This is a genomic window from Glutamicibacter nicotianae, assembly GCF_016907615.1.
Classification (GTDB): Bacteria; Actinomycetota; Actinomycetes; order Actinomycetales; family Micrococcaceae; genus Glutamicibacter; species Glutamicibacter nicotianae.
In genome coordinates, this window is the sequence record NZ_JAFBCH010000001.1 from 733531 (window position 1) to 847142 (window position 113612).

General features: G+C 59.0%; 115 protein-coding genes, 11 tRNA genes, 7 rRNA genes, 1 pseudogene and 2 riboswitches (1 of these 136 running past the window's edge). Of the genes and pseudogenes, 101 read left to right on the forward strand and 33 right to left on the reverse strand.

Annotated features, from left to right (window positions below):
- The 15 genes from JOE62_RS16725 to JOE62_RS03710 all read left to right on the forward strand — a co-directional run.
- Positions 1-241: the 3' portion of a helix-turn-helix domain-containing protein gene (locus JOE62_RS16725; RefSeq protein WP_204720425.1), read on the forward strand. The gene continues 77 nt to the left of window position 1, outside the view; only the last 241 of its 318 coding nucleotides appear in the window; the start codon falls outside the window, past its left edge; its stop codon occupies positions 239-241.
- Positions 238-519: a hypothetical protein gene (locus JOE62_RS03650; protein WP_204720426.1), complete on the forward strand. Its 282-nt coding sequence runs from the start codon at positions 238-240 to the stop codon at positions 517-519. Before JOE62_RS16725 ends, JOE62_RS03650 begins: the two co-directional genes overlap by 4 nt.
- A complete protein-coding gene (locus JOE62_RS03655; RefSeq protein WP_121866142.1) occupies positions 516-758 on the forward strand; it encodes a helix-turn-helix transcriptional regulator in 243 nt (80 codons plus the stop codon). Before JOE62_RS03650 ends, JOE62_RS03655 begins: the two co-directional genes overlap by 4 nt.
- A gap of 50 nt (positions 759-808) precedes the next feature.
- Positions 809-940, forward strand: coding sequence for a hypothetical protein (locus tag JOE62_RS16465; protein ID WP_275587944.1), 132 nt, complete (start codon positions 809-811; stop codon positions 938-940).
- Positions 937-1641: a hypothetical protein gene (locus JOE62_RS03660; protein WP_204720428.1), complete on the forward strand. Its 705-nt coding sequence runs from the start codon at positions 937-939 to the stop codon at positions 1639-1641. Before JOE62_RS16465 ends, JOE62_RS03660 begins: the two co-directional genes overlap by 4 nt.
- 8 nt (positions 1642-1649) lie before the next feature.
- Positions 1650-2135 (forward strand): hypothetical protein, encoded by a 486-nt coding sequence (locus JOE62_RS03665; RefSeq protein WP_204720430.1) that lies wholly within the window; start codon positions 1650-1652, stop codon positions 2133-2135.
- Positions 2132-2461: a hypothetical protein gene (locus JOE62_RS03670; RefSeq protein WP_204720432.1), complete on the forward strand. Its 330-nt coding sequence runs from the start codon at positions 2132-2134 to the stop codon at positions 2459-2461. Before JOE62_RS03665 ends, JOE62_RS03670 begins: the two co-directional genes overlap by 4 nt.
- A complete protein-coding gene (locus JOE62_RS03675; protein ID WP_204720434.1) occupies positions 2458-2820 on the forward strand; it encodes a hypothetical protein in 363 nt (120 codons plus the stop codon). Before JOE62_RS03670 ends, JOE62_RS03675 begins: the two co-directional genes overlap by 4 nt.
- Positions 2817-3158, forward strand: a complete 342-nt coding sequence (locus JOE62_RS03680; RefSeq protein WP_204720436.1) for a hypothetical protein — start codon at positions 2817-2819, stop codon at positions 3156-3158. Before JOE62_RS03675 ends, JOE62_RS03680 begins: the two co-directional genes overlap by 4 nt.
- A 2-nt stretch (positions 3159-3160) precedes the next feature.
- Positions 3161-3682, forward strand: a complete 522-nt coding sequence (locus tag JOE62_RS03685) for a single-stranded DNA-binding protein (protein ID WP_204720438.1) — start codon at positions 3161-3163, stop codon at positions 3680-3682.
- Positions 3651-3932 (forward strand): hypothetical protein, encoded by a 282-nt coding sequence (locus JOE62_RS03690; RefSeq protein ID WP_204720440.1) that lies wholly within the window; start codon positions 3651-3653, stop codon positions 3930-3932. Before JOE62_RS03685 ends, JOE62_RS03690 begins: the two co-directional genes overlap by 32 nt.
- Before the next feature lie 80 nt (positions 3933-4012).
- Positions 4013-4234: a glutaredoxin-like protein NrdH gene (nrdH, locus tag JOE62_RS03695; RefSeq protein WP_204720442.1), complete on the forward strand. Its 222-nt coding sequence runs from the start codon at positions 4013-4015 to the stop codon at positions 4232-4234.
- Positions 4231-4596, forward strand: coding sequence for a hypothetical protein (locus tag JOE62_RS03700; RefSeq protein ID WP_204720444.1), 366 nt, complete (start codon positions 4231-4233; stop codon positions 4594-4596). Before nrdH ends, JOE62_RS03700 begins: the two co-directional genes overlap by 4 nt.
- Before the next feature lie 154 nt (positions 4597-4750).
- Positions 4751-5401: a DUF6349 family protein gene (locus JOE62_RS03705; protein WP_204720446.1), complete on the forward strand. Its 651-nt coding sequence runs from the start codon at positions 4751-4753 to the stop codon at positions 5399-5401.
- Between the two features lie 231 nt (positions 5402-5632).
- On the forward strand, positions 5633-5905 hold the full coding sequence (locus JOE62_RS03710; protein WP_204720448.1) for a hypothetical protein: 273 nt from the start codon (positions 5633-5635) through the stop codon (positions 5903-5905).
- Between the two features lie 134 nt (positions 5906-6039).
- On the opposite strand, the gene istB is transcribed toward JOE62_RS03710, so the two are convergent.
- Entirely contained in the window at positions 6040-6804 is a 765-nt protein-coding gene (gene istB, locus JOE62_RS03715) for an IS21-like element helper ATPase IstB (RefSeq protein WP_204719763.1), read from the reverse strand.
- Positions 6801-8042, reverse strand: coding sequence for an IS21 family transposase (gene istA, locus JOE62_RS03720; RefSeq protein WP_204719761.1), 1242 nt, complete (start codon positions 8040-8042; stop codon positions 6801-6803). The genes istB and istA overlap by 4 nt, the downstream gene beginning before the upstream one ends.
- A 205-nt stretch (positions 8043-8247) precedes the next feature.
- On the opposite strand from istA, the gene JOE62_RS03725 reads away from it, so the two are divergent.
- The 5 genes from JOE62_RS03725 to JOE62_RS03745 all read left to right on the forward strand — a co-directional run bounded on the left by JOE62_RS03725 (position 8248) and on the right by JOE62_RS03745 (position 10854).
- A complete protein-coding gene (locus JOE62_RS03725) occupies positions 8248-8649 on the forward strand; it encodes a hypothetical protein (protein WP_204720450.1) in 402 nt (133 codons plus the stop codon).
- A gap of 127 nt (positions 8650-8776) precedes the next feature.
- Entirely contained in the window at positions 8777-9091 is a 315-nt protein-coding gene (locus JOE62_RS03730; protein WP_239543174.1) for a hypothetical protein, read from the forward strand.
- Between the two features lie 120 nt (positions 9092-9211).
- On the forward strand, positions 9212-9466 hold the full coding sequence (locus tag JOE62_RS03735) for a hypothetical protein (RefSeq protein ID WP_204720454.1): 255 nt from the start codon (positions 9212-9214) through the stop codon (positions 9464-9466).
- Entirely contained in the window at positions 9463-10014 is a 552-nt protein-coding gene (locus JOE62_RS03740; RefSeq protein ID WP_204720456.1) for a hypothetical protein, read from the forward strand. Before JOE62_RS03735 ends, JOE62_RS03740 begins: the two co-directional genes overlap by 4 nt.
- 288 nt (positions 10015-10302) lie before the next feature.
- On the forward strand, positions 10303-10854 hold the full coding sequence (locus JOE62_RS03745; protein WP_204720458.1) for a hypothetical protein: 552 nt from the start codon (positions 10303-10305) through the stop codon (positions 10852-10854).
- A 54-nt stretch (positions 10855-10908) separates the two neighbouring features.
- Here the strand turns inward: JOE62_RS03745 and JOE62_RS03750 are convergent, their stop codons facing one another.
- Positions 10909-11169 (reverse strand): GlsB/YeaQ/YmgE family stress response membrane protein, encoded by a 261-nt coding sequence (locus JOE62_RS03750; protein WP_061952045.1) that lies wholly within the window; start codon positions 11167-11169, stop codon positions 10909-10911.
- A gap of 116 nt (positions 11170-11285) precedes the next feature.
- Here JOE62_RS03750 and JOE62_RS03755 point away from each other — a divergent pair, with 116 nt between their 5' ends.
- Complete coding sequence (locus JOE62_RS03755; RefSeq protein WP_204720460.1) at positions 11286-11654, forward strand: hypothetical protein; 369 nt, start codon at positions 11286-11288, stop codon at positions 11652-11654.
- Between the two features lie 384 nt (positions 11655-12038).
- Here the strand turns inward: JOE62_RS03755 and JOE62_RS03760 are convergent, their stop codons facing one another.
- On the reverse strand, positions 12039-12518 hold the full coding sequence (locus JOE62_RS03760) for a DUF4145 domain-containing protein (protein WP_204720462.1): 480 nt from the start codon (positions 12516-12518) through the stop codon (positions 12039-12041).
- Between the two features lie 252 nt (positions 12519-12770).
- Between JOE62_RS03760 and JOE62_RS03765 the strand changes: the two genes are divergently transcribed.
- The 23 genes from JOE62_RS03765 (at position 12771) to JOE62_RS03875 (ending at position 28723) form a co-directional block, all read left to right on the forward strand.
- Positions 12771-13325: a DUF7341 domain-containing protein gene (locus tag JOE62_RS03765; RefSeq protein WP_204720464.1), complete on the forward strand. Its 555-nt coding sequence runs from the start codon at positions 12771-12773 to the stop codon at positions 13323-13325.
- A gap of 203 nt (positions 13326-13528) precedes the next feature.
- A tRNA-OTHER gene (locus JOE62_RS03770) sits at positions 13529-13586 on the forward strand.
- Positions 13587-13675: 89 nt separating this feature from the next.
- Positions 13676-13748, forward strand: a tRNA-OTHER gene (locus tag JOE62_RS03775).
- A 463-nt stretch (positions 13749-14211) separates the two neighbouring features.
- Positions 14212-14892, forward strand: coding sequence for a DUF6338 family protein (locus tag JOE62_RS03780; protein WP_204720466.1), 681 nt, complete (start codon positions 14212-14214; stop codon positions 14890-14892).
- Between the two features lie 229 nt (positions 14893-15121).
- Complete coding sequence (locus JOE62_RS03785; RefSeq protein ID WP_204720468.1) at positions 15122-15493, forward strand: hypothetical protein; 372 nt, start codon at positions 15122-15124, stop codon at positions 15491-15493.
- Between the two features lie 7 nt (positions 15494-15500).
- A complete protein-coding gene (locus JOE62_RS03790; RefSeq protein WP_338085738.1) occupies positions 15501-16700 on the forward strand; it encodes a PBSX family phage terminase large subunit in 1200 nt (399 codons plus the stop codon).
- Positions 16701-16708: 8 nt separating this feature from the next.
- Positions 16709-16939 (forward strand): hypothetical protein, encoded by a 231-nt coding sequence (locus JOE62_RS03795; protein WP_204720472.1) that lies wholly within the window; start codon positions 16709-16711, stop codon positions 16937-16939.
- Positions 16940-16953: 14 nt separating this feature from the next.
- Entirely contained in the window at positions 16954-18516 is a 1563-nt protein-coding gene (locus tag JOE62_RS03800; protein WP_204720473.1) for a hypothetical protein, read from the forward strand.
- On the forward strand, positions 18503-19579 hold the full coding sequence (locus JOE62_RS03805) for a phage minor capsid protein (RefSeq protein WP_204720475.1): 1077 nt from the start codon (positions 18503-18505) through the stop codon (positions 19577-19579). Before JOE62_RS03800 ends, JOE62_RS03805 begins: the two co-directional genes overlap by 14 nt.
- 335 nt (positions 19580-19914) lie before the next feature.
- Positions 19915-20559 (forward strand): hypothetical protein, encoded by a 645-nt coding sequence (locus JOE62_RS03810; RefSeq protein WP_204720477.1) that lies wholly within the window; start codon positions 19915-19917, stop codon positions 20557-20559.
- Between the two features lie 14 nt (positions 20560-20573).
- A complete protein-coding gene (locus JOE62_RS03815) occupies positions 20574-21530 on the forward strand; it encodes a major capsid protein (RefSeq protein WP_204720479.1) in 957 nt (318 codons plus the stop codon).
- Between the two features lie 69 nt (positions 21531-21599).
- Positions 21600-22016: a hypothetical protein gene (locus JOE62_RS03820; protein ID WP_204720481.1), complete on the forward strand. Its 417-nt coding sequence runs from the start codon at positions 21600-21602 to the stop codon at positions 22014-22016.
- Complete coding sequence (locus JOE62_RS03825) at positions 22016-22441, forward strand: hypothetical protein (RefSeq protein ID WP_204720483.1); 426 nt, start codon at positions 22016-22018, stop codon at positions 22439-22441. The genes JOE62_RS03820 and JOE62_RS03825 overlap by 1 nt, the downstream gene beginning before the upstream one ends.
- Before the next feature lie 15 nt (positions 22442-22456).
- Positions 22457-22882 (forward strand): hypothetical protein, encoded by a 426-nt coding sequence (locus tag JOE62_RS03830; RefSeq protein WP_204720485.1) that lies wholly within the window; start codon positions 22457-22459, stop codon positions 22880-22882.
- Complete coding sequence (locus JOE62_RS03835) at positions 22879-23205, forward strand: hypothetical protein (protein WP_204720487.1); 327 nt, start codon at positions 22879-22881, stop codon at positions 23203-23205. The genes JOE62_RS03830 and JOE62_RS03835 overlap by 4 nt, the downstream gene beginning before the upstream one ends.
- A gap of 11 nt (positions 23206-23216) precedes the next feature.
- Positions 23217-23558, forward strand: a complete 342-nt coding sequence (locus tag JOE62_RS03840) for a minor capsid protein (RefSeq protein ID WP_239543176.1) — start codon at positions 23217-23219, stop codon at positions 23556-23558.
- Complete coding sequence (locus tag JOE62_RS03845) at positions 23559-23993, forward strand: minor capsid protein (RefSeq protein WP_204720489.1); 435 nt, start codon at positions 23559-23561, stop codon at positions 23991-23993.
- Positions 23994-24008: 15 nt separating this feature from the next.
- Positions 24009-24476 carry a phage tail tube protein gene (locus JOE62_RS03850; protein WP_204720491.1) on the forward strand — a complete coding sequence of 156 codons (468 nt, stop codon included), beginning with the start codon at positions 24009-24011 and terminating at the stop codon, positions 24474-24476.
- Between the two features lie 84 nt (positions 24477-24560).
- On the forward strand, positions 24561-25067 hold the full coding sequence (locus JOE62_RS03855) for a DUF7426 family protein (RefSeq protein ID WP_204720493.1): 507 nt from the start codon (positions 24561-24563) through the stop codon (positions 25065-25067).
- 29 nt (positions 25068-25096) lie between these two features.
- Entirely contained in the window at positions 25097-25273 is a 177-nt protein-coding gene (locus JOE62_RS03860) for a hypothetical protein (RefSeq protein ID WP_204720495.1), read from the forward strand.
- Positions 25274-25577: 304 nt separating this feature from the next.
- Positions 25578-27608, forward strand: a complete 2031-nt coding sequence (locus JOE62_RS03865) for a phage tail tape measure protein (protein ID WP_204720497.1) — start codon at positions 25578-25580, stop codon at positions 27606-27608.
- A complete protein-coding gene (locus JOE62_RS03870; protein WP_204720499.1) occupies positions 27608-28438 on the forward strand; it encodes a phage tail family protein in 831 nt (276 codons plus the stop codon). Before JOE62_RS03865 ends, JOE62_RS03870 begins: the two co-directional genes overlap by 1 nt.
- Before the next feature lie 12 nt (positions 28439-28450).
- Positions 28451-28723, forward strand: a complete 273-nt coding sequence (locus JOE62_RS03875) for a hypothetical protein (protein WP_204720501.1) — start codon at positions 28451-28453, stop codon at positions 28721-28723.
- Between the two features lie 43 nt (positions 28724-28766).
- Here JOE62_RS03875 and JOE62_RS03880 read toward each other — a convergent pair whose 3' ends face one another.
- Positions 28767-28988 (reverse strand): hypothetical protein, encoded by a 222-nt coding sequence (locus tag JOE62_RS03880; protein WP_204720503.1) that lies wholly within the window; start codon positions 28986-28988, stop codon positions 28767-28769.
- A 104-nt stretch (positions 28989-29092) separates the two neighbouring features.
- Between JOE62_RS03880 and JOE62_RS03885 the strand changes: the two genes are divergently transcribed.
- The gene (locus tag JOE62_RS03885; protein WP_204720505.1) at positions 29093-33283 is read left to right on the forward strand and encodes a fibronectin type III domain-containing protein; all 4191 of its coding nucleotides are present in this window, start codon (positions 29093-29095) and stop codon (positions 33281-33283) included.
- A 30-nt stretch (positions 33284-33313) separates the two neighbouring features.
- Positions 33314-33475 carry a hypothetical protein gene (locus JOE62_RS03890; protein ID WP_204720507.1) on the forward strand — a complete coding sequence of 54 codons (162 nt, stop codon included), beginning with the start codon at positions 33314-33316 and terminating at the stop codon, positions 33473-33475.
- Between the two features lie 5 nt (positions 33476-33480).
- Here the strand turns inward: JOE62_RS03890 and JOE62_RS03895 are convergent, their stop codons facing one another.
- Positions 33481-33651, reverse strand: coding sequence for a hypothetical protein (locus JOE62_RS03895; protein ID WP_204720510.1), 171 nt, complete (start codon positions 33649-33651; stop codon positions 33481-33483).
- 259 nt (positions 33652-33910) lie between these two features.
- Between JOE62_RS03895 and JOE62_RS03900 the strand changes: the two genes are divergently transcribed.
- Positions 33911-34312 (forward strand): hypothetical protein, encoded by a 402-nt coding sequence (locus JOE62_RS03900; protein ID WP_204720511.1) that lies wholly within the window; start codon positions 33911-33913, stop codon positions 34310-34312.
- An 18-nt stretch (positions 34313-34330) separates the two neighbouring features.
- On the opposite strand, the gene JOE62_RS03905 is transcribed toward JOE62_RS03900, so the two are convergent.
- Entirely contained in the window at positions 34331-34696 is a 366-nt protein-coding gene (locus JOE62_RS03905; RefSeq protein WP_204720513.1) for a hypothetical protein, read from the reverse strand.
- 156 nt (positions 34697-34852) lie between these two features.
- On the opposite strand from JOE62_RS03905, the gene JOE62_RS16470 reads away from it, so the two are divergent.
- The 7 genes from JOE62_RS16470 (at position 34853) to JOE62_RS03935 (ending at position 38193) form a co-directional block, all read left to right on the forward strand.
- Complete coding sequence (locus tag JOE62_RS16470) at positions 34853-34987, forward strand: hypothetical protein (protein WP_275587946.1); 135 nt, start codon at positions 34853-34855, stop codon at positions 34985-34987.
- 2 nt (positions 34988-34989) lie between these two features.
- Complete coding sequence (locus JOE62_RS03910; protein ID WP_204720515.1) at positions 34990-35928, forward strand: VldE C-terminal domain-containing protein; 939 nt, start codon at positions 34990-34992, stop codon at positions 35926-35928.
- A 12-nt stretch (positions 35929-35940) separates the two neighbouring features.
- Positions 35941-36186: a hypothetical protein gene (locus JOE62_RS03915; RefSeq protein ID WP_204720517.1), complete on the forward strand. Its 246-nt coding sequence runs from the start codon at positions 35941-35943 to the stop codon at positions 36184-36186.
- Between the two features lie 165 nt (positions 36187-36351).
- Positions 36352-36828: a hypothetical protein gene (locus JOE62_RS03920; RefSeq protein ID WP_204720519.1), complete on the forward strand. Its 477-nt coding sequence runs from the start codon at positions 36352-36354 to the stop codon at positions 36826-36828.
- A gap of 41 nt (positions 36829-36869) precedes the next feature.
- Positions 36870-37271: a type II toxin-antitoxin system RelB family anti-toxin gene (locus JOE62_RS03925; RefSeq protein WP_204720521.1), complete on the forward strand. Its 402-nt coding sequence runs from the start codon at positions 36870-36872 to the stop codon at positions 37269-37271.
- The gene (locus tag JOE62_RS03930) at positions 37264-37716 is read left to right on the forward strand and encodes a hypothetical protein (protein WP_204720523.1); all 453 of its coding nucleotides are present in this window, start codon (positions 37264-37266) and stop codon (positions 37714-37716) included. Before JOE62_RS03925 ends, JOE62_RS03930 begins: the two co-directional genes overlap by 8 nt.
- Positions 37717-37848: 132 nt before the next feature.
- Positions 37849-38193 carry a hypothetical protein gene (locus tag JOE62_RS03935; protein ID WP_204720525.1) on the forward strand — a complete coding sequence of 115 codons (345 nt, stop codon included), beginning with the start codon at positions 37849-37851 and terminating at the stop codon, positions 38191-38193.
- 25 nt (positions 38194-38218) lie between these two features.
- Here the strand turns inward: JOE62_RS03935 and JOE62_RS03940 are convergent, their stop codons facing one another.
- From JOE62_RS03940 to JOE62_RS03955, 4 genes are all read right to left on the reverse strand, one after another.
- Complete coding sequence (locus JOE62_RS03940) at positions 38219-38503, reverse strand: hypothetical protein (protein WP_121866189.1); 285 nt, start codon at positions 38501-38503, stop codon at positions 38219-38221.
- Between the two features lie 128 nt (positions 38504-38631).
- Positions 38632-39738, reverse strand: a complete 1107-nt coding sequence (locus JOE62_RS03945) for a tyrosine-type recombinase/integrase (protein ID WP_204720527.1) — start codon at positions 39736-39738, stop codon at positions 38632-38634.
- Positions 39739-39824: 86 nt separating this feature from the next.
- Positions 39825-39916, reverse strand: a tRNA-Ser gene (locus tag JOE62_RS03950).
- Between the two features lie 63 nt (positions 39917-39979).
- Positions 39980-42067 (reverse strand): prolyl oligopeptidase family serine peptidase, encoded by a 2088-nt coding sequence (locus JOE62_RS03955; protein ID WP_204720529.1) that lies wholly within the window; start codon positions 42065-42067, stop codon positions 39980-39982.
- A 56-nt stretch (positions 42068-42123) separates the two neighbouring features.
- Here JOE62_RS03955 and JOE62_RS03960 point away from each other — a divergent pair, with 56 nt between their 5' ends.
- Entirely contained in the window at positions 42124-44139 is a 2016-nt protein-coding gene (locus JOE62_RS03960; RefSeq protein WP_204720531.1) for an FAD/NAD(P)-binding protein, read from the forward strand.
- Positions 44140-44187: 48 nt separating this feature from the next.
- Here the strand turns inward: JOE62_RS03960 and JOE62_RS03965 are convergent.
- Positions 44188-44275: transfer RNA gene (locus JOE62_RS03965), tRNA-Ser, on the reverse strand.
- A 62-nt stretch (positions 44276-44337) separates the two neighbouring features.
- Here JOE62_RS03965 and JOE62_RS03970 point away from each other — a divergent pair.
- From JOE62_RS03970 to JOE62_RS03990, 5 genes are all read left to right on the forward strand, one after another.
- The gene (locus tag JOE62_RS03970) at positions 44338-45315 is read left to right on the forward strand and encodes an NAD(P)H-quinone oxidoreductase (protein WP_413456364.1); all 978 of its coding nucleotides are present in this window, start codon (positions 44338-44340) and stop codon (positions 45313-45315) included.
- A gap of 128 nt (positions 45316-45443) precedes the next feature.
- The gene (locus tag JOE62_RS03975; protein WP_420842169.1) at positions 45444-47660 is read left to right on the forward strand and encodes a carbon starvation CstA family protein; all 2217 of its coding nucleotides are present in this window, start codon (positions 45444-45446) and stop codon (positions 47658-47660) included.
- 2 nt (positions 47661-47662) lie between these two features.
- Positions 47663-47854 carry a CstA-like transporter-associated (seleno)protein gene (locus JOE62_RS03980; protein WP_204720532.1) on the forward strand — a complete coding sequence of 64 codons (192 nt, stop codon included), beginning with the start codon at positions 47663-47665 and terminating at the stop codon, positions 47852-47854.
- A 153-nt stretch (positions 47855-48007) separates the two neighbouring features.
- A complete protein-coding gene (locus tag JOE62_RS03985; protein ID WP_204720535.1) occupies positions 48008-48457 on the forward strand; it encodes a hypothetical protein in 450 nt (149 codons plus the stop codon).
- Positions 48458-48525: 68 nt separating this feature from the next.
- Positions 48526-49368 (forward strand): aldo/keto reductase, encoded by an 843-nt coding sequence (locus JOE62_RS03990; protein WP_204720536.1) that lies wholly within the window; start codon positions 48526-48528, stop codon positions 49366-49368.
- Between the two features lie 202 nt (positions 49369-49570).
- On the opposite strand, the gene JOE62_RS03995 is transcribed toward JOE62_RS03990, so the two are convergent.
- The 4 genes from JOE62_RS03995 to tmk all read right to left on the reverse strand — a co-directional run bounded on the left by JOE62_RS03995 (position 49571) and on the right by tmk (position 53091).
- Positions 49571-49645: transfer RNA gene (locus JOE62_RS03995), tRNA-Thr, on the reverse strand.
- Positions 49646-49727: 82 nt separating this feature from the next.
- Positions 49728-51263: an alpha/beta hydrolase gene (locus JOE62_RS04000; RefSeq protein WP_338085739.1), complete on the reverse strand. Its 1536-nt coding sequence runs from the start codon at positions 51261-51263 to the stop codon at positions 49728-49730.
- Between the two features lie 23 nt (positions 51264-51286).
- A complete protein-coding gene (locus JOE62_RS04005; RefSeq protein WP_204720538.1) occupies positions 51287-52441 on the reverse strand; it encodes a DNA polymerase III subunit delta' in 1155 nt (384 codons plus the stop codon).
- A complete protein-coding gene (gene tmk / locus JOE62_RS04010) occupies positions 52438-53091 on the reverse strand; it encodes a dTMP kinase (RefSeq protein ID WP_204720540.1) in 654 nt (217 codons plus the stop codon). The genes JOE62_RS04005 and tmk overlap by 4 nt, the downstream gene beginning before the upstream one ends.
- A 147-nt stretch (positions 53092-53238) precedes the next feature.
- Here tmk and JOE62_RS04015 point away from each other — a divergent pair, with 147 nt between their 5' ends.
- The 4 genes from JOE62_RS04015 (at position 53239) to JOE62_RS04030 (ending at position 56160) form a co-directional block, all read left to right on the forward strand.
- The gene (locus JOE62_RS04015) at positions 53239-54396 is read left to right on the forward strand and encodes a trans-sulfuration enzyme family protein (RefSeq protein ID WP_204720542.1); all 1158 of its coding nucleotides are present in this window, start codon (positions 53239-53241) and stop codon (positions 54394-54396) included.
- A 69-nt stretch (positions 54397-54465) separates the two neighbouring features.
- Positions 54466-54783, forward strand: coding sequence for a DUF2516 family protein (locus JOE62_RS04020; protein WP_128471623.1), 318 nt, complete (start codon positions 54466-54468; stop codon positions 54781-54783).
- Positions 54784-54913: 130 nt separating this feature from the next.
- Entirely contained in the window at positions 54914-55660 is a 747-nt protein-coding gene (locus JOE62_RS04025; protein ID WP_128471622.1) for a phosphoglyceromutase, read from the forward strand.
- A 197-nt stretch (positions 55661-55857) separates the two neighbouring features.
- Positions 55858-56160, forward strand: a complete 303-nt coding sequence (locus JOE62_RS04030) for a DUF4193 domain-containing protein (protein WP_022877094.1) — start codon at positions 55858-55860, stop codon at positions 56158-56160.
- A gap of 292 nt (positions 56161-56452) precedes the next feature.
- Here JOE62_RS04030 and phoU read toward each other — a convergent pair whose 3' ends face one another.
- Positions 56453-57106 (reverse strand): phosphate signaling complex protein PhoU, encoded by a 654-nt coding sequence (gene phoU, locus JOE62_RS04035; protein WP_038993819.1) that lies wholly within the window; start codon positions 57104-57106, stop codon positions 56453-56455.
- Positions 57107-57333: 227 nt separating this feature from the next.
- On the opposite strand from phoU, the gene JOE62_RS04040 reads away from it, so the two are divergent.
- Together JOE62_RS04040 and JOE62_RS04045 are read left to right on the forward strand one after the other, a co-directional pair.
- On the forward strand, positions 57334-58548 hold the full coding sequence (locus tag JOE62_RS04040; protein ID WP_338085740.1) for a sensor histidine kinase: 1215 nt from the start codon (positions 57334-57336) through the stop codon (positions 58546-58548).
- On the forward strand, positions 58545-59225 hold the full coding sequence (locus JOE62_RS04045) for a response regulator (protein ID WP_204720544.1): 681 nt from the start codon (positions 58545-58547) through the stop codon (positions 59223-59225). Before JOE62_RS04040 ends, JOE62_RS04045 begins: the two co-directional genes overlap by 4 nt.
- Positions 59226-59305: 80 nt before the next feature.
- On the opposite strand, the gene JOE62_RS04050 is transcribed toward JOE62_RS04045, so the two are convergent.
- Complete coding sequence (locus JOE62_RS04050; protein ID WP_204720546.1) at positions 59306-59845, reverse strand: hypothetical protein; 540 nt, start codon at positions 59843-59845, stop codon at positions 59306-59308.
- A gap of 354 nt (positions 59846-60199) precedes the next feature.
- Between JOE62_RS04050 and JOE62_RS04055 the strand changes: the two genes are divergently transcribed.
- The 18 genes and pseudogenes from JOE62_RS04055 to rrf (JOE62_RS04135) all read left to right on the forward strand — a co-directional run bounded on the left by JOE62_RS04055 (position 60200) and on the right by rrf (JOE62_RS04135) (position 83380).
- Entirely contained in the window at positions 60200-60685 is a 486-nt protein-coding gene (locus JOE62_RS04055; protein ID WP_038993823.1) for a CarD family transcriptional regulator, read from the forward strand.
- Positions 60686-60762: 77 nt separating this feature from the next.
- On the forward strand, positions 60763-62031 hold the full coding sequence (gene ispD / locus JOE62_RS04060; protein WP_204720548.1) for a 2-C-methyl-D-erythritol 4-phosphate cytidylyltransferase: 1269 nt from the start codon (positions 60763-60765) through the stop codon (positions 62029-62031).
- Between the two features lie 87 nt (positions 62032-62118).
- On the forward strand, positions 62119-63570 hold the full coding sequence (gene cysS / locus JOE62_RS04065) for a cysteine--tRNA ligase (RefSeq protein ID WP_204720550.1): 1452 nt from the start codon (positions 62119-62121) through the stop codon (positions 63568-63570).
- 51 nt (positions 63571-63621) lie between these two features.
- Positions 63622-64569 carry a 23S rRNA (guanosine(2251)-2'-O)-methyltransferase RlmB gene (rlmB, locus tag JOE62_RS04070; protein WP_128471618.1) on the forward strand — a complete coding sequence of 316 codons (948 nt, stop codon included), beginning with the start codon at positions 63622-63624 and terminating at the stop codon, positions 64567-64569.
- Positions 64570-65132: 563 nt separating this feature from the next.
- A 16S ribosomal RNA gene (locus JOE62_RS04075) occupies positions 65133-66658 on the forward strand.
- Positions 66659-67254: 596 nt separating this feature from the next.
- Positions 67255-70389: ribosomal RNA gene (locus JOE62_RS04080) — 23S ribosomal RNA — on the forward strand.
- Between the two features lie 163 nt (positions 70390-70552).
- Positions 70553-70669: ribosomal RNA gene (gene rrf, locus JOE62_RS04085) — 5S ribosomal RNA — on the forward strand.
- Together the 16S, 23S and 5S rRNA genes form the textbook arrangement of a ribosomal RNA operon.
- A 1069-nt stretch (positions 70670-71738) precedes the next feature.
- Positions 71739-72955: pseudogene (locus JOE62_RS04090) on the forward strand (amino acid permease); the annotation flags it as partial.
- 214 nt (positions 72956-73169) lie between these two features.
- Complete coding sequence (locus tag JOE62_RS04095) at positions 73170-74546, forward strand: FAD-binding oxidoreductase (protein WP_204720552.1); 1377 nt, start codon at positions 73170-73172, stop codon at positions 74544-74546.
- Positions 74547-74654: 108 nt separating this feature from the next.
- Positions 74655-74728: transfer RNA gene (locus JOE62_RS04100), tRNA-Pro, on the forward strand.
- A 288-nt stretch (positions 74729-75016) separates the two neighbouring features.
- Positions 75017-75088, forward strand: a tRNA-Gln gene (locus tag JOE62_RS04105).
- A gap of 47 nt (positions 75089-75135) precedes the next feature.
- A tRNA-Glu gene (locus tag JOE62_RS04110) sits at positions 75136-75211 on the forward strand.
- A 1321-nt stretch (positions 75212-76532) separates the two neighbouring features.
- Positions 76533-78058: ribosomal RNA gene (locus tag JOE62_RS04115) — 16S ribosomal RNA — on the forward strand.
- A 596-nt stretch (positions 78059-78654) separates the two neighbouring features.
- Positions 78655-81789: ribosomal RNA gene (locus tag JOE62_RS04120) — 23S ribosomal RNA — on the forward strand.
- Positions 81790-81953: 164 nt separating this feature from the next.
- Positions 81954-82070: ribosomal RNA gene (rrf, locus tag JOE62_RS04125) — 5S ribosomal RNA — on the forward strand.
- Positions 82071-82647: 577 nt separating this feature from the next.
- On the forward strand, positions 82648-82785 hold the full coding sequence (locus tag JOE62_RS16585) for a hypothetical protein (RefSeq protein WP_338085741.1): 138 nt from the start codon (positions 82648-82650) through the stop codon (positions 82783-82785).
- A gap of 83 nt (positions 82786-82868) precedes the next feature.
- Positions 82869-83192 (forward strand): Rossmann-fold NAD(P)-binding domain-containing protein, encoded by a 324-nt coding sequence (locus tag JOE62_RS16590; RefSeq protein ID WP_338085742.1) that lies wholly within the window; start codon positions 82869-82871, stop codon positions 83190-83192.
- A gap of 71 nt (positions 83193-83263) precedes the next feature.
- Positions 83264-83380: ribosomal RNA gene (rrf, locus tag JOE62_RS04135) — 5S ribosomal RNA — on the forward strand.
- A 122-nt stretch (positions 83381-83502) separates the two neighbouring features.
- Here rrf (JOE62_RS04135) and JOE62_RS04140 read toward each other — a convergent pair.
- The 3 genes from JOE62_RS04140 to JOE62_RS04150 all read right to left on the reverse strand — a co-directional run bounded on the left by JOE62_RS04140 (position 83503) and on the right by JOE62_RS04150 (position 86920).
- Positions 83503-84570: an ABC transporter ATP-binding protein gene (locus JOE62_RS04140; protein ID WP_204720554.1), complete on the reverse strand. Its 1068-nt coding sequence runs from the start codon at positions 84568-84570 to the stop codon at positions 83503-83505.
- Positions 84571-84635: 65 nt separating this feature from the next.
- Positions 84636-85415: a trehalose-phosphatase gene (gene otsB / locus JOE62_RS04145; RefSeq protein WP_204720555.1), complete on the reverse strand. Its 780-nt coding sequence runs from the start codon at positions 85413-85415 to the stop codon at positions 84636-84638.
- Between the two features lie 41 nt (positions 85416-85456).
- On the reverse strand, positions 85457-86920 hold the full coding sequence (locus JOE62_RS04150; protein ID WP_204720557.1) for a trehalose-6-phosphate synthase: 1464 nt from the start codon (positions 86918-86920) through the stop codon (positions 85457-85459).
- Positions 86921-87320: 400 nt separating this feature from the next.
- On the opposite strand from JOE62_RS04150, the gene JOE62_RS04155 reads away from it, so the two are divergent.
- From JOE62_RS04155 to JOE62_RS04175, 5 genes are all read left to right on the forward strand, one after another.
- Positions 87321-88187, forward strand: coding sequence for a DsbA family protein (locus tag JOE62_RS04155; RefSeq protein WP_204720559.1), 867 nt, complete (start codon positions 87321-87323; stop codon positions 88185-88187).
- Positions 88188-88369: 182 nt separating this feature from the next.
- A tRNA-Thr gene (locus JOE62_RS04160) sits at positions 88370-88443 on the forward strand.
- A 164-nt stretch (positions 88444-88607) separates the two neighbouring features.
- On the forward strand, positions 88608-89558 hold the full coding sequence (locus JOE62_RS04165; protein WP_204720561.1) for a DUF808 domain-containing protein: 951 nt from the start codon (positions 88608-88610) through the stop codon (positions 89556-89558).
- 122 nt (positions 89559-89680) lie between these two features.
- Positions 89681-91315, forward strand: coding sequence for an HsdM family class I SAM-dependent methyltransferase (locus JOE62_RS04170; protein WP_239543181.1), 1635 nt, complete (start codon positions 89681-89683; stop codon positions 91313-91315).
- Positions 91316-91317: 2 nt separating this feature from the next.
- Positions 91318-92244 carry a hypothetical protein gene (locus JOE62_RS04175; RefSeq protein ID WP_338085743.1) on the forward strand — a complete coding sequence of 309 codons (927 nt, stop codon included), beginning with the start codon at positions 91318-91320 and terminating at the stop codon, positions 92242-92244.
- A 27-nt stretch (positions 92245-92271) separates the two neighbouring features.
- Here the strand turns inward: JOE62_RS04175 and JOE62_RS04180 are convergent, their stop codons facing one another.
- Positions 92272-92889 carry a GNAT family N-acetyltransferase gene (locus JOE62_RS04180; protein ID WP_204720563.1) on the reverse strand — a complete coding sequence of 206 codons (618 nt, stop codon included), beginning with the start codon at positions 92887-92889 and terminating at the stop codon, positions 92272-92274.
- A gap of 410 nt (positions 92890-93299) precedes the next feature.
- Between JOE62_RS04180 and JOE62_RS04185 the strand changes: the two genes are divergently transcribed.
- Positions 93300-93376, forward strand: a tRNA-Val gene (locus JOE62_RS04185).
- 56 nt (positions 93377-93432) lie between these two features.
- Here the strand turns inward: JOE62_RS04185 and JOE62_RS04190 are convergent.
- Entirely contained in the window at positions 93433-94479 is a 1047-nt protein-coding gene (locus tag JOE62_RS04190; RefSeq protein ID WP_204720565.1) for an Atu2307/SP_0267 family LLM class monooxygenase, read from the reverse strand.
- Between the two features lie 200 nt (positions 94480-94679).
- Between JOE62_RS04190 and JOE62_RS04195 the strand changes: the two genes are divergently transcribed.
- Entirely contained in the window at positions 94680-96350 is a 1671-nt protein-coding gene (locus JOE62_RS04195) for a threonine/serine exporter family protein (protein ID WP_204720567.1), read from the forward strand.
- Here the strand turns inward: JOE62_RS04195 and JOE62_RS04200 are convergent.
- Entirely contained in the window at positions 96347-97120 is a 774-nt protein-coding gene (locus tag JOE62_RS04200; RefSeq protein ID WP_204720569.1) for a uracil-DNA glycosylase, read from the reverse strand. The genes JOE62_RS04195 and JOE62_RS04200 overlap by 4 nt on opposite strands.
- Positions 97121-97275: 155 nt before the next feature.
- Here JOE62_RS04200 and JOE62_RS04205 point away from each other — a divergent pair, with 155 nt between their 5' ends.
- The 3 genes from JOE62_RS04205 to groL all read left to right on the forward strand — a co-directional run bounded on the left by JOE62_RS04205 (position 97276) and on the right by groL (position 100148).
- Positions 97276-97566: a DUF3263 domain-containing protein gene (locus JOE62_RS04205; protein ID WP_038990048.1), complete on the forward strand. Its 291-nt coding sequence runs from the start codon at positions 97276-97278 to the stop codon at positions 97564-97566.
- 42 nt (positions 97567-97608) lie between these two features.
- A complete protein-coding gene (locus JOE62_RS04210; protein WP_204720571.1) occupies positions 97609-98214 on the forward strand; it encodes a LytR C-terminal domain-containing protein in 606 nt (201 codons plus the stop codon).
- Positions 98215-98510: 296 nt separating this feature from the next.
- Positions 98511-100148, forward strand: coding sequence for a chaperonin GroEL (groL, locus tag JOE62_RS04215; RefSeq protein ID WP_204720573.1), 1638 nt, complete (start codon positions 98511-98513; stop codon positions 100146-100148).
- 102 nt (positions 100149-100250) lie between these two features.
- Here groL and JOE62_RS04220 read toward each other — a convergent pair whose 3' ends face one another.
- From JOE62_RS04220 to JOE62_RS04240, 5 genes are all read right to left on the reverse strand, one after another.
- A complete protein-coding gene (locus tag JOE62_RS04220) occupies positions 100251-101141 on the reverse strand; it encodes a DUF4031 domain-containing protein (RefSeq protein WP_204720575.1) in 891 nt (296 codons plus the stop codon).
- A gap of 43 nt (positions 101142-101184) precedes the next feature.
- The gene (locus JOE62_RS04225; RefSeq protein WP_038990044.1) at positions 101185-101475 is read right to left on the reverse strand and encodes a WXG100 family type VII secretion target; all 291 of its coding nucleotides are present in this window, start codon (positions 101473-101475) and stop codon (positions 101185-101187) included.
- A 111-nt stretch (positions 101476-101586) separates the two neighbouring features.
- Positions 101587-103125 carry a sensor histidine kinase gene (locus JOE62_RS04230; RefSeq protein WP_204720577.1) on the reverse strand — a complete coding sequence of 513 codons (1539 nt, stop codon included), beginning with the start codon at positions 103123-103125 and terminating at the stop codon, positions 101587-101589.
- Positions 103126-103177: 52 nt separating this feature from the next.
- A complete protein-coding gene (locus JOE62_RS04235) occupies positions 103178-103885 on the reverse strand; it encodes a response regulator transcription factor (RefSeq protein WP_038990042.1) in 708 nt (235 codons plus the stop codon).
- A 58-nt stretch (positions 103886-103943) separates the two neighbouring features.
- Entirely contained in the window at positions 103944-104162 is a 219-nt protein-coding gene (locus JOE62_RS04240; RefSeq protein ID WP_204720579.1) for a hypothetical protein, read from the reverse strand.
- 255 nt (positions 104163-104417) lie between these two features.
- On the opposite strand from JOE62_RS04240, the gene JOE62_RS04245 reads away from it, so the two are divergent.
- Entirely contained in the window at positions 104418-104801 is a 384-nt protein-coding gene (locus tag JOE62_RS04245) for a cold-shock protein (RefSeq protein ID WP_204720581.1), read from the forward strand.
- Between the two features lie 3 nt (positions 104802-104804).
- Positions 104805-105422, forward strand: a complete 618-nt coding sequence (locus tag JOE62_RS04250; RefSeq protein ID WP_204720583.1) for a DUF3027 domain-containing protein — start codon at positions 104805-104807, stop codon at positions 105420-105422.
- Between the two features lie 72 nt (positions 105423-105494).
- On the opposite strand, the gene serC is transcribed toward JOE62_RS04250, so the two are convergent.
- Positions 105495-106616: a phosphoserine transaminase gene (gene serC / locus JOE62_RS04255; RefSeq protein ID WP_204720585.1), complete on the reverse strand. Its 1122-nt coding sequence runs from the start codon at positions 106614-106616 to the stop codon at positions 105495-105497.
- Between the two features lie 260 nt (positions 106617-106876).
- On the opposite strand from serC, the gene JOE62_RS04260 reads away from it, so the two are divergent.
- From JOE62_RS04260 to JOE62_RS04275, 4 genes are all read left to right on the forward strand, one after another.
- Positions 106877-107575 carry an iron-dependent transcriptional repressor DtxR gene (locus tag JOE62_RS04260; RefSeq protein WP_204720587.1) on the forward strand — a complete coding sequence of 233 codons (699 nt, stop codon included), beginning with the start codon at positions 106877-106879 and terminating at the stop codon, positions 107573-107575.
- A gap of 103 nt (positions 107576-107678) precedes the next feature.
- Positions 107679-107829, forward strand: a riboswitch (cyclic di-AMP (ydaO/yuaA leader).
- Between the two features lie 4 nt (positions 107830-107833).
- Entirely contained in the window at positions 107834-108880 is a 1047-nt protein-coding gene (locus tag JOE62_RS04265; RefSeq protein WP_204720589.1) for a M23 family metallopeptidase, read from the forward strand.
- Positions 108881-109003: 123 nt separating this feature from the next.
- Positions 109004-109174: riboswitch (cyclic di-AMP (ydaO/yuaA leader) on the forward strand.
- Between the two features lie 3 nt (positions 109175-109177).
- The gene (locus tag JOE62_RS04270; protein ID WP_204720591.1) at positions 109178-110029 is read left to right on the forward strand and encodes a C40 family peptidase; all 852 of its coding nucleotides are present in this window, start codon (positions 109178-109180) and stop codon (positions 110027-110029) included.
- A 393-nt stretch (positions 110030-110422) separates the two neighbouring features.
- Complete coding sequence (locus tag JOE62_RS04275; RefSeq protein WP_420842170.1) at positions 110423-110755, forward strand: HNH endonuclease; 333 nt, start codon at positions 110423-110425, stop codon at positions 110753-110755.
- Between the two features lie 45 nt (positions 110756-110800).
- Here JOE62_RS04275 and JOE62_RS04280 read toward each other — a convergent pair whose 3' ends face one another.
- Entirely contained in the window at positions 110801-111211 is a 411-nt protein-coding gene (locus JOE62_RS04280) for an NUDIX domain-containing protein (protein ID WP_204720592.1), read from the reverse strand.
- Between the two features lie 187 nt (positions 111212-111398).
- Here JOE62_RS04280 and JOE62_RS04285 point away from each other — a divergent pair, with 187 nt between their 5' ends.
- A complete protein-coding gene (locus JOE62_RS04285; protein WP_204720594.1) occupies positions 111399-112628 on the forward strand; it encodes an ROK family transcriptional regulator in 1230 nt (409 codons plus the stop codon).
- A 119-nt stretch (positions 112629-112747) separates the two neighbouring features.
- Here JOE62_RS04285 and JOE62_RS04290 read toward each other — a convergent pair.
- Together JOE62_RS04290 and JOE62_RS04295 are read right to left on the reverse strand one after the other, a co-directional pair.
- Positions 112748-112824: transfer RNA gene (locus JOE62_RS04290), tRNA-Arg, on the reverse strand.
- A gap of 67 nt (positions 112825-112891) precedes the next feature.
- On the reverse strand, positions 112892-113554 hold the full coding sequence (locus JOE62_RS04295) for a hypothetical protein (RefSeq protein ID WP_204720596.1): 663 nt from the start codon (positions 113552-113554) through the stop codon (positions 112892-112894).
- Positions 113555-113612 lie beyond the last annotated feature (58 nt).

Here is a 113612-nt window from a genome sequence, read left to right on the forward strand (position 1 = left end):
GCGAACCCTCCGCGTATGCCACGGCATCACGGGAGACGAAATGGCAGCAGCTTTGAAGATCAGCGCACCACTGTATTACCACTACGAGGCCGGTCGCCGGCCTATCCCGTGGGAGCGGTTGCAGCGTGCGGCTTGGGCGATTGATTGCCGGAGCCAGATCGACATCCGTCCGGAGTCCATTGCCTTGCCGAGTGAATGCGGCGGGGCAGTCCTAACAGTTGTGGAAGGAGTAGCAGCATGAGCCAGCCAATTGCACTTGAGGATCTGACCTGGCGTGAAGATGCCCTGGATCGGGTTGAAGCGTTCGCCCGGACGGGTGAGCCGTTCACCGCGGATGAAGTTCGGGACGGGTTCCGGGAACCTCACCACCCGAACCAGTGGGGCGGCATCTATACGACCTTGGCGAATCGCGGGGTCATCCATCAGATCGGCTTCCGGAAGTCGCATATGAAGTCCCGCAAGGGCAGCGTCACGGGGATCTGGCAAGGCGTGAATCACGCAGTGTTGAGGGCCGCATGAGCGAAGAAGAAGAGGAATATCTGACGGTCGCAGAACTAGCCGAGAAGCTGAAGTGCTCGATTAGCACGGTGCAGAACAACGTGCGGAAGAAGAAGTGGCCGCATAAGAAGTTTGGTCCGCGGATAATCCGGTTCACTCCGGAGCATGTGGAGCAGATCGGGGATATGGCAGAGGTGCCGGTTCTTGAGGGAAAAGAAAAGCCGCGATCCATCAAAGAGATGGTTTCGCAGCTGAACTAGGAAGCTTTGCTACTTGGCGGTTCCAAAGCATTCGTTATTTAGGAGTTTACATGAAGAAGTTCATGAAGCAATTTGAGGGGCTTCGGTTGACGGAGCGTGGCGACACCACGTTCGTTCTGATGATCGGTGTCGCGTTCTTCGGAACTCTGCTGGCTGCTGACTTCGTTGGCGGTGTGGCATGAGCGAGGACCTGAAGCAGGAGCGCATTGAAGCGTTGAAGCGTCTGCGTGAGCCGTTCGAGCCTGGGGCTATTGGCAAGCTGCCAAAGCCATACCGCAAGGATTCGCAGAAGGGTAACTGCCAGGAGTGCGGTGGCTACCACGGGTTGCCGGCGATGCACCTGGATTTCGTTGGCCACGCTGCTCTGACTGATCGCCTGTTGCAGGTGGATCCGGAATGGCACTGGGAACCCTTGTCATTTGATCAGGTCGGCCTTCCGCAGTTCGACGGGTATGGCGGGTTGTGGATTCGCCTGACCGTGTGTGGGGTGACTCGGCTCGGCTACGGGGATGCACAGGGCAAGAGCGGGGCCAACGCTATCAAGGAAGCCATCGGTGACGCTTTGCGCAATGCTGGCATGCGCTTCGGTGCGGCGTTGGATCTCTGGCACAAGGGCGACTTGTGGGAAGCGAAGGAAGCGCGTGGTGAATTCGCGTCGCCGGATACCCCTCCGGCAAATCACCCAAACCCGGGTGGCTCTGCCGAGCCGGTGCCTGCACCGGGTGAGTCGAAGCAGGAGATTTTCGACAAGCAGCTGGCACAAGCACGAGGCAACCGGGGCCAGCTGGAAGCCCTTGGCAAGTGGGCGCGGAACAGCGGCGCGCCGGAGTCAATCATCAATCAGATCAAGGCCGCCATCGGCGAGCTGGATCAAGCAGCTTAGGAGCAGTCGTGGATAACATTCAGAAGTTTTTCGTGATGGACGCGCTGGGAAAGAAGGTTGCCGACGCGAAGAAGCCTTTGAAGGCTGAGGCTGAGAAGGAGCTGAAGGCCGGTGACCGTAAAACTGTCAGCTTTGATCTGGGTGGTGAGGAGGTCGTGCTGGGTGCGATCACTCGTACTAAGCCCCGGGCGGCTTGGAAGGTCACGAACGAGGCGGAGCTGACTGCCTGGATTGCGGAGAACCACCCGGACATGGTGGAGCAGGTGCCGGTGCCGAAGGACTGGTACGTGCAGTCGTTGCTGGCGCAGGCGGCGAAGATGGACGCGCCGGTGACTGAGGCTGGGGAGCTGGTGCCCGGGATCGAGGTTGTCACGGGTACGTCGTATGCGTCGGCGAAGCCGGAGAAGGACATGGACGAGAAGCTGGCCCGGCTGGTGGCTGGTGGGGTTATCCAGACTTCGGAGCTGTTGGCAATTGAGGGTGAAGCAGCATGATCCGGGCAGTAGACATGGGAAGCGTGTTCGCGTTGGCCAGGTATGCGGCGGAGAAGGCTAAGCCGCTGGTGGAACAGGTTCCGGGTGGGTCACTGGAAGTGCATGCTCACATCGAGGACAAGTGGTTCAGTATTCCGTGGTCGGTGTCGATTTACATTCACCGGACGTTGAATGCCGGGACTCAAGGAAAGGCCTTGGCCCCGATGGTTATCCAGGAATCTCATTTGGTCACTACCGCGGACGTTGACTCGAAGATTCAAGCACTTCGCGAAATCGTAGAACATCAGTCGTGGCCGCTGGATGACTCCGAACAGGCCGCGGCATGAGCCTGGATACTCTCAACCCCGTGAACGTGGAATCGCGGATCCGGGACATTAGCGCCCGGATCGCGAACTCCGCGAGCGTCTGCAACACCCGCTACGAAACGTTCCTCGACGCTGATCGCAACTACGATCAGGCTTTCGCCCGGGCATACATTGGGCATAACGGTCCCGCGCACGAGAAGAAGTACGCCGCAGAGCTGGCCACGGAGACGGAGCGTGCCGCCCGAGATGTTGCCGATGCTTCCTACCGGTACGCGGACCGGTTGGCGAAGGCTTTGGAGTCTGAGCTTCGGGCGTATCAGTCGATCGGTGCGAGCGTCCGGGCGATGTATGGGGTCGCTGGGCGGGGTGAAGGCTCATGAACCGGCGGCAGTTCGCGAAGTACCTGGCGCGGGATCAGCATTGCCCGTGCGGGTGCTTGGGCCGGGAGGACACGTACATTCCGCAGCACAGGATGAACCGGGGCATCGGCGGTTCGAAAGCGTTGGATCGGCCAGCGAACATCATCGTGTTGTGTTCCGAGGTGAACGGGCTGATTGAGTCCAACGCTGATCTTGCCCAGAAGGCTCGGGCGTATGGGTGGAAGTTGCAGCGGTGGCAGATCCCGGAAGAGACACCGATTTATGACAGGGCCACTGGTGAGTGGTCGATTCTCGACAACGACTTCGGTCGGATTATTCAGGAACGAAAGGCGGCCTAGCAATGGCAGGCGAGACAGTTATTACCGTGATTGGCAACCTCACGGCGGATCCGGAGTTGCGTTTTACGCCTTCGGGTAGCGCGGTTGCGAACTTCACGATCGCGAGTACCCCGCGCACGTTTGACCGGCAGTCGAACGAGTGGAAGGACGGCGAAGCGTTGTTCCTTCGGGCGAGCGTGTGGAAGGAGGCCGCGGAGAACGTTGCCGAGACTCTGACGAAGGGCATGCGCGTTATCGCCCAGGGGCGACTGCGGTCCCGTTCCTATGACACGAAGGAAGGCGAACGCCGCACCGTCATGGAGTTGGAAGTGGAGGAGATTGGCCCATCGTTGAAGTTCGCTTCAGCGAAGGTTACTCGCACCCAGCGCTCGGGTGGTGGTGGTTTCAATAACGCACCTCACCAGTCTGCACCGCAGGGCGGCGGGTACAACCAGCAGGACGTGTGGGGGCAGCAGCCTCCACAGCAGAACGCACCACAGGGAGGTGGATGGAATGGGCCAGGCAACGACGAAACCCCGTTCTAAGTCGGTGATCGTTCCCGGGTTCGGGGACAAGAAGTCTTACCACCTGCACGACATGGCATACGGGAGCATCTTAGGGATCCGGGACGCGATCGTATCGCGTAGCCAAGGGTGCTCGCAGACCACCGTCGTACTGGACCCGGCGAAGGTCGAGGGGCTGACGGATCTGCAGAAGCTGGTGTTGGCTGACGGTCAGCCTTCACCGTTCGGCGGTGTGGTTACCGGTAACACGGTGACAATTTACCGCGACTAACTGAACAACGTACGAGAGGCAGCCCTACTGCTTGGGGGCGTAGGGCTGCCTTTTGTGCACTCAAAAACAGGAGAAAAACCATGGTGAAGGTTTACACGAAACCGTCGTGTGTGCAGTGCAACGCGACGTCTAAGGCACTGAACGAGCGGGGGATTCCGTTCGAGAAGATCGACATTTCGCAGGACTTGGAGGCGTTGCAGTTCGTTCAGGGGTTGGGGCACCTGCAGGCGCCGGTCGTTGTTACTGATGATGATCACTGGTCGGGGTTCCGTCCGGACAAGATCGAGGGGCTGGCGGCGTGAGTGTTTTTCAGGCTGTGTGGCCAGTCTTGGATACGAGTATCCCGTATGAGGATTTGAAGGCTGAGGCGATCGAGGATTTGCCGAAGGTGGCACGTCGGCACAACGTGATCACGGTTGGTGAGCCGCAGGCGTACATCCGGCTTGGGAAGGATGTTCCTGGTGTTGGTGACGCGACGTTGGTGGTGATTGTGGAGTCGCCGGTTGCGCAGGTTCCGCCGGCCAGGCTCATAGACCCGAAGTATGCGCAGCCTTGCGACCGGTGCGGTGTGGAGAAAGCTGTCACCCACGGTGTTGGCGAGTATTTCTGCAAGGACTGCAAGCGGTTCGTGAAGGCCGATGGCTGGTTGGAGAACGCATCATGAGCTCCTGCAAGAAGTCATGCTGCTGGACACCGTTCCAAGTGTGCGCCACCAAGAAAGAATGCGGTTGCCATACGAGTGAACGGCCGATTTATGAACGACTGACAGCCTTTGAACTTGAGAGGGCTACCGCAGTCTTGAAGTTCAGGGGAAAACGATGACTCTAATCGACGGGCAGATGGACATCTTCGAGTTGCTGAACGATCAGCGACGTGTGGACGTCACGCACTTGGTGAATCCAGCCGGCGACGCCGGGACGTTTTTCAATCCTGGAACACCTGAAGCTTTAGAAGAAGCGCTAGAGGCTTTCCGCGAGAACCACAGAAAGCGTGGCTTCAGATGGAAAACTTACGTCGGATGGCACACCTATCACGAATCATCCGGCAGCGGGTCGGCGCACCACTCGGCCATGTATCACTCTGGGCTCCACTGCCACCACTATGTAGAGGACTGGTGCTCATGCGTGAAGTGGTACATCACACGCATGTACTGCGACGGGTGCAAATGGTGGTCAGCAATCCATGTGAGAACGAATGACGCGGTGCACGAGTTCTTAGACCACTGCTGGCCAGGATGGAGAGATCTACCCGTGATGGAAGGCAAGCAAGTTGGGTACGAAACCAAATTCGACTTCCCGGATGACTACCCGAAAGAGTTCATGGTCACCGGCGCGCCGATGCTTGATTGCCGAGGCAATAGCCGATCGGCAACGCGTGACATTCCAGGCGCAAACAAGTTCGGTGGTTACCGAGTGGCAATCACTCAGGACTGCGAAAAACACAATGACAAGAGTGTAGTCGTGCGATGACGAGGTTGCCGCGGTGCGCATGCGGGAAGGTATGGACACCAACAAAACAGCAAGCCGAGGCCATGCACAGGTTCGTGGCGGATTACAAAGGCGAAAGCATGAACGTCAACTACTACCAATGCCGGCACGGTGCCTGGCATTGGACAAGACAACGATTATGGAGGGATCACAGTGGCCTGGTTCAACGCCGATGACCGGATGCACTCGCACCCGAAGGTGCGAGCTGCAGGTTTGGAATCGATCGGTTTATGGCTCGTTTCCGGCACGTATTGCACCGATTATTTGACCGATGGGGCAGTGCCGGAATGGTTCGTTTTGTCGTGGCCGAAGGGTAAGGCGTTGGCCGGGAAATTGGTTACCGCTGGGCTGTGGGAGCCAACGGCCGATGGGTGGCAGTTCCTTTCGTGGACTGAGTACCAGCGGACTAAAGAGCAGGTCATCGAGGAAAAACGGAAGGCGGCGGAGCGGATGCGGAAAGCCCGTGAGAAGAACACCGACAAGTGAACGTGCGCCGTTTGTTCGGGCGAACGAACACCGAACAATCTTTGTTTGTTCGGGGCGTGTTCAACCTGTCAACGCTAGCTGAAAATTGACCCCCTGGCGCCAATCGAAAATTGACCCTCCCGGTCCAGTATCTTCTATACCTGCTCAGCGTTTCTCAGCAGATCCTGACGGTTCTTCACCCGGTACGAATCACCGGACAAGGACAACACTTCGGCATGATGAACCAGACGATCAATCATCGCTGAGGCTACAACATCATCGCCAAACACCTCGCCCCATCGGCCAAAAGGCATATTCGACGTGACCAGAACCGAGCCCTGCTCATACCGGTGCGCAATCAGTTGAAACAATAAATTGGCGGCTTCAGCATCAAACGGCAGATACCCGACCTCGTCGATGATCAACAACTTGTAGCGTTTCAGGCGCCGCAACTCATCGTTCAATTTCCCGCTGTGGTGCGCTGCAGCCAGACGCTGGACCCAGCCAGCAGCCGTATCAAAGAGTGTCGGATACCCTTGCTGGCAGGCCTTGACGCCCAGTGCGATGCCCAAGTGGGTTTTGCCCACGCCCGGTGGTCCGAGCAAAATCACGTTCTCAGCCTTCGGAATGAATGTCGTCGTCGCCAGATGCGCCAGGACATCACGCCTCAGCGACGGCTGGAAATCACAGTTGAAATCCTCCACGGTCTTCATTGAGGGGAAATGCGCACCGGCGATACGCAACATGGTGCCGCTGGCCTCCCGATCCGCAACCTGACGCTGGAGCACCGCGGCCAGATACTCCTCATGGGACCATCCTTCATCACGTGCCTGATCGGCCAGCTGTTTCCACGTCCGGCGGATCGTTGGCATTTTGATGGCTCTGGCCAAATGCTCAATTGTTGCTTCCAAAGAACTCATGAAGGATCTCCTAGAAAGTCATGGCCGTCCAGGCCGAAGATTTTGTCGTAGTCAGACAGCTGGCGTGAGGCGACGCCTGTGTCGTGGACGTGGCTGGCGGTGGTACGGCGGATCTTGTTGAACGCCGAGCGCAGCGTTGCAGCAACCTGCACATGCTGCGGGTCGGTAATGACTTGGTGCTTGGCCCAGCACCGTGGATGATCGGCCACCACCTGCTGGTCGCAGACCCCGATCACCCGATCCGTGGTGAGCGTGAAGTCGACAAGCCGGCCGATCATCGAAGGATGCACCGAGTAGTCGTTGCGATCCAGCCGGACATAGTAATCCCTGCTCAGCCGCATCCGTTGGCTGAAACCCGTGGCCGGTGGCATCGGCGGCAGTGCCGTCATCGCCTGCAGATCCTGCGGCAACCGGTCGATGGGCCGGCCCTGGATCGAACGGACCGTGCGCGCATTGGCTTTTGGCAGCCACGCAGCGAGTTGCTGGTTGAAATCCTGCGGGGAGGTGAACTTCCTTCCCGGCAGGAACGAGGTTTCGAAGAACTGGTTATTGCGTTCTGTTTGGCCTTTGAACTCAGGATCCCTCGGTGGAGCCAGAATGATCCTAGTTGCCAGGGTCCCGGCAAACGCTGCCGCGATTTCGGTGACTTTTCCTTTGCCGCCGATGGCAGACTCGCGGTCCCAGATCAAGGCTTTGGGAACTGCTCCCGCATCGTTGATCAAGCTCCACATCCCCGCAGTCAGGTCAGGGCCCTGCCGGCTGGGAAGCATCAGGGCGCCGAGCACTCTGGAATAGGACAGCGTCATCACCAGCACCGGAAGGATCATTGACTGGCCGAACCCGACGGGAATTCGAGGCTCGGGGAACCAGAGATCCATTTGCGCGGCTTGCCCTGGTTCGTGGACCAGCCGGTCCGCAGGGTCCACGCTCGTGTATTCCGGCCGTATCAGTGCGACGCGGTTCTTCAGCGTGGAGATGGAATTCGTCCATCCGATCCGTTCGGCGATGACCGTTGCAGGCATGCGCGGATACTCACGCAGCAGCTTTCGAATTTCTGGTTCGAAAGCGTCGGCGATGGAACCACGCTTCGCCCGTTGGTATTTTGGCGGCTCGGTGGCTGCCAATGCTGAGCGTACGGTGTTGCGTGCGATGCCAAGTCGCCGCGAGATCTCCTTGATTGGCACGCCTTCTGCTTTATGCAGCCGACGGATCTCTGCCCACTGTTCCACATTAATCACTCCCTCAGAATGACTGTTGAATGGACCGGGTGGGGTCAATTTTCAAAAGTCGTTCAAGGGTCAGTATTCAGTTAGCGTTGACACAACCGCCCAAGACCAAGACCAAGTACTTATACTCACCTCAGTCTCATGGGCTTAGTCCTTAAAATCCGTGGTTAGAAATCATCGCGTCGTTACGTCCGTAACGCGTGAGGGAGGAGACGCAATGATGAATGAAATCAATCCAAAAAATCAGATCACCGAGCTGCAGTCTCGACAGCTGGCCGCGTTCATTCATTCGATCCGGCCTGATTGGGAGGTTGCGGGGGTGCATAGGGCTTTGGGGTTTGCGCGGGGTCGTGGGTCGGTGGATGCTTTGGCGGTGGCTGCGGTTCGGGCGGCGATGGTTCCGGGGAATCGTACGCCGGCGGTGATTGGTCAGTCTGGTCCTCATTGGGTTGGGGCTTTTGTTGAGCGGCAGGGGCCGGCGCGGGAGGTGCATTGTGTGGAGCATGATGTTCCGGAGTCGCGGTGTAAGAAGTTTCATCGGCGGGTGGGTCCGCCTGATTGGTGGGAGGACTTCAGGAAGGGCAAGGCGGTGCCGCCTTTAGTGCAGGATGATGCATGATGGGTGGCAGGTCACCTGGGAGTGTTTTAGGCGCTTAGAAACGATTCTGAGCGGTTCAACGATTTAGGAGTTTTTGATGGGACGTAGTTTGCGATCGGCGAAGAATGCTGGCACGAGGATGGAACGAATGACCGCTGACTATCTCGCAGCGGCGTTGGATGATGACGGGATTGACCGGCAGATCAAGACCGGGGCACTCGACCTCGGGGATGTGCGTGGCGTGAAGATTTGGGGGCAGAGGGTGGCTGTGGAGGTGAAGAATACGGCGAAGATCAATCTTTCGGGGTGGGTTGCTGAGGCTGAGGTTGAGCGCGGGAATTTGGATGCGTTGGCTGGTGTGGTGGTGCATAAGCGTCATGGGCGTGCGGCGCCGGAGGATCAGTGGGTGACGATGACGTTGAAGGATTTTGCGGCGTTGTTGGCTGGTGCTCGTCCGGAGTAGTTTTTTGTGCCTGAAAACTTCTTGCACTGTTTCGCATTTGATTAGTGCGGAACAGTGCAGGAGTTGATATGGTGGTAGTGCTAACAAGATCGCCGGGGTTGCCTGGCAGGAGAGGAAATTATGAGCAAGAGTCTTTTGGTCGGTGTGGCTGTTTTGGCTGGTTGTGCGCCGGCTGGCCGTGTAGCGGACACCGTGCCAGTCACCGACGAGGTGAAAGCTGACCTGTTCGGCACCAGCCCCGAGTTCGAACAAGACCTTCGCGAATGCCTGGAAGCGCACCCGATCCCAGTGGATCACGCACCAGACCACCCAGCATCGGTACCACTCGCTGCGTGTGTGGCCGGGGTCTACAAGGCTCACGGCGGTGCGAAATGAGCGCCGATCTGACCCACCTACGCGCAACCCTGACCGAGCACGGCAGTCTGGACAAGTCCACCATCCTCGCGTTGATCGACCGGGCAGAAAAGGCTGAGCGTCAGTCGGCTCATGCCACTTCCGCCCTGAAAGCTCTCGCAGAACGCAACATAGGACTGACCGAGCAAAAGAGGGTCTTGAATGTTCGTTTTGATGCCATGCGAGCCGGACGTGACTCTGAGCGATCACGAGCCGACAAGAACGCAAACAAGCTCGAACAGGCTGAACAGAAGGTTGCGTCTTTGAAGTCCAAGATGGACGGCGAGAACCTGCGCTGGGTGGCATGGGAAATGGTTGAAAACTCTGGCCAGCTCGATCTGCCTGTAGTCACCTGGATAAACAGAATCTCGGATGACGAAGTTTCCATCGAAGCAGCGAAATACTTCTTCTTTGGCGGTATCTCACCGTGCATTCATCTGAACAGTGATGAACCTTTTGACATTGATGACGAGGACCGCCCCGAATGCGAGCATTGCAACCGCCGCGCCCTGGACGGTGATCAGGCATGACCGTCGTTGGACTTTCCGCGCAGGCCATCGCCTACGGAGGAAAAGACCACCCGTGGGACCCATCAGACCTGCAGCGCTGCTTGAACTACATCGACTCATGGAACATCGACACCCCCACGCTACGCAAACGCATGGCAGGAAGGTCCGTAGCTTGGGATCGACTGCTCCCAGAGTGGGACAAACTCGCATCACTGTTCCGGCAGGAAATCGAAAATCAAGGCACTTGGTGGAGCGCACCGCGCACCTATCAAGAAATGAAACGCATCCTTGCCGACGGCATAGCCTGCGATGCCTGCGATTCAACAGGGCGCGGAACCGAATGCGCCAAGTGCAAGGGCACTGGCCGGCGATCAGGTGGCCGATGCAGGGCTGAACGTTGCTACGGGGGAGCTGACTTCTGTGGCAGCTGCCGAGGACGTGGATACACCGACCGTATGGCACGAACCAACCAAGGAGAAAACAATGCCTAACCAGCCCCCGCTAAACCCGGACGCGCTCGAAGCTGTGGCTCATGAACGTTATGAGGCGAGGCGATCATTTGAAGGCCTTCCACCTTGGGAGGACTTGTTGGAAAGGAATCGAAAAGCGGAGATTAGGGGGCTAGGAAATATCGTGTCCGCTTATCTCGCCGCCGCCCAGCCAGAAGTGAACAGCGTGGAAGAACTCGACGCGCTGCCAGCAGGAACGCTAGTCAGGGCAGGCGGCCGCGAGTTCTATAAGACCTCATACATCGACCTTCCTTGGATTCTTCCCTATGGCGTAGATCGGTTTGCGAGCGGATATCTCGCCAAACATTCCAAGTTGACCGTGACGCACCGCCCGGGGATGAACGATGCCTAGGCATGGCGAACGGGGCCTCACCTCGAAAGGTAAGACCCCGTCCTGCCGCGCAAATTACGCCCTCTTGCGAGTGACCAGTCCCCAGATAATGAGGACGATCAGCGAGCCGCCGATGGCCAGCAACCAAGTTGAAAGCGACCAGAATTCGTTCACTCCGACACCGAAGATCGCGGATCCAAGCCAACCACCAACAATGGCACCAACAACACCCAGCAGTAGGGTAGCGAGCCAGCCGCCACCCTGCTCACCTGGCTTGATCGCCTTAGCGATCGCACCAGCAATAAGGCCTAAAACAATCCAACCAATGAAACCCATGACTTCCTCCTGTAGGGATCGAGTACTTCGTTCAGCATCTGGATTGAGATGCACTCGGAAAACAATACAGGTCGATGCACAGGTTTTACTAATCAGAAACATAGGAGGCGATCGTAATGGGCGCTAATGAGAAGCACGCTGCCACCTACCACGGCGGAGAATACACGCCGGATGCTGATGGCCTTCGCGACCTGTGGGTGGACTCAAAACTAGACCACCTGCCAAGAGCTGCGGGGATTCCCCTGGTTCCAACCGTGCAAGCCGAATTCAACCGCTGGCTTGAAACCGTCCGCTCCGAAGCGAAAGCAGAAGCGCTCGAAGAAGCCATCAACGCGCTCATGGCTGGACCAGAAGCCAACCTAAACCCAGACGGAACCATGCGCCCACCTCACCTGCACCGTTCGCCAATACTCAAGCGAAACCCACGACTACGAGTAGCGAATTGGCTACTCCGACAAGCCAACCAGTACAAGGAGGAACAGTGAGCAGTGGTAAATCTCGGAGTTTCGAACGTGACCCGTTACCAATCTTCCAAGCATCCTGTGCATGCGGATGGAAAGGCAACGAATGGTCGTTCAAAGCACCAGTACGCGAAGAACAGGCAGCACACCGTTGCGACAACGAGGAAACCTTGTCCTGTGAAAAACAAGGATGAAACCTGATGACTACCCCAATAGAGGCTCAACGCCTGTCGGGAGTTGACCGAGGGAAACATGTACGGTTCACCGCCGCCGGCCCACTACACCTGGTCTACGAAGGCGAAATGGTACAGGTGAAACACCTGGGCGACGGTGGAACAACCATCGTCATCCGGACAAAAGATGGCCGGCTCGAATGGGACCACGTGGATCCAGCGTCAAATTCAGAGATTACGGGGAAGGCTTTGAAGCCTTGCGCTGGCTGATCAATTCTTGCATTTTGGTGAGCTTCGCAGTTGACTCGTATACCTCGTCAAGTATGGAATCCATGAATCCCAATATGTGGTCGGCATCATCGGATGTTAGCTCTTGGTCGAAATCTCCATGAGCCATATCGTTCCCGATTGCCCTAAGAACGTGAGCAGTTTCTTTGACAAATCGGCGGACAAGTCCTTGGTCGAAAAGGTTGTCAATTTTATGGAACAGATCTCGACCACTGGCACCTTGCTCCTTACATACAGCCTCGATCACGGCTCGGCAAAGTATCGCAGTGGCCCTGTAGGCGGCAATGCTGTGAACCTTATGAGCTTCAGTAGCTGCTTCTGCAATATGCGAAGGAGAGTTTGGAAATGCCTTTTCTGAAGATGGCTGCGGGTAATACCTGTCTGGCTTACCCACGTTGTTCCAAAAACCGATCCAGGATTCCGCCATGTGCGCGTTGTACGGAGGGGCAGATTCGATTTGATACGCAATCGTTAGGCGCTTGCACATATCGCACCGTAAAGCCTGTTGGCAGAGAACGCCATCTCGTCCCATGATTTTGACGGTGATCGTCTCTCCGACTCCGCGAGGTGTGAAATGAGTTTGCTCATTGCAATTTCCGCAGAGAAAAGCTGCCATCCTAAATCCCCAATCTTGTTAGCTATCAGAATCTTCGCATGAAACATTCGGAAAGGTGAATCAATGCGTGACCTTATCCACCAACTAACCCGCACCCACTACCTCGATGGGAAAATGCAGGAATCGCTACTCGCCCAAATCGAAGGTGCAGCACAACCATGCCGTGCCGGCGGCGCATCAGGCCCAACCAGCGAGCTCAAGGTACCTGTGGATGTTGGATCCATGAGCATCCTGCAGGACATTGACTGGCATGCACGCGACTATCACTACAGCTTGTTCGGATCTGATACTGGAACACTGCCGGCGATCATCCAAGCATTCGAAACCGTGGAGCGTGAGGACTGGCAGAAGTTCTTGGAGAAGAAACTGGGGGAGTGGGCGAACAGTATTCGTTCGTACCTGAACCCGACAAAGCCACCAAGGAAAATCAACCAGCCTTGCCCCGCCTGCGGAACCTACCTGTACGGGGCAGAGCACGAGGTCGCCCTGGTCCTGTACTGCTGGGGCGAGGACGAGAAGATGCTTCCACCGGGTGAATGGCGTGCGCAGTGCCGGGTGTGCCCTGCAGTGTGGGAGGGTGAGCAGCTGGGCTGGTTGTCTAAAGCGTTATCCGCATAAAACATGCATCATCTCGCCTCAAAATAGTGCAGAACAATGCAATTTTCAGGTATAGTTAGTGGTGGTTAGGCATTCGTGTCTCCAAAATCAGCCAAGGTCTTGTTAGCACATCTCCCTTGGCGAGAAGCCCCGCGTTGCAGTAACTCACTCCGCGGGGCTTCGCCATAACTGAATAGCCCCCAAGGAACACGAGACCTGGGGGAGCGACTGTAGCTCAGCGGTAGAGCCATAGGTGCGCCGGTTCAATCCCGGCCAGTCGCACGATACTGGTTTGCTCATGGCCAGTAGAATCCCGTCACCCCCATGGAAGGGTCGGCATGGTTCCCCGCCGAATTGAAGCGGACCACCACGGCAGTAGAAGAGTCAAGGTGACAGGGCTGGCTGTAAACCGGTCCACGGTAGGTTCGATTCCTACTGCTGCCACGCTCCGGGAGTAGTGCAAATAACTGTGCCGCCGACGAGATAGGACCTCGCCGACGGCTATCGAGAGTTATTTCTTCTCTCGAACAGTAGTGGATGGGTGCTTCTTCGCGTACTTCTCGGTCACAAAGCGACCGGTCTTTGCGCTCCGGTGCACCGCACCCGAGCTCTTGGAGCTCTTCGCCACTGATCATCACCTCCTTCCGCAAGTAGGTGATGATTCTGATTCTAGTGCCGTGGCAAGACGAAAGGCTGTAGATTAAACGTGGCCAATTTTAGTCTTCGTCCTCGTTGTCAAATAGATCCTGAAAATCTCTAGGATCTATTGCATTTCGTGGCTGATACCCTTTGCCCTCAAGTATCTCTTGGATCGTTTTCTTATCAGGAAATTTGGGATCACCCGGCGACATGGGCTTAACTCCTTAACTATTCATCGTTCTGCGTGTTTTTAGATCATAATCAATGAATGCCGACAACATTCACTGCAGTAGTCATTTTTGCCGTTCTACTACTTCCTGGACTGACGTATGTATACGAAGTAGAGCGGCGCAAGGTGACACCAAAACTATCCAGCTTTCGAGAAACTTCACTCGTGCTTATGGTCAGTATGATCAATTTCGTCGTAGCTTCAGTTCTCGTCTTGATTTTCGCAGCGATGTTCCCGGGTATCGGAGAAGCCGTTGATCTGGTTCTGCGCTCCCGGGAGAGCATCCTGCTCAGCAACCCACGAGCGGCTCTTGCTTGGTTAGTTGGTTACCTTATCGTGGCCACTTTAGTGACTGGAATGTCTGCCTACTTCAACTGGTGGGGAAAGATTCGCACCTATATCACCGGACGGGAAGCGATTTTCCAAGTGGCAGGATGGGCGTTTGCCCAGAACTACAAAACTGACATGACTGAGTATGATGCGAATGTTCTGATTCGCGCAACCGTCTATCTGAAATCAGGATCCAGCATACGAGGCCAAGTTCTTGGCCATACGTCTAGCACAGAAGATGATCAGCAAGCATCCATCACATTAGGGCGACCACTTCACATCTCAGACTCAGGTGGTGCGCGTAAGCAGATTGCCGATTTAGATAAAGTCGTGATTCACTCGAACGAAATTTCCTATGTTGGTTTCGAAATAAAGAAACCTAAGATGTGATGCAAGATTCAACAACAGTTATCTTTGGTCGGAGGTCGTGAATGTGGCGGCACCGCGTAAGTACACAGACAAGCAACGCGAAGAAGCCCTCCGCCTCTACGAGCTAGAGGGGCCAACAGCAGTAGCCCATAAGCTTGGAATCCCCAAAGGGACCGTAGCTCAATGGGCGAAGCAAACAGGTACGCAAACGGTTCGCAATGAACGCACCGCGCACGCGACTGAGGCTGTCATGGTTGATAACAAGCTTCGCCGCCAGAACATTGCGGCTCGTTTGTATGACCAGGCGGAGACTACGTTGAACATTCTGGAAGCCGGTTCATTCCAAACGTTGAAGCGTGGCGAGGGCGGCGCGGAGCATTCGGCCACATTGGATTTCATTCCTTCTGCTGAACGCCGGACGCTGGTGCAGACGGTCCAGATCGCTTTGAAAACTACTCATGAGATTGATGCTCGCGATAACGACAACGGTATGACTGCTGGTAAGTCGATGTTGGAGAAGTTGGCTGAGCAGTTGGGGGCGATGCCTGTTGTCGATCCTGACGTTGGAGAGTCCGGCGGAGGCGGTGAGCCGGAGGCAGCTGCACTTCCTGCAGACGAGTAGTCATCGCGTGAATATTCTTGAGGGTGCGATTCGTTCGGGGAAAACCATTATTGCGTTGTTGCGGTGGTTCTTGTTCCTGGCGAAAGCTCCTCGCGGTGGGGAGCTGCTCATGATCGGACGCACCCGCGATAGCGTGTGGCGGAACATGGTGGCACCGATGCAGAACCCGGACTTGTTTGGCCAGCTGGCTGATCAGGTTGTGGGGAACTATGGTGCACCGACCGTGAAGATCCTGGGCCGCACGGTTCATATCATGGGTGCTTCGGATGCGAAGGCTGAGAAGGTGCTCCGTGGTATGACCGTGGCCGGCGTGATCGTTGACGAGGTAACCACGTTGCCGGAGGAGTTCTTCACCCAGCTGCTCGGACGCATGAGCGTGAAGGGTGCCCAGCTGTTCGGAACCACTAACCCGGATTCGCCGGCCCACTGGTTGAAGCGCAAGTTCCTCGACCGGATCAGCACCGGGTTGAAAGGTTGGGGGCGTTGGTCGTTCACCATCGATGACAACCCATCGTTGGAGCCTGAGTATGTGGAGTCGATCAAGTCCGAATTCACTGGGCTTTGGTATCGGCGGTTCATCCTCGGCCATTGGGTCGCAGCCGAGGGCGCTGTGTATGACATGTGGGATCCGAAGAAGCATGTGATTGGTTGGGACGCTCTCCCGCCGATGACCCGCACGCTCGCGGTCGGTATCGACTACGGCACCACGAACGCGACCAGCGCGGTCATGCTCGGCCTCGGCGTGGATAACAGCTTGTATTTCATGGACGAGTGGCGGTACGACGCTAAACAATCGCAACGCCGACTCACCGACTCCGAAATATCCGGGCGTATGCGTGCCTGGATGACCGATGACCACCACCCGCTCGGCTCACCAACCCCTGAGTGGATGATTGTTGACCCTGCAGCCGCATCGTTCAAAGTTCAGTTAGCGAACGACGGTGTTGGCAACCTGATCGACGCAGATAACAACGTGCTCTACGGCATCCGCACCATGGCTTCCGCGTTATCGGCCAACAAACTGATGATCGCTGACCGGTGCACGGGCCTGATCGAGGAAGCACCATCATATTCGTGGGATCCGAAGCAGACGGAGAAGGGCGAGGACAAGCCGTTGAAGGTCGCAGACCACAGCCTGGACGCCGCCCGGTACGCGCTGACCACGACCGAAACGAACTGGCGACCATATGTCGCCCTCGCAGCCTAGGAGCAGGAATGATCAAACTGCCAGACGGCGAACCGTACATCGCCCCACCAACAGTTGGGCGCATCGTCCACTACCAGCCGTTCCACCCGATCGCACCACTCGCTGCGATCGTCACTATGGTGCACGACAAGCACACCGTGAACCTGACCGTGCTCAACGCGGACGGCACCACGAAACCTGCTCTCAACGTCGCCTATTCCAGTATCCCGTCTGAGGGTTGCTGGTCTTGGCCAAGATAACCTAGGAGGCCACCTTGCCGTTGCCAGCCAACAACACCGTGTGGCCACCAAAACAACTCGACGCCATCACACCCAAGCTCAACGAATGGGCCGCCTGGTACGAGTCCAACACTGACAGTCTCACCACCGTGTACACGAAGCAACCCGCAAACGTACGCCGTGGTGTCCTGGGTGCGGTGAAGCGGTTCTTCTGGGGTGACACCCGCACCGATCTGACGAAGCCGGCGGAGCGGAAACTGCACGTGCCGGCGGCAGCGGACCTGTGCAAGGCATCTTCAGATCTTTTGTTCAACGAGCCACCTACCGTGACCGTTGACCATGAGAAAACGCAAGGCCGCGTGGAAGAGCTCACCGGCCCGGACTTCCACGATGCCCTCGCGAACGCTGCAGAAACCACCGCGGCACTGGGTGGTTCATTCCTCCGCATCACCTGGGACGTGGAACTAGAAGATCACCCGTTCCTCACCCACGTTGACTACGACGCAGCCCTTCCTGAATTCCGATTCGGACGGCTCGTCGCTGTCACGTTCTGGCGCGTAGTGAAAACAGACGGGCAAATCGTCCACCGGCACCTCGAACGACACGAAACCATAGACGGCATCGGTGTCATCTTCCACGGCCTGTATCAAGGTACACCAACGAACCTCGGGCAGATCATCCCACTTACCGACCACGCTTCAACAGCTGGCCTGGAAGTCGATGAAGAAGGGAAGATCAGCACCGAGTCCGAAGGTCTCGCGGTGTTCCACTGGCCGAACATGGGCCCGAATCGGTCATGGCGGAAAGACCCGCTAGGCCAATACCTCGGCCGCTCAGACTTGGACGGCCTCGAACCGCTCTTCGACGCACTAGACGAAGCCTACACATCGTTGATGCGTGACGTCCGCCTGGGCAAAGCAATGCTGGTTGTCCCCAACACCCTGTTGAATAACAACGGGCCCGGCGCCGGCGCAAGCTTTGGGCAGGACGAAATCTACTCGGGTGTGAACGCGCCCCCAGGATCCGCAGCTGACTCCAAACTGTCAATCGAGCAGATCCAATTCGACATCCGTGTGCAGGAACACGAGCAGACGATCAAGATCATCTGGGACCAGATCATCAAGTCCGCCGGCTACAGTGCACAGACGTTCGGTGACGGTGGCGACGTAGCTGTGACAGCTACGGAGGTGTTCGCGAAGGAACGCCGTTCCGGGTTGACGCAGGGCCGTAAGGGTCGTGCTGTTCGCCCGGTGCTGGAAGCCATTGTGAAAAAGCTGTTGGCTGTGGATAACCTCGTGTTCGGTTCGGGTAACGACCTGACCAAGCCAGTTGAGGTTGAGCTAGCCGACGGTGTAAAGGACGATCCTGAAGCGTTGGCACGCACCGCGCAACTGCTCGGCACTGCTTTGGCTGCGTCCATTGATACGCGTGTTCGCATGGTCAACCCGGACAAGGACGAGGACTGGATCACCGAGGAAGTGGAGCGGATCAAAGCTGAGAACCAGCTCGATTCACTAACTGACCCCGATACTCTAGGCATCGACGGTGAAGGCTTGTCCAACGAGTTTGGGGTAGAGAATGGCGATGCGACCGAATGAAGCACGTGACCTCGCTGAGCGGGTCCGTGACATTTATGTTGCTGCTGAGTCGCTGATCTTGGAGAAGCTGGCCCGGGCTGTTGCCAATACTGGTGACAGTCCGGACTGGTTGACTACTCGCCTAATGGAACAGCGTGCACTACTAAGGCAGTTGGATAGGATCCTTGCTGATCTTGACCGGCGGGTGCCTGGCGCGGTGGAGCAGGTTGTGGGGCTGGCGTATAACCGTGGGATCGCTTATGCGGTCCATGATGCGGAGAAGGCAGGCATCGAGGGTGACTTGTTCGGGCGTGTGGCTAACACTGGTGCTGAAACCGTGATCGCTCGTGCGGCGATCGAACCGTTGGGCGGGATGCGGTTGAATGTGCGACGGTGGGTGTCCGATGTTTTCAACCGGGTCACGTTGCAGGCAGCGTCTGAAGTGATTGCCGGTAACGTTACCCGGCGTGAAGCATCAGCACGATTGTTACGGACGTTGGCCGGCCAAGGCGTGAAGGGCTTCATTGATCGTTCAGGCCGCCAGTGGGAGATGGGCGCATACGCAGAGATGGCGACCCGCACCGCAACTTCTCAAGCGCTTCGGGAAGGGCACGGCGACCGGTTGTTGCACTACGGTGTGGACACGGTCATCGTGTCCGATAGCCCGGAGGAGTGCAAGCTCTGCCGACCCTATGAGGGCAAGGTGCTTTCCTTGACAGGGAACACTACCGGCAAGCTGAAGGACGGCAAGACCGTTGTCGCGTCACTCCGTGAAGCCACCAGCAAGGGCTTGTTTCATCCTGGCTGTACACACTCGTACTCGGTGTACCTGCCCGGGATCACCAAAGGCCCAGGCAGAGTGACCGCGAACCCTGAAGGTGACAAGCTACGCCAACAGCAACGCGCCTACGAACGCCGTATCCGTGGGTTGAAGCGGGAGAAGATCCTCATGCAGGATCTGGACCCTGCAGCGTCAGCGCTGGCCGGGCAGAAGCTTCGCGCCAAGCAAGAGGAATTCAAGGCGTGGCGCGAAGCAAACGGGCGTAAAGATTTGTCCTACCGGACAAACCTCAAGAGTCGTTAGTCCTTAAAAGTTCTGCAGGACTTGCACCAGTTTTGCAACGGTGGCTGTGAATCAACCAGGGACTTTTCTCTTTGAGGCATGCGCTTCAAGACCAGCGGACCGCCACAATCCTGGCACACTTCAATTTCTCGACCTGCCATAACGCTCTCCTTTTACGTACTGCCGTCTGCTAGCCAGCCGGTCTCCGCACCATACCCAATTACTCCGACACTTTGAACCCATGAAAGGGGTTACTTGTCATGCCTCGACGCACGATCCATGGAATCGACCCATACGCACCCGGCGGTGTTGAAGCTCTAATCGAGTTCAACCGCAGTCTATGGGGCGACATGCAAATGAACGCCAACACAGGCGGAGAAACGCCTGGGGGAGATCCATCGACTGAGCCTGCTGGGACACCGTCTGGCAACGAGCCTCCTGCTGGCGGCACCCCGCCGGCCGCCCAGCCTGCACCAAAGAGCGCAGAAGCTCCGAAGGGCGTCACGCCGGAATGGGATGGCAAGGTGGAATCCCTGCCACCTGCAGCGCAGAAGATGATCGCCGACCTTCGCAAGGCCGACGGTGACGAACGGGTTGCCGCCAAGACCCTCGCAGCGATCCAGAAGGCTCTCAACCCTGACGCGAAGGGCGACGAAAAGCCCACCGCCGAACAACTCACTAAGCAACTCGCAGAACGCGACACCGCCGCCAAACAGGCACAGACCGAACTCGCGGTCTACCGCCTCGCCGGCAAGCACGGTGCCGACGCTGACGCGCTCCTAGACTCCCGCGCCTTCCTGGTGAAGATCGCGGAACTCGACCACACCAAGACCGCCGACGTTGAGAAGGCGATCAAGGAAGCGGTTGAAAGCAATCCCAAGCTCAAGTCCGTCCGGGTGGCGGGATCGAGCACGGCCGACGGCGCTGGCGGGTCCGGCGAAAAGGCCAAGAAGAACACCGGCCTAGGCGATGCCCTGGCCGGGCACTACGCCACTAACTAGAAAGGGACGGCACCATGCCCGTAACTCTTGCGCAGGCGTCTCAGAACGCCGCCACCGACGTCGATACCGCGGTAATCGATGAATTCCGTACCTCCGCCCTGCTGGACAACCTCATTTTCGATGACGTTGTGAACCCAGCTGGTGGCGGAGCGACCCTGACCTACTCGTACCGCCGACTGGCCACCATGGGTGACGCACAGTTCCGTGCGGTCAACACCGAGTACACCCCGACCGAGGCGACCACCACTCGCCACAGCTCGGACCTGAAGATCCTGGGCGGTTCGTTCCAGATCGACCGTGTTCTGGCGAAGATCGGCCCAGCTGCTACCGGTGAGGTGCAGTTGCAGATGGATCAGAAGATCCGTGCTGCGAAGGCTACCTTCTCGGATGCTGCGATCAACGGCGACTCCGCTGTGAACGAGGATTCGTTCGATGGCCTGTCCAAGGCGCTGACCGGTTCCACCACCGAGGTGGCTGCCGGTAACACCGCGTTCGACTGGTCTGCAGTCATGAACGAGGACAACAGCTTCAAGGTGCTTGACGCACTGGACGAACTGCTGGGCCTGCTGGACGGCGACCCAACCCTGCTGATCTCCAACGCGAAGGCGCTGGCGAAGATCCGTGCAGCTGCTCGTCGCTCCTCGATGTACGTCAAGGAGCCGGGCCCGGGCAAGTCGAGCTTGGAGCGTTACGGCAACGTGCTCCTGTTCGACGCTGGTAAGAAGGCCGGCACCAACCAGGACATCATCCCGGTGACCGCTGGCGCTACTGACCTGTACGCGGTGCGTATCGGCCTGGATGGTTTCCACGGCGTGTCCACTGCCGGCGGTCAGCTGGTCGAGACTTGGCTGCCTGACTTCACCAAGGCTGGTGCTGTGAAGACCGGCGAAGTGGAGATGGGCCCGGTCGGTGTCGCGCTGAAGGCTACCAAGGCTGCCGCGGTTGCTCGCGGTGTCAAGGTCTCGGCCTAACCAACCCCCTTTGTGGAAGGCGGGACGCTTACGAGTGTCCCGCCTTTCCCATTCTGGAAAGGAACGACCATGGCAACAACCATCAAGTCCCCTCAAGAGGGATACACCGGTACTGACACTTACGGTCCGCTGACCTTGGAGTTCAAGGACGGCGTGGCGACCACTGACGAGACGCTGTCTGCTGGCCATAAGGCGTACTTCAAGAAGCTCGGCTTCAAGGTGTCCGGTTCTCGCGCACAGTCCACCGAGAGCGCCGACGAGGGTCCATTCGACCCGTCGAAGCATTCGGTTGACGAAGTACTGGCCTACCTCGGCGTAGCTGAAGGCCACGACCCCGTGATTGCTGGCGAGTTCGAGCGTGTCATTCAGGCGGAGGAGGACGGCAAGAACCGTTCGACCCTGCTGGCCGCCGCGGCTGAGAAAAAGGCCGAATGGGACGCCGAGAACACTGGCAACTCTGAAAACACCGAAGGGGGTGGCAACTAATGGGAGCTGACCCACGAGTAGTTGGCGAAGTTTTCGACGGCACCACCCTCCGTGATGCAGCTGTGGATCCACGGCCTACCGACTTCCTGCCGCCAACCAACGCTGGTTTGGAAGGTGAAGCCGGCAACCCGCACGGCCCTAACGTCGTATCGCCGGAGATTCACGCTGTAGAGGGCAATCGCCCTGTGCTGGCTGGGCTCGTTTCCAGCGATCCGGCGGTTCAGGAAGCAGCTGAGACTGCGCACCTGGCCGAGTGGCATGAGACCGCAGGAACCATCACCGCGTGGGCTGCATCGACAGCCTACGAGGTTGGCGACCGTGTAACGATCGCCAGCGGTGCGATTCTCACCGCATCCGTAGCAGGAACCTCAGGCACTGTGGAACCGACCGGCCCGGGTGTCGATGGAACCGTGACCTGGGCATAACGAAGGAGGGGCATCATGCGTATTTATGCGACAGCTGCGGACGTTCAGGAATGGACTGGTCAGGCGCCGCCGGATAACGTGGTGCCCCTTCTCCGCTCGGCCTCCGGGCTGGTGGAGGAAGCGACAATGCTGGCCGTATACCCGGCTGATACAGAGGGCTTACCACGGCTCACACGCCACGCCACGGCCTTCAAGGAAGCGACGTGCGAGCAGGTAGCGTTCTGGGCGGCCAACGGTCTTGACCCGACTGCAGGCGAGCTTGTGGAAGCCGAGAAGCGTGTGGCATCTTCCAAGAGCATCAAGGGTGCCTCGGTGTCCTACGATGCGGCGGACGCGGCCCGGGCTAAGCAGGCGCGGGTGGACGCTTTGCGTGCGCTTTGCACTTCGGCGTTCTCGATTCTCCGCAACGCTGGTCTGATCAGCACGGTGGTGAACCGATGACAGCTGCAGACGAGCTAGAGGACTTCTACGACAAAACCGTAACCGTCCGAACCCTCACCGGAACCGGCTCATGGGGCGACACATGGGAAGAGACCACCGGTGTGCGATGCTTCGCCGACGAAACCCGCACCCAGGTCCGCGACGGGGCCGGCGCCGAAGTAATCTCAGAGACCACGCTCACCTGCCCTCCCGAGTACGCAGGAATCTTCAAACCAGGCTCGGAAGTAATCCTCCCCACGAGGACAGCATTCGTCATCAAAGCCGGCATAGCGGACCCCGGCCTGCTGGACCTTCCCGCACACGTGGAAGTGAATCTCACCTAAAGGGGGCAGTTATGGCTAAGGGCTGGAAACTCAAAACCAACCCCGTCATCCCACGCCTACGCAACGCATCAGGCCGCGGCCTCGGACTCGCAGCCGAACACGTACTCGGCGAATCCAACAAGATCATCCCCCACGAGGAAGGCACCCTGCAAAACACGGGCGCCACCTCCGTGGATACTAAGAACCTCCGCGCCGCCGTCAGCTACAACACCCCCTACGCGGTAGTGCAGCACGAGGACCTTAGCCTGCGCCACGACGAGGGAAGGCAAGCGAAATTTCTCGAAACCGCGCTTGCCTCTGAGAAAGATGCTGTACGCGAAATTGTGCGTCGAACCATAGCAGGAGAGTTCTAGATGGGGTTCCAAGTTGACCTACTGACTGGTGCAGGGGAATTCCTTCACGCTGAAAACGTCGGCATGTGGAACACGACCGGCGTTTTCGGTCCGAATGACACGGCCATAACTATTGACCAGCTCCCTACCGACCAGGACAAAGCCATAGCGCTGACCCTGTACCCGGTCACCGACTCCGGCAACACCGACTCAGTGGTGGGGCTGCAGTTGAGGATCCGGGGCGGACGGAATGACCGGGTGAGCGTGAAGAACATCGCTGACCGTGCCTTCGACGCGCTACACGATCTGAAGCACACCACCTGGGGCGGCATACCAATCATCCGGATCGCACGGCAATCCGGGACCAATCTTCCACCGGACAGCAACAACCGGCAGGAAGCGACAGAAAACTACTACCTGCAGTTGGTGCGATCAGGCACCCACCGCGAAGACTAACCGAAAGGTAAAACCATGACTGACATTGTTTCTGGCGTGCTCGGTGACTGGCTGCTCGAAGTAGCCGAATACCTTGACGGCACCGAACCGACCGCGTGGACCCCGGTAAAGGGGCTCACCGAGTTCACTCCTCCGCAGACAGAGAAGAACCTTGAAGATGACGGAGAGTTCGACGGCACGCACTGGGGTTCACAGATCGCCACCGGCATCTCCTGGACTGCTGAGGCCACCGCGAAGGTTCCGCGTGCTTCCCTGCCAGCAGACCCCGGCCAGGCGATCTTGAAGGCTGCAGGCCGGGAAATCGCTGAGGGCGGTCTCGTCCATGTTCGCTTTACGAAGCGTGGCGTCACCCCCGCCGCCGGGGACCAGGGCGTGGCGGATGTGTCCTACGTGGAGAACGGCGGTCCGAAAACCGACCTGACCACAGCCGCCATTACCTTGACCGGCCGTGGCGCACTCGTGCCGTACACCGCCGCTGTCTAACCATTTTCCTTGCCGCCGCATTTGTCGAGGGTGCGGCGGCAAGGATCGACCTCGACTATCCTCGGCACGGAAGGCTTGAACATCATGGCTTTGAAAGATCTGGATGCTGTACTCGGTGAAGGGCACTCCCTACCGGTGCGCGGTAAAACCTACTTGATCCCGCACGCGTCCGCGCATGTGGCATTGCGTTTCCAACGGTTCCTGGACATTGCGCAGCGCGCCCACGAAGCGCAGGAGAATGACCAGGAAGTCCGTTTGTCGGATGACGACAAGCTTGTGCTCACTGACGCGCAGGAGAACGACATTATTGTGCAGACTCTCGGCCCGGAGCTGCACGAAACACTTACTCGTGATGAAGGGCTGGCCTATGAGCATGTGAAGCTCATGGCCTATTACAGCCTGTTCCACGCCGTGTTCGGTGCGGACAAGGCTGAGGCGTACTGGAACTCGGGGGGAAAAGCCCCAGCCCCGAACAGGGCGGAGCGCCGAACGGCGACCCGGACCCGTACGGGCGGGGCGAGTACGACCCGGAAACCGGCCTCTCGGAATGGTACGAGTACCCCGAAGGCAAAGACCCAAACTCGGGGCTAACGTGGGCTGACGTTTACAAGCATTGGAAATTGATCGATGCTGACCTGCACCAGTTCTATGGTGTGGACACTGCGGACGGCATCCTGAAGAACCGGCCTTACGTGTGGCTGGTGACGAGGGTTTCCGGGCTTATGGCGGTGGAGCATTCCCGGCTGCGCCTGAAACTGTACCCTCCGAAGAAGCCGACCGCGCACCGCCGCAAATAACCGAATAAAGAGAACCTGGGAGGTTTCCTTGTCCCTGTCAATCGGTGAACTAACAGGCTACCTTGATTTGGATTCTGGCCCGTTTGAGAAGGCAGTCGGCGGGGCCATGGACTCCCTCGATTCCAAGAAGTGGACTGTCGCTGCGGCGGCGGCTGGCGCTGCCGCTGGTGCGGCTCTCGGTTCCGGGCTGGCATCCAGCATCAACACGGACGGTGCAACCCGGAAGATGAACGCCTCCCTTGGGCTGACCGGGGCGGAGGCGGAGAAGGCCGGTAACGTGGCCGGGAAGCTGTACGCCTCGGGCATGGGTGAGGGCATCGAGGACGTGACCGGTGCCGTTGAATCGGTCATCTCTTCGATTGATGGGATGCGGGGTGCGTCCGAAGCGGACATTGAAGCCATGGCACGCGCCATGTCCACAGTCGCAGGTATTGCAGAGGAAGACGTGACGCGGGCGGCCCAGGTCGCCGGCCAGATGATCACCACCGGCTTCGCGAAGGATGGTATCGAAGCTGCGGATATGCTCACGGTCGCGCTGCAGCAGACTCCGAAGGCGCTGCGTGGAGACCTGCTGGATGCCATTGACGAATACGGGCCCATGTTCCAGCAGCTCGGGTTCAGTGGAGAGCAAGCCATGTCGTTACTCGTGGATGCTTCCGCCAAGGGCATGTACGGCATCGACAAGACCGGTGACGCAGTCAAGGAATTCAGCATCCGCGCAACTGACATGTCCAAGGCCACGGGTGACGCGTACGCGGCTCTGGGCATGGACCAGGAGAAGATGACCGCCGCACTGTTGAAGGGCGGCGATGATGGGGCCGCAGCGTTCCAGAAGATTATCGGCGGCCTGCAGGACATGAAAGACCCTGTCGCCCAGTCCGAAGCGGCACTGGCCCTGTTCGGTACTCCGATTGAGGATCTGAGCACAGCGGAAATACCGAAGTTCATTTCATCGCTGTCTGGTGCCGGCGGAACCTTGGGCGAATTCGGGGGTAAAGCTGCCGCGGCTGGCGAGGAAATCAACGGCGGGCCGGGGCACGCTGTGAAGGAGCTTTCCCGCACCGTTGAGACTACCTTCGCCGCAGCGGTCGAAGGCATCCTGCCGACGCTCACCCCGATCCTGGACTTCCTGACGACAATGGCGCCAGTCCTTGGGCCACTCGCTCTCGGCCTTGCAGCGTTCGCCGCAGCGATCTGGCTGGTGCAAGGCGCCATGGCCGCTTGGAACGTCATCCAGCTGATCCTGAACGCTACGTTGTGGGCTTCCCCAATCACTTGGGTTATCGCCGCCGTGATTGCGCTGATCGCCGTCATCTGGTTGATTGTCGCGAATTGGGAAGAAATCAGCGCTTGGCTGGTGTCTGCTGGTGAGAAGTTCGCGGCGTGGTGGGGTGAATTCTGGGCTGGTGTGGGCGACTGGATTTCCGAGGTGTGGGGAGGCTTCGTCAACTGGATCAAGGAAATCTGGGGCGGATTCTTCAATTGGCTAAAAGGCGTCGGGAAATCGATCAGCAGCTGGTGGAATGGGTTGTGGTCGAGCGTCGGACAGTTTGTTAGCAACACTTGGAACGACATTATTAGCTGGATCAAGGCGGCTTGGGCAAAGATCACTTCGGCTATTCAGGACGCTGGCAATAATGCCAAGAATTTCCTATCTGGCATTTGGAACTCGGTTAAGTCCACGGTCACAAATGTTTGGAATTCGATTCTTGATTGGTTCAGGGGTATTCCCGGCAAAGTCCTTGGACGGCTAAATCAGCTTGCTCAACTTGGTGCCAAGGCTGCCGAATGGTTCGGCAAAGTCAAGACGGCTGCAGTGGACAAGTTCAACGATGTTGTCTCCTGGGTGAAGGGCGTGCCTAACAAGATTCTGAGTGCCCTTGGCAGTGTGGGCAATCTGCTGGCGAATGCGGGTAAGCAAATCTTGCAGGGATTCCTTGATGGATTGAAGCAAGGCTTCGAGAACGTGAAGAATTTCGTGGGCGGTATTGGTTCGTGGATTGCTGACCATAAGGGACCCAAGGCTTATGACCTAGCCCTCTTGGTTCCTGCAGGCGGGTGGATCATGGAGGGCCTTGGCGCTGGCATTGAGGCTTCGATGCCGGCGCTTGCTTCAACTCTGGGGGATGTGTCGTGGATGATCGCGAATGGCATCGACCCGGAGCTGAACGCTAACGGTTCGTACGCGTTCACCGGCTCCGGAGCGTTTTCTGGTGAGGGTAAGACGGTGAATGTGACTGTGAACCAGAAGAACTACAACCCTGTGGAAGAGCCTGGTTCGAAGAAGTTGGAGAACGCGAGTTCTCGGTTGGCCGCGTCGATTGGAGCGTTCTGATGATCACCCTTGACGGGCTACCGCTCACGAACCCGGGCAAGTGGAGGCTGAACACGGATACGGTGTTGAGGATCTTTCCGGAGCGCACCGCTGCTGATGGTGCGCTCCCGGGTCGTGACGGGTCGCTTCCATCGCTGGGGTCCAGGTATGAACCTGGGGCGGTTGTCCTCGGAATCACCCTTTATGGGGCAGACCGTGCGGGCGTGGAAGCCAACGCCGAACTGCTGTACGGCGTGCTGGGCCAACGCCACCGGCTCCTGACGCTCGCGGATACTGTTCGGGGCCGAGAAGCCAAGGTGGAAGTGCTGGAATCCGTGGAACCGGAACGTGTAGGGCAACGCATGTGGAAGATGGGCGTTGCATTGCGCGCCCCCTCGGTGTTCTGGCGCAGCCCTGCCACGGTGGATTCGACGCAGCCGATTCCGCAGGGCGCTAGTAACCCGTCGCCGTTCCTCACCGAATTCGGCGGGGGAACGGGGCCGATCAATGATGCGCTGATCCGCTTCCGGGGGAACTTCTCGCAGGTGATCCTTGAAGACATTGTGTCGGGGGATCGGCTGACGGTGAACCAGGCGGCAACGTCTACCCAGTATGTGGTGGTGGATACGGCGAATTGGGTGGCCCGTCTTCATTCGACGGATACGTGGGATCTGGTGGGCGGTACCGATGTCATCAACAGCGTCGTTTCCAATCGGGGGTCTGGCCCGATGTTTACTTTGAATCCTGATTTTGTGTCTGGTGCCGGCCGGTATCAGATGCGGATCACTGGGGCGATCAACGCGACGACAAGCCCGTTGGTCACTGTCAGGGCCAAGAAATCATTCATCTAGGAAGGACGGATCATGAATCACGAAACCGTAAAAGTCGAGCACATCGAACTCCCAGTAATCGATATCGGGAGGGGAGAAATGAATCGTGTTGCATCGAGTAATCATGAATTAAGGCTCGACGCATCCAAGGTGTCGAAGGACAATTTGGTTCCAACGAGCGTTGGAAACAGCGACTGCGGGCCAGCGGAAATTCATAGCAGGACTTTGGTTGATGTCGCTGCGATTCAGTCAGCAATCGAGCAGGCCGATGTGGAACTCGAAGAACGACTCCAAGCCGGGGGCTGAACTGGTGGCGGGAACGATAGCGCCCGCCACCGTGTGTTCCTAGCTAGTCGGCTTTGGCCTTGAGGAAGACGATTTCCTTCTCCAGCTCAACGATGGCTTTGGCCAGGCTCGTCACATGCTTGCCGAGTTCCTCAATGGCGACGTCCCGTGCATGGTCAAGTGGGCTGACGCCTGGCTGTGCTTGCTTGCTACCGTGTGCGTCGTTCACGAGCTTGATGCTCTCAGCCAGCTCGGTACTGATCGGCAGACTTGTTTCTTTGGTCATCGAATCTCATTTCTCTAAAAAACAATTCGTTGGTGAATTGCTTTGCTGAGCATAGGCATATTCCACGTCTGGGTGCTCAATCATTACCCCTTTAGGAGGCTATTTTGCGTACTCGCCTTGTCCCGTACACCCCTTTCGGTGCGAAGCGTGCACCCTTGCCGGATGCTTTGGAGGCGCAGCTGGTCACCCCTATGGGTGAGTTGCCGACTTCCTCGGTGCATTACCACCGGCAGGGCGTGAATGCTGTCGTATTGGACGGCGTGACGGAGCTAGCATACGAGTACTGGAATGGTGCTTCGTGGGTCGAGCCGCCGAATGCGCGGTTCCTGTCCATGACGGGCAACTTCGACCATCTGGAGGAGACACCGACCCGGAATTACAGCTTCGTCGGTATCGGCTGGATGCTGCGCCGTGCGAAGGTGTGGGAGCCGAACGGCCTGCCTGTGGACGCGGATGGCAAGGTGCAGTTCTTGTCGGCGAATGCTGGCACGATCATGGCCACGCTGATCCAGAACGCGAAGAGCCGCGGCTGGGGTGCCGGAATCCAGATAGATTTCAGCTCCACCACGGATTCCTCGGGGCAGGCGTGGGCGAAGGTTCTCACGATTGCTTATGATCTGGAACTGGATCTTGAAGCCGTCTTGTCGAACCTGTACCAGCAGGGCGTATGCGATTACCGGTGGGAAGGCCGCACGCTGCGAATCTTCAACCCGGAAACCACGATGGCCCGAGACCGGACTACTGGTTCTAACCAGGTGCGTCTCGTGGTGGCTGATGGGCAATCGTCGGCTCCGGAGGACTGGACGAACGAGGACCTGGTCACCGATGCGCTGGTGCTGGGCGACGAGGGCAAGTCGTGGACTTTCGCGAACAACGCATCCCAGCCGCTCGGCCGGCTGGAAACCGTCATTACCCAGGGTGGCGTGTCCGATCCGGGCACCGCCTCGTTGCTGGCAGACCAGGACCTGCTGAAGGGTTCGGCCACCCGCATCTCCTACACCCGCGAATTCACGGTGACCGCTGGCTCTCGGGTGCGTCCTTTCCAGGATTACCAGGTGGGCGATTGGGTATGGGCGCAGCGCGGCACGAAGTTTGAGCGCCTGCGCGTCATGTCCTTGTCCTTGACCGTTGCGCCGGAGGGGCTGCGCGGTCACGCGGTCCTCGGCGACCGGCTGGAAGATCTGCTCACGAAGCTGGCGAAACGTACCAAGGGCATCACCGGTGGCGCGTCCGCCGGCGGCAACGGCACCCGGCCAGCACCGGAAGGCCCGGACACGCGCATTCCTTCCATGCCTTCCGGCTTGGTGGTCGGCGTGGACTCGTATATCGACGATAACGGTTGGCCTGCTGGCCGAGTGGATCTGGACTGGGCGCACGACGGGAACGCAACCAATGGCACCGCCATGACGATTGACCGGTTCCAGGTGTTCTATCGGATCAATGAGGTGGGCCGTCCCTGGGCGCAGCTGCTCACAACGTCGGATACCGAGGCAGCATATTCGCCGTTGCCGGTGTTCAAAGCTGACGGGGTGACCCCGGAGCAGTACGGCTTCAAGGTCCGTGCCGTGGGCGAGAACGGCAAGGTGTCCGCGTGGACTCCGGTGACCGCCGTGACCATGGAGGACGACCTCACACCGCCTCCTGTACCGGAGTTCCTGGCCAGCCACTTGACCACGTGGCTGCGCACGATCACGGTCCGGGTGTCGGGCAAGGGTGCTGCCGGTGAGACGATGCCGAGGGACTTCTCCCACTTCAACGCCTACCAAGGCGCCTCGGCTTCAGGGCCGTGGGTGCTGACTGGCACGAAGCACGGGGCAGAGCCGGGGCTGGTGTACCAGTCGGAGACGATGCCAGCCGATGCGACGGTGTGGGTCTATCTGACGGCGGTGGACCGGTCGGGCAACGAGTCCGCGCCGTCCGCGATCCAGTCCGTGACTCCTGCGGCGAACGTGGACTTGAGCGAACTCACCGAGCAGATTGATGCTGGCCAGGTAAAGATCGAGAACTCGGATCAGATGCTCCTGGATACCGGTGTGACGCTCGGAGAAAAGCTGAGCTCGAATGACGGGCTGATCGATGAGGCCTTGCGTGGTCTGCCGGAAATCTCCTTGTCTGCGCCGACACCGGCCGACGGTGTGGATCGTCCGGTAGGTGCGTTGTGGCAGCAGATCAACGCGGCCGGGGCGCAGATTGGTTTCTTCCGGTGGGACGGTGCCGCGTGGGTGTCGATGCCGCTGGATCCTGTGGTGATCCCCAAGATCCAGATCGGTTCGGGTACGGCCGGCCAGATGGACATTTCCCGGTTGACTGCTTCAGCCGCGGAGATTGAGACCGTGGTCATTGACGAGCTGTGGGCCGACTTCTCCCGCTTCAAGTCGGTTGCTACGGACATGCTGCGCGTCGGCAACGGGAACTTGATTCTGGATCCTGGGTTCGTGTCGTCACGGAACAAGGATATGCGTTTGGCTTTGTCGTCGTCGCAGATCAACCCGGTGTTCACGCAGCAGGTCAATGGGTTCTATTACATGCGCGCCAACAGCGTGGCAGCGACCACGACGAATTACTACCTGAGCTTGCGTCCGGGGCCGATAGCTTCCGGGCAGATGATCAGCGTCACGCCGGGGGAGCAGTACGCCTTGGAATTGGACGTGTGGTCGGACAGTGGCGCCGCATGGCAGCCGCAGCTGGACATGCTCTACGGTAACGGGTCAACCGGGACGCTGGTTGTTGCCGCTGTTGTTCCTGGCGGTTCCGGCGTCAACTTCATGAAGTACACCTTCAATGTGACGATCCCTACGGGGGTGGCAGAGGTGTATCCGAGGATCGCCTACGCTAGCGGATCCTCCGGATACCTGCGGGTACGCACCCCTTCATTCAGGCCGAAGGTCGGTTATGCCACGATCATGTCCGGCGGAGTGCTGGCTGATCATCTGACGGTGACCGAAGAAATGTGGGCGAAGATCCTCAACTTCAAGAAGGCCACCGGCGACCAGATCGACGTGAACTCCCTGGTGTCCGATGCGTCGTGGATCGGCACGATGCGGGGCGGAATCCTGATCACCAACTCGGTGAAGACTGAACATCTGGATGCGTTGGCGATCACCGCGAAGCACAAGATCACTTCCGCGCTGTATCAGACCACAGCTACAGCGAACCGCGGGATCAAGATCGACGCTGACTATTTCAGGGCATGGAATGCCAGCGGGAATGAGACATTCCGGATCGATGCGTCGACAGGTGATGTGACCGCTAATGGTGCCGTGATCACTGGTTCGAAGTTCCAAACAGCTTTGGTGGACACGGGCAACCAGTGGGGCGACAAACGGTGGATGGAGCTCAACGAGAAGGGACTGTACTTCTACACGGGGCAGCCGGGATTCTCGCCTGCGGCGAAGTTCTACGTGAATACCGAAACCAACACGATGGAATTCATTGGTGGGGCTTTCACCGCTGGAACGATCTACGGCGCCGACATCCGGTCCGAACTGAACGGTTCCGGCTCCGGCGGCGTGATCATGCAGCCAGGCGGGCTTTACGGGTACGACTCCACAGGGCAGCGCATGTTCACCATGGCTTCGGCCAACGGCTTCGTTTTCGCTGACAAGCGGTTCGGAGTCGGAACCATCGGTGGGGAACGCATCATCATCAACTCCGCTAACGACGGCGGCCGCATGGGCATCTGGTTCTCGGACACTGGCGATGGATCAATCGGCGGATCGAATACTGGTGGCATCTATATTGAGCCGAACGGTGGCGCGCTGAACTTGCGCGGCCAGGACGGCCTCGGCGTAGTGGCCTGGCAAGGGTTAACCGTGAACTCGGGATTGATTTCCAATGCCCGATTCAGGGCGCTCGATACTCCGTCCACGACCCTCGCAGCCAACGCGCATATCTCGATCGGCGGCGGGGCACCGGGAACGCTCTACGTGTCGTCCTCGGCATCCAGGTTCAAGCTTGACCAGCAGTTCATGGAGTTGCCGGACGAGCTGCTCGATATACCGGTGAAGGACTGGATCGATAAGGCCGAGTATGAGGACCGGGAGGCACTTTGGGCGCTAGGTGTGAGGGATGAATACCAGCAGACCGTGATCGACCAGCCGTTGCGGCGTGTTCCGGGCATGGTGGCCGAGGACGTGGCTAGCGTTCCCGGTGGTGAAGCGTTCGTGATCCGTGATGCTGACAACCAGACGCTGGGCTTGTCCTACGAGCGGCTGGCGAATGCACGGACCGCTGTACTAAAACGCCAGCTCGACGAGCTGGCCTTGCGGGTCCAGGCCTTGGAACCAGCAGCCTAAATACAAGAAATCATGAAAGGAAGGGATCAGATGGCCCCGGAAGCGAAAGACCTGATCATCCAGCGTCAGGCGAACCAGATCGGCTCGCTCATGTTCGAGAACACGAGCCTGTCGGTTCAACTGGAAGTAACCATGCAGGAGCTGAATGCTTTGCGCAAGGAGAAAGCTGAAGCGGTGAAGGAAGACGGGTAGAAGGGTTAGTCCTTCTTGGGTTTTCCGTAGACGATGACTATTTCGCGTGCGTCCGGGTCGATTTCGACCGGTCCGGACGCACGGTCATGGTAGCGGACAGGCTTCTTGCCCACGGCCTTGCGCAGCAGGTTCAACGGATTCTTGCTGTCTGCTTTGCGTGGTCGGAAGAAGTTCATTCCCAAGTTCCCCAATGATTCGCCCCGGCAGCTTGGCGCGGTAGCGCCGTCCCCTTACTGCTCGGATTATGTTAATCGGCAATTCACAGCTAAGCACAAGGTTCAGACAGTTTGCGTACCAATAATCAAACGTTGCACGAAAGTCATAAAGCGAGGTAACAATGCCCACCAAGACCCGCGCCGCCCCGGGGTGGTGCTGATGCCTGTAATACCCGAATTCCTGGGCGGCCCGAATGGTTGGCTTGGTTATACGGCAGTCATGATCTTGCTGATCGCATTCTTCTGGAAGCCAGCGAATGTCATCTGGTCAAGGTTCAAAGAGTTCGCGGCTTTCCTCGATCAATGGAATGGCAAGCCCGAGAAGAAAGACCGCTCCGGTCAAATAGTGCAGCATGCCGAACCTGGTGTGTCAGCCCGAATCCTCGCGCTGGAGGAGAAGACGGAGCGCATTCACCATGAGGTGACACCGAACCATGGAGGGTCTATTAAGGACGCGGTGAAGCGCATCGAGGACCGTAGCAATGAGACTGCGTACAAGCTTGCTGAGACCACGGCGAAGCTAGACGAGCATATCGTTATCGCCAAGGAATCCGACAAGGCCCAGGAAAAGCTTGTTGAAGACGTTGGCAAGCTGAAATCGAAATACGCGCCCGATCAATAACCGAAAATCTCTCAGCAGTTATTTCGGGTCATCTCGCTGTTCGTTGTTGTCGAGCCGAATGTCCTTGGTATTCCTAGCGTCTAGGATTGCCATCCCTTTCGGAACTGAACTATTCGTAATCGTGAGCCCGACACAGTCGGTTGCTCGAACCATGCTTCCGTATTGAGATTCATCCGAATTTGCTTTCTCTGTTCCCATTTTCTTGGCTCCGATCCGATCGATGAAAAATGCGAGAAGTAGGAAAGCTGTGATGCCAAAAGCCAACGCGACAGCGTATGACCAAGATGGAGCTTCCAGCAGACGTGTAGCAAAAATCCCTATGCCTGTTACACCTAACCCGGTAAGGGCTGCCACTACCCACTGGCCCTGCAGAATCTTTCTCATAGCAATACATTAGACGACGAATTGTCACTGTGTAGTTAAAAACTGGATCAGATGTAGGAACACGTCTCATCCGAATGAAAGCCACCCACCGGGTGGCTTTTCTTATGCTCAGGCACGAACGGTGTCTGGGTTTTTCTATGCCCGAAAGGACACATCATGTCTGATCTGAACCCGATGGAAGCCATCGACCAGGAAGAGTACGACGACCCGAACCCCGAAGAGATCACTGATCCAGAGCACCTGGACTACGTCGAGCCCGCGTCGGGCATCAAGCCGCTAGGAGGCAAGTAACCATGGCGATCTACCGAGGCTATGCAGGCGCCAAGACCTGCACCAAGGGCCCGACCCCCGGCGCCAAGGGCGCCATGGCTTGGTTCCTCGCCAAGTACAAGGAGCAGGGCGGCCGGAACTCCGGCATCTATAACTGTCGGCCTGTACGCGGCTCCACCCGCACCACGTCGCTGCACGGTGAGGGCCGCGCTTTCGACCTCGGCCTGAAGTGGTACGACAAGATCGAGGTGTTCCAGGAGCTCGCCGAGCAGCTGCGCCTGAACTCCAAGGAACTGGGAATCCAGTGCATCATCTTCAACCAGAAGATCTTCTCCGGCGGCTACAAGTACACCGGCTGGTACAAGTACACCGGCGTGAACCCTCACACCGACCATCTACACGTCGAGTTCTCCTGGACAGCTGCTAACCGCAGCGTCGAGGACACCGTGGCCCTGTGGGAGAAGGAACTGGGCGGCAAGGTCACCGGCGAGACGGTGCCCGTGGCGTCGCGTCCAAAGGTCAAAGACCAGTCGCCGACCAACACCCCGGATGGTTCCACGAACTTCCCGGACAACTACGCCGACCTGAAGATCAACGGCAACTTCAAGTCGTGGGAGATCGGCGCCCTGCAGATCCTGCTGAAGAACGTCATCGGCGGGCTCAACAAACAGTGGGATGGCAAGTTCGAGAAGCTGACCATCACCGACACCATGACGCTCATGCAGCGCAACGGCTACTACCTCAAGACTCCGTTCACTGCCCGTGGCGTCAAGAAGGGCACCCCCCTGAAGAAGGACGGCGACGACGGCTACTGGTTCTGGGTCGAGTTCCAGCGCATGCTGGCCGACGACCTGGGGCACCGCGGCAACGTCTACTACGACACCCGCAAGTGGCGACTGGACGGCAAGCCGTTGAAGGAAACCGGCAAGGCCATCCAGCGCTGGCTCAACGACAACAACTAAGGAGAACCCACTATGGGCAAGTACGAAGCAAAGGGCACCGGGCTCAGCGACCCCGCAACCCGCAAACGCATCTACACGCTGGCACTGGTGACCTTCGGCGCGATCGTCGCCGCAGCGATCACCTTCGGATTCATCACCAAGGACCAGGTTACTGAGTTCATCGCCCTGCTCGGCTGGGCAGTAGCCGCCCTCGCCGGCGTTGCTGGCCTGCTGCAGGCGGCGCTGGCGAAGAAGAACGTCGAACCACCCAACGAGTAGAAACCAAATCGCCCCACCCTCAACACGAGGGTGGGGCATTTCTGTGTTTAACGGTCTGTGGCTCATACTAAATGGACGCGTCGAATGATTCTCAGCCATCTTTCAGATAGGCTCTTTGCTGTGGATCAAGGATCAGTTTCGTCTCGGTGTTGTTCTAGTAGACCGGTGAATTTTCACTGGTTTGATGGGCGGCGTATCACCGGGGATGCTATTGAAGAAGCCGTCGAGCGTTGCATGGATACGGTTAGGGGACCCGACCGTGTCTGGAACCCATACGCAGAGATTATGCTCAAAGCCGAATTTAAGAACTACTTGCGAAGAGCTGCGAGAGGGACTCTCAGGCCGATCTCGCAAGTTGCAACAGTTGGTCACGATCCGGAGATCCCCATGTTTGAGATCCGCTGGCAGAACGTCAACGTCACCGAGCGTGATCCTGAGTCTGGTGAGCTCACTTATTCAAAGGCTTTGGTTCGGATGTATCACACAGAGCCGCTTGTAGAACCCGATTTCTTCATAGGTCATCATGTTCATGAAAAAATTATTCTTGAGGACCCGAAAGAAATCAGTCGTCTGCAAACCAAAGAAATTTCGAAGGCTAAGAAGATATACCGTGATGGAGTAAACGTTCGTTGGGGGCTGTAACCAATTGCTTTTATGCCTAATGTAAATATAGAGTTTAGTCTATGAATGAAGAGCTGAATCGTGTTGAAGCTCGCGCAGAATCTTTAGTGGATGTTCATACTGACATGCTCAGTGGACTCGTGAACTTGCGCAAAGAGCACAAGCTGTCGCAGGCTTCTGTGGCGGAGCGGATGGGAGTTAGTCAACCAACCGTTGCCGCATTTGAACACTATGACAGTAACCCCACTCTTGCGACGATCAGGCGCTACGCTCTTGCCGTCGGAGCGCGGCTGGAGATTGCCGTAGTTGACGACTGTGTAGAAAATACGGAGTCCGATTTTGAAGCGATTGTAGCCACTTTGAAGTCCAATACCGTCTCGTTCAAGGCTAGAGGCAAGACTGGTTCAGGTAGCCGGTGGGGAACCCCAAAAACTGCTTATAGGACGAGTGTGATCGATGCCTGAGAATGTTGACATTCACCTTTTTGTGGAAGACGTCAGTCTCCTAGACATAGTGATTCTTGAGTTGTCTGCAGTCCGATCAAACAAAGAGCAAGGTAATGACGAGCTTGCCAAGGGGTTCATTGACGGTGAATACAATGTAGAAACCGACTTCAGTATGAGTATGGCCAGGGATACTGAAAGCAACAAGAAGTTCCGCATACAGGTGACAACGGACATAATTTCTGATCCCGGTAAAATTTACGTTGAGACGGCCGCGGAGTACGCTCTTAACGATTTAAACATTGACGATATCGATGAATCATTGATGTTGGATTTTGCGAACCGTGTCGCGCTCATGACGCTCTTGCCCTTCATCCGGCAGTCCGTCGCAGACGTATCGCAGCGAGTGTTTATACAGCCGCTAACCATGCCGATTTTCAAGGCTGGCGAGCTGGCTTTCAACTAATCCAAGCTGAGGTAAACAAGATACATTTCGTTTCGCACTTACCTCTTCTCGCTCACTCCTCGCATAGATAATGGACTTCCCTGCGCTCTTTTGAACGCAGGGAAGCTTTCTGCGTTAAGGCACAATTGATTCATGCCGACCTATTCCGACCCGCGTTTTGAGAGCATGAACCGGTACATGCCCGGGGAGCGGCCTTACGTGCAAGTCCTGGATCCGGAACTGGGGAAGATTCATGCGCAGGTGATCGGCTGGGTGCCCGGAGAAGTGTTTATCGACTATCCGGTGAGCATCATCGACTACGTCACCACCGGCCAGCATGATGTCCGATGGGTCCCCGGTTCGACTGTAACCAGGATCAGGCGGGCGGACAGCATGTGGGTGTCCACTGAGGACGATGACCCATGGCACACGAGGCAGGACGCGAAGATCACCTTCCGGGCCGACCCATGGACAGTACCGGACCACGGAACACCGTAGAAACAGCGCCGCGAAATCCGGTTTCCTACACCTCCGCGCATTCACCCTCTGGCACTGCCGGATGCCCGAACAGCACCCAACTGGTTCCATCTTCTTCGAGCACGCTCACGTACGTCACGCCATCGAGGCCTGCAGCAGCTTCACAGATTTCGATAGCTTGCTTCGCTTCGGCACTTCCGTCCTCACCGCGTGGGTCCACGAGTGAGGTTTCAACGCTGATTCGTCCTGGCTCTGTTTCCTCGGCTTTGGTGATCGCTTCGCCTGCGGCGCCGGCGGCGTCTCGCACGTCTGCAGAGATGTCTTTAGCCATGGTAGGCGCAGCGGATTCTGCCGGCGCTGGCTCCTTAGTTGGCTCTGGTTCTATGGTGGACGAGCACCCTGCCAGAAGCAAAGCAGAGGCAGAGAGAAGTGCAAGTGATCGTTTCAAAAGGGTTCCTTTCACCCGAAAGCGGAGTCGGCAATGGAAGCGCCACGTGCGTGGGCACCTTCTACCAAATGACTATATCGATCGACTGTTGTTTTAACGGATTCGTGACCGAGCCGCCGGGAAAGCTCGTACATGTCCATGCCGTTGGCGAGCATCATGGAGGCGTGCGTGTGCCGTACGTCGTGGGGTCTCGGCCGCCGCTCTTTCGGAACCCCTAGTGCTGTCCAAGCTTGCCCCCAGACCTTGTGATAGGCGGAAGATCGGATCTGACGGCCGTACACGGTCTTGAATACGAGTTCTTCATCTGTGCGATTTGAGAGTATGGGGCGCATCATCTTGTCTGCCTGTCGGGACAGCGAGACAGACCGTTTGCCCTTCCTGGTCTTGGGAGCGCCGAGGTAGTACTTGTACTTGTCATCTTCCTTCCATGCTTTGGTGATGCGCAGGACGGATGTGGCTCCGATGAATCCGAAGTCTGGTTTCTGCACGGCGGTCAGTTCTCCGAACCGCGCCCCGGAATAGAGGAGCATCCAGGAGAACGGGACGTAGTGGGCGTTCATCACTCCCATGAGGTCGTTCCATTGGTCAAGTGGAATGATCTGCATCTGCTCGGTGGGCCGGTTGTCTTTAGGGAGGCGTACACCTGCGCAGGGGTTGTGGTCGATGATGCGGAGCCGGATGCCAGTGGAGAACGCTGCGGACAGTAGGCCACGATGGTTGGCGATGGACTTGGCCTGAAGCCCTTTTTCGGCCATGTAGCGTTGCCAGTCCACGATGTGCTCGGAGGTGACGCGGCGGATCTTCGTCGCGCCGAGGTCGCCGGCGAAGTGTTGCTCCACGGCTTTGCGGTATCGGCCAAGTTGGTAGTCGCCTACGTCGGTGAGCTGGTCGATGTGCCGGATCAGGAGTTCGGTGACGGTAGGGCCTTGTTCGAGTTGATTCTCGATGGATTCTAGGGCGCGGTCGGTGTCGCCTTGGGCGGCTTCGATGACGGCTTTCCAGCGCAGGGCATCTTTTTCGGTGTCGAATGATTGCGATTCGCGGGTGCCGTTGGTGATCCATCGGACTCGGTATCGGGTGGCTTTGGAGGGGGTTTGGTACTGGTCGAGGCTTGCCATGGGATCAGTATGGAGCATCGCCATGACCATTTGTGCCGATTCCATGACCACGCAAATAAAAAACCCCTAGTTGACTAGGGGTTTTTTGGCGGACACGGGGGGATTTGAACCCCCGGTCGAGTTTTAGCCCGACCCTTCATTAGCAGTGAAGTCCATTCGGCCGCTCTGGCACGTGTCCATCCGCTGTTTCCAGCAGAATCTAGCCTACCTGAAGATGGGTGGGTGTTCCAAAACGAGAGAGCTAACGCACCTGTCGCCACAGGAATTCGTAGCTGGTCGCCAGCATTTTCGCGGTGGACTCGTTGTCCGTTGAGCCGGCATGGCCGCCGTCCTGCGGCTCGTGGTACCTGACGTTGCCAATGCCCAGATCCATCATCTTCGCTGCCATGATGCGTGCCTGCGATGGACCTACACGGTCATCGGACGTCGTGGTCCAAATCAATGAGGCCGGATAGTCATCGACTCGATGAGGCTGATCGGTGAGCCGATGGACGGGGGAGAAGGTCCGCAGGAAGTCCCAGTCCCCGGGAACCTCCGGATCGCCATACTCGGCAATCCAGGAGTGGCCGGCCGCCAACTGGGTATAGCGCTGCATGTCCAAAAGCGGAACGCCGCAGGAGATTGCGCCGAACAAGTGTGGGTAGCCGGCGATCATGTTGCCCATGAGCAATCCGCCATTGGACCGGCCGGTGGCAGCCAAATGCGCTCGGGAGGTTACCCCGCGGGCCACAAGGTCTTGGGCGATGGCGGCGAAGTCTTCATAGGCGCGATGGCGCTTTTCACGAAGCGCCGCACGATGCCAAGCTGGGCCGTACTCGCCACCACCACGGATGTTCGTCATGACGTATACCGGCTTGCGGCCGTCATCGGTGCGGCGCGATAGCCACCCGGTGCCCATCGCCGCTGCGTAGCCGGGAGTCATGCTGTGCTGGAAACCGCCGTAGCCATCCATCAGTACCGGGTTCTTCCCGTCGTGCACCAGATCAGCTGCCGCGACCTGGAAATAGGGAACCCTGGTTCCGTCCGCGGATGACGCGAAGTGCTGGGTGACTTCAAAACCGTCGGCATCGAAACGATCCGGTGATTTCTTCACAACTTCTGCCTGCGCGCCGACAGTGCCGCGCAACAGGGTCGTCGGGGTGATGAAACCGGTGACGGTCATCCAATAGTCATCGCCGTGCTGTGGATCTTCAACGTCAACGGCTCCCGCCGAGACGCTGAGCATTGGATCCTCCAACGGCATGTTGGACTGGCTGAACTGGTCTGCCAGATCGATGATGCGCACCTGCGAAGCCACGTCGTGCAAGACGGTGAGCAACAGGTAATTGGCGGTGAAGCTCAGCGATTCCAGAGCCGTGTGCGCATCCGGGGTGAATAGGATCTTCTCGATGCTGCCGGACTCAAGGAATGCGTCCAACCGGGCGATGGCCAATGAACCGGCAGCGATCTGCTGGCCTTGGTGTTCCCATTGGGTTTGCGGGGCAAAAAGGACCCACTGCCGGTGGAGGCTCACCTGCACATCGGTTGGTACATCGATCCGATGGTGTTCCCCATCGATGAAGACCCCGGCAGTGGAATTGTAGAAGTCGATGGCGTCGGTGGTGACGATTCGTTCGAATCCGGGAGTCGAGTCGTAGTAGCCGAATGCTGCGACATGTTCCTTGTCGACTTCGAAGAGAATTGGGGCTTGTTCAATTTCCATGCCGCGGCTGAGCCGCCGCAAGGTGTTCGCGTAGGTTGAACGGGTGGTGTATTGCTCGCTGCTTGCGGAACCGACCAGCAAGGTATCGCGGTCAATCCACGAGGCCTGGGTCTTAGCAACAGGAAGGTCGAATCCGTCGGGAACAAAACTCTTGGACGTCAGATCGAATTCGCGAATGCGAACCTGGTCGCCGCCATCAGGGCTCAAACGAAGCAGCGCACGCTCATACGCATCACCGGAGGCGGGCCGCAGCAGTGCTGAACCAGCGAAATGCCATTCGTGGCCTTCCTGCCGCGCATGCAGGTCAAGATCCAGCAGGACTTCCCACTGCGGGTTGTCGCTGAGGTAGGAATCCCAGGTGGTGCGGCGCCACAGCCCAAGGCGATGGGCCGAGTCGCGCCAGAAGTTGTAGTAGTGCTCGCCTCGCTTGGTCACCATCGGAATGCGGTCCTGGGCATCGAGAACCGTCTTGATCCGCTGCGCATTTGCGTGGAACGTGTCGTCGTAGAGTTCGGACTCGGTGCGCTGGGTCTGGTTCCGCACCCATTCGAGTGCCGTTTCGTCGTGGATCCCTTCAAGCCAGGAATATGGATCGGTGCTTGCAACCTCAGAAACATGCTCAGTCATGGCCATAGTCTATGCGTCTGGCCCATGACGTGGTCCAAAGGTAATAACCTAGAGAAGTGAACAGCGAGAAAGCAGCACCAAAGAACGAGTTCAGCCTGGTCCTGGTAGGGGCAGGCCCGCGCGGCACCAGCGTGGTTGAACGACTCGCCAATTTGGCGTTGAACCTCCCGGAACAAGGCACCGTCCTGAAAGTGACGGTCTTCGATCCGTTCCCTCCGGGTTCGGGCCACGTGTGGAACCCGAAGCAGTCCCAGAATTTTCTGATGAACACCCCGTCGTCATTTCCGACGGTTGCCCCCGAACGTGAAGGCGATGAACCGGGGCTGAGCTTTCGCCAGTTCGTGGAGCTTCGCGGCGACGGACGAAAACTCACCGACGAGCACGCCAAGCTGATCGAGCGGATTGAACCCGGCACCTATCCCTCACGCGCCATTTACGGCGAGTACCTTGAGCATGTCTATGACCGCAGCGCCTCCATTCTCGCCGCCCACGAGAATTTCAGCATCCAGCATGTTGCCGCAGAAGTGATCGCTGTCCGCCCCGTAGGCAACGCCTACCAGGTCGATTTCAGCAGTGCCCAGGACAGTGCTGAAACCCGTCAGCTCGACGCCGACGCCGTGGTGCTGGCCCTGGGCCACCAGCCGGCTGAGCTGAACCCGTGGCAGAAGCAGCTCGAGGAAGCAGCAGCGCAGGCAGGGGCGACCTACATGCCGCCGAACGTCCCTGCAGACCTCGACTATTCCCGCTTCAAGGAAGGCCAGCCGGCATTGATCCGCGGGTTGGGGTTGAATTTCTTCGACGGCATGGCCGAGCTGACAGCGGGCCGTGGCGGAATCTTCCGCGAGTCCAGCACCGAGCCGGGGCACCGCCTTGAATACATTGCCTCAGGTCGGGAGCCGGCACTGATCGTGGCTTCGCGGCGAGGAACCCCGTACTGGGGCAAACCAGCGGTGGACCAGTTCATTCCAGATGAAATCGAGCTTCGCTACTTCGACGCGCCGGAATTGATTGGACGCCTCGCTGAAGCCCGGGCGAGCAATCCTGCCGCGTCCTTGGTGTTCTCACGCCATATTTGGCCGCAACTGCATCGCGACATCCTTTTCGCCTACTACAGCAGCTGTGCCCGCGTGCATGGCGCCCCTGATGGCTTTGGCGAGCGCGAGTTCGTTGAGCGGCTCGAAGCGATTCTCTCTGCCGAGCATCATGAAGGAAGCCAGGTGTGGCTTGGCGAACTGCGCAAATTCATCGAGCAGTTCCCGCAGCTGCAGTGGCTCGACGTTCCAAAGCTGGCCAAGCCATTCGAGGAAGTCGGGTTCAGCTCCGATGAGCAGTACCAGCAGAGCGTACGCGACTACCTGGTCGACAATGCCAGGCACAGCATCGGCGGACTTGACGACCCGTTGTCCTGCGCGATCATGACGATGAATGCCGGGCGCATGCTGATCAAGGAACTGATCGCTTCGGGCGTGATCGACGAGCAGTCGCGCATCGAGGAAATCCAGGCGCACTTCGAGCCATTGGTCGAAGGGTTGTCATCCGGTCCACCGCTGGAACGCATTGAGCAGCTGCTGGCGCTGTCGCGTGCGGGAATCGTCTCCTTCGTCGGCCCGGATCCGGAGTTCGGCTTCGATGAGGTGTCGGAGCAGTTTACTGCGTCCTCGCCGTGGGTCGACGCGGAGGTGCACACCGCGAAGACCATGTGCGAGGCGATGATGCCGAGCAACCGCGTCTTGCAGAATAGCTCTGCGCTGATCAAGCAGTTGTTGGGTGATCATGTGGCGCGCGTGCACACGTGGAAGAACGCGGAAGGCGAAAGCCTGCCCGGATCAGGTTTCGACGTGGTCGGCGAGCCATACCGTCTGGTCAACAGCGAAGGGCTGGCGCACCGTGGGCTGTTTGTGCTGGGATTGCAATTGTCATCTGCGCAGTGGGGGACGGCAATTGCCGCCCAAGCTGGAGACCTGCGCAGGCCTGCGGCCCGGACCTTGCACGACGCGGCCAACGTGGTGAATGAAGTGGCGCGTCTTGCGGGGCTGAGCGGCAACGGAAAGTTGAGCGCAGAACAGGATTAATCAGTTTGGCGGGCTGATCCGAAGATCAGCCCGCCAAACCGTAGAACGCGGATGGTATGGGATTTGAACCCATGAGACGGGGTTGCCGCCTACTGGTTTTCAAGACCAGCTCCTTCGGCCGCTCGGACAACCATCCAACCCGAAAAAGTATACGGCATGAACACCGCTCGAAAGGAATTGAAGGCCATGAACGACGTTATGAATGCCTATATCTACAACGGTGCCGGTGGGCCAGAAGTCCTCGAGCTGGTGCAACGGCCAATTCCGGTCGCCACGGCGGGAGAAGTGCTGGTCAAAATCGAGGCGTTCGGCCTGAACCGCGCGGATGTGCAGCAGCGCAAGGGCGTGTATCCGCCACCTCCCGGTGCCAGTGACATCCCTGGGCTGGAAGTTGCCGGCACCATCGTGGGCATCGGCGAAGGCGTCAGCGGATGGAAACCCGGAACGCGTGTTGCAGCCCTGCTCGCTGGCGGCGGGTATGCGCAGTACGTCAATGTTCCGGCAGAGCTGCTCATCGAAATCCCCGGGACGGTCTCGACCATCGACGCCGCCGGGTTGCCGGAAGTCGCTGCCACGGTGGTTTCCAATCTCTTTATCGAAGGCGGACTGGGCCAGGACCAGACGCTATTGATCCATGGCGGTGCCGGCGGCATCGGCTCCATGGCCATACAGCTCGCGAAGGCCGCCGGGGCACGCGTCATCGTCACCGCTTCGTCGGCAGAAAAATTGGACTACTGCCGTGCGCTCGGCGCCGATGAAGGGATCAACTACCGCGACGAGGATTTTTCTGCCCGCATCAAGGAATTGACCGATGGCAGGGGCATTGACCTGATCCTGGATGTTGTCGGCGCCAAGTACCTGGGGGAGAACGTCAAGGCGCTCGCCGTCGGCGGGCGGATGGTAGTCATCGGTTTGCAAGGCGGTGCCAAGGCGGAACTGAATTTGGGCCTGCTGATGAACAAGCGGGCGCGGATCATCGGCACGACTTTGCGTTCCCGCCCGCTGGGCGAAAAGGCGGAAATCGTTCGCCAGACCACCACCAAGGTGCTGCCGCTGCTGGAACAGGGAAAACTGGCCCTGAACGTCACCAAGACGATGGACTTCGCGGAGCTGGCCGCCGCCCATGAATACTTTGATTCTGGCGAACACACCGGAAAAGTTGTCATAAAGGTTTAATGCAACGGGGAACCGGTTGTAGGGTGACTGCGTAGTAATAAAATACGTGACTTGTTTAATAACCACTGGTCACTCACATCACTTGCACCGTTCCTAGGAGGTTGCTCAAATTGAGGACCCAAAATACCTTGCCACCAGCGGGTGTCGATCCTGAGGTTGCCGAACGCGAAGAAAAGCGCTGGACTCCGGCCAAGATCGGCATCTGGGTTGCCATTGCACTGGTCGGCGGCATCGCATGGTCGATCCTCGCCTTCTCACGCGGGGAAACCATCAATGCCATCTGGTTCGTCTTTGCCGCTGTCGCGACCTACCTGATTGCCTACCGCTTCTATTCGAAGTTCATCGAGCGCAAGATCGCCAAGCCGGATGATTTCCGCGCTACCCCGGCAGAATCGGTCAATAATGGCCGCGACTTCGTACCTACCGACCGCCGGGTCCTCTTCGGCCACCACTTCGCGGCCATCGCCGGCGCCGGTCCGCTGGTTGGCCCGATCCTCGCAGCCCAGATGGGCTACCTGCCCGGAACCATCTGGATCATCGTGGGCGTGGTGCTGGCCGGTGCGGTCCAAGACTACCTGGTCATGTTCTTCTCCATGCGCCGCGGTGGACGCTCGCTGGGCCAGATGGCTCGCGAGGAACTGGGCTTGATCGGCGGCACCGCCGCTTTGATCGCCACCCTGACCATCATGATCATCATTACCGCCATCTTGGCGCTGGTGGTCGTCAATGCGCTGGGCGAGTCCGCTTGGGGCGTCTACTCGGTGGGCCTGACTATTCCAATCGCCTTGTTCATGGGCATCTACCTGCGGTTCATCCGCCCGGGCAAGGTCCTGGAAATCTCCGTCATCGGTTTCGTGCTGCTGATGTTCGCAATCATCTCCGGCCGCTGGATTGCCGAATCCGCGTGGGGTGCCGAGTTCTTCCACCTCGAGCGCACCACCATAGCCTGGGCGATCATCATCTACGGAATCATCGCCGCGGTGCTTCCGGTCTGGCTGCTGCTCGCTCCGCGCGACTACCTGTCGACCTTCATGAAGATCGGCGTCATCGCCCTGCTGGCCGTGGCGATCATCGTCGTTCGCCCGGAAATCGATGTTCCTGCCTTCTCCGAGTTCGCCGGACGGGCTGATGGCCCGGTCGTTGCCGGGCATATCTTCCCGTTCTTGTTCGTGACCATCGCCTGCGGCGCGCTCTCCGGCTTCCACGCGCTGATCTCCTCGGGCACCACCCCGAAGCTGGTCGAGAAGGAAAAGCAGACCCGTTTCCTGGGCTACGGCGGCATGCTGATGGAATCCATGGTGGCCATCATGGCGCTGGTTGCAGCGATCTCCATCGACCGCGGCATCTACTTCGCGATGAACTCCTCGGCTGCCGCCACCGGCGGCACGGTGGAAACCGCCGCGGTGTTCGTGAACTCGCTGGGCTTGGCCGGCGTCAGCCTGGATCCGAACCAGCTGACCGAACTGGCTAATAACGTCGGCGAGAACTCGGTGGTCTCGCGTACCGGTGGCGCACCGACCCTGGCTGTGGGCATTGCTCACATCATGCACCAGTGGTTCGGCGGCACCGCGATGATGGGCTTCTGGTACCACTTCGCGATCATGTTCGAAGCGCTGTTCATCCTGACCGCGGTTGACGCCGGTACCCGTGTTGCACGCTTCATGCTGCAGGACACCATCGGCAACTTCATCCCGAAGTTCAAGGACACCTCGTGGCGTCCGGGCGTGTGGCTGTGCACGTTGATCATGGTCGCCGGCTGGGGCTACATCCTGATCCTCGGTGTAACCGATCCGCTGGGCGGCATCAACACCTTCTTCCCGCTGTTCGGCATCGCCAACCAGCTGCTGGCAGCGATCGCACTGGCAGTGGTGATGACCATCATCGCCAAGCAGAACAACTTCAAGTACCTGTGGGTTGTCGCCCTGCCGCTGGCCTTCACTGTGGTGATCACTTTCGTGGCCAGCTGGCAGAAGATCTTCTCCGCAGACACCAAGGTCGGCTACTTCGCGAACCACAACGCCTACAAGGAAGCGTTGGCCAATGGCGAGACTTCCCTCGGCTCGGCGGGCAGCGTTGAAGCAATGGAGGCCGTGGTGCGCAACACCGGTGTCCAGGGCTGGCTGTCGGTGATCTTCCTGCTGCTGACCGCAATCGTGCTGGTCTCGGCTGTCGTCGCAACCATCAAGGCCAAGCGCAACGGCGGCGGCACCAGCACCGAGGATCCGGCCGTGCCATCGAAGATGTACGCACCTGCCGGCTTGATCTCGTCGCCTGCTGAAAAGGAGCTTGAAAAGGCCTGGAAGCAGGTCCCTGCCGAAGCCCAAATCCAACGCGGCGGCCACTAACCGTGGCTACGCTTTGGGAACGCCTGGGACAAGCCAAGAAGTTTGTCGACGGAGTGCTCGGTGCCGACAAGTACCAGCACTACCTGGAACACCTCGAACGCAATCATCCCGGCGCAAAGTCGATGACCGAGCGTGAGTTCTGGAAGGACTACACCGATTGGCAGGAAAAGAACCCCGAGGGGCGTTGCTGCTGAACCGGACTGGAACCGGCCGTAAGGGCCATCCGCGACAGCGGATGGGACTTGCGGCCGGTTTCGTTTTATGTCGACTGCGTTGCCGGGAACACTGCGGGGATCCCGGTAGGCTAGAACCAGTAATCCATCGGAAACCACCGGCAGAGAAGTGTAATGGCGTTCTTTTCACGACTGCGCGCTGAGCGTGCTGCTACTCGCGAACTTGGCGAGGGCGTCTGGCGTCGCGCACATGACCGTTTCCAGCGGTCATTGGACCGGGTCTTCCAGGTGGTTGAAGGCATCACTGATGACCAGGTGTACAACCAGCTGGTCAAGGAAGCCAACGAGATGGCAGTGCTGCTGCCGACCGTGCGCCAGCTATGCTGCGCGGCACAGCGGATCACCCCGAGCAATGACGACACGATCCCGCAGTTGACCTCGGCGGCGCACCGTTCGCTGACCAAAGCGGCCAACGATTTGGCGACGACCGCGCAGGTGATCGCGATGATGCGGATGCAGGCGGAAGCCGGCCAGCCGATCGACATCGAGGCGGTGCGCCATCGGGCCAAGCTGGTGGAAGAAGACGTCAGCCGGGCCGCGCAAAATCTCGCTTCCAGCGAATAATTGGGTTTTCCCGATCGCTGGCGTGGTTTTTCGCCGTGCAGGACGCATGGGTGAACTAAATTAGTTGCATGACCCAAACAATCCCTGAACTGAAGTTCCTTGACGGAAACACCATCGACCAGCTTGGCTACGGCGTCTGGAAGGTCGCCGACGCCGACGCGGAAGTGGTCGTTGGCAAGGCCATCGACGCTGGCTACCGCCACATCGACACCGCGCGCATCTACGGGAACGAAGCTGGAGTCGGCCGTGCAGTTGCCGCCAGCAGCGTGCCGCGCGAAGAACTGTTCATCACCACCAAGGTCTGGAACTCGGACCAAGGTTATGAGAAGACCATGGCCGCAGCGGATGCTTCGCTTCAGCGCCTTGGCCTGGAGTACGTCGACCTGTACCTGATCCACTGGCTGCAGCCGAAGCGCGGCACCTACGTGGACACCTGGAAGGCGCTGATCCAGTTGCAGAAGGACGGCAAGGCCAAGTCCATTGGCGTTTGCAACTTCACCAAGGAAGCACTTGAAGAGCTCTACACCGAAACCGGAGTCCGCCCGGTCATCAACCAGGTTGAAACCCACCCGTACTTCCCCCAGACCGAGCTGCGCGCCTACGAAGCCGAGCACGGCATCCTGCATGAGTCGTGGTCCCCGCTGGGCCACGGCGGTGAACTGCTGAGCGACCCAGTGCTGGCGGACATCGCCAAGAAGCATGGCGCATCGGCGGCGCAGGTAGTCATCGCCTGGCATCTGGCCGTAGGCAATGTGGTCATCCCGAAGTCGACCACCGAATCGCGCATCGTCGAGAACTTCGAATCATTGAATGTGAAGCTGGACGAAGAAGATCTGGCAGCCATCGCTACCCTGGATCGCGGTGCGGAAGGCCGCATCTCGGCTGACCCGGCCACCGCCGACTTCGAGTAGAACACCGACCCCGACAACGGGCCCTTGGTTTCATCTTGAACCAAGGGCCTGCTGGCATATCCCTAGGCGTCGTTGGGAAACATATGGGAGAAGAATGACCTCCGTGAGGTGCTGAGACCGTGGGTCCAGTTGAAAAGATCTGCTGACGATAGCGAAAACCCCGGAATCACGAGTTGCTCGCGATTCCGGGGTTTTCTTCACATGGAGCCCCCTGCCGGATTTGAACCGGCGACCTGCTCTTTACGAGGGAGCTGCTCTACCCCTGAGCTAAGGAGGCCTGTGCCTGCAAACAGACACCACGTCACTTTATCCGAGGAATTGTCTGAACGTCAAAACGGCGATGACATCATCAGGCCCAATCAGCAGCGGGTGCCGGCTTCGGGGACTTTGCCTGCGATCAGGTACTCATCCACCGCCTTGGTAATGCACTCGTTGGAACGCCCATAGGCGGTGTGGCCATGGCCTTCATAGGTCAGCAGGGTGGCGTTGTCCAGCTGCTTGGCAAGGGCCTCGGACCACTTATAGGGGGTGGCTGGATCACCGACGGTGCCAATGACGAGGATCTCATTCGAGCCTTCCGCGTCGAGCACCTCAGGCTTGCCAGTGGATTCGAAGTCCAGGGCCTCGCAGGCGATGCCGCTGTAGGCCAGATACTTGCCCAACGTCGGGGCCGCACGCATCAGCTCGGTCGCTTCGGCCTGCATGGCTTCTTGGCTGCTGTCCGTTGGACGATCCAGGCAATCAATGGCTACGTAGGCGTCGCTCGAATTCGATGCATAGGTGCCGTCGCTCTGGCGGTCTGCCGAGAGATCCGCCAGGCTGAGGATGATGTCTACATTCCCGTCGTTGACCGCGGCGTTCATGGCGTCGGTCAAATAGGACCAGCTGGCATCATCGTAGAGCGGCAAAATGAAGCCGTTGACGAAATCGATGATCGGAACGACGCGCCCATCGCTGGCGGTCATCGGCTCGTTCTCCACCTGCGCAAAGAACTGCTGCAGCTGCACCTTGGCCTCTTCAACGGTTCCGGTGAACGGGCAATTGCCGCTTTCAAGGCAGCTGGCGAGCCAAGCGTCGATTTCCTTCTCGAACCCCACAGCCTGGGCCAAGGTCACTTCGGCAGCTGGCAACGAAGGGTCCATGGCTCCGTCCAGCACGAAACGCCCCACATTCTGCGGGAACAAGTCAGCATAGGTTGCGCCCAAGAAGGTTCCGTAGGAGACACCGAGGTAGTCCAGCTGCGCATCACCGAGCACAGCACGGATCACGTCCATGTCCCTGGCGGCCGATACGGTATCGACGTGGTCGAGCAGTTCGCCGGTATTGGACGCGCAGTCAGCCGCATAGTCCTCGGTGCTCTCGATGATCTCGTGCTGGTCTTCAGGAACCCACGCACGGAGGTTTTCCTGGCGCCCCTTATCGGTTTCGGCAGCGCTCTGGCACGTGACCGGAGAGCTTTCTCCCACGCCTCGTGGGTCGAAGCCGATGACGTTGTAGGCCCGCTGCAGGTCATTGCTGAACATGCTCGGCACGGTGGAGGACACCATGTCCAGTCCAGAACCGCCTGGGCCACCGGGGTTGACCAGGATATTGCCCGTCGCACCGTCCATGGCGCGGCGGTTCAGGGCCAGCTCGATGCTCTCGCCTTCGGGATTGTCGTAATCCATCGGAACCTGGATGGTGGCGCATTCGATGACACTGCCGCACTTTTCCCAGTCGAGGCTTTGGGTATAGAAGGATTCCAATCCTTCGGGTGCACTGGTGTTCGGCGCGGGCTGCGGGGCATTCGATGCGCTGGATGGCGAATCCGCTGTGGGGGAAGAACAACCTGCCAGGCCCAAAGCCATAGCAGTCCCTACTGCGGCCAAGCGCTTCATCGGTGAGCGTGCAGGCACTGTTCGTGTCTCCTTGGGATGGGTTAGCGGCGTCCGGGCTGTGGCAGCAGACGGGTCATGAGCGCTTCCAGCGCCATGAGCTGGTTGACGTTGGCGGCCAGGCGGCCGCGGGTTTCATTGATGGCATCAAGCTGGGCCAAGGACTTCTCACAAGACTGTTCCGCAGCGAACCGCTCCAGCTTCTCGCGCAGGTGCTCGTTGATCAGCTCGGTACCGGTTTTCAGCTGGATGCTCAAGACATCGCGGAAGAAGGTGGTCAGGTCAGTCAGCGTCCGGTCCAGGGCATCGAACGCCGCACGCCGGGCAAATCGCTTGGCATCATCCTCCAGCGCCTTGAACTGCCCGCGCAATCCAGGCGGGATGGTTTCTTCCGGACCCAAGCCATTGGCATGGCGCAGCTGGGCAATCTTGTTCTGCAGGTCGGTGCCGGTGATGTTTTCGGCACGCTCGCTGGCCAGCTTGGAGATTTCTGCGGCCGCCGCCATCGCCTGCGGCAAGGTCGTGGTGCGCAGCGGCAGCGTAACGACTTTCTCGCGCTGGATTCTTGCCTGCTCGTCACGGGCCAGCAAGCGTGCCACACCGATATGCGACTGCGAAACCCGGGCAGCGAACATTGCTTGATCCGGTTCCAGCCCATCGCGGCGCACCAGCAGATCTGCAACGTCCTGGGTGGAAGGCACGGAGAGGTTTACCGCGCGGCAACGCGACCGGATGGTCACCAGCACATCGGCGGGGGATGGGGCGCTGAGGATCCAGATCATCTTGGCTGGAGGCTCTTCGATGGCCTTGAGCAGCACGTTGGTGCTGCGCTCGGACATGCGGTCTGCATCTTCGATGATGATGATGCGCCAGCGGCCGGTGCCAGCGCTTTCCTGCGCACGGGTAATCAGGTGGCGGACATCGGCAATCTGGTACTCGAACTTGTCGGTGGAAACGAAGGACACATCAGGGTGCTCCGAATTCATCACCATTTTGCAATTGGCGCACTCGCCGCAGCCGGCCGGAGTCTGGGTGCACTGCAATGCCGCCGCGAAAGCGCGTGCCGCGGTGGTGCGGCCAGAACCCGGCGGACCGGTTACCAGCCAGGCATGGGTGGGGTTGCCGCGATCAACCTCGGCGGTCAACGTGTCAATGACGCGTTCCTGCCCGGCGAGGTCCGCGAAGACCGGCCGGGTCACAGCAGGCCTGCCAGATGCTGCACAACCGACTGGTGCAGCTGCTCCACGCTGGCGGTGGCGTCCAGGACCAGGTAGCGCCGCGGATCACGGGCGGCCAAACCGAGGAAGGCGTTGCGGATGCGTTCATGGAAATCATCCGGCTCGGATTCCAAGCGATCCGACTGCTCCACCCCGCCGCTGGCCGCAATGCGCCGGGCCCGTCCCTGCTCGGCGGAGATGTCGAGAATGATGGTGGCATCCGGCTTCAACCCGCCGGTTGCGAAGTCGTTGATCGATGCGACGGCATCGAATCCCAGGGCACGGCCCATGCCCTGGTAGGCCAGCGAGGAATCGACGAACCGGTCGCAGATGATGTGGGTTCCGGCCTCCAGCGCGGGGGAAATGACCTGCTGGACATGGGCGGCACGCGCAGCCGAGTAGATCAGAGCCTCGGTACGCGCATCGATGTCGCCGTGGCCGTGGTCAAGCACCAGGGAACGCAGCTCTTCGCTGATCTGGGTTCCACCTGGTTCGCGGGTCGTGGTGACCTTGGCTCCACGGGACTCCAGCCACTGCTTGGCCAGCGCAACCTGCGTGGACTTGCCGGCGCCGTCGCCGCCTTCGAAAACGATGAACAAGCCACGGGTGGGGGAACTCGATTCTCTACTCACCCCACTAGCCTATCCAAGGACTTTTAAAGATGCGCGCTGCGACGGCTGCTTGTGCATTGGAAATGCGCCCAGTGTGGTGGATCAGTCACATGAAATGTAGTGAAATCCACCGGCTGGCGGTGCCGGATCAAGCGTAGAGTTTTTTCCATGAACCCCCGCACCGCAGAACAAGGCTCCAACCCGCCATGGGACCCGAAGACATTGCTCGTTGCCGGCGGGCGTCCGGCCCATGGCTACGACGTTCCAGTCAACCACCCGGTCACCTTCACCTCCACCTACCATTCCAAGGGGCAGGCGGCGCCCGGCGAACGCGTCTATGCGCGGTTCTCCAACCCCACCTGGGATCCCTTCGAGGAAGTGTTGGGCCAGCTCGAAGCGGCAACCCTGCCGGCCCTGGTCTTCTCCTCCGGCATGGCGGCCATTGCCGCGGCATTGAGCCTCGTTCCAGAGGCCGGCGTGCTGGTAATGCCGAAGCATTCCTATAACGGTTCACTGGCGCTGGGCGCGGAACTGCAAGAAGCTGGCCGGCTGACCATCCGCCCGGTGGACATCGCCAACACCGGCGAAGTGCTTGCCGCGTTGGACGGGGCCGACGCGCTCTGGGTGGAATCGCCGACCAACCCCATGCTCGAAGTCGCCGACCTGCCAGCCCTGCTGGCTGCCGCGAAGACGCAGAATGTGCTGAGCATCGTGGATAACACCTTTGCCACCCCGCTGCTCCAGCAGCCGCTGGTCCACGGCGCCGACCTTGTCGTGCACTCGGTGACCAAATACCTATCGGGCCACTCGGATGTGATCATGGGCGCGCTGGTCACCAGCGACGAGCAGCTGCACAGCCGCCTGCACGGATACCGGACCCTGCATGGCGCGATCGCCGGGCCGATGGACACCTTCCTCGCCCTGCGCGGGGTGCGCACCATGGCCGTGCGCCTTGAGCGCTCGCAGTCCAACAGCCAGCTGCTGGCCGAACGGCTTGCCGCCCACCCCAAGGTGCAGGCAGTACGCTACCCGGGACTACCTGATGACCCGGGCCACGCCCGTGCCGCAGAACTCATGGGCGGGTTCGGCTCGGTGATCGCCTTCGAAGCGGGCAGCTCTGCCGAAGAAGCCGACCGGGTGCTGGATGCCTTCAAGCTCATCACCGGCGCCACCTCGCTGGGAGGCGTGGAGTCTCTGGCCGAGCGGCGGGCGCGCCACGCTTCCGAACCGGCCAGCGTCCCTGCCAGCCTGATCCGCCTGTCGGTAGGCATCGAAGAAGCCGAAGACCTCTGGGCAGATCTGAAGCAGGCCCTGGACCGGCTCTGATGCCGCAGGTGCCGATGTCCGCGCGTGGCACACCACCCATCAAATGCGTCGCAAAGGTAGAGTGAAAGCATGAACATGATGCACTTGGCCCGACTGATCGAGTACTACATGATGATCGCCTTGAGCGTTGTCATCGTGGCACTCGCCGTCTGGGCGCTGGTTGATTGCCTGCGCCATGGCGCGGATCGTTTCGCCCAGGAAGGCAAGCGCACCAAGGGCTTCTGGCTCGGCCTGACCGTTGCCAGCACCGCTGTAGCCTTGCTGGGCATGCTCAGCCAGGGCGGAATCGGCTTCCTGCAGCTGATCGGCGCCTGCATCGCCTGCGTGTACCTGGCGGACGTCAAGCCTGCCGTGAGCGGCAAGGGCGGCGGCTGGTACAACTACTAGGCGGCGCCAAGGCGCCCAAGTTTTCACGAAGACCCGCATCCGCTTGAAGGCGGAGCGCAGGTCTTCGCACTTTAACCACGGGCCTTAACTTTCGCGCGAATGGGCTTGCACATTGGTTAGGATAGATTCCATGAGCCACACTTTGATTTTACTTCGCCACGGACAGAGCGAATGGAACGAAAAGAACCTGTTCACCGGTTGGTACGACGTCTCGCTGACCGAAAAGGGCCGTGCTGAAGCAGCCCGCGGCGGCCAGCTGCTGGCCGAAGCAGGCTACAAGCCGGAGGTGCTGCACACCTCGCTGCTGACCCGCGCGATTGTCACCGCGAACCTGGCTCTGGAATCCGCCGGCCGCTCCTGGATCCCGGTGAACCGCGACTGGCGCCTGAACGAACGCCACTACGGTGCGCTGCAGGGCAAGGACAAGGCACAGACCTTGGCCGAGTTCGGCGAAGAGCAGTTCATGGAATGGCGCCGCAGCTACGACACTCCGCCACCAGCACTCGACGATTCCTCGGAATTCAGCCAGATCAATGACGAGCGCTACGCGGAACTGGGCGACTCCGCCCCACGCACCGAGTGCCTCAAGGACGTGCTGGAGCGCATGCTTCCGTACTGGGAGAACAACATCAAGGCCGACCTGTCGGCAGGCAAGACCGTCATGGTCACAGCCCACGGCAACTCCCTGCGTGCGCTGGTCAAGCATCTGGATGGCATCAGCGATGAAGACATCGCCGGCCTGAACATCCCGACTGGCATCCCGCTGGTCTATGAACTGGATGACAACTTCCAGCCAATCACCAAGGGTGGAACCTACCTGGATCCAGAGGCCGCGGCCGACGCCATCAAGGCCGTCGCCAACCAAGGTCGCAAGTAGGATACGCTTTTCGGCGGCTTCGCGATGACCGGCCTTGGGCCGGTCATCGCGAAGCCGCCATCTGCTTATTAAGGCCGGGACAATGCCAGGCATCCGGCTGTGAGCGAAACAACTGCGCACGATTGTATTTTTGGCATTAGTATGCTGTAATCTCCTATTTCGAATAGGCTCAATGGCTCACGTTAGGAATGCAATTCGTGGCAACTGATTACGATGAAGTCCGCCCAGACGTTGCTGAGGCACGCAAGGCTTCTCTGGATGCGGTGAAGTCCGCTAACGCACCGGATGCCAAGTCGGTGGTGCGCGAGCTCGACGAGGCCGATCACACCGATGGCATGGATCTGCCAGGCGCGGATCTCTCCAACGAGGAATTGACTGTTACGGTCATTCCGCAGAAAGACGACGAGTTCATTTGCGGCTCGTGCTTCTTGATTCGCCACCGTTCGCAGCTGGTGCGCGAAGAAGGCAACGTAGGCTTCTGCGTCGAGTGCGAAGGCTAGAAACCCGCTAGACGCTGGCGCCATTCGTGCGCCGAAAACCGGCAGAGGGCAGCTCACCGAGCGGTGGGCCGCCCTCTGCCCATTTAACGAGCTGGAATCCTTGGCTGGGCCAGCTTCCTCATCGGGGTCCAACTAGGACGCACAGCGTGCTCTCCGGAGCGCCCAGCCGGATGCCCCGGTCTGCGTTCAAAGAAAATTGAAGAACAAAAGAAGAACAAAAATGGCGCCTGCCATCCGGTGGTACCGGATGGCAGGCGCCATGGCCATGCAATCGAGCCGATGCTCCGAGAAGCTAGATTTCGGTTGGATCCCATTCGCCGGTCACCAGGTAGGTGACCTTGCGGGCTACGGACACGCCGTGATCGCCGAAGCGCTCGAGGTAGCGGCTGGTCAGCGACACATCCACGGTGGTTGGCGCGTTGGCGTCCCAGTCCTCGGCAGCGACCTGGGTGAAGACGCTGGAGTGCAAACGATCCAGTTCGTGGTTCAGTTCGATGATTTCGGTGGCGATCTTCAAATCGCGGGTGTCCAGCAGGCGCGCGACGGCCTTGGCGATGTCGATATCGATCTTTGCCATCTGGGCAAAGGTGTCGGAAATCTTGGCCGGGATCGCCGGGTTGGGGAAACGCAGACGAGTCAGCTGCGCCAGATGGCGGGCCAAATCGCCCATGCGCTCCAGCGAAGCGCTCATGCGCAGCGAACCGACAATCATGCGCAGGTCGCTGGCTACCGGCCCCTGCAGGGCCAAGGTGTCTATGGCCCGTTCGTCGAGCTGGTTCTGCAGGAAGTCGATCTTCGCGTCAGCCGCAATGACTTCCTGTGCCAGATCGACGTCCACGTTGGCTAGCGATTCCCAAGCGCGGTCCATTGCGGTTGCTACCTGGTTGGCCATCTCAATGAGTTCTTCGCCAATTTGCTGCAGGTCTGCCTGAAATACCTTACGCACAGCAGTTCCTTTCGAGTGTTCGGTATCCATGCCGGATGGTGGACTGCCGTGGCAGCCACCCGCCACGAGACAGTTTTTGGCATGGTGGAGGGTCTTGCTCCAGCTTGTCAGCGGGTGATTAACGAATATGCCACGAAAAGTGAACGTTTGGTGAACAGCGCGCCGAAATCGACTAAAACACGTCATTTAGGGCTGGAGCCGTCTACAGGTGAAGCTAGTCTAAAGATGTGAACGAAGTGATCTCGACTCTTATAGCCGGCGTCCTCGGCCTGGCTCTGGGGATCGTTGGCGTCATCGCCTTCCGGCTCTCCCAGGCCCGCTCTTCGAAGCTGCCGCAAGTCGACGAGCCAGTGCTCCCCGAGGGGGCGGCCGCCGTCCTGTCGGTTATCGGGCGAGCCTTCGTGATCCTCGATGACGTTGACGGAGTGGTCCGGGCCAACCCTGCCTCCTATGCCTACGGGCTGGTGCGCGGGCACACGCTGGTCCACAACGAGCTGCTCTCGCTGGTGCGCCAGGTGCGCGCCGATGGCGTGATCGCCGAAAGCCAGTACGAGCTGCAGCGCTCCACGCTTGGCGCCGGGCAGCTGATTGTCCACGTGCGCGTCGCTCCGCTGGGAGACGAATACATCCTTCTGCTCGCCGACGACCGCACCGAAATCACCCGAACCGAAGCGATGCGCAACGATTTCGTGGCCAACGTTTCCCACGAGCTGAAGACCCCGGTCGGCGCCATCGGCCTGCTGGCCGAAGCCATCACCGAAGCCGCCGACGACCCGAAGGCGGTGCGCCGCTTCTCCACCCGGATGGACAAGGAATCGAGGCGCCTGGCGGCCCTGGTGCAGGACATCATCGAACTCTCCCGGCTGCAGGCATCCGATGCGATCGTGCAGGGCCAGGAAGTGAATATCGACAGCGTCGTGGCAGAAGCCGTGGACCGCAGCCACCTGATTGCCGAGGAAAAGGGCATCACCATTACTGTGGGCGGCCATCTCGAAGAGCCGATCCTGGGCGACGCGGACCTGCTGATGACCGCCGTCCGCAACCTGATCGACAATGCCATCCGCTATTCGCCGGAGCACACCACGGTCGGCGTCGGGATCCGCCAGCGCGATGGCTACGCCCAGATTTCGGTGACCGACCAGGGACCGGGCATCTCGCCCGAGGATCAGGAGCGCGTGTTCGAGCGCTTCTACCGCGTGGACTCCGCACGCTCGCGGCAGACCGGCGGCACCGGGCTGGGGCTGAGCATCGTCAAGCACGTGCTGGCCAACCACGGCGGCGAAGTGTCGCTGTGGTCGCAGCCCGGCCACGGATCAACATTTACCCTAAGACTTCCCCTAGCGGACGAAGAACCGGCGACCAGCAATGCGCTTGCCGGCCAGACGATGAAGGAACGAACGATCGAGGCGAGTGCGTCCGATCGTGAAGGAGGACGCCGATGACCCGCATATTGATCGTTGAGGACGAGGAGTCGCTCTCCGACCCGTTGTCCTTCCTGCTGGAACGCGAAGGCTTCGAAGTGCGGATCGCCGACGACGGCCTGAAGGCAGTCAGCGAGTTCGAACGCCATGGCGCAGACCTGGTGCTGCTGGACCTGATGCTTCCGGGTCAGCCGGGCACCGAGGTGATCCGCCAGATCCGCCTGAACAGCCAGGTCCCGGTCATCATGCTCACGGCGAAGGACTCGGAGATCGACAAGGTGGTGGGCCTGGAACTCGGCGCCGACGACTACGTCACCAAGCCGTATTCCTCCCGCGAATTGCTGGCCCGCATCCGCGCCGTGCTGCGCCGCCAGGGCGAGGGCGAGGAGCTGATCAGCAACGTGGTCACCGCTGGTCCGGTGCGCATGGACGTGGAACGCCATGTGGTTTCGGTCGACAACACCGAGGTGTCCATGCCGCTGAAGGAATTCGAACTGCTGGAAATGCTGCTGCGCAATGCCGGACGCGTGCTCACCCGCGGGCAGCTGATCGATCGCGTCTGGGGCAGCGACTATGTGGGCGACACCAAGACCTTGGATGTGCACGTCAAGCGCCTGCGTTCCAAGATCGAGGTCGACCCGGCAGTCCCCGAACGCCTGGTGACTGTGCGCGGACTGGGCTACAAGTTCGTGGTCTAGGGCCTAATAGCCCGGATACGGCAGCAGCCCCGGACAGAATCAGTGATTCTGTCCGGGGCTGCTGTTTCGGCTTGCGGAGCTTAGTGGCCCGAAGTCGATTGGGTCTCTTCCGGGGTCAGGTGCTCGGTGACCGACGCATCGGCACCGCCCGGGACGAAGTCGCGGTATTCGGCAAGGGTGCCATCGACTACTGGAACGCTGAATTCCACGTTCTCGCCGGCGACGGTGAAGACCGAAGATGCGTGCTGGCCAGCAGGGATGCCCAAGTTCTTGATGATCTGCTCGTTCTTGTCATCTTCAAGCTTGATAGTGCCATCGGCAGGAACCTGGATGGAGACAGGTGCAGTGTTCTCGGCCTTGACCGACAGGGTCAGCGCGGAATCGCCGGCGTTGACTACGGAGCCGATCAGGCGGGCTTCAGTGTCGTCGCTGTTGGTGACGAACATCAGGTTGCGAACCTTGGCGTCTGCGACATCGACGTTGATGCCATCGCTGGCGGCGTAGTCCATGTTGGTGGCCTGCTCGTTGATGGCGCCACAGCTGGTGCCACCGAATGCCAGGGCAGCCACAGCGAGGGACGCGGCGATGCGACGTCCAGCGGTCATGCGTGCGGTGATCACGACACTAACTCCTCGGTGAGAATAATGAGTTGCTTCGGGTTCGTGGCCGGTTGAATCGGCTGCACCTGGGGCAGGGGCAGCCACGAAAAGGACCACGATTACCTCTAAGCCTAGCTGTTTTTCACGCAAAGACGCGATTTAGCGACGTGCAACACACGCTTTTCGACAAGTTGTAGACAACCGTTTCTGGGAAAGGGGGTGGTGTGCAATCGACTGCCCTACCTTCTTCATAGCATGTTTCTCTTGCAAGTGGAAGAGGCAATTCCGCATGAATTCGCGGTTATATGGGGCACAGTCGCGAGGCCATGAATAGCAAACATGGTAGACTAGGACGTGGGAAAGGGGTTTATCCACATGGTTTTTGAGGTTGGCGAGACTGTTGTCTACCCGCACCACGGTGCCGCAATGATCGAAGAGATCAAGATGCGCAAGATCAAGGGCGAAGAGAAAATGTATCTCAAGCTCAAGGTGGCTCAGGGCGACCTGACCATCGAGGTTCCAGCCGAGAACGTTGATCTTGTTGGCGTACGTGACGTGGTAGGTCAGGAAGGCTTGGACCATGTGTTCGACGTCCTTCGTGCTGAATTTACCGAAGAGCCGACCAACTGGTCGCGCCGCTACAAGGCAAATGTCGAGAAGCTCGCTTCCGGCGATGTCATCAAGGTTGCAGAAGTAGTTCGCGACCTGTGGCGCCGAGAAAACGACCGTGGTCTGTCGGCAGGCGAAAAGCGCATGCTGGCCAAGGCTCGCCAGGTATTGATCAGTGAATTGGCCTTGGCCAAGGATCTGGACGAGGCCAAGGCGGAAGGCCTCTTGGACGAGGTTCTGGCTTCGGCCTAACCCAGTACCGGTAACGCATCGCCGTGAAACGCTCCCAAGCGTTTCACGGCTTTTGGCGTTAAAGCATCCGAATCAGGATGACGCGGCACGATAAGCTGGGCGCTGTGAAGCAAAGCGAAGCGCAAAATTCAAGCCTGATCCTCGTGGCCGCCGGAATGGGAACCCGCCTCGGCGCAGGAATTCCCAAGGCGATGGTTCAGGTGGCAGGGAAGTCCCTGGCAGAACATGCAGTGGACCGGATCCTCGGGGTTGAGCAGATCACCGAAATCATTGTGGTGACCCCGCCAAAGGACGAGCGACTGGCCGCGGACATGGCCCAATACGGGGAACGGGTCCGCACCGTGCCCGGTGGCGCAAGCCGCGCCGCATCGGTTCGCGCAGGACTAGCCGTCGCCAGTTCCGAGGCCGCGAATATCCTGGTCCATGACGCAGCCCGCGCTTTCGCCCCGGCCGAGCTGCATGAAAGGGTGCTGGTCGCCCTCGCCGATGAGCAGTGCAACGCGGTGATTCCGGCATTGGATGTCACCGACACCATCTGCGTGGTTCAGCCCGATGCCTCCGGCGAGCAGGAGATCATCAAGGAAACCCCGGCGCGTTCCACCCTGCGCGCGGTGCAGACCCCGCAGGGCTTTGACGCGGCACTGCTGCGCGCGGCCCACGCCCGGCTGGATTCCTGCACCGAAGCCGAACTGGAGCTGGTCACCGATGACGCGTCGATCGTGCGGGCTTTCGGCGCCGAAGTCCAGGTGCTGCCCGGATCGCAGCAAGCACTGAAGGTCACCTACCCCGAAGACCTCGACGCCGCCGGCAAGCTCGCGGCAAGCCGCCCAGCCAGCAACCCCAGTGCAAAGGAAGAAGCCATGATCCTGCCACGAGTCGGCAACGGCATCGATGTCCACGCGGTCAGCGACGACCCGGCCCGCGAAATGTGGCTGGCAGGACTGCACTTCCCGGAGGACATCGGGCTGTCCGGCCACTCCGATGGCGACGCGGTAGCGCACGCTGCCTGCGATGCGCTGTTCTCCGCAGCGGGCATTGGCGATCTGGGCACGCACTTCGGGGTGGACCGCCCGGAATTCGCCGGTGCCAGCGGTGTGAGCCTGATTGCAGAAGCCGCCCGCCTGGTGCGCGAGGCAGGATTCGAGATCGGCAACGTCTCGGTGCAGTTCGTTGGCCGCCGCCCGCGCTTCGCCGCGCGCCGCGAGGAGGCCAACGCGGTGCTCAGCGAGGCGATCGGCGCCCCAGTCAGCGTCATTGCGACTACCAGCGACGGGCTGGGGTACGAGGGGGAGGGCAAGGGCGTGACCGCCTATGCCACCGCACTGGTCTATCCGGTTTCGCATTAGGCCCGTCGGCGCTGCCACGGGGCATCGCGCATCGAGAGCGTCACAAGTGAAGCACAAAGCGTGCATCCATCGGATAACCTTAAAGGCGTGAGCCTGCGATTCTATGACACCAAAACAGCATCCGTACGCGACTTCCAGCCACTGGCGGAAGGCGAAGTGAAGCTGTACTACTGCGGCGCCACCGTGCAGGGCATGCCGCACGTGGGCCATGTTCGCAGTGCCATTGTCTTCGACATCCTGGTGCGATGGCTCGAATACCGCGGCTTCGCCGTCACGACGGTCCGCAACGTCACCGACATCGATGACAAGATCCTGGAAAAGTCGGCGAACTCCTTCGCCGCGGACTTCGAAGCCGATGCCCATTACAAGCCGCGCGAAGAATGGTTCGCCCTGGCGTACCGCTTCGAGCAGGAATTCTCGCTTGCCTACGAGGCGCTGGGCGTGCGCAGGCCGACCTATGAGCCGCGCGCGACCGGGCACATCACCGAAATGCATGAGCTGATTGAGCAGCTCATCGATCGCGGCCACGCCTACCCGGCAGCCGACGGCTCCGGAGATGTCTACTTCGACGTGCGCTCCTACGAGCAGTACGGCGCGTTGACCCGCCAGAAGGTCGACGACATGCAGGATGCGCCGGATTCGGATCCGCGCGGCAAGAAGGACCCACGCGACTTCGCGCTGTGGAAGGGGCACAAGGACACCGATCCGCTGACCGCTTCCTGGCCGAGCCCCTGGGGACGCGGCCGCCCAGGCTGGCACCTCGAGTGCTCGGCGATGGCCGGCAAGTACCTGGGCAGCGCATTCGACATCCACGGCGGCGGACTGGATCTGCGCTTCCCGCACCACGAGAACGAGATGGCCCAGTCCAATGCTGCAGGCCACGGCTTCGCCAACTACTGGATGCACAACGGCATGGTCACCTACGAGGGTGAGAAGATGTCCAAGTCCATCGGCAACACCATCTCTCCGGAAGAAATGCTCGCACTGGCCGATGCCCGCGTGGTGCGCTACTTCCTGGGCCAGGCGCACTACCGTTCGATGCTCGACTACCGTCCGGACTCGCTGACCGAGGCCGGGGCAGCGGTGGATCGCGTCGACACTTTCATCTCCAATGCGCGCTACCGATTGGGTGCCGCCGCCGAGGCCATCGCCGCCACGGAGGTGCCAGAAGCCTTCGGCACCGCGATGGATGATGACCTGAACGTTCCCATGGCGCTGGCCGCACTGCATGAAACCGTTCGGCTCGGCAATGCTTCCCTGGACCAGCGTGATGACGCTGCCGCCGCCAAGGCCCTGGGCCAGGTCCTGGCCATGACCCAGGTGCTGGGCCTGGATGATGCCGGCAGCAATGAAGAGTCTGATTCTTCCGCAGAGCACGAGGTCCTGGACCAGCTGATCCAGGCGCAGCTGGCCGAACGCGATGAAGCGCGGGCGGCCAAGGACTGGGCACGCTCCGATGCGATCCGCGATGCGCTGGCATCCGCCGGAATTACCGTGGTGGATTCGGCCGATGGCGCCCGCTGGACTCTGGACAACTAGTCGCGAATCAACGCGACGCCAACGAACTCAAAAACCAAAGGACAATTACCAATGAGCAAAAAGGGCCCAACCAAGGGTAGTGGTGGCAAGGGACGTCGATCCCTCGAGGGCAAGGGCCCGACCCCCAAGGCGGAGGACCGCCCGTACCACAAGGCGTACCGTGCCAAGCAACTTGCCGAGCGCTCGGCTGCCAAGCGCAGCACCGGCCGCCGCACCGAACGCATCAAGGTCAACGCCGAATTCGTCACCGGACGCAACTCCGTCGTGGAGGCGCTGCGCGCCGGCATCCCTGCCAAGGCGCTGCATGTTGCCATCCGCATCGACGTCGATGACCGCGTCCGCGAATCCCTGAAGCTGGCTGCCGAGCTGGGCATCCCGCTGATGGAAGCATCCAAGCCTGAGCTGGACCGCATGACCGATGACGCGATCCACCAGGGCCTGGCCCTGCAGATCCCGCCATACGAGTACAAGGACGCAGTCCAGCTGGCTACCAAGACCATCAAGGACTTCGACAAGGGCTACACCAAGACCCAGCCGCTGTTCTTGGCACTGGATGGCATCACCGACCCGCGTAACCTGGGCGCGATTGTCCGTTCGGCATCGGCCTTCGGCGCAGACGGCGTGATCATTCCAGAACGCCGCAGCGTCGGGATGACCGCCTCGGCATGGAAGACCAGCGCCGGTGCAGCGGTCCGCGTACCTGTTGCCAAGTGCAGCAACCTGACCAGCGCGCTGAAGGAAATCAAGGCTGCCGGCATCTTCGTGATCGGCCTCGACGCCGGTGGAGATATGCAGCTGCCGAACTTCGAATTGGCAACCGGCCCGCTGTGCATCGTGGTTGGTTCCGAGGGCAAGGGCCTGTCCCGTCTGGTTCGCGAAAACTGCGACGCCATCGTTTCGATTCCAATCGACTCTGCAATGGAATCGCTGAACGCTTCGATGGCTGTCGGGATCTCGCTCTACGAGGTATCGCGTTTGCGTGCCGAGAAGGCGAAGTAGCTTCCAAGCACCATAAGTGGGCCATAACTTGCCAAGGCAAGTTATGGCCCACTGTCGTTAAGGTGATCCGCTTCATAACAACAAATTTCCGTTGTTTTCAGCTGTTATACATCTTGGAGCGCGCAGAATCCGCATGATTCCGGGCGTTCTGGGCGGCAGTTTCCGGAAACTGGCCGATTTTGCTTCGTGGTGGGATGCGTGTAGAGTCTTATCTCGCGCTGCTGATCCGGACGGCCTGAAAAGGCGAGTAGGAAACAGCGGGGTGAACCAGCCTGGAACGCCGAGTTGACAATGGTCAACGCGGTGGTAAGCTGGAAAAGTTGCTCCGGAGCGAAGCAGTGGCCACCAAAGGGTGGCTGGTGTGGTGTCGAGAGTGTTTGTTGTTTGAGAACTCAATAGTGTGCCAAGTTTGTTGATACCGAATATTTTTATTTGGTGAATACATATTTTATGTGCTTGAGGCATTGCACCCCCGTGCAGTGTTCTTGAGTGTTTTATTTATTCGCCAGGACTTCATCGGCTTCGCCCTTTTTTTCCAAGGGGTTGCTGGTGGCTTTTTGTTTTTTATGGAGAGTTTGATCCTGGCTCAGGATGAACGCTGGCGGCGTGCTTAACACATGCAAGTCGAACGATGAAGCCCAGCTTGCTGGGTGGATTAGTGGCGAACGGGTGAGTAACACGTGAGTAACCTGCCCCCGACTCTGGGATAAGCCCGGGAAACTGGGTCTAATACCGGATATGACCATGGAACGCATGTTTTGTGGTGGAAAGATTTATCGGTGGGGGATGGACTCGCGGCCTATCAGCTTGTTGGTGAGGTAATGGCTCACCAAGGCGACGACGGGTAGCCGGCCTGAGAGGGTGACCGGCCACACTGGGACTGAGACACGGCCCAGACTCCTACGGGAGGCAGCAGTGGGGAATATTGCACAATGGGCGAAAGCCTGATGCAGCGACGCCGCGTGAGGGATGACGGCCTTCGGGTTGTAAACCTCTTTCAGTAGGGAAGAAGCGAAAGTGACGGTACCTGCAGAAGAAGCGCCGGCTAACTACGTGCCAGCAGCCGCGGTAATACGTAGGGCGCAAGCGTTATCCGGATTTATTGGGCGTAAAGAGCTCGTAGGCGGTTTGTCGCGTCTGCCGTGAAAGTCCGAGGCTCAACCTCGGATCTGCGGTGGGTACGGGCAGACTAGAGTGATGTAGGGGAGACTGGAATTCCTGGTGTAGCGGTGAAATGCGCAGATATCAGGAGGAACACCGATGGCGAAGGCAGGTCTCTGGGCATTTACTGACGCTGAGGAGCGAAAGCATGGGGAGCGAACAGGATTAGATACCCTGGTAGTCCATGCCGTAAACGTTGGGCACTAGGTGTGGGGGACATTCCACGTTTTCCGCGCCGTAGCTAACGCATTAAGTGCCCCGCCTGGGGAGTACGGCCGCAAGGCTAAAACTCAAAGGAATTGACGGGGGCCCGCACAAGCGGCGGAGCATGCGGATTAATTCGATGCAACGCGAAGAACCTTACCAAGGCTTGACATGTGCCAGACCGCTCCAGAGATGGGGTTTCCCTTCGGGGCTGGTTCACAGGTGGTGCATGGTTGTCGTCAGCTCGTGTCGTGAGATGTTGGGTTAAGTCCCGCAACGAGCGCAACCCTCGTTCCATGTTGCCAGCACGTAGTGGTGGGGACTCATGGGAGACTGCCGGGGTCAACTCGGAGGAAGGTGGGGATGACGTCAAATCATCATGCCCCTTATGTCTTGGGCTTCACGCATGCTACAATGGCCGGTACAATGGGTTGCGATACTGTGAGGTGGAGCTAATCCCTAAAAGCCGGTCTCAGTTCGGATTGGGGTCTGCAACTCGACCCCATGAAGTCGGAGTCGCTAGTAATCGCAGATCAGCAACGCTGCGGTGAATACGTTCCCGGGCCTTGTACACACCGCCCGTCAAGTCACGAAAGTTGGTAACACCCGAAGCCGATGGCCTAACCACCTTGTGTGGGGGGAGTCGTCGAAGGTGGGACTGGCGATTGGGACTAAGTCGTAACAAGGTAGCCGTACCGGAAGGTGCGGCTGGATCACCTCCTTTCTAAGGAGCTAACCATTATTGGTTGCCCATGCTGGACACGAGTGTTGTCCGGGTGGGTTGCTCATGGGTGGAATATCAATGGACTCAATACTGGAAAACGTGCTGGCTGATGCTGGTGCGGGGTATTGGCTGTGGCCGCGTGGTGCTTGGGCATCTGCTAGTACGCATTGCAGGGGGTTTTCTTCTTGCGGTGCTGGAATGCGGTGTGTGGGTGTTGTGTGGTTTGTATGGTTTGGCATGCTGTTGGGTTTTGAGGCAACAAGCCTCCTTTCCTGGTGAATGGTTGCCGGGGTTCTTCCTGTGGGGAGGGTCCTGGTGGTGTTCGCTTGGGTGAGGGGTTCTTGGTGTTTCGGTGTTTGTCCTGTGTTTGCTGCAAGGATGTCCTGTTGGATTGATGCTGGCCTTTGGTTGGTGTTGGTTTTGGGGTGTTGTTGCGGGGGTGCGGGGTTGTTGTTTGGGAACTGTATAGTGAACGCGAGCATCTTGCAGATGAGATGAGCTGGGTAGTCCTTTTCCTGGGGCTGGTTGGTGTTGGAGTCTTGTCTGCGTGATTTTGTTAGATTGTTTTATTGCTCAATTCTGAGACTTTGATTTGTGTTGAAGTTTTTAAGGGCGCACGGTGGATGCCTTGGCATCAAGAGCCGATGAAGGACGTGGGAATCTGCGATAAGCCTGGTGGAGTCGATAACCGGACGTTGAGGCCAGGATTTCCGAATGGGGGAACCCCGCACCATGTTATGTGGTGTGACCTGCAGCTGAATGTATAGGCTGTGTGGAGGGAACGCGGGGAAGTGAAACATCTCAGTACCCGCAGGAAGAGAAAACAATAGTGATTCCGTTAGTAGTGGCGAGCGAACGCGGATGGGGCTAAACCGGTTGGTGTGTGATAGCGGATAGGCGTTGCATCACCGGGGTTGTGGGGTTGACATGTACCAGCGCTATCTTGCTGGTGGGATGAGGTGCAGGCGTATAGGTGAATCGGTTGGAATGCCGGACCAGAGAGGGTGATAGTCCCGTAGGTGTAATGCGTGTCTGCCGTTCTAGTGTTGATACCCGAGTAGCACGGGGCCCGTGAAACCTTGTGTGAATCTGCCAGGACCACCTGGTAAGCCTGAATACTACTTGATGACCGATAGTGAATCAGTACCGTGAGGGAATGGTGAAAAGTACCCCGGGAGGGGAGTGAAATAGTACCTGAAACCGTGCGCTTACAATCCGTTAGAGCCTGGGACTTGTTCCTGGGTGATGGCGTGCCTTTTGAAGAATGAGCCTGCGAGTTAGTGTTACGTCGCGAGGTTAACCCGTGTGGGGAAGCCGTAGCGAAAGCGAGTCTGAATAGGGCGTTTGAGTGGCGTGATCTAGACCCGAAGCGAAGTGATCTACCCATGGCCAGGTTGAAGCGCGTGTAAGAGCGTGTGGAGGACCGAACCCACTTCAGTTGAAAATGGAGGGGATGAGCTGTGGGTAGGGGTGAAAGGCCAATCAAACTTCGTGATAGCTGGTTCTCCCCGAAATGCATTTAGGTGCAGCGTTGCGTGTTTCTTGCTGGAGGTAGAGCTACTGGATAGGCGATGGGCCCTACAAGGTTACTGACCTTAGCCAAACTCCGAATGCCGGCAAGTGAGAGCGCAGCAGTGAGACTGTGGGGGATAAGCTTCATAGTCGAGAGGGAAACAGCCCAGAACGCCAACTAAGGCCCCTAAGCGTGTGCTAAGTGGAAAAGGATGTGGAGTTGCTGTGACAACCAGGAGGTTGGCTTAGAAGCAGCCACCCTTGAAAGAGTGCGTAATAGCTCACTGGTCAAGTGATTCCGCGCCGATAATGTAGCGGGGCTCAAGCACACCGCCGAAGTTGCGTCATTCAAGTATTAGCCTGGTTTCGATTGGGTGCTTGGATGGGTAGGGGAGCGTCGTGTGGACGGTGAAGTCGCGGTGGAAACCAGCGGTGGAGGCCACACGAGTGAGAATGCAGGCATGAGTAGCGAATGACGGGTGAGAAACCCGTCCGCCGAATGATCAAGGGTTCCAGGGTTAAGCTAATCTGCCCTGGGTTAGTCGGGACCTAAGGCGAGGCCGACAGGCGTAGTCGATGGACAACGGGTTGATATTCCCGTACCGGCGAAGGACCGCCCATACCAAGCTGTGGATGCTAACCATGACGGATCATGGCTGTTGCGGCCTTCGGGTTGCTGGTTGTGTGATGTGGTGGGAACCGATGCAGTGAGGTCAGCGTATTAACAGGTGTGACGCAGGAAGGTAGCCGAGCCAGGCAATGGAATTGACCTGGTCCAAGGGTGTAGGAAGAGTGGTTGGCAAATCCGCCGCTCGTATGTTCTGAGACCTGATAGGCGCCCCGTTTATGGGGTGATTCGGTGATCCTATGCTGCCTAGAAAAGCATCGGCGCGAGGTCCCAGTCCGCCCGTACCCCAAACCGACACAGGTGATCAGGTAGAGAATACTAAGGCGATCGAGAGAATCATGGTTAAGGAACTCGGCAAAATGCCCCCGTAACTTCGGAAGAAGGGGGGCCTGCCCCGTGATGGAGACGTGCTCTCCGGAGGCGGGTGTGGGCCGCAGAGACCAGGGGGAAGCGACTGTTTACTAAAAACACAGGTCCGTGCGAAGTCGCAAGACGATGTATACGGACTGACTCCTGCCCGGTGCTGGAAGGTTAAGAGGACTGGTTAGCCCTTGTGGCGAAGCTGAGAATTTAAGCCCCAGTAAACGGCGGTGGTAACTATAACCATCCTAAGGTAGCGAAATTCCTTGTCGGGTAAGTTCCGACCTGCACGAATGGAGTAACGACTTCCCCGCTGTCTCAACCATGAACTCGGCGAAATTGCAGTACGAGTAAAGATGCTCGTTACGCGCAGCAGGACGGAAAGACCCCGAGACCTTTACTATAGTTTGGTATTGGTGTTCGGTGCAGCTTGTGTAGGATAGGTGGGAGACTGTGAAGCTTGGACGCTAGTTCAGGTGGAGTCATCGTTGAAATACCACTCTGGCTGTACCGGTCACCTAACTTCGGACCATGATCTGGTTCAGGGACAGTGCCTGATGGGTAGTTTAACTGGGGCGGTTGCCTCCTAAAATGTAACGGAGGCGCCCAAAGGTTCCCTCAGCCTGGTTGGCAATCAGGTGTCGAGTGTAAGTGCACAAGGGAGCTTGACTGTGAGAGTGACAGCTCGAGCAGGGACGAAAGTCGGGACTAGTGATCCGGCGGCACCTCGTGGAAGGGCCGTCGCTCAACGGATAAAAGGTACCTCGGGGATAACAGGCTGATCTTGCCCAAGAGTCCATATCGACGGCATGGTTTGGCACCTCGATGTCGGCTCGTCGCATCCTGGGGCTGGAGTAGGTCCCAAGGGTTGGGCTGTTCGCCCATTAAAGCGGTACGCGAGCTGGGTTTAGAACGTCGTGAGACAGTTCGGTCCCTATCCGCTGCGCGCGTTGGAAATTTGAGAAGGGCTGTCCTTAGTACGAGAGGACCGGGACGGACGAACCTCTGGTGTGTCAGTTGTACTGCCAAGTGCATCGCTGATTAGCTACGTTTGGAAGGGATAACCGCTGAAAGCATCTAAGCGGGAAGCCTGCTTCGAGATGAGATTTCCATGCACCATTGTGTGTGAGAGGCCCCCAGCTAGACCACTGGGTTGATAGGCAGGATGTGGAAGCAAGAACTGAAGACTTGTGCAGCTGACCTGTACTAATAGGCCGATGGCTTTCAACACACAATAAAACAATGATTTGAACTGATGATTTCAATGCTGTTCGCGTTCACTATGCGGTTACGAGACAACAACCTCAAACCGAGAATACTTGGCTTTGTGCGTGCTTTGCTGCATGCCACCGAAGGCAACACCAAACCGTAGGGTTTGTGTGCTTCGTGATTGTTACGGCGGTCATAGCGTGGGGGAAACGCCCGGTCCCATACCGAACCCGGAAGCTAAGGCCCATTGCGCCGATGGTACTGCACTCGTGAGGGTGTGGGAGAGTAGGTCACCGCCGGACTTAACCTAAGTGGGTTTGAGGCTCTAACCAGTGATGGTTGGAGCCTCACCTGTTTAACCCGTGGGAGGGCTTGGGGGTCAGGCATGAGTGCCTGGCCTGTTTTTGTTTAAGGGGATTCGGGTGCTGGCCGCTGCCGTGGCCCGCAATGGATCAGGCCGGTATTGGGTTGCGGTGCCAGCTGTGATGACTGGCAACCTTAAAGGATTGAACTTCAACTTAGTCTGATAGCCGATGTTCGAGTGCAACCGGGTATGGAGCAGAGGATTCTTTTCTAGTTTCAATTGTTTCCACTGACGGGTGGTTGCCAGGCATGAGATGGTGTCATAGCCAATTGAAAACTGCCCGCGCCAAGCTAAAATGCTCCCCTACTCTCAACTTCGTTATCCTGCTTGACGCTATCGATTAGCTCCGTCCAGTTCTTCGCCGGGTTCGATCGCCCGGCGAAATAACACTGCTAGATCGAGGCATGTCGAGCAGTGCGGGACGCGACGTCCAAGCAAAAGTGGCAGCCACGTTGAGTCACGTGATTCTCGACTGAGCGCCAGCGTCATTGGCTGTTTTGACCTGTTCTCAAGTCCACGAGCAATCACTTAGTTCGGCTTTTCCGACGACTGGGCACCGAATCCGCAATTGCGAGGCTTCTCACCTCTTTTTACGAAAGCAGTGACATAGGCGCACAGCAGAAGCCTCGGCCTCCAATAGATCGCCTGTGGTCCACAGATGCGTGTTCCTGCTGTCAGTTTTCCGGAGTGCACCACTTTGTCGGTTGGCTGGTTCAGGAGACTGCGGCGGCAATGCGCACGGAGCCAGACCAGATAAACATTTCCATGCCAGCTCTAGTGGGCGAAGCTCCAAGAGGCTTATCATGACGATTCATTAAAGCCCTTGAAAGAATTGCAGTCCGGTATCTCAGCTTCAAATTATCACTAGTCTGAGGTTCCGGACTCTCTTGACCATTTCGCTGATCCGACATGCTTGTGACTGCCATTACATAGGTGGCGGGGGTTGAAGCGCACCAGCAAAGGTGAGTAGGAGCCCACTAAGCATCTAGGAATCTCGGAGGAGCTATATGCGAACTAGCCAGACAAGCCAAAACATGAAATGCGGCTTGAGTACACGGCATATCAGATTTATCGCCCTAGGGCCTGCGATCGGCACTGGCTTATTCTACGGTTCTGCAAGCGCCATTCAAATGGCTGGTCCAGCCGTGCTGCTGGCCTACATACTCGGTGGCGCAGTGGTGTTCATGGTGATGCGTGCGTTGGGAGAAATGGCCGTCCGCAATCCGACCTCCGGCTCATTCGCAACTATGCCACTGAATTTGTCGGGCGTTTCGCTGGCTTCGCCACAGGGTGGACTTACACCTTTGAAATGTTTGTGGTGGCTCTGGCAGATGTGACAGCTTTTGGCGTGTATATGGGCTTCTGGTTCCCTAACGTTGAACGATGGATCTGGATCTTGGCGGTTGTTTTCTTCATCGCTGCCGTGAACCTGCTTTCGGTCAAAGTCTTCGGGGAACTGGAGTTCTGGTTCTCGCTGGTCAAGGTCGTCGCCATCGTTGCAATGATCGCCGGTGGAGTTCTCGTAATTGTCTTCGGTCTGGGAAATCAAAGCGAAGGCGCCGCTGGTCTATCCAATCTCTTCGCTAACGAGGGTTTCATGCCGCACGGCATTTGGTGAGTTCTCGCCTCGCTGACGATCGTCATGTTTGCATTCAGTGGCACCGAGGTAATCGGCTTTACTGCCGGCGAAGCACAAAACCCCCGAAAGGTCATACCGCAGGCGATCAACTCTGTCCCAGTGCGCATCCTATTGTTCTACGTACTGACGCTCGGTGTCATCATGTGCATTCAGCCATGGAACACGATCGTTGGCAATGAGAGTCCATTCGTCTCGATCTTCTCCAGCATCGGTTTCTCGTCTGCAACGAACGTTCTGAATTTCATCGTCATCACAGCGGCACTTTCAGCAATCAACGCGGACATCTTCGGCGCAGGACGCATGATTCACGGCATGGTCAAGCAAGGCCAGGCACCCCAGGTGTTCACGAAGACCACGGCCAACGGTGTCCCATGGGTGATATCTTTATCGATGATCGGTGCGCTGCTTATCGGTGTCGTGCTGAACATATGGTTCGAAGACCAGATCTTCTTCCTGATCGCTGCATTGGCTACGTCCGCGACCGTTGTCGTTTGGTCGATGATCTTGATCTCGCATATCCGGATGAAGCATCGGATAGACAGAGATGCTCTTGAACCATCAGCATTCCCAGTTCCGTTGTGGCCCGTGGATGGAAGGGACCTCAGCAGCTGAACGGCGATAGCCTCAAAGAATGCTGGGGCCGTGACCTAGGCCTACTGCAAGGTGACCCGTAATGAGGGCACAAACAGCGCCGTGCACCGGACAGCTATTGCATAGGCAAGTCATCTAGTTCACCTTTGCCTGCCGTAAGCCTTAGTCTCAGGTAAATACCTGCAGACACCGACTCGTGGAGATGACGATGGCAACTACCCACGCTGAATTCCTAGATGCCTTAAGCGCAGCGTTACCGGACGAAGCCCTCGAAACATCGCGTGTGGTGCTTCGAGAAAACTCCAGGGACTTCGGGCAATTGTCGGGAAATCCCGTTGAACCGCTAGCCGTGGTTTTCGCCAGTTCCGTAGCGGATGTCCAACGAGTTCTACGCTTGGCCACTGAATACAAGGTGCCGGTGATTAGCCGCGGTGCCGGCACTGGTGTTTCCGGGGGCGTTCACGTGCTAGGCGATGCCATCGTGTTGAACCTGAGTAGAATGAATAGAATTCTAGAAATCCGCCCGGAAGATGAAGTCGCTGTTGTTGAACCTGGCGTCATCAATCATCAGCTGAACGAAGCCGTTGCAGAATTCGGTCTCATGTATGCCCCGGATCCTGCGAGCTACAAGATGTCGACGATCGGTGGCAATATCGCTACCAATGCTGGTGGTTTGCGTTGCGCGAAATATGGCGTCACTCGTGAATCCGTCCTCTCACTAGACGTCGTATTGGCTGACGGCCGGCTAATCCGAGTTGGCAAGAACACGTTCAAGGGCGTCGCTGGCTATGATCTCGCTGCCCTATTCACAGGGTCCGAGGGCACATTGGGCGTCGTCGTTCGCGCAGTTGTTCGATTGCGCTATCTTCCAGTGGATGAAAGGGACATAACGCTATTGTTCCTCAGCTTGGAGGAGGCAGTCGAAGGCGTTCAATTGATTGCCAAAGCTAGAATCCAACCTGCCATTCTGGAACTGATCGATCACTCGACGTTGCTCATTCTCGATGAACAGTACTCAACGAATTACGCAGGCCTCGGCGGTGCCATGTTGCTGGCTCGACTAGATGGCTATGGCGCCGAGCGTGAAGAATCTGCTCTCCGTGAAGTTTTCGAAGAACGCAATGCACAGCTAAGCAATTCAGCGGATCCCAGAGCTACGAAGCTGATCGAAATGCGCCGAACCAGCCGCGGTGATACCAAAGATGATGCTTACCGCACTGGCGAAGATGTCGCCATTCCGAAAAGCAGAATGGTTGAATACGTGCACCGCGTTCAACAAGTGGCACGCGAAGAGAACGTCGACATGCGGATGATTTCGCATGTGGGCGATGGCAATCTGCACCCGACATTCTCTGTAGAACCAGAAGACGGTGTGGACCCCTTAGCCAGGCTAGACCGTGCGGTTGAGGCCTCAGTGCGCATTGCTTTGGAACTAGGCGGCACGATTACCGGTGAACACGGTGTCGGATTGATTAAAAAGGATTGGTTGCAATGGGAGCAATCAAGTGAAGTGGTCGAACTCCAACAGGAGATCAAACGTCTTCTGGATCCGTTGAATATCTTGAATCCCGGGAAAGCTATTTAAAGTAAGAACCTACGAGGGGCAGCCAATAAACTGGCGAGGCGAAACGCGCAGGCATGGCGGACTCTGAAAATAGTTCTGCACGGGTGTATAGTGAAAGGGTTGTAACCACGGGATATGGCGCAGCTTGGTAGCGCGCGTCGTTCGGGACGACGAGGTCGCAGGTTCAAATCCTGTTATCCCGACTTGCAGCAAAAGGGGGAACTACGGTTCCCCTTTTTTGCGTTAAGCCGCCCCAGCAACACCCGGTAAAACCTAAATAGCCTTCTGGGTTTTAGGGGGCAATTTGAAGGCTGTCCTGTAGCGAATGGCAGTTCCATAACAAGCGTTCCAGCAAACGAGCTGCAGATCACTCGAGGATATCGCCTCAGGATGTGCGATCTGAGATTTTTTTAGGTATAGTTATATCTCGTGCTAAGGCATTCAATGCGGATCAGTTTCGGCTGCTGAAGCAAACGAATACCAAGTCACATTGGGATATGGTGTAATTGGCAACACAACGGTTTCTGGTTCCGTCATTCTAGGTTCGAGTCCTGGTATCCCAGCGCTTCACCAAAGAAATTTGGTGAGCTGAAGATTTTCTTCAGCATACGGCCCCATCGTATAGCGGCCTAGTACTCTGCCCTCTCACGGCAGCAACACGGGTTCGAATCCCGTTGGGGTCACCAAAGCAAAAAATCGCGGAACTTATGTTCCGCGATTTTTTTATGCACGAAAACTATGGACGGATTCGAATTCGGCTTTAACTGGAGCTTCCCCAAACTAGGCATCCCTTCGACAAGGCCGGCTTGGTTTGCAGTTGTAAAGTGGATGACGGGACACTGGCCGTAGAGCCGTAGAGCCGTAGAGCCGTAGAGCCGTAGAGCCGTAGAGCCGTATTGCCGTAGAGCCGTAGAGCCACCACTGCGTTTCAACGATCTCTTCATAGGTCCTACTGAAACCTGTCGTGATCGCCTGAGTCGTTGGCTCAATGGATGTACCAGTGAAATACGGACTGACGCAGATTGCGCGCAACACTGAAACGGCATCGAAGGTAGGCCGGCGCCTTCTTGGGTGTAGAACGACACGGTGTCCGTCTTGCCTCGTTGCGAATCATGAACTCCCGTTTTACGGCCTGCGGGACTAGTCCACTCCAGATCACCTGTGGCTAGGGCAACGGCCACCGTGGCGTCCAAGCGCCGTTCGACGTCTAACTTTTGATGACATTACTTTTGGATACAAACGAATACAGCCCATCAAATTCTTCTGCATAGCGATTGCAGCTAGGGGATTTACCGTGGCGGCACTTTGGGTGTTTGGTCAAGGTTCTTGGAATCACGGGGTCGTACGTTTATCCCGCATGGACCAGGCGTTCACAGGCTGCATTGCTGGCATCCGTTTCGATGCTTTGCTTAGCATGGTCTTCGGATCCTGGGCATTGACGATTCTGCCATCCTGAGAATGTTCGCTATTCGTATGGAGATCCAGCAGACATCGAGGCGAGGGCCCTTAGATTCTCGAACCAAGCGAAAGACTCTTGGGGCGTGCCAATATGCCGCCGTGGAACATGCCCTCATAGTGTAACGACGATCACTGCAAAAAGCGTCCTATCGATTTGCGGAGCCCTGAGAACCTGTGTATAGTTTTTATCTGTTGCCGGAACGGAAACACCACGGAATCTACCGAATGTTTACCCGGCAGCCAATCACTTTCCACTCAAGGTTTTCCACCGATTTTGATCGGATCAGGAAGTCTGGTAAGTTGGAAAAGTTGCTCCGGAGCGAAGCAGTGGCCATCAGAGGATGGCTGGTGTGGTGTCGAGAGTGTTTGTTGTTTGAGAACTCAATAGTGTGCCAAGTTTGTTGATACCGAATATTTTTATTTGGTGAATACATAACATTTGCTTGAGGCATTGCACCCCCGTGCAGTGTTCTTGAGTGTTTTATTATTCGCCAGGACTTCATCGGCTTCGCCCTTCTTTTCCAAGGGGTTGCTGGTGGCTTTTTGTTTTTTATGGAGAGTTTGATCCTGGCTCAGGATGAACGCTGGCGGCGTGCTTAACACATGCAAGTCGAACGATGAAGCCCAGCTTGCTGGGTGGATTAGTGGCGAACGGGTGAGTAACACGTGAGTAACCTGCCCCCGACTCTGGGATAAGCCCGGGAAACTGGGTCTAATACCGGATATGACCATGGAACGCATGTTTTGTGGTGGAAAGATTTATCGGTGGGGGATGGACTCGCGGCCTATCAGCTTGTTGGTGAGGTAATGGCTCACCAAGGCGACGACGGGTAGCCGGCCTGAGAGGGTGACCGGCCACACTGGGACTGAGACACGGCCCAGACTCCTACGGGAGGCAGCAGTGGGGAATATTGCACAATGGGCGAAAGCCTGATGCAGCGACGCCGCGTGAGGGATGACGGCCTTCGGGTTGTAAACCTCTTTCAGTAGGGAAGAAGCGAAAGTGACGGTACCTGCAGAAGAAGCGCCGGCTAACTACGTGCCAGCAGCCGCGGTAATACGTAGGGCGCAAGCGTTATCCGGATTTATTGGGCGTAAAGAGCTCGTAGGCGGTTTGTCGCGTCTGCCGTGAAAGTCCGAGGCTCAACCTCGGATCTGCGGTGGGTACGGGCAGACTAGAGTGATGTAGGGGAGACTGGAATTCCTGGTGTAGCGGTGAAATGCGCAGATATCAGGAGGAACACCGATGGCGAAGGCAGGTCTCTGGGCATTTACTGACGCTGAGGAGCGAAAGCATGGGGAGCGAACAGGATTAGATACCCTGGTAGTCCATGCCGTAAACGTTGGGCACTAGGTGTGGGGGACATTCCACGTTTTCCGCGCCGTAGCTAACGCATTAAGTGCCCCGCCTGGGGAGTACGGCCGCAAGGCTAAAACTCAAAGGAATTGACGGGGGCCCGCACAAGCGGCGGAGCATGCGGATTAATTCGATGCAACGCGAAGAACCTTACCAAGGCTTGACATGTGCCAGACCGCTCCAGAGATGGGGTTTCCCTTCGGGGCTGGTTCACAGGTGGTGCATGGTTGTCGTCAGCTCGTGTCGTGAGATGTTGGGTTAAGTCCCGCAACGAGCGCAACCCTCGTTCCATGTTGCCAGCACGTAGTGGTGGGGACTCATGGGAGACTGCCGGGGTCAACTCGGAGGAAGGTGGGGATGACGTCAAATCATCATGCCCCTTATGTCTTGGGCTTCACGCATGCTACAATGGCCGGTACAATGGGTTGCGATACTGTGAGGTGGAGCTAATCCCTAAAAGCCGGTCTCAGTTCGGATTGGGGTCTGCAACTCGACCCCATGAAGTCGGAGTCGCTAGTAATCGCAGATCAGCAACGCTGCGGTGAATACGTTCCCGGGCCTTGTACACACCGCCCGTCAAGTCACGAAAGTTGGTAACACCCGAAGCCGATGGCCTAACCACCTTGTGTGGGGGGAGTCGTCGAAGGTGGGACTGGCGATTGGGACTAAGTCGTAACAAGGTAGCCGTACCGGAAGGTGCGGCTGGATCACCTCCTTTCTAAGGAGCTAACCATTATTGGTTGCCCATGCTGGACACGAGTGTTGTCCGGGTGGGTTGCTCATGGGTGGAATATCAATGGACTCAATACTGGAAAACGTGCTGGCTGATGCTGGTGCGGGGTATTGGCTGTGGCCGCGTGGTGCTTGGGCATCTGCTAGTACGCATTGCAGGGGGTTTTCTTCTTGCGGTGCTGGAATGCGGTGTGTGGGTGTTGTGTGGTTTGTATGGTTTGGCATGCTGTTGGGTTTTGAGGCAACAAGCCTCCTTTCCTGGTGAATGGTTGCCGGGGTTCTTCCTGTGGGGAGGGTCCTGGTGGTGTTCGCTTGGGTGAGGGGTTCTTGGTGTTTCGGTGTTTGTCCTGTGTTTGCTGCAAGGATGTCCTGTTGGATTGATGCTGGCCTTTGGTTGGTGTTGGTTTTGGGGTGTTGTTGCGGGGGTGCGGGGTTGTTGTTTGGGAACTGTATAGTGAACGCGAGCATCTTGCAGATGAGATGAGCTGGGTAGTCCTTTTCCTGGGATTGCCTGGTGTTGGAGTCTTGTCTGCGTGATTTTGTTAGATTGTTTTATTGCTCAATTCTGAGACTTTTATTTGTGTTGAAGTTTTTAAGGGCGCACGGTGGATGCCTTGGCATCAAGAGCCGATGAAGGACGTGGGAATCTGCGATAAGCCTGGTGGAGTCGATAACCGGACGTTGAGACCAGGATTTCCGAATGGGGGAACCCCGCACCATGTTATGTGGTGTGACCTGCAGCTGAATGTATAGGCTGTGTGGAGGGAACGCGGGGAAGTGAAACATCTCAGTACCCGCAGGAAGAGAAAACAATAGTGATTCCGTTAGTAGTGGCGAGCGAACGCGGATGGGGCTAAACCGGTTGGTGTGTGATAGCGGATAGGCGTTGCATCACCGGGGTTGTGGGGTTGACATGTACCAGCGCTATCTTGCTGGTGGGATGAGGTGCAGGCGTATAGGTGAATCGGTTGGAATGCCGGACCAGAGAGGGTGATAGTCCCGTAGGTGTAATGCGTGTCTGCCGTTCTAGTGTTGATACCCGAGTAGCACGGGGCCCGTGAAACCTTGTGTGAATCTGCCAGGACCACCTGGTAAGCCTGAATACTACTTGATGACCGATAGTGAATCAGTACCGTGAGGGAATGGTGAAAAGTACCCCGGGAGGGGAGTGAAATAGTACCTGAAACCGTGCGCTTACAATCCGTTAGAGCCTGGGACTTGTTCCTGGGTGATGGCGTGCCTTTTGAAGAATGAGCCTGCGAGTTAGTGTTACGTCGCGAGGTTAACCCGTGTGGGGAAGCCGTAGCGAAAGCGAGTCTGAATAGGGCGTTTGAGTGGCGTGATCTAGACCCGAAGCGAAGTGATCTACCCATGGCCAGGTTGAAGCGCGTGTAAGAGCGTGTGGAGGACCGAACCCACTTCAGTTGAAAATGGAGGGGATGAGCTGTGGGTAGGGGTGAAAGGCCAATCAAACTTCGTGATAGCTGGTTCTCCCCGAAATGCATTTAGGTGCAGCGTTGCGTGTTTCTTGCTGGAGGTAGAGCTACTGGATAGGCGATGGGCCCTACAAGGTTACTGACCTTAGCCAAACTCCGAATGCCGGCAAGTGAGAGCGCAGCAGTGAGACTGTGGGGGATAAGCTTCATAGTCGAGAGGGAAACAGCCCAGAACGCCAACTAAGGCCCCTAAGCGTGTGCTAAGTGGAAAAGGATGTGGAGTTGCTGTGACAACCAGGAGGTTGGCTTAGAAGCAGCCACCCTTGAAAGAGTGCGTAATAGCTCACTGGTCAAGTGATTCCGCGCCGATAATGTAGCGGGGCTCAAGCACACCGCCGAAGTTGCGTCATTCAAGTATTAGCCTGGTTTCGATTGGGTGCTTGGATGGGTAGGGGAGCGTCGTGTGGACGGTGAAGTCGCGGTGGAAACCAGCGGTGGAGGCCACACGAGTGAGAATGCAGGCATGAGTAGCGAATGACGGGTGAGAAACCCGTCCGCCGAATGATCAAGGGTTCCAGGGTTAAGCTAATCTGCCCTGGGTTAGTCGGGACCTAAGGCGAGGCCGACAGGCGTAGTCGATGGACAACGGGTTGATATTCCCGTACCGGCGAAGGACCGCCCATACCAAGCTGTGGATGCTAACCATGACGGATCATGGCTGTTGCGGCCTTCGGGTTGCTGGTTGTGTGATGTGGTGGGAACCGATGCAGTGAGGTCAGCGTATTAACAGGTGTGACGCAGGAAGGTAGCCGAGCCAGGCAATGGAATTGACCTGGTCCAAGGGTGTAGGAAGAGTGGTTGGCAAATCCGCCGCTCATATGTTCTGAGACCTGATAGGCGCCCCGTTTATGGGGTGATTCGGTGATCCTATGCTGCCTAGAAAAGCATCGGCGCGAGGTCCCAGTCCGCCCGTACCCCAAACCGACACAGGTGATCAGGTAGAGAATACTAAGGCGATCGAGAGAATCATGGTTAAGGAACTCGGCAAAATGCCCCCGTAACTTCGGAAGAAGGGGGGCCTGCCCCGTGATGGAGACGTGCTCTCCGGAGGCGGGTGTGGGCCGCAGAGACCAGGGGGAAGCGACTGTTTACTAAAAACACAGGTCCGTGCGAAGTCGCAAGACGATGTATACGGACTGACTCCTGCCCGGTGCTGGAAGGTTAAGAGGACTGGTTAGCCCTTGTGGCGAAGCTGAGAATTTAAGCCCCAGTAAACGGCGGTGGTAACTATAACCATCCTAAGGTAGCGAAATTCCTTGTCGGGTAAGTTCCGACCTGCACGAATGGAGTAACGACTTCCCCGCTGTCTCAACCATGAACTCGGCGAAATTGCAGTACGAGTAAAGATGCTCGTTACGCGCAGCAGGACGGAAAGACCCCGAGACCTTTACTATAGTTTGGTATTGGTGTTCGGTGCAGCTTGTGTAGGATAGGTGGGAGACTGTGAAGCTTGGACGCTAGTTCAGGTGGAGTCATCGTTGAAATACCACTCTGGCTGTACCGGTCACCTAACTTCGGACCATGATCTGGTTCAGGGACAGTGCCTGATGGGTAGTTTAACTGGGGCGGTTGCCTCCTAAAATGTAACGGAGGCGCCCAAAGGTTCCCTCAGCCTGGTTGGCAATCAGGTGTCGAGTGTAAGTGCACAAGGGAGCTTGACTGTGAGAGTGACAGCTCGAGCAGGGACGAAAGTCGGGACTAGTGATCCGGCGGCACCTCGTGGAAGGGCCGTCGCTCAACGGATAAAAGGTACCTCGGGGATAACAGGCTGATCTTGCCCAAGAGTCCATATCGACGGCATGGTTTGGCACCTCGATGTCGGCTCGTCGCATCCTGGGGCTGGAGTAGGTCCCAAGGGTTGGGCTGTTCGCCCATTAAAGCGGTACGCGAGCTGGGTTTAGAACGTCGTGAGACAGTTCGGTCCCTATCCGCTGCGCGCGTTGGAAATTTGAGAAGGGCTGTCCTTAGTACGAGAGGACCGGGACGGACGAACCTCTGGTGTGTCAGTTGTACTGCCAAGTGCATCGCTGATTAGCTACGTTTGGAAGGGATAACCGCTGAAAGCATCTAAGCGGGAAGCCTGCTTCGAGATGAGATTTCCATGCACCATTGTGTGTGAGAGGCCCCCAGCTAGACCACTGGGTTGATAGGCAGGATGTGGAAGCAAGAACTGAAGACTTGTGCAGCTGACCTGTACTAATAGGCCGATGGCTTTCAACACACAATAAAACAATGATTTGAACTGATGATTTCAATGCTGTTCGCGTTCACTATGCGGTTACGAGACAACAACCTCTAACCAATAAATGCAAGATGAGTTACAAGACTTTGTAGCACCGGAAAACACTGACCAGGAAATATTTGGTTTGTGTGCTTCGTGATTGTTACGGCGGTCATAGCGTGGGGGAAACGCCCGGTCCCATACCGAACCCGGAAGCTAAGGCCCATTGCGCCGATGGTACTGCACTCGTGAGGGTGTGGGAGAGTAGGTCACCGCCGGACTTAACCTAAGTGGGTTTGAGGCTCTAACCAGTGATGGTTGGAGCCTCACCTGTTTAACCCGTGGGAGGGCTTGGGGGTCAGGCATGAGTGCCTGGCCTGTTTTTGTTTAAGGGGATTCGGGTGCTGGCCGCTGCCGCGTCTACCTGCGACCACAAATGCTTGACTTAGGCATCGTATAGTTCAAGTGGACACCGAAAAGCCGCGACTGACTCATCGATGGTCTCTCGACTCATCTTCCAATTGCGAAAGTGGGAAACCGAACGTGAGAACTTATGTCGTTACTGGCGCTGCTTCCGGCATTGGTGCAGCCGCAACTGAATTGATTCGCGAACGTGGGCACAAGGTCATCGGCGTTGATCTACGCGATACTGACGTCGCGACTGACCTGTCGACTCAGGAGGGCCGGAAAAGTGCCATCAAGCAGACTCTATAGCTTTCCGAAGGCAAAATTGACGCTGTCATCGCCGCCGCGGGTATTTCGGCTCCTAAGGCAATTACGGTATCGGTAAACTACTTCGGTGTTACCGAGTATTTGGAAGGCCTCCTGCCATCTCTGGGGCACTCGGAGGCACCACGTGTGGCCGTCGTGTCCTCGATGGCTCCGATCCGGCAGAATTCCGCTGAACTCGTTGAAGCATTGATTACGGGCGACGAAGAGGCAGCCCTGGCCATTGGCGCGGAACTGGAAGCCGCTGGCCCTGGACCGGCTACTTGAACTACCCGTCCTCCTAGCGCGCGCTGAGCCGCTGGGTACGCCGTGAATGCATCACGGAGAAGTGGGCCGGCGCAGGAATCCCATTGAATGCTGCGGCTCCTGGTACCGTGATCACCAACATGACTCGCGAATTGCTGGCCACCGACGAAGGCAAGGCAATGGTCGACAAGAATGTGCCGATGCCGCTGAACTACGACTCTGAGGCTGTGGTGGTCGCCAGGCTGCTGCTGTGGCTGACGAGTGATGAAAACAAAACACCCACGTCACCGGCCAAACCATCTACTGCGATGGCGGTGCCGAGACGACGTTGCGAGGGGATAACATCTGGAGCTAGATCAGGAAGCCGTGTATGGCGAAGGACACTGTTGCCAACCGGTTCTGAAGTGGCGCAACACCTGCGCGCTTGATATAGTTATGGAGTTGTCGCAATCGCGAATGACACCGTAGTTTTCCCGTGGCTAGCCACGAGGTATAGAGTTACGGCGATCATAGCGTGGGGGAAACGCCCAGCTCCATACCGAACCTGGAAGCTAAGACCCACAGCGCCGATGGTACTGCACTCGGGAGGGTGTGGGAGAGTAGGTCATCGCCGGGCATAATTTGCCGAAGGTCCCGAACGAGAGTTCGGGGCCTTCGATGTTTAACCGTGAAGGTGCGCCACCGTTTAAATCATCGGCGGCTCGGAAAATCATTTCCGAGCCGCCGATAATGCAGGTATTAGGCGTGGTCCAAACGCAGACCGCTTTCCGTATCAAACAGGTGCACATGCTGCATATTTGGCGCAATGTTGATGCGCGCTCCACGCTCAGGAGGGGTACGGCCATCAACACGAACAACCACCATCTGGGTTTCGCCGCCCAGCTCCGCTGAGCCGTAGATGTAGGCATCTGCGCCGAGCTCTTCAACCACGTCTACGACAATCTCGATGCCTTCGCCGGCACCGACAATCTCGACGTCCTCTGGACGGAAGCCCAAAGTGGTTCCGCCCTGGGCTCCCGGTGCGTCGATAGCGGTTGAGCCGAAAGCGACCTGTCCATTGGACGACTGCAGCTGGACCAAATTCATGGCGGGGGAACCGATGAAGCCTGCGACGAACACATTGCGTGGGCGATCGTAGAGCTCGCGTGGGGTGCCTACCTGCTGCAATTCGCCGTCCTTGAGCACCGCAACGCGGTCGCCCATGGTCAGCGCTTCCACCTGGTCGTGGGTCACATAAACGGTCGTGACTCCCAGACGTCGTGTCAGAGAAGCGATCTGGGTACGGGTCTGCACGCGCAGCTTTGCATCGAGGTTGGACAGAGGTTCGTCCATCAAGAACACCTGAGGCGAACGGACAATGGCGCGGCCCATGGCTACACGCTGGCGCTGGCCGCCCGAGAGGGCCTTGGGCTTGCGGTCCAAGTACTTCTCCAAGTCGAGAAGCTTGGCGGCCTCCAACACGCGCTGCTTGCGTTCTTCCTTGTTCACGCCGGCGATCTTCAAGGCAAAGCCCATATTCTCGGCAACGGTCATGTGGGGGTACAGCGCGTAGTTCTGGAAGACCATGGCGATGTCACGGTCCTTTGGCGGAACGTTGGTCACGTCCTTGTCGCCAATGAGAATGCGGCCGGAATTTACTTCTTCCAAGCCTGCAAGCATGCGCAGAGTGGTGGACTTGCCGCAACCCGAGGGGCCAACCAAAACGAGGAATTCTCCATCCTGGATTTCCAAGTCGATAGCGTCGACGGAGGGCACTAGTGCGCCCGGATAAATGCGGGTGGCCTTTTCAAAGGTCACAGTTGCCATGATGACAATCCTTTCACGGGCAGGTACGTGCCCGACGATCCGTAGTGAAAGTGAATTGGGACACTTCAGTTTCGCATGGAAATCAGACTTTTCAAAATATCTGGCAATTCAGCAGGCGAAGAGATTGAGTACGCTGCCGCTGTTGGCTCGGAACCCACCTTGATGCCCACATCTTCCGCGCCGAGGACCCTGAATCCGTTCTCGTCGGTGACGTCATCGCCAGCAAAAAGGACCGCCTGCACGTCGAGGGTCTCACGCAGCCACTGCAGGCTTTGGCCTTTGTCGCCGTGATGCACGGTGGCTTCCAAGACCGCCTTGCCATCGAGCAGTTTCACACCGTCCAAATCAGCAAGGGCTTGCCGCGCCTGTGCCAAAGCCTTGGCAGCCGCATCCGGCAGTGCCTGGCGGACATGCAGGACCGTGGCCGACGGCTTGTACTCCAAGCTGGCGTTCTCATGCAGCTGTGCGACGTGCTCCAAGCGCTGGGTCACTGTCCCAAGCAGTACGGTTTGCTCGGCGGTCAGCGGCTCATCCTGCCAGTTTGCGCCCAGCCGGGACGGAACCACACGTTCGGCGCCGTGCGAGCCAATGCAAATCCCTGGACGCGGCTGCGGGTAGACCTCGCGCAAGGACTGCAGGTTACGGCCCGACACTACAGCGGTGTATACGCCAGGGCTGGCCGCCAGCTGCTCGAAGGCGGCAGCGGTCTGAGGCAGCGGCCGGGCATCTTGCGGCCGGTCGACCAGCGGGGACATCGTTCCATCAAAGTCCAAAGCCACGAGCACCCGCTCGTGCTCGGCAAACTCAGCCAGCGCGGCATGCAGGGAAGGATCTAGTTCTGGCAATGCGTTCCTCATCAAGGATCACGATTCCCGCGGGAATCTGCTTAGCGAACGATTTCGTGCACGGAGGTGGCCGCATTGATCTCGGCCAGTTCAGCCAGGAAATCATCGGACCATTTGGAAACATCATTGAGCGCCAAATGGCGGTTCATGCGCTTCATCCGGCGTTCCTGCTCCGTCTCGTTCATCTGGACTGCTTCCACGATCCTGGCTTTCATCCCGTCGATGTCGTGGGGATTGACCAGTACGGCCTGGGTCAGCTGATCGGCAGCACCGGTGTACTCCGAGAGCACCAGCACGCCGCGGCCGTCCTGGTGAGCGGCGACGTACTCCTTGGCCACCAGGTTCATGCCATCGCGCAGGGCCGTGACCAGCAGGACGTCGGCGGCCAGGTACATGGCGATCATTTCGCGCAGCGGATAGGACTGATGCAGGTAGCGCAGGGTGGTGTGGCTCAGGGTGTCATGCTGGCCGGTGATCTGGCCGACCATCAGTTCCACCTGGTCGCGCAGCTCGATGTAGCTGTCCACGTTTTCCCGGCTGGGGCTGGCAACCTGGATCAGGCAGACGTCGCCGGCGCGCAGCGTCTGGTCGGAGAGCAGCTCGCCGTAGGCCTTCAGGCGGTGGCGGATGCCCTTGGTGTAGTCCAAGCGGTCCACGCCGAGCATGATGGTTTTCGGGTTGCCCAGCTCATGGCGGATCTGTGCCGCGCGGGCGATGATTTGCGGATCGCGCGATAGCTTGGCGATGTGCTCCGTATCGATGGAGATCGGATGGGCCTTGGCACGGCAGAGATTCTGCATTTCGTTGCCGGCTGGCGGCGACGCCACATCGCCCTTGGTCGAGTAGCCGGTGAACCGGCGCAGGCAGCGCAGGAAATTGCTGGCATCGGTTTCACGCTGGAATCCGACCAGATCAGCCCCGGCCAGCCCCTCCAGAATCTGCGTGCGCCACGGCAGCTGCGAGAACAGGCTGGCTGCCGGAAACGGTATGTGCAGGAAGAAGCCTATCTTCAGATCAGGGCGTGCCAGCCGCAGCATCTGCGGAACCAGCTGCAGCTGGTAGTCGTGGACCCAAACGGTCGCGTCCGGAGCGACAATATCCAGTACTGCATCGGCGAATCGCCGGTTGATTCTCTTGTACCGGTCCCACCAGGTGCGATGGTATTCCGGTGGCACGATCACGTCGTGGTAGAGCGGCCACAGCGTCGAGTTGGAGAAGCCCTCGTAGTACTGGGTCAAGTCGTCTTCATCCAGGGGGACCGGAACCAGATGGATGTCATCCTTGTCGAAGCTCTCCAGCTCCTCGCCAATACCGCCATGCCAGCCCACCCAAGCGCCTTCGGAGGCGGCCATAACAGGTTCCAGGGCCGTCACCAGGCCACCGGGCGAACGCTGGAATCCTTGCGATCCGTCAGGATTGGTGATGCGGTCCACCGGAAGGCGGTTGGCCACAACCACGAAATCGTAGGAATTCTCGGTCTTTGTACTCGGCGCTGGGTTACCCACTGCAAACCTCCTGGTTTATTCAATCTGATTCACCGGCGTGGTGCAGATTCGTCGGTTCTGAGTGAATGACTTCTCGTCTAATTTCCTCGCTCTTGCTATTTAGCCTAATGAAAACTGGCTGGTAAGGGAACGATGGGGCGGATTGCACCGTCATACGCGTCACTTTTGCGCAGATGCCGTGTACTCAGGATGGGAATGGCAGTGGACAAACCATTTCCGCTGGTCACTTGGTTTAACGCTCATGTTAAGCCGTGAAGGGTACTTTGGGGGTTGTATGCGGAAGATATGTGAGTCCTGTGAAGGTGGATCAATCTTGAGTTTTCACGGATACGGACCCCGGGAATTGGCTAAGCTTGACTCCAGATGATACTTGTCCGCTGACCAAGGAAACGCCAAATACATGTCTACGAATAACCCGCGTCCATCGAAGGCGGAGCGCACCGCGAGTGCCCGTGAGAAGGCGGCGCAGATGCGTGCCGCGCAAGAAGCCGCCCAGAAGCGCAAGTCGCTTTTCGTGAAGCTGGGTGTCTTGGCTGCAGTCATTGTGGTCATCGCACTGGTAGTTACTTTGATCGTGCAGAACAACAACGCCAAGATTGCCGACTCCGGCGCCGTGCCGCAGGGCGGTACCGCAGGGGGCGGCATCATGGTCACCTCTCCAGACACCGTTGCACAGAAGACCATCGAGAACGTGGACATCAAGACCCTTGAAGCGCCTGCCGAAGTGCCGAATCCTGCCACCCCGCGCGACCTGACGGTGGCTGACAAGGGCGAGCCGATCAATATCACCATGTACGTTGATGCCAACTGCGTCCATTGCGCAGACTTCGAGGCCACCTACGGAGACCAGATCGAAGAATGGCTGGCCAATGGCGATGTCACCGTTGAATACCGCAACGTCGGCTACCTGGACCGTGGTTCGCCAACCAACTTCTCCTCGCGCGGTGCCAACGCACTGGCTTGCGTTGCCGACGAGAGCCCAGCTGCCTACATGAGCTTCGTCAAGGCGCTGTGGGGCCACTACCCAGAGGGCGAGATGAAGAACGCCGAGCTGGCGGACCTGGCCATCCAGAACGGTGCAGCGGAATCTGTGACCAAGTGCATCGAGGATGACAAGTTCCGTCCCTTCGTCCAGTACGCCACTACCGCTGGCCAGTACGACGGCGTAGCCGGCACCCCTTCGATCTTCATCCAGGGCAAGGAGTTCGCACTGGGAACCCAGGACTTCCCGACCGAGGTCGAGAAAGCCATCGCTGCCAACAAGTAAGCCCATCCAGCCACCGCTGGACAATTGTCCGGGATCCGGTAGTATCCTTAGTGATCTCGCACCCGGTCGATGGGAAGGAAGCCAATGTTGGCTTCCTTCCCATCGGCATTTAATAAGGCATGCGCTGCGCGGCTGCGCCAATTCGCAGTGCCGCAGGGTTTTCGGATATTCTTATTCGGTACGCCCCCTTAGCTCAGCTGGCCAGAGCGTCTGTCTTGTAAACTGAAGGTCACCGGTTCGAATCCGGTAGGGGGCTCTGATCTGGTCTTGGACCAGCAGCTGGAACCGTGCCGATGAGTTTTCATGGCACGGTTTTTCGTTTTCACCCTGGATTGTGCCCGATGCAACCTCGAGCCTGTGGCAGGCTCTAGGATCCCACCGGTAGAATTCTGCGCAGAACCTAGATTTGAGGAGCCGACCATGGCCGGAGGCCTTGCAGCACTATTGGACGACGTGGCCGCCCTGGTGAAAGTCACCGCGGCATCGCTGGACGACATCGCGCTGGGCGCTGGCAGGGCCAGCACCAAATCCCTGGGCATCGTAATCGACGATGCGGCAGTCACCCCGCAATACGTGGCAGGGCTCTCGCCGAAGCGCGAGCTTCCAATCATCTGGAAGATCGCAGTTGGCTCCATCCGGAACAAGATGCTGATCATCCTTCCGGTGGCTCTGATCCTTTCGCAGTTCGCCCCCTGGGCGCTGACCCCGATCCTGATGATCGGCGGCGCCTATCTTGTTTTCGAAGGCGCCGAGAAGCTGCTCGAAGCGATGGGCGCGATCAAGCACCACACTCCGGGCGGCAAGGAGGGCGTGCGCGACGAGAAGGCGATCATCGGCTCGGCCGTGCGCACCGACCTCGTGCTTTCCGCGGAGATCATGGTCATCTCGCTGAATGAGGTGGCGCACGAATCCTTCCTGAACCGGGCGCTGATCCTGGTCGTGATCGCGATCCTGATGACCGTCGCGGTCTATGGCGCCGTGGGGCTGATCGTGAAAATGGACGACATCGGCCTGCACATGGCCGCCAAGCCGCGCCAGCTTTCGCAGAAGATCGGCCGCGGCCTGGTCAAGGCGATGCCCATCGTGATGTCGATCCTGAGCAAGGTCGGCGTGATCGCGATGCTCTGGGTCGGCGGGCACCTGCTGCTGGTCGGCATGGACGAGCTCGGCTGGCATGCGCCGTACGGCTTCGTGCACCATGTGGAGCTGCTGGTCCACGACGCAACCGGCCAGGCAGGCGCCATGCTCGGCTGGCTGGTGAATACCGCCTTCTCCTGCCTGGCCGGTTTCATCATCGGCTCGGTGATTACCGCCATCGTCCTGGGCATCCAGAAGCTGCGCCGCAAGGGCGAAGCCGAAGCCGCCCACTAGGAACGGAAATCAGCGGGCGTCCCGCGCACGTAGAATAGAGAAGTTGCAGCCCGGACCCGGTCTTCTGGGCCAGCCAAACTGTCTGGCCTGCGTGGAAAGATCGATGAGTGTTGAGTAGAGAATTGACTGATCCGGCCACCGCCCGCCATGCGCGCGGCGCCTACTTCACCCCGGAACCCGTGGCCAGCTTCATGGCGCAGTGGGCCCTGGGGCAGCACGGCAGCAGGGTTCTGGAACCCTCCTGCGGCGACGCGCAATTCCTGGCCGCCGCGAACGCGGTGCTGGAAGACGGCAGGGGCCCGGTGGAACTGGTGGGCCTGGAGCTGCACGAGCCATCGGTGCAGGCGGCCCGTGCGCGGATGAAAACCGCCGGGATCGATGCGCGGATCGAGCAGGCCAACTTCTTCGAGGTTCCCGGGCACGCAGACTTCGATGCGGTCATCGGCAATCCGCCCTATGTGCGCTACCAGCTGCACCGCGGTGCCGACCGGCAGCTCTCGCGCGCCGCGGCCAAGGCCTCGGGCGTGGAACTGAACGAGCTGGCCAGCATCTGGGCGGCCTTCGTCGTGCACTCCACCAGCTTCCTGGCCGCCGGCGGGCGGCTGGCACTGGTGCTGCCGGCAGAGCTGATGTTCGTGAACTATGCCGGGCCGGTGCGCCAGATGCTGCTCGAGCGCTTCGCCAGCGTGCACCTGGCGGTCTTCGAGGAGCGCCTGTTTGCCGACGCGCAAGAAGAAGTGGTGCTGCTGCTGGCCGAGGGGTATCGCCAGGGCTCCAGCGATTCCTTCAGCCTGCACCAATTCCGCAATGCCCATGACCTGCAGGCCCTGGGCGAGGGCACCCGGCACACCCCGGCGCGCGGCAACGAGCGCTGGACCGGGTCCTTGGTGGGCCTCGAAGCGCAGGGGATCTTGTCCGCGGCATTGGCCGCCGGGCGGATGGCGCCACTGCAGTCCTGGGGCGAAACCTCGCTGGGCGCGGTCACCGGCAACAACAAGTGGTTCACGCTTTCCGCCGCGCAGGTCCAGGAGCTGGGATTGGCCGAAGAGGACCTGATCCGCATCTCGCCGCCGGGCTCGCGCCACCTGCGCGGGCTGGAGCTGAGCGGGGAAGGCTGGGAGAAGCTGGCAGCCCACGGGGCGGCGGCCTGGATGTTCCGTCCCGCCGCGGAACCCAGCAACGCCGGCGCGCGCTTCGTGGCCAGCGGCGAACTGCAGAACGTGGATGCGGCCTACAAGTGCCGGGTGCGCTCGCCGTGGTGGCGGGTGCCGGTGCTGTCGGTACCGGATCTGTTCATGACCTACATGAACGCCGATACCCCGCGGCTGACCGCCAACGAGGCCGCCGTGCACCATATCAACTCGGTCCACGGGGTGTACCTCGGCGCCGATGCCAGGGAGCTGGGCCGCGAGCTGCTGCCAGTGGCGTCGCTGAACACGCTGACCATGCTCGGCGCCGAAATGGTGGGACGCTCCTACGGCGGGGGCATCCTGAAGCTGGAGCCGCGCGAAGCCGACCAGCTGCCGGTCCCGGCCATCGGCATGGTGCAGCGCCACGCCCCGGAACTGCGCGCCATCAAGCCCGAGGTGCGCGAGCTGCTGGCCCATGGGCGCAAGCAGGAAGCCACGAACCTGGTGGATTCAGTGGTGCTCAAGGCGCTGCTCGGCCTGGAGCCGGAAGCGATCGAGGCGGTGCGCGCGGCGCGGATGAACATGCTCGAACGCCGCAAGGCCAGAAGCAAAGCAGTGAAGGGATAAGAGTGGCCAGTCCTGCGACCGAGAAGACCCTGGCCTTCGCCGAATTCGACACCACCTTGATGTCAGCGCCGAAGGATTCGCCCTGGCTGAATAATGGCGCGGTCACCGGGGAATTCAACCCCTCCTACGCGGTGCTCGAACGACTGCTGAGCATCCCGGTGCGTTCCAAGGCCGTCACCCGTTCGGGCCGCTTCGCCCAGGGCGTGGATGCCTGGCTGGCGCACGAGCTGCGGCGTGCCGGATTCGATGCCGACCTGGTCTGGCCGCGCCCCGAAGCGCCGCGGGTGCTGTCCAGCGACATCCTCCAGCTGCTGCGCAAGCTGCCCGAGCGGCTGGCCGACGAGGTGCACGAGTCCATCATGGCCGGCAAGGCGGGCAGCACCGACGCGCGCATCCTGGGCCGCGCCTACATGAAGCAGACCGACGTGGTGATGACCCACTGGTCCACCGGCCCCGAACTGCTGCTGAGCACCAAGGCGATGACCTCGTCCTTCGGCAAGAATCTGGCCAACCGCTATGAAGAGGCCTACGGCGACGCGGCGAACCTGCGTGCCCGCTACCCGCTGGCCGCCGTCGGGTTCTTCTTCGTGCAGCGCGCCACGATCCTGGAATCCGAGCCGGCTGCCTTCCGCCGCACTGTGGACATGATCCGCAAGCTGCGCGACTTCGGCGACGGCTTCGGCTACACCGCTACCGGCCTGCTGCTGGTGGACTGGAATGATGCGGACGAGCATCCGGAGGTCAAGTGCGTCCATGCCCCGGTGCCTGCCGACATTGCCGCCCCGCAGTTCCTCAACGCCATGGTTGATGCGGTCCTGAAGGTCACCCCGATCGACTTGCACGAGGCAGCTCGCGCTCGCCGGGCCGGCGAAGTCGCCCCGCTGCCGGGCCACGCCATGGTGGACGAGCAGCAGGACGCCCTGTTCTAGCCTGATCCAGACAGCCGCCCCAGGCCGTCACATCACCGGCACGGCGGAGGCCGGATCCTCGGAGCCGAACTGCGCGGCGAAGCGGTGCATCGGGCTGGCGGGCAGAGCCAGGCTCGGGACCGGCTGCGCGGCGCCAGGCAGCTGGATGGCTACCTGGTCGGCGGAAGCCTGCGGCAGGTCCGCGGCCCACTGCCAGGCGGCTTCGGTGGCCTGGTAGATGAACTTGAGCCGGCCCTCGTGCTCGAAGCTGCGTTCGCGCTGCCACAGCTCTGAGCGCTCGTAGAAGGCCCAGGAGGCAGGGTTCTGCGAATCGATGACGCTGATCGGGGTCTTGCCCGAACGCAGGGCGTGGGCCAGGCGCAATGAGGTCACATGCTGGCGGATGCCCAGGCGGCGGTAGTCGGCGCGCACGGCCATGCAGCCCAGTTCCACCGCGTTCATAGAGGACGTCGGCGCCACGATGGAGTCGTGCACCAGGCCGGCGGCAACCAGGGTGCCCTGGTCGCGCACGGTCACCAGGAGGCTGAGGCGATCGAACTTCTGATGCCAGCGCTGGTCGACCACGGTGTAGAGGGTCGCCAATTCGTCGCGCTGGGCTGGCTGAACGCATAGGGATGACAAGGAAAAGTTCAGGTTTTCAAACACTGGGGTACGGTCCTAAAAGCTAAGAACGAACGAAAGATGAGGCTTTGCGCGGTGGATTAAAATCCACTGCGCGGTTTCGTTGGCCTTGAGGGGACCGATGCCGGCGGCTTCCGGCAACTTCCTTGTAGGGTCCAGTTTGAGCTCGATGAGCTAGAAAAATTATGGAGCCTGAAGTCCCTTTTTGACAAGTGGAAAAGGGTACTTTCAGGTGAATCCCAAATAAACCATTCGGCATTGTTTTTCTGCTCTACTCACTGGCCAAGCTGCCGGGATTCAACGCGGCGTTCGATGCGGCACATCGGCGTGTTCGGGGCAGGGATCCGGTGGCTTGAGCCGGGGCCAATTTGGAGCGGGGCTCGTTTCCCCGGTAGGATTGCTTATGCACTTGGCTAGCAAGTCAGGGCGCAGATGGATCTTTAGCTCAGTTGGTTAGAGCGTTCGCCTCACACGCGAAAGGTCGCTGGTTCGAGTCCAGTAAGATCCACCAAGAACGAAAGCCACCGCATTGCGGTGGCTTTCGCCGTCTCCGGCGCAGTCCGGAAGCTAAGCTCCGAGCAGCTGGTGCACCCGTGGCTTGACCTCTTCGCCAAGCAGCTTGATGCTGTCCATCATCGCCTCGTGCGGCAAGGATCCCGCAGAGTACTTGACGTCGACGCGGGACAGGCCCAGCTCCTGGGCCACCTTGGCCATCTTTTGCGCCACGGTCTCCGGGCTGCCGGCCATCATGGCTCCCTCCGGTCCCATGGAGGCCTGCAAGCGCATTTTGCTGGCAGGCGGCCAGCCCCGTTCGGCCCCCAGCCGGTTCATGGTGCGCTGGTAATGGGGCCAGAGCGTTTCCAGGGCTTCCTCGTCGCTGGAAGCCACCAGGCCATGGAAGTGCGCCGAGACCGGCAGCTGCTCCTGGCCGAATTCCTCCAGCGCGCGGCGGTAGAGGGTGGCCAGGCCTTCGAACGCCGAAGGCTGGCCGCCGATGATGGCCAGGCACAGCGGCAGGCCGTGCCGGGCCGCGCGGATCACCGACTGCGGGCTGCCGCCAACCCCCACCCACGTGGTCAGCGGCTTGCCCTCCAGCAGCGGGTAGATCTGCTGGTTGCGCAATGCGGAGCGGTGCTTGCCCTGCCAAGACACCGGTGCGCCGTGGCGCAGCTTGGCCAGCAGGTGCAGCTTCTCCTCGAACAGCTCCTCGTAGTCCTCGAGGTCCAGGCCGAACAGCGGGAAGGATTCGATGAAGGAGCCACGACCGGCGATGATCTCGGTCCGCCCGTTGGAGATCGCGTCCAAGGTGGCGAAGCGTTCGTAGACGCGCACCGGGTCGTCGCTGGAGAGCACGGTCACCGCGGTGCCCAGCTTGATGCGCTGCGTGGTGCTGGCCAGCGCGGCCAGCACGATTTCGGGGGAGGAGATGGCGTAGTCGTCGCGGTGGTGCTCGCCCACGCCGAAGAAATCAAGATTCGAGGCTTCGGCCTGCTGCCCTTCGGCGATGACATTGCGGATCACCTGGGCATGGCTCAGCGGGTTGCCGTCGGCGTCCTCGGTGATGTCGCCGAAGGTCTCGGCGCCGATCTCGGGCAAGGGGAACTGCGTAGTCACTGCAACCTCCGAATATATGCAAACACATCTAACTTCCGTTTGGTGCAACCAACTGCGGACCGGCAGTATTCCAGTGGCCGAAAATACCCCTGAATGTGTCCGGGGATACCTCGCGAATTCACCCCATTCCGGCCAACTTCCCATGCACGGGTTGTATGGTGAATCCCATGGGAAAAACTTTGGTTGAGGGGGAGTGATTCGTGGCGCATCGATCTAGCGAGGAGCAGTCCGCCGAGTCGACTGCCGCAGGCGAGGATCCGACTCCTGCCGCTGGCGCCTTGCCCCGCATTGCCACTAGTGAGATCAACATGGGCTTCCATCCGGCGGAACCGGCCGAAGAGCCTGCAATGGCCTCGGAACTGCCGCTCAACACCGCGGTCAGCGCCAATGTGGCGGCTGCCGATGCCTCCGATATCGAGTGGCGCACCGGCCAGGTCCATACCACCGATGAGGGCATCACCCTCATGCCTACCCGTGCCAACCCGGTGGCCCGCCGCCTGCTGGCGAAAATGTGGATCTCGGACACCCCTCCCACCCAGGCGCTGAATATCGTTGAGCGTCTCCAGGGCACGCCTTACGCCAACCCCAAGATCAATGTGGACCAGGACGCATCCAACCGGCGCACCATGGAATTCGCGCTGGACTTGGGCGAGACCCTGATCCGCTACGGCGCAGGCGCCCTGGAAGTGGAAACCAGCATCATCGCGGTGACCGCGGCGCTGGGCCTGAGCCACTTGGATGTGGACATCACCAACCAGTCCCTGCATTTGAACTACAGCCCGCCGGATGCCGAAAGCTATTCGGTGCTGCGCGTGGTTCGCTCCTACACTGCGAACTACGCCGGCATGGTGCTGGTGCACGAGCTCGTCTCGGACATCATTGCCGGTGGCGTATCGCGCACCGCCTCGGCCAAGCGGCTGAAGGAGATCACCCGGCAGCCCAAGCCGTTCCCGCGTTGGATCGTCGCCTGCGGCCGGGCAGTGTTCGCCGCCGCGTTCGTGCTGTTCATCGGCGGTTCTTGGGCCGGCGCGCTGGTGGCGATGCTCTCTTCGAGCCTCGTGACGCAGATCGGCCGGTACGGTTCGCGCTGGCGGGTGCCCGAGTTCTTCACCATTGCCGCCTCGACCTTTGCGGTCACCGGCATCGCCTTGCTGGGGCACCAATTCCATGCACCGCTGGATCCGGCGTTGGTGGTTTCCGGCGGCATCCTGCTGCTGCTCCCGTCGGGCAGGTTCGTCTCGGCATTGCAAGATGCCATCAACGGCTTCCCGGTGACCGCGGTAGGCCGCCTGTTCTCTGCCAGTCTGATCTACGGGGCGATCCTCTGCGGCATTGCCACCGCGTTGGTGATCTCGGATCTGCTCGGCGGGGAAAAGGTCGATGTCCACCAGATCGCGACAACAGAGTATCCGGCTTGGCTGCTGGTGATCCTGGTGGGCGTGGCCATCGTTGCCGGTGCGGTCACCGAGCAAAGCGCGCTGCGCCTGCTGCTGCCTACCGCCGGGATTGCTGTCGGCGGCTACCTGGTGCAGCTGCTGGCCGTAAGCATTGGACTCGGTGACCGGGCCACCCCGGCGCTGGTAGCCACGGTGATCGGTTTCGCCGCCCGGCTGGCCGCAGACAAGCTCCGGTCCCCGCAGCTGGTGCTGGCAGCCCCCGCGGTCATGTTCCTGCTTCCCGGCTTGATGATCTTCCGCGCAATGTACGGAATCGTCATCAACGTGGAAGACATGGCCACCGGCCTGGTGGAGATGTTCAACGCGATGGCGATCATGCTTTCCATCGCTGGCGGGGTCGTCTTCGGCGATACGCTGTGCCGTCCGCTGACCTCTACCGCCCGGCGTGAGCGCCGGCGCATCCGCCGACGCTAGGTTCTCGGCAATGACCAGTCGATCGGCTCCTGCCCGCTATCGGACAGGAGCCGATTGATATTCGAGAAGGGCTTGGAACCGAAGAAGCCGCGCGAGGCGGACAGCGGCGAGGGGTGGGCGCTTTGCAGCTGCACGGCGTTGGGCAGCAACCCGGAAAGCTTCTGCGCATGATTGCCCCACAGCAGCGCCACCAGAGGCAGAGGGCGCTCATTCAGCGCCTGGAGGATCGCCTGCAGGATTGGCGCCCACCCCAGCTTCTGGTGCGAGCCGGCATTGCCCGCGGTCACCGAGAGCACCTGGTTCAGCAGCAAGACTCCCTGGGACAGCCAGGGACCCAGATCCGGATGCGGGACCGGATCCAGACCGAGATCGGCCTGCAGCTCCTTGTAGATATTGGCCAGGGAACGCGGCAGCGGGCGGACCTGCTTATTCGCCGCGAAGGCCAAGCCGTTGGGGTGGCCGGGCGTCGGATAGGGGTCCTGGCCAATAATTAGGACCTTGACCTCGGATAATGGCAAGCTCAGTGCGCGGAACATCACCTCCGGCGCTGGAAGGATCTGTTCGCCGGCGGCCGAGCGGGCCGCCAAATCGCTGGCCAAGCGACGCAGCAGCGCGTCCTGGCGGCTGAGCGCAGGAACCCAGTCTTCGGCAATAAACCCGTGGTCGGCCATGGATTTTGCGCCGTGGTAGAACGGGAAATCCGCCGCTTCATACACGGGCGCCGCGGCTGGCTCGGGAGCGTCGAAAAGTGCTGGCTGCATATCGTCCATAGAGGCAATTGTGCCGTTTTCTGGCGTGCCTGTGCTCGGCCACACGGTGTTAGGCAAGCAGATTGGTTAGAATATCGGTGGTATATCTACCGGTGGTGGATTGCATGCATAGCCGAAACCCGAGAAAACCGATCCAAGAACCGAGGTGAGAACGTATGGCTGAGAATGGATTGCTGGCGGATTTCGTGATGAACCCGGATTCGGAATTGGACGAGCGTTCGCAACAGATCCTCAACCTGGAAAAGTTGTGGTGGAAGTATGCAGGGGCCAAGGAACAAGCCATTACCAAGCAGTTTTCGATGTCGCCGACGAATTACTACCAGCTGCTGAACCAGCTGATTGAAACCGACGCGGCACTGGCCTACGACCCGATGTTGGTCAAGCGCCTGCGCAGAGCACGTTCTACAAAACGTCGCGTGGGCGGTAAGGTCGGCACGGGACGATAACCCTGCCTGCCGTGACCAATCAGACCTCGAGCAAGGACGAGAATGACCAACTACCCGCGTGACGAATTTGATCGCGTTCCGGAATTCAGCACCCGTGTGGGTTCGCACCACGCCCACGGATGGGCGCAGTCCGCCGCGTCAAAGTCAACCGGTGGGAAATTGCGCTGGGTGGTGCTGACCGCAGTGCTCGTGCTGGTGATCGGTGCCTTGTCCTTCATCTTCGGTCCGCAGCTCAAGGAGACCCTTGCGACTTCGGCTGAAAGCGAAACCTCGCAATCGCAGGAAGAGACGGCCGAGTCCTCCGAGGAAGCAACACCGAGCGAATCCGAATCGCCATCAAGCACCATCGATGACGAAGACGTCCTCTATGGCCAGCTGATTGGCGTCTACAACGCGGCAAGCGTCGCCGGCCTGGCCAACGCTGGCGAGGAAGCCATGACCGAAGCCGGGTTCACCAGCGTCGTCGCCGACAACTGGACCAAGTCGGCCGAAGTGTCCGCGGTCTACTACATGTCCGAGGCCTACCGGACCACCGCTGAAAAAGCCGCAGAAGTCCTGAATATCGACGAAGTCCTGCAGACCAGCAACATTCCGAACCGGGTCACCGTCGTTTTGGGATCCGACGACACCCTGGGGCTCAACGAATAATTCGTTCATAATTCCATACGCTCAGAGCCGATCGGCTTGCACTCGCCATGCGAGAGTGCCAATATTTGTATTAGCACTCATGCGTTGCGACTGCTAACGCCGGTCGGCTTGTGCGTTCACCAGGAACGTCCGAAGCGCCGGATGGCGGATGCGGCGCCTGAAGCGTGGAAAATACCTCAGATAGCGAGAGCTGAAACGGTTGCTGGCCCGATGCCGCGCCGGTCCACTCGTCCGTCGCGGGCGCTGTCTGTCGGTTGCATTTTCGCAAAATCGTCCCGAAAGGACCGTACGCCACAATGGCTAAGATGATTGCATTTGACGAGGAAGCACGCCGCGGACTAGAGCGCGGCCTGAACACCCTTGCTGACGCCGTGAAGGTCACCCTGGGCCCACGCGGCCGCAACGTTGTTCTGGAGAAGAAGTGGGGCGCTCCTACTATCACCAACGACGGCGTGTCCATCGCTAAGGAAATCGACCTCGAAGAGCCTTACGAGAAGATCGGCGCAGAGCTGGTCAAGGAAGTTGCCAAGAAGACTGACGACGTCGCCGGCGACGGTACCACCACCGCAACCGTGCTCGCACAGGCACTGGTCAAGGAAGGCCTGCGCAACGTTGCCGCAGGTGCCGACCCGATCGCGCTGCGCCGCGGCATCGACAAGGCTGTAGAAGCCGTCACCGCCGAGCTGTTCGCCGCTGCGAAGAAGATCGAGTCCAAGGAGCAGATCGCCGCTACCGCTTCGATCTCCGCAGGCGATACCGAGATCGGCGCCCTGATCGCTGAGGCTCTGGACAAGGTTGGCGAGCAGGGTGTCATCACCGTTGAAGAGTCCAACACCTTCGGCCTGGAGCTGGAGCTGGCAGAGGGCATGCGCTTCGACAAGGGCTACATCTCCGCTTACTTCGTCACCGACGCAGAGCGCCAGGAAACCGTTCTCGAGGACCCATACATCCTCATCGTGAACTCGAAGATCTCCTCGGTCAAGGACATGGTGACCTTGCTGGAGAAGGTCATGCAGTCGAACAAGTCGCTGCTGATCATCGCCGAAGACGTCGAGGGCGAAGCCCTGGCCACCCTGATCCTGAACAAGATCCGCGGCCTGTTCAAGTCCGTTGCCGTCAAGGCTCCGGGCTTCGGCGATCGCCGCAAGGCCATGCTGACCGACATCGCCATCCTCACCGGCGGCCAGGTCGTCTCCGAGGAAATCGGCCTGTCGCTGGACAACGTCGGCCTGGAGGTCCTGGGTACCGCCCGCAAGGTCGTCATCACCAAGGACGAGACCACCATCGTTGAAGGCGGCGGCGAAGCCGACGCCATCGAGGGCCGCAAGGCGCAGATCGCCGCCGAGATCAAGAACACCGACTCGGACTACGACCGCGAGAAGCTGCAGGAGCGCCACGCAAAGCTCTCCGGCGGTGTCGCTGTGCTGAAGGCCGGCGCTGCTACCGAGGTGGAGCTCAAGGAGCGCAAGCACCGCATCGAGGATGCCGTGCGCAACGCCAAGGCTGCTGTTGAAGAAGGCATCGTCGCCGGTGGCGGCGTTGCACTGATTCAGGCTGGCGCCGCTGCTTTCGAGAAGCTGGCTCTGGAAGGCGACGAGGCAACCGGTGCGAACATCGTTCGCGTTGGCATCGAAGCCCCGCTGAAGCAGATCGCACTGAACGCCGGCCTGGAGCCAGGCGTTGTCGCTGACAAGGTCAAGGGCCTGGCTGCTGGCCACGGCCTGAACGCCGCAACCGGCGAGTACGTGAACCTGCTCGAAGCAGGCGTCAACGACCCAGTGAAGGTGACCCGTTCGGCACTGCAGAACGCCGCATCGATCGCTGGCCTGTTCCTGACCACTGAAGCTGTTGTCGCAGATAAGCCAGCTCCTGCTGGCGCTGCTCCAGCCGGTGGCGATGACATGGGCGGCATGGGCGGAATGGGCGGCTTCTAAGCTTCCCGCATGCACTAAGCACGCAGTCAACGCGCCGATGGCCCGGATCCTTCCAAGGAAGGATCCGGGCCATCGGCCGTTGTGCGTGCAACGGGCACCGGGCTAAAGCCAGCCATGCAGCAGTTCCAGTTCGGTCTGCAGATTATGCCGGGCGATGCGATCCCAGCGCTGGTATCCGGCGGGGGTGCCGTAGATCCGTTCCTTCTCCAGCAAGCTGGCTAGGATCTTGCTGCGCCCGGCGGCAAGCACATGGCGCGGAAGATGCTCGTACTCCTTGTAGACCGCCTCGGCATAGCGCTGGTAGGCCGCGGCGGGACGGGCTAGGACCTCCAGATCGGCATCGCAGAGGATATGTCCCAGGCGATCGGTTTCTGCGGGCGCATGCGTTGCGGTGAGCATGACCAGGTCGCTGACCTTCGACACGGCACCGGGGGAGAGCACTCCCCACAGCCGCTCGCGGGCCATGATTGCCGATTTGAATTCGTCTTCGCTGGTTCCCTCGTAGACGGCATCGTGGAACCAGGCGGCGAGCTGGAGGAGCATGAGCTCTTCAGGATCGGTCTGGTTCTTGGCCAGCCAGTCGATGGCTTCCAGCACGGAGAGCAGATGGACCCGGTCATGGTAGTGCCGGTGGCTCTGGGACCAACAGCCCAGCAGCTCGGATCCGAGCTGCGGTTCGGTAGGCAAGGTGCGGGACCACCGGCGGGCGAGCACCGCCCCTAATTTCTCCGGACGGTATTTGGCCGGGATCCGAATCCCGGATTCGACCAGTGCCCTCACCAGTTCGCTGCCGGTGACCTCGAGAGCGCCGGCGGAAACGAGCTCGTCGTAGCGTTCGCGCGGGACATCGTAATGGTCCCGGTCGAAGGCACGGCGCGAGATGTCCTGCTGCTCGGCGAACTGATGCAGTTCAGCCAATGACGTATCCGACACCAGATGGGCGAAGAGCGTGCCGTGGGCAGGCCAGCGCGGCGGGTCAATCAGAATGCTCATGATGCTAAGCCTACTGATCAACCTGCCGCTGCGCGTGCGCTGGTCAGTATCGGAACAGCGAGGTATTGACCTGCTCGACCTCTTCGTACTGCATGGAGGCGTGGTTCAGCGCGGTGGCAATGCTGCTCAGCGCCTCCTCGATCTGGACATGCGTTGAACGCCATTCGGCCACGATCGACTGGAAGGAAGCCGCGGCGGAGCCCTGCCACGTGCTTTGCAATTGGTCCAGGTTCATCTGCATGGTTGAGACTTCATTGCGCAGCCGGTCGATGGTATTCATGACGGCCTGGGATTTTACCTGCATCTCACCGGTGTTGGTGGAGAACGTGCTCACTGAAATCACCCTTTCTAAAATACGTGAATCGGTCACTGATGCACTTACCCTAGAAACACCGCACCCCGTGCCGGAGCAAACCGGCACGGGGTGTGGAGAAGTCCAACGTCGCTAATCCTCGGTATCGTCGACTTCCGGGGCCTTCGGTTCAGGAAGCGGCACGTAGGGCATCGAGATGGACATCGTTGCGCCTCCGCCGGGGGTATCGGCCAACGCCACCGAACCACCGTGCTGCTGGACGATGGCCGCTACGATTGCCAATCCCAGTCCGGAACCGCCGGTCTCGCGATGGCGCGAGCTGTCGGAGCGGTAGAAGCGTTCGAAGATCCGCTTGGAGTCTTCGGCCGGGATGCCCGGGCCATGGTCGCGGACCTCAACGACGGCGTCCATCGTTCCGGCCACCAGTGAACGCACGCCCACGGCAATTTCCAGCGGTGAACCTTCCGGGGTGTAGCGCAGCGCATTGGTGAGCAGGTTGGCAATGATCTGCCGGATCCTGGCGTCATCGCCGACGGTGCTGGCCGGGCTTGGCCGGTCGGAGGTCAGCCCGACGAGCTTGACGGTGCGGTCGGGTGCGCGGACCTTGGTGTCTTCCACCGCGTCCTGGCCGAGGACCAGCAGGTCCACCGGCTGCCGTTCCATGGGGCGTTGCTCGTCCAGGCGGGCGAGCATCAACAGGTCTTCAACGAGGCGCGCCATGCGCTTGGATTCGCCTTCGATGCGGCTCATCGCCGAATCCATGGCTTCCGGATCCGCCAGCCCGCCGTAGCGATAGAACTCAGAGTAGCCCTGGATAGTCACCAACGGGGTGCGCAACTCATGCGAGGCGTCCTGGATGAAGCGGCGCATCTTCTGCTCGGAAGCTTCGCGGTCGTTGAACGCCTTTTCGATCTGGGCGAGCATGGCGTTCAGCGAGCGGGAAAGCCTGCCCACTTCGGTCTCTGCCGGGTAGTCCTTCACGCGTTGGGACAGGTCGCCGTCGGCGATCATCGACGCGGTGCGCTCCACATTGATCAGCGGCTTGAGCGAACGTCCGGTGAGGCCATAGGCGATCATCGACATCAGCAGAGCGGTGAGCGTGCCGGTGGAGAGCACCAGCACCGCGGTCTGGTTCACGGTGCGGTTCACATTGTCCAGTGGCAGGGACAAGAACAGGTTCAGTTCGCTGCTCTTCAGCGGGATCATGACCGTGCGCCAGCCAGCGGAGGTGGGGAAAGCACCGGGAACCGTGGCGGGGGAATTCGGGTGGGCCGCCAGCTGCTGGATCTGCTCCATGTTCAGCAACGGCAAATCCGTACCGTTGGATGGGCCCACCCGCGAACGCGGCATCACGTAGACGATCTCGCCATCCTGGTCGCGGATGTCGGCGTAGGCGCTGCTCAGTCCCAGCAGTGTGGCATCGACGTCCAGCGCGTCACGGCTGCCGTTGTCCTCATTCAGGGAGTAGAGGTAGGCCTTGTTGAGCCCGTAAGCCATCGTCGACTTGGACACATTCAGCTGCTTGTCGATCTGGCTGGTCATCGCGATCCTCAGCGTGTGCGCTGAGCCGATGGCGGTAGCGAAGATCGCGACGATCATCAGTCCAAGCATGACCGCGACCAGCTTGGTCCGCAGCGAGGTGCGGCGCCACTGGGCTCGAAATGACTTCATATGGTGACTTTACAAGGCCTTCAACTATTGGCGCGGACCGTTACATGTGCCTTTAGCGGCGGTCCGGGGTGCGCATCAGGTAGCCGACGCCGCGTTTGGTCTGGATCAGTGCTGGCCATTCCGGGCGGTCCACCTTGCGGCGCAGGTAGGAGATGTATGACTCGACGATCGAGGCATCGCCGTTGAAGTCGTATTCCCACACGTGGTCCAGGATCTGCGACTTGGACAGCACGCGGTTCGGATTCATCATCAGGTAGCGCAGCAACTTGAATTCGGTGGGGGAGAGATCGATGATCTCGCCGGCGCGGCGGACCTCGTGCGCGTCGTCATCCAGTTCAAGGTCGGCAACGACAATCGTCGCGTTCTCGTCCTCGCCGCTGGCGGTGCGGCGCAGCACGGCACGGATGCGGGCTACGACCTCGTCCAAGCTGAATGGCTTGGTGACATAGTCGTCGCCGCCGACGGTCAGGCCGGTGACCTTGTCGTTGGTGTCATCGCGGGCGGTCAGGAACAGCACCGGGAAGTGGCGTCCGGCGGCGCGCAGCTTGCGGGTGATGGTGAAGCCGTCCATGTCCGGAAGCATGACGTCCAGGACAGCCAGGTCGGGTTCCTCGGCCTCGACGGCCGCGAGGGCTTCGCGCCCGTTGGCGGCAGCGACAACTTCGAAGCCTGCAAAGCGCAGGGAAGTGGAGAGCAGTTCGCGGATGTTCGGCTCGTCGTCAACAACGAGAAGTTTTGCCTCAGCAGTTTTTGGACTCATGAATCCCAGTGTGCCGAATTAGTCTGGGAGTCTCCTGAGCGAATCCTGGGGTAGCTGCTTAGCTTTTCCGGCGCTTGGCGATGTTTCCGAAGACCACGATGGCGGCCAGGATGAATGCCATGGGCAGGCCTACGCGCGCGAAGAGCATGAGCACGGGCGGGATGGCGATCTCCTGGAAATAGAAGACGAGAGTTCCAATTAGCGCCAGGGTGGAAAGGATGGCGATGATGATCGCCAGGCGGGACAGTGCAGTCATGGTTTTGGATGAATCGCTCACGGTACCAAGTTTAGCCGTGGAGCCCGGGCTGGCGGTGCCGAATGCCGAGAACGGCGGGCAAAGATGAATTCCGCGTGCCAGTGATGACATAATCTTAGATTAAGGACTTCAACCGATCCAACAGATTGAGCACCCGGCAAAGAAGCACAGAAGAATTCCGGCAGTGGCTCCGTTGGATCGAACATATGAATATGCATGGCGCTGAGCCGGCCTCGGCCATGCAACTTAGTTAAAGAACGAACGAGGTAAATGATCATGCCTAGCGGCAAGGTTAAGTGGTACGAAAAGGCCAAGGGCTTCGGTTTCATCACCGCAGAAGACGGCAAGGAAATCTACGTCAATGCCGCGGCATTGCCCGAAGGCGTGCATGACCTGCGCCCCGGAACCCGATTGGAATTCGGCGTTGCCGAAGGCCGTCGCGGACCGCAGGCGCTGAGCCTGCGATTGCTGGACGCGGCCCCATCGGTAGCTCGCGCCAAGCGCAAGAAGCCTGAAGATGAAGCCGTGCTGATCGAGGATCTTATTAAGCTGCTCGACAACGTTTCCAATAGCTTGCGCAATGGGCGTTATCCTGAACAGGCATATGGCAAGAAGGTTGCTACCGTGCTTCGCGCGGTAGCCGATGATCTGGACGCATAAATAATGGCCCGTAAACCCAAGTTGGACACCACCCTCGCCGAAGCAGTGAATGCTGCTCGCGACGCGCTCGCAGAAATTGCCGGCGCGTCGGAAGTCGGCGAACACCTAGGCGTCACGGCGGAAGGTGAGCGACTTGTCACCCATCGTTTTGTCTCCCAGAAAACGGGATATCAAGGATGGACCTGGTTTGCCACGCTTGCGCGGGTGCCACGGGCCAAGTCCAAGGATCTGACGGTGTGCGAAGTGGGCATCATCGCAGGGGAGCAGTCACTGCTGGCCCCGGCATGGGTGCCATGGGCAGACCGCCTGGCCAAGGAAGAGATTGAAGCAGCCAAGGCCGCGGAAGCCGCGGAAGCCGCAGGAGACGGGGCTGGATCCGGCAACGAAGCTGAAGCAGCCGAATCCGCGAAGCCGGCGGAGAATCCGGAAGCATCGGAGCCAGTAGCTGAAGCGAAGGACCAGGACGCCGAAACCGAAGCGGTGAATGCCGAAAACGATGATGAGGCTTCGCAGCCGCACAAGTCGCCAGCACGTCGCCAGGTGCGTCGCCGCCGCACCGCGCAGCGCACGGCAGCCCGCCGCAGGGCAGCGCAGCGCAACCGCACGCGCAAGGAAAGCTAGGCAGCAGCGAAAAAGACCTTCGCGCAACGATGATGAATCGCTGCGCGAAGGTCTTTGGCCTTAATCGGCTGCTTAGAGCTGTTCGATCACGTAGTCGATGCACTTGAGCAGTGCCTCGACATCGCTTGGCTCAATTGCAACGAACGTGGCGATACGCAGCTGGTTGCGACCGAGCTTGCGGTATGGCTCCACGTCGACAACGCCATTGGCGCGCAGTGCCTTGGCAATTGCCGAGGCATCGACCGAGTCGTCGAAGTCGATGGTGGAGATGACATTCGAGCGGTGCGCCGGGTTGGCAACATAGGGCGAAGCGACGTCGGAAGCCTCGGCCCAATCACGGATCTTGCCCGCCGATTCCGCGGTGCGCTGCGCTGCCCACTTCAGGCCGCCGTTGGCATTGATCCACTTGATCTGTGCATCCAGTCCAACCAGGGTGGTCAGCGAGGGGGTGTTGTAGGTCTGGTTCTTCAAGGAGTTGTCCAGCGCGGTCGCCAGGTTCAAGAAGTCCGGGATCCAGCGGTCGGTTGCCGCGATTTCCTCGATGCGGGCAATGGCAGCAGGGGAGACGAAGGCGAGCCACAGGCCGCCGTCCGAGGCGAAGTTCTTCTGCGGAGCGAAGTAGTACACGTCGGTTTCGGCCAGATCGACATCCAGGCCGCCGGCGGCGCTGGTTGCGTCAATGACTACCAGCGCATCATCATTAGCGCCAGGAACGCGCTTGATTGGGGCCGCGGCACCGGTGGAGGTCTCGTTGTGCGGCCACGCGTAGAGGTCTACGTCGGCTTCGGCGACTGGCTCGGGAACGGTGCCCGGCTCTCCGACAATGATCGAGGAAGGCTCCAGGAATGGCGCCTTGTCGGTGGCCTTGGCGAACTTCGAGCCGAATTCGCCGAAGGACAGGTGCTGCGCCTTGGAGCGGACCAGGCTGAATGCTGCGGCGTCCCAGAATGCGGTGGAGCCACCTACGCCGAGGAGAACTTCGTACCCTTCGGGAGCGTTGAACATTTGCTTCAAGCCATCCTGAACCGAAGCGACGAGGTTCTTGACCGGAGCTTGGCGGTGGGACGTGCCGAGCAATTCGGGGCCGGCATCGACGATGGCCTGGATCTGTTCTGCGCGGACCTTGGACGGTCCTGCGCCGAATCGACCATCGGCGGGCAGAAGATTTTCTGGAATGTTGATGTCCGTGCTCATCGCGCTCCTCTTGTAGCGATAGATTGAAGTGCCATGTCGGCCACTATTACCCGTTGTTCGGAATATTGATAGATAGCCTTGGCGTTTCAATAGATATCTTCGCAAATAGCGGGGGGTCGTGAGAAAAGCGCGTCGGTCGGTTACGCCGAAGGCTTGGCGGGTTACAGAGCTTTCTGTCGCTCCAACCAAGTAGAGTGGGGTATTGACGCCACGTATTTTTCAAGCGAACTTATTTGTTGTGACTTCCAGGAGCGGCTGCTGTGTCTGATCTTATCGATACAACCGAGATGTATCTGCGTACCATTCTTGAGCTTCAAGAAGAGGAGATCGTGGCACTGCGTGCCCGAATCGCAGAGCGTCTTGGCCACTCGGGCCCGACTGTGTCGCAGACGGTTGCGCGCATGGAGCGCGACGGCCTGGTTATCGTATCGACCGATCGCCACCTTGCGTTGACCGAGAAAGGTCACGAATTGGCCACGGGCGTGATGCGCAAGCATCGTTTGGCGGAGCGCCTGCTCTCGGACATCATCGGCTTGGACTGGGAGTACGTGCACGATGAAGCGTGCCGCTGGGAGCACGTCATGAGTGAGCGTGTTGAGCGCCGGCTCTTCGACCTGCTCGGCAAGCCAACCGTGTCGCCATATGGCAACCCGATTCCGGGTCTGGAAGTCCTCGGTGGCCCTAAGGTGGGCGAAATCTCACATGAGGTCGAGAATTTGGATGACGCGCTGTTGTCCGGAAACGTCGGCCCGGTGGCGATTGAGCGTCTGGCCGAACCGATCCAAACCGACCCAATCCTGCTCGGACAACTGAACGAAGGTGGAATCCGCCCGGGTGCGATTGTCACCTTGGAGCGCGCCGACGACTACGTTGTAGTGCGTGTGGATGGCATCGAAGGCGCGCTGGAGCTGCCGGTTGAGGTCAGTGCCCACGTATTTGTAAAGTCCCTGAAAAGATAACGAAATTGTAACTTTTGGCTTTGACAGGTAACGTTAATCATCGGAGCTAGCGAACTAGCTAGCTCTGTCCATTCTGGTGCGACCGCCTAGTGTTGCCCTGCGCCAGAAACGGTCACCAAATCTTGAGGGCAATAACGGGGGACCCACTTTCCGGCGTGCAAGCGTCTTGGGGTGAAGTTCTGCGTGAAGCAGGCCGGCTGATTCTCTGTAGCCGAACCCGACAGCTAACTTCGTAGGCGCAACAGTGAGAGGACTGTTTTGGTAGAAACCAAGACTGCGGGACGTCGCCGCGCTGCCGACGTTGAAGTAGATGTGATTGCAGAAGTCACCGCTTCGACGATCGAGCGCACCGGCGGGCGCCGGGCAGCACGAGCTGCTGCCACCGTCCCGATAATTGCACCGGTCAAGCCGGTCCATGCAGATTTTGTTGGTCGACGCTTCGACTCCATGCAACGCTACGGCGTTGCGCCTAACCAGGCCCTGCTTGCAGGCAAGGGCACCGCGAGCAATGTCGTTGCCTTGCCAGGAGCTGTTCAAGCGACTGCGAGTACCCCTGCAGCGGTTGAGGCTGCAGGTAATGTTGCATTCATTTCGAGCCTGAAGTCGAAGGCACAGAAGTCCAACCACCGCGGCTTCGCCCACAAGGTGGCAGCTGTCGCCGCAGTTTCGGGCTTGGCGCTGGCTGCCGTAACCCCGCAACTTTCGGGTGGTGCCGGCGAGAACACGGCTGGCGAGATTGTCGCTCAGCGCACCGTCACTTCCGCAGTTGTGGATGTGAAGGCGCCAACTGCAAATGCGGAACTGTCTGTCGAGCGCGCAGCCTTGACCTCGGAGCTGAACCCCGAGGTTGCCAAGGAAGAGAAATTCGCCGAGGTCATGACCGCCTCGGGCGGTAGCATCACGGCTATTAAGGACACTTCGGGTCTGCTTGCTGCGCCAGTTACTACGCAGCGCATCACCTCTCCGTTCGGGTACCGCAAGAACCCAACCGGTCCTGGATTCATGATCCACAGCGGTACCGATTACGGTGTGCCGAGCGGTACCAAGGTTTACGCGGCAGCTGACGGCGTAGTGACCGTATCCGGCTGGGCCGGGCACTCCGGCAACCGGATCACGCTTGATCACGGAAACGGCCTGGAGACCGGTTACAGCCACAACAGCAAGCTGGTTGTGAAGGTCGGTCAGAAGGTTAAGCGCGGTGACGTCGTTGCATTGGCTGGCAGCACCGGCAACTCGACCGGACCTCACGTGCACTTTGAAGTGATCGTTAACGGCCAGTTCAAAGACCCAGCAGGTTGGTTATAACGACCTTCGTCACCATTCCGTGATCAAAACGTGACATTTCAAAAAACTTCCTATAGTCTTGTATGCGTGCCATGGGGATCCCTGGGCATCATTGCGTGAGAACCGAGCACTGCCAACACGCAATGAGTAGTTATACACAACTCGTACGGCAGTGGCGGGGGAACCAATATCGGGTGGTTAGTTTTGGCTGACAACCCTAGGGGTGAAGTGGATAGAGAAGGCAACTTCGAATCCACCGAGGTAACTCCACTTCGAACCCGACAGCTTACCTCGTAGGTATCAAGGAGAGGCAATACTTTGACCAAGAGTCATGCACGCGGACGTCGCCGCGCCGACGTACCACGCACTAATTCGCTACAGGCGATTTCACAGGCCGTAGCATCCAACGCTGGCTCGGTGGGACGCCAGGCAGCCGTTGTCGCAGCAGCATCCGGCTTGATCGTTACTCTCGGTGTGCCAGGTCAGGCAACCGCACCACGTGACGTTTCCGCAGCGCCTGTCGACACCATCAACCCAGAGCGTGTCGCAGTCAAGGCAGTGAAGGTTGCTGCCGACAAGAAGGCTGACGTCGAGATCGAGCGCGCTAGCTTCACTGCTGAAGAGAAGCCAGAGCCAGTTGTCATCGCAGTTTCGAATGACATCACTCCGACTACCCGCAACAGCAACACTCCGACTACCCGCAACAGCAACTCGGGCAGCTCGGATTCGATGGCACCAATGACTCGTCAGAGCCGTTCGGGTGGACAGGAATCGGCTCCGCAGCAGCAGGCCCAGCCAAAGGCTGAAACCAAGGTTCAGACTTCCAACCTTTCGGGCATCGCAGCAACCGCTGCCAAGTACGTTGGAGTTCCATACGTCTGGGGCGGCAACGGCCCAAGCGGCTGGGATTGCTCCGGCTTCCTCAAATATGTCTACGCACAGCACGGCATTAACATTGCTCGTGGCACCTCGGCCATCCTCGCATCCGGCCAGTTCGTTCGCACCAGCAACCCTAAGCCAGGCGACCTGGTATTCCAGAACGGTGGCGGCCACGTTGGCATCTACCTCGGTGGCGGCCAGATGATCGGTGCGCAGAACCCAACCACGGACACCATTATCCACTCGGTTTCGCGCAACCCGCTGTACGGCTACTACACCTTGGCTGGCTAAGCACGAAAACTTTTCATAGGCCATCGGATGAGAAAGTCATCCGATGGCCTATGTTCGTTTAATCAGATGAACTATGGGCGTCAAGGTGATGAAAAGAAGACAATTTCTTGGCGAGATACCCACCAATAATCGAAAGCATCGCATAGGCTAACGCTTAGAGACACTCCGAGCAGAACGCGAGCTCCATCAATGCCAGATGGTAGCCATCGGTTCATGAAGGTAGTACGAGCAATGCGAACATTGGTATTAAACGCAGGATACGAGCCACTGGCAGTAGTGACGTTCCGTCGAGCGCTACTGCTGGTTATGACCGAGAAGGCGAGCATCGTCCTCCAAGACGATCTCGCACCAGTTCGCAGTTCTCAAGGAGATTTACCGCGGCCAACTGTCATCGTGCTGAAACGCTATGTACGACGCCCCTACCGGGACATGCAACATGTCACCCGTAGGGGCGTTTTGCGTAGGGACTCCTTCACCTGCGCCTATTGCGGCAAAGCAGCCAATACGATTGACCACGTGATCCCGCGCAGCAGGGGCGGGCAGAACACTTGGGAGAACCTCGTGGCCGCCTGCCTGCATTGCAACAGCCGCAAAGCGGACAAGATGCTCTCGCAGTTGGGATGGCAATTGCGCATTACGCCGCATCGTCCACGGGTTGCCGGGCACCTGGTTTCGGGACTGCAGCATGTTGACGCGGCGTGGGACGAATACCTGCATGCTATTTAGCTGCTAGCCGCTGGCCCAGCGGCCTTCAGCTAGGCCGTGTGGGACCTACTTCTTGCTTCGCTCAATTGCTAGCGGCAGGACGTGGTCTCGCAGCAGGGGAGCTATATCCTCGCGTTCCAACGCGGCCTGCGGGTCGATCCAGAGCAGCTCTTCCAGTTCTGCCAGCGGGGCGAGCTCGCCATGGAAAGCCGCACTGTACAAAGATGCGTGGATCGAGGTGTCTTCTTCGTTGGCTGCTGGCCCGATCCATTCGCCGTCGAAGCGCAGTTCGTCAGCGGTGAAGCTCAGCCCCAGTTCTTCGCGAATTTCTCGAATGATAGTTTGTAACGCGGATTCCCCACGCTCCGGCTTGCCGCCAGGTTGCATGAACATGGTTGTTCCGCGCTTGCGTACGAGCAGGATTTCTCCATGGTTGTTGATTAAACAGGCCGCTGAGATCGTCAAATTTTTCTTCACCAAAACACAATATCGCGTGTTTATACGAGTTAGAGATGGTAACGTGATTAATTGGATCTCCAACGGTTTTAGTCCTAGTTGATCAAGGTTAATTTACTCGCAGTATCTAACCGCGGTATTGATGACTACCGAAAACATTGGAAATGAAAGATCGATCCATCAACTTTACAGATCTATGGAGCAATAAATGCGACGGGGTACAAATCTAGGGCGCTTGGGAGACTTCAACCAAGCCGTAATTCTCGAGTCGATTCGACGGGCACCGGAAGGAATCAGCCGCGTTGAACTGGCCGGCTCGACTGGCCTGTCGCCGCAGACCATTTCCAACGTTGTCCGCCGCTTGCTGGATGACGGAATCGTTCGAGAAGACCGCACTATCGTTTCCGGGCCAGGCAAGCCTCGCACCGTACTGGAGCTCGAAGGCAACCGTCTCGTTTCCATTGGCATCCACCTAGACCCTAGCGTTCTGACCTTTGTCGCGATGAACCTGCGCGGCGAAGTCCTGCGCGAACGCAGCATCGAAGTTCCCAACCTCGAAGTTGCTACCGAAACTGTCCAGCTCATGGCAACCACCGTCAAGGAGCTGATTGCTGAGATCCGCGTGCCAAAGAAGCACATTGTCGGCGTCGGCATTGCAGTTCCGGGTCCAGTAAACGTCGAAGAAGGTGTGGTGCTGAACCCGCCGCTGCTCGATGGCTGGGCAGATGTTGAACTGGTGAACCCGCTGCGCAAGCTGTTGCGCCTGCAGGTCATCATCGAAAAGGACACCATTGCCTCGGCAGTTGGCGAACTGTGGCAGTCCAAGGAAGAGAAGAACAACGACTTCGTCTTCATCTACTGCGGACACGGCTTCGGCGCTGGTCTCGTGTTCAACGGTGACGTCCACCATGGTGCGAGTAACAACGCAGGCGAAATCGGCCACTACTCGACCGGTCACAAATGTGTGGCCTGCGAGGAATGCGGTGCAGATGATTGCCTCGCCGCAGGCACCTCTTACGAATTCATCGCCGCCCAGGCCAAGGAGCGCGGTCTGGAACTGCCGAGCTTCGAAATCGTTGGTCCGGAACAGCGCGCTGCCGGCATGAACCGCCTCTACGAGCTGGCCCATGAAGGCAACAAGGTCGCCAAGGAACTGGTCACCGAGATCATGATCAAGGTTGGCGAAGTTGCCGGCCAGCTGGCCAACTCGCTGGACGTGCGCGAAGTTGTCTTCGGCGGACCGCAGTGGGAAAAGGTGCGCGAACTGGTCGATGATCAAGTCCAGAATGCCATTGGCCGCCGCTTCGCCTTGCGCGGAGTGCATGAAATAGAGACCCGCACGTCCGAGCTCGGCTCCAACGTCGGTGCCATCGGTGGCGCTTGCGTAGTCATGGATGCTTCGCTGTCGCCGAAGGCGACCGCACTGCTGCTGCGCTAAGCAACAGCCAACTTCAAGCACTGAGGGTACGTTCCGCATGGAACGTACCCTCAGTGCTTGCTGCCGTAGCAACGGCAAAAGCCTTGTTCCCAATTGCAAGACTGGAAACAAGGCCTCCGTGGTGCCCCTGGCCGGAATCGAACCGACGGCCTACCCTTTAGGAGAGGGTCGCTCTATCCTACTGAGCTACAGAGGCATGGGTGTGAAAACACCAACAACACTATCTTACTAGGGCGTGCCGGGCGTAATTCTCACGCCACGGCTCAGGACGTTCCCTCGCGAATCGCAACCATTTTTGCCTTGAGCGCACGATTGGCACGTAGGGCACCCAGGCCTATGACAAGACCGGCGGTGATGACCAGCAGTGCCCAGCGGATCGTCGTGAGGATCGATGCCAATACGACGGCTCCACTGCTCAAGTCTCCAGTCAATAGGGCATCAATGGCGAAGTTCTCCCAAATATCAATGGCCGCGAAGCCCAAGGGGGCAATCCAGGCCAGCCAACGCATCTGGCGGTTGGGGATCCAGCGGATGAACAACAGCATGGAGAACACTGCGGTAAACATCGGGAAGAGGAAACCCGCGGTCTTGTGCAGGTAGTTGAGCTGGCCGACTGCGTCATCATCCATGGCACCGCGCAATGCTTCTATATCGCTGGTCGTGTAGCCGAAAATCCGCTGATCGGGCATCGACAGCGAATCACTGAGGTCCTTCATCTGCACCATCGTGAGCAGATGGTAGTACGCGAACAAGGCAACGCATACGATCAAGCCCACCGAGATGAGCAGCATCGGGTTTGACTTGTTCTCGTGGGAGGTGCTTTGCACCTTGCCTGGCCCCATGCCCACGCCCTGCGGCTGGTTCTGCTGCTCGGCGAACTGCGCAGGCTTCCGATACTCTTTGCTTTTCCTGACCTTCTTTGCCATATCTACTATTATGCCCGGCCAGCGATGCGGGCTTTCCCGCCCTCACTGAAAAGTGTCC

Bases quoted from the DNA above. Each gene is read 5' to 3' on its own strand.
- JOE62_RS03650 (WP_204720426.1), top strand. From the start codon at position 238: ATGAGCCAGCCAATTGCACTTGAGGATCTGACCTGGCGTGAAGATGCC.
- JOE62_RS03655 (WP_121866142.1), top strand. From the start codon at position 516: ATGAGCGAAGAAGAAGAGGAATATCTGACGGTCGCAGAACTAGCCGAG.
- JOE62_RS16465 (WP_275587944.1), top strand. From the start codon at position 809: ATGAAGAAGTTCATGAAGCAATTTGAGGGGCTTCGGTTGACGGAGCGT.
- JOE62_RS03660 (WP_204720428.1), top strand. From the start codon at position 937: ATGAGCGAGGACCTGAAGCAGGAGCGCATTGAAGCGTTGAAGCGTCTG.
- JOE62_RS03670 (WP_204720432.1), top strand. From the start codon at position 2,132: ATGATCCGGGCAGTAGACATGGGAAGCGTGTTCGCGTTGGCCAGGTAT.
- JOE62_RS03675 (WP_204720434.1), top strand. From the start codon at position 2,458: ATGAGCCTGGATACTCTCAACCCCGTGAACGTGGAATCGCGGATCCGG.
- JOE62_RS03680 (WP_204720436.1), top strand. From the start codon at position 2,817: ATGAACCGGCGGCAGTTCGCGAAGTACCTGGCGCGGGATCAGCATTGC.
- JOE62_RS03685 (WP_204720438.1), top strand. From the start codon at position 3,161: ATGGCAGGCGAGACAGTTATTACCGTGATTGGCAACCTCACGGCGGAT.
- JOE62_RS03690 (WP_204720440.1), top strand. From the start codon at position 3,651: ATGGGCCAGGCAACGACGAAACCCCGTTCTAAGTCGGTGATCGTTCCC.
- nrdH (WP_204720442.1), top strand. From the start codon at position 4,013: ATGGTGAAGGTTTACACGAAACCGTCGTGTGTGCAGTGCAACGCGACG.
- JOE62_RS03705 (WP_204720446.1), top strand. From the start codon at position 4,751: ATGACTCTAATCGACGGGCAGATGGACATCTTCGAGTTGCTGAACGAT.
- istB (WP_204719763.1), bottom strand. From the start codon at position 6,804: ATGAGTTCTTTGGAAGCAACAATTGAGCATTTGGCCAGAGCCATCAAA.
- JOE62_RS03725 (WP_204720450.1), top strand. From the start codon at position 8,248: ATGATGAATGAAATCAATCCAAAAAATCAGATCACCGAGCTGCAGTCT.
- JOE62_RS03730 (WP_239543174.1), top strand. From the start codon at position 8,777: ATGACCGCTGACTATCTCGCAGCGGCGTTGGATGATGACGGGATTGAC.
- JOE62_RS03735 (WP_204720454.1), top strand. From the start codon at position 9,212: ATGAGCAAGAGTCTTTTGGTCGGTGTGGCTGTTTTGGCTGGTTGTGCG.
- JOE62_RS03740 (WP_204720456.1), top strand. From the start codon at position 9,463: ATGAGCGCCGATCTGACCCACCTACGCGCAACCCTGACCGAGCACGGC.
- JOE62_RS03745 (WP_204720458.1), top strand. From the start codon at position 10,303: ATGCCTGCGATTCAACAGGGCGCGGAACCGAATGCGCCAAGTGCAAGG.
- JOE62_RS03750 (WP_061952045.1), bottom strand. From the start codon at position 11,169: ATGGGTTTCATTGGTTGGATTGTTTTAGGCCTTATTGCTGGTGCGATC.
- JOE62_RS03755 (WP_204720460.1), top strand. From the start codon at position 11,286: ATGGGCGCTAATGAGAAGCACGCTGCCACCTACCACGGCGGAGAATAC.
- JOE62_RS03760 (WP_204720462.1), bottom strand. From the start codon at position 12,518: ATGGCGGAATCCTGGATCGGTTTTTGGAACAACGTGGGTAAGCCAGAC.
- JOE62_RS03765 (WP_204720464.1), top strand. From the start codon at position 12,771: ATGCGTGACCTTATCCACCAACTAACCCGCACCCACTACCTCGATGGG.
- JOE62_RS03780 (WP_204720466.1), top strand. From the start codon at position 14,212: ATGCCGACAACATTCACTGCAGTAGTCATTTTTGCCGTTCTACTACTT.
- JOE62_RS03785 (WP_204720468.1), top strand. From the start codon at position 15,122: ATGGTTGATAACAAGCTTCGCCGCCAGAACATTGCGGCTCGTTTGTAT.
- JOE62_RS03795 (WP_204720472.1), top strand. From the start codon at position 16,709: ATGATCAAACTGCCAGACGGCGAACCGTACATCGCCCCACCAACAGTT.
- JOE62_RS03805 (WP_204720475.1), top strand. From the start codon at position 18,503: ATGCGACCGAATGAAGCACGTGACCTCGCTGAGCGGGTCCGTGACATT.
- JOE62_RS03810 (WP_204720477.1), top strand. From the start codon at position 19,915: ATGAACGCCAACACAGGCGGAGAAACGCCTGGGGGAGATCCATCGACT.
- JOE62_RS03815 (WP_204720479.1), top strand. From the start codon at position 20,574: ATGCCCGTAACTCTTGCGCAGGCGTCTCAGAACGCCGCCACCGACGTC.
- JOE62_RS03820 (WP_204720481.1), top strand. From the start codon at position 21,600: ATGGCAACAACCATCAAGTCCCCTCAAGAGGGATACACCGGTACTGAC.
- JOE62_RS03825 (WP_204720483.1), top strand. From the start codon at position 22,016: ATGGGAGCTGACCCACGAGTAGTTGGCGAAGTTTTCGACGGCACCACC.
- JOE62_RS03830 (WP_204720485.1), top strand. From the start codon at position 22,457: ATGCGTATTTATGCGACAGCTGCGGACGTTCAGGAATGGACTGGTCAG.
- JOE62_RS03835 (WP_204720487.1), top strand. From the start codon at position 22,879: ATGACAGCTGCAGACGAGCTAGAGGACTTCTACGACAAAACCGTAACC.
- JOE62_RS03840 (WP_239543176.1), top strand. From the start codon at position 23,217: ATGGCTAAGGGCTGGAAACTCAAAACCAACCCCGTCATCCCACGCCTA.
- JOE62_RS03845 (WP_204720489.1), top strand. From the start codon at position 23,559: ATGGGGTTCCAAGTTGACCTACTGACTGGTGCAGGGGAATTCCTTCAC.
- JOE62_RS03850 (WP_204720491.1), top strand. From the start codon at position 24,009: ATGACTGACATTGTTTCTGGCGTGCTCGGTGACTGGCTGCTCGAAGTA.
- JOE62_RS03855 (WP_204720493.1), top strand. From the start codon at position 24,561: ATGGCTTTGAAAGATCTGGATGCTGTACTCGGTGAAGGGCACTCCCTA.
- JOE62_RS03865 (WP_204720497.1), top strand. From the start codon at position 25,578: ATGGGTGAGGGCATCGAGGACGTGACCGGTGCCGTTGAATCGGTCATC.
- JOE62_RS03870 (WP_204720499.1), top strand. From the start codon at position 27,608: ATGATCACCCTTGACGGGCTACCGCTCACGAACCCGGGCAAGTGGAGG.
- JOE62_RS03875 (WP_204720501.1), top strand. From the start codon at position 28,451: ATGAATCACGAAACCGTAAAAGTCGAGCACATCGAACTCCCAGTAATC.
- JOE62_RS03880 (WP_204720503.1), bottom strand. From the start codon at position 28,988: ATGACCAAAGAAACAAGTCTGCCGATCAGTACCGAGCTGGCTGAGAGC.
- JOE62_RS03890 (WP_204720507.1), top strand. From the start codon at position 33,314: ATGGCCCCGGAAGCGAAAGACCTGATCATCCAGCGTCAGGCGAACCAG.
- JOE62_RS03895 (WP_204720510.1), bottom strand. From the start codon at position 33,651: ATGAACTTCTTCCGACCACGCAAAGCAGACAGCAAGAATCCGTTGAAC.
- JOE62_RS03900 (WP_204720511.1), top strand. From the start codon at position 33,911: ATGATCTTGCTGATCGCATTCTTCTGGAAGCCAGCGAATGTCATCTGG.
- JOE62_RS03905 (WP_204720513.1), bottom strand. From the start codon at position 34,696: ATGAGAAAGATTCTGCAGGGCCAGTGGGTAGTGGCAGCCCTTACCGGG.
- JOE62_RS16470 (WP_275587946.1), top strand. From the start codon at position 34,853: ATGTCTGATCTGAACCCGATGGAAGCCATCGACCAGGAAGAGTACGAC.
- JOE62_RS03910 (WP_204720515.1), top strand. From the start codon at position 34,990: ATGGCGATCTACCGAGGCTATGCAGGCGCCAAGACCTGCACCAAGGGC.
- JOE62_RS03915 (WP_204720517.1), top strand. From the start codon at position 35,941: ATGGGCAAGTACGAAGCAAAGGGCACCGGGCTCAGCGACCCCGCAACC.
- JOE62_RS03925 (WP_204720521.1), top strand. From the start codon at position 36,870: ATGAATGAAGAGCTGAATCGTGTTGAAGCTCGCGCAGAATCTTTAGTG.
- JOE62_RS03930 (WP_204720523.1), top strand. From the start codon at position 37,264: ATGCCTGAGAATGTTGACATTCACCTTTTTGTGGAAGACGTCAGTCTC.
- JOE62_RS03935 (WP_204720525.1), top strand. From the start codon at position 37,849: ATGCCGACCTATTCCGACCCGCGTTTTGAGAGCATGAACCGGTACATG.
- JOE62_RS03940 (WP_121866189.1), bottom strand. From the start codon at position 38,503: ATGGCTAAAGACATCTCTGCAGACGTGCGAGACGCCGCCGGCGCCGCA.
- JOE62_RS03945 (WP_204720527.1), bottom strand. From the start codon at position 39,738: ATGGCAAGCCTCGACCAGTACCAAACCCCCTCCAAAGCCACCCGATAC.
- JOE62_RS03955 (WP_204720529.1), bottom strand. From the start codon at position 42,067: ATGACTGAGCATGTTTCTGAGGTTGCAAGCACCGATCCATATTCCTGG.
- JOE62_RS03970 (WP_413456364.1), top strand. From the start codon at position 44,338: ATGAATGCCTATATCTACAACGGTGCCGGTGGGCCAGAAGTCCTCGAG.
- JOE62_RS03985 (WP_204720535.1), top strand. From the start codon at position 48,008: ATGGCGTTCTTTTCACGACTGCGCGCTGAGCGTGCTGCTACTCGCGAA.
- JOE62_RS03990 (WP_204720536.1), top strand. From the start codon at position 48,526: ATGACCCAAACAATCCCTGAACTGAAGTTCCTTGACGGAAACACCATC.
- JOE62_RS04015 (WP_204720542.1), top strand. From the start codon at position 53,239: ATGAACCCCCGCACCGCAGAACAAGGCTCCAACCCGCCATGGGACCCG.
- JOE62_RS04020 (WP_128471623.1), top strand. From the start codon at position 54,466: ATGAACATGATGCACTTGGCCCGACTGATCGAGTACTACATGATGATC.
- JOE62_RS04025 (WP_128471622.1), top strand. From the start codon at position 54,914: ATGAGCCACACTTTGATTTTACTTCGCCACGGACAGAGCGAATGGAAC.
- JOE62_RS04045 (WP_204720544.1), top strand. From the start codon at position 58,545: ATGACCCGCATATTGATCGTTGAGGACGAGGAGTCGCTCTCCGACCCG.
- JOE62_RS04055 (WP_038993823.1), top strand. From the start codon at position 60,200: ATGGTTTTTGAGGTTGGCGAGACTGTTGTCTACCCGCACCACGGTGCC.
- ispD (WP_204720548.1), top strand. From the start codon at position 60,763: ATGACGCGGCACGATAAGCTGGGCGCTGTGAAGCAAAGCGAAGCGCAA.
- rlmB (WP_128471618.1), top strand. From the start codon at position 63,622: ATGAGCAAAAAGGGCCCAACCAAGGGTAGTGGTGGCAAGGGACGTCGA.
- JOE62_RS04095 (WP_204720552.1), top strand. From the start codon at position 73,170: ATGGCAACTACCCACGCTGAATTCCTAGATGCCTTAAGCGCAGCGTTA.
- JOE62_RS04140 (WP_204720554.1), bottom strand. From the start codon at position 84,570: ATGGCAACTGTGACCTTTGAAAAGGCCACCCGCATTTATCCGGGCGCA.
- JOE62_RS04155 (WP_204720559.1), top strand. From the start codon at position 87,321: ATGTCTACGAATAACCCGCGTCCATCGAAGGCGGAGCGCACCGCGAGT.
- JOE62_RS04165 (WP_204720561.1), top strand. From the start codon at position 88,608: ATGGCCGGAGGCCTTGCAGCACTATTGGACGACGTGGCCGCCCTGGTG.
- JOE62_RS04200 (WP_204720569.1), bottom strand. From the start codon at position 97,120: ATGGACGATATGCAGCCAGCACTTTTCGACGCTCCCGAGCCAGCCGCG.
- JOE62_RS04205 (WP_038990048.1), top strand. From the start codon at position 97,276: ATGGCTGAGAATGGATTGCTGGCGGATTTCGTGATGAACCCGGATTCG.
- JOE62_RS04210 (WP_204720571.1), top strand. From the start codon at position 97,609: ATGACCAACTACCCGCGTGACGAATTTGATCGCGTTCCGGAATTCAGC.
- groL (WP_204720573.1), top strand. From the start codon at position 98,511: ATGGCTAAGATGATTGCATTTGACGAGGAAGCACGCCGCGGACTAGAG.
- JOE62_RS04220 (WP_204720575.1), bottom strand. From the start codon at position 101,141: ATGAGCATTCTGATTGACCCGCCGCGCTGGCCTGCCCACGGCACGCTC.
- JOE62_RS04230 (WP_204720577.1), bottom strand. From the start codon at position 103,125: ATGAAGTCATTTCGAGCCCAGTGGCGCCGCACCTCGCTGCGGACCAAG.
- JOE62_RS04235 (WP_038990042.1), bottom strand. From the start codon at position 103,885: ATGAGTCCAAAAACTGCTGAGGCAAAACTTCTCGTTGTTGACGACGAG.
- JOE62_RS04245 (WP_204720581.1), top strand. From the start codon at position 104,418: ATGCCTAGCGGCAAGGTTAAGTGGTACGAAAAGGCCAAGGGCTTCGGT.
- JOE62_RS04250 (WP_204720583.1), top strand. From the start codon at position 104,805: ATGGCCCGTAAACCCAAGTTGGACACCACCCTCGCCGAAGCAGTGAAT.
- serC (WP_204720585.1), bottom strand. From the start codon at position 106,616: ATGAGCACGGACATCAACATTCCAGAAAATCTTCTGCCCGCCGATGGT.
- JOE62_RS04285 (WP_204720594.1), top strand. From the start codon at position 111,399: ATGCGACGGGGTACAAATCTAGGGCGCTTGGGAGACTTCAACCAAGCC.
- JOE62_RS04295 (WP_204720596.1), bottom strand. From the start codon at position 113,554: ATGGCAAAGAAGGTCAGGAAAAGCAAAGAGTATCGGAAGCCTGCGCAG.